The 115,343-nt window shown below is 41.4% G+C and carries 95 protein-coding genes, 1 tRNA gene and 2 pseudogenes (1 of these 98 cut by a window edge); 47 read left to right on the forward strand and 51 right to left on the reverse strand.

Features of this window, described 5'->3' with window-relative positions:
• Positions 1–111 precede the first annotated feature (111 nt).
• The 3 genes from V7K76_RS05535 (at position 112) to V7K76_RS05545 (ending at position 2,964) form a co-directional block, all read left to right on the forward strand.
• Complete coding sequence (locus V7K76_RS05535) at positions 112–300, forward strand: hypothetical protein (RefSeq protein ID WP_334953836.1); 189 nt, start codon at positions 112–114, stop codon at positions 298–300.
• A 184-nt stretch (positions 301–484) separates the two neighbouring features.
• Entirely contained in the window at positions 485–1,783 is a 1,299-nt protein-coding gene (locus tag V7K76_RS05540) for an MFS transporter (protein ID WP_334774838.1), read from the forward strand.
• Positions 1,780–2,964, forward strand: coding sequence for an anion transporter (locus V7K76_RS05545; RefSeq protein WP_334774837.1), 1,185 nt, complete (start codon positions 1,780–1,782; stop codon positions 2,962–2,964). Before V7K76_RS05540 ends, V7K76_RS05545 begins: the two co-directional genes overlap by 4 nt.
• 290 nt (positions 2,965–3,254) lie before the next feature.
• On the opposite strand, the gene V7K76_RS05550 is transcribed toward V7K76_RS05545, so the two are convergent.
• Genes V7K76_RS05550 through V7K76_RS05565 form a run of 4 tightly spaced genes read right to left on the reverse strand, consistent with a single transcriptional unit; the run spans position 3,255 to position 7,732 of the window.
• Positions 3,255–3,503, reverse strand: a complete 249-nt coding sequence (locus tag V7K76_RS05550; protein WP_334953837.1) for a hypothetical protein — start codon at positions 3,501–3,503, stop codon at positions 3,255–3,257.
• A 4-nt stretch (positions 3,504–3,507) separates the two neighbouring features.
• Positions 3,508–4,911, reverse strand: a complete 1,404-nt coding sequence (locus V7K76_RS05555; RefSeq protein WP_334774835.1) for an RNA polymerase factor sigma-54 — start codon at positions 4,909–4,911, stop codon at positions 3,508–3,510.
• Between the two features lie 54 nt (positions 4,912–4,965).
• Complete coding sequence (locus V7K76_RS05560) at positions 4,966–6,291, reverse strand: sigma-54-dependent transcriptional regulator (protein WP_334774834.1); 1,326 nt, start codon at positions 6,289–6,291, stop codon at positions 4,966–4,968.
• On the reverse strand, positions 6,284–7,732 hold the full coding sequence (locus V7K76_RS05565) for a sensor histidine kinase (protein ID WP_334774833.1): 1,449 nt from the start codon (positions 7,730–7,732) through the stop codon (positions 6,284–6,286). The genes V7K76_RS05560 and V7K76_RS05565 overlap by 8 nt, the downstream gene beginning before the upstream one ends.
• A 390-nt stretch (positions 7,733–8,122) precedes the next feature.
• On the opposite strand from V7K76_RS05565, the gene V7K76_RS05570 reads away from it, so the two are divergent.
• Entirely contained in the window at positions 8,123–9,085 is a 963-nt protein-coding gene (locus tag V7K76_RS05570; protein ID WP_334774832.1) for a hypothetical protein, read from the forward strand.
• A 393-nt stretch (positions 9,086–9,478) separates the two neighbouring features.
• Here V7K76_RS05570 and metK read toward each other — a convergent pair whose 3' ends face one another.
• Positions 9,479–10,753, reverse strand: coding sequence for a methionine adenosyltransferase (metK, locus tag V7K76_RS05575; RefSeq protein WP_334774831.1), 1,275 nt, complete (start codon positions 10,751–10,753; stop codon positions 9,479–9,481).
• A gap of 262 nt (positions 10,754–11,015) precedes the next feature.
• Positions 11,016–12,020, reverse strand: coding sequence for a phosphoribulokinase (locus tag V7K76_RS05580; RefSeq protein WP_334774830.1), 1,005 nt, complete (start codon positions 12,018–12,020; stop codon positions 11,016–11,018).
• Positions 12,021–13,218: 1,198 nt separating this feature from the next.
• On the opposite strand from V7K76_RS05580, the gene petH reads away from it, so the two are divergent.
• Entirely contained in the window at positions 13,219–14,565 is a 1,347-nt protein-coding gene (petH, locus tag V7K76_RS05585; protein WP_334774829.1) for a ferredoxin--NADP reductase, read from the forward strand.
• A 201-nt stretch (positions 14,566–14,766) separates the two neighbouring features.
• Positions 14,767–16,053 carry a homoserine dehydrogenase gene (locus tag V7K76_RS05590; protein WP_334774828.1) on the forward strand — a complete coding sequence of 429 codons (1,287 nt, stop codon included), beginning with the start codon at positions 14,767–14,769 and terminating at the stop codon, positions 16,051–16,053.
• 44 nt (positions 16,054–16,097) lie between these two features.
• Here the strand turns inward: V7K76_RS05590 and rsmH are convergent, their stop codons facing one another.
• Together rsmH and V7K76_RS05600 are read right to left on the reverse strand one after the other, a co-directional pair.
• The gene (rsmH, locus tag V7K76_RS05595; protein ID WP_334774827.1) at positions 16,098–16,988 is read right to left on the reverse strand and encodes a 16S rRNA (cytosine(1402)-N(4))-methyltransferase RsmH; all 891 of its coding nucleotides are present in this window, start codon (positions 16,986–16,988) and stop codon (positions 16,098–16,100) included.
• Between the two features lie 125 nt (positions 16,989–17,113).
• Entirely contained in the window at positions 17,114–17,587 is a 474-nt protein-coding gene (locus V7K76_RS05600) for a M48 family metallopeptidase (protein WP_334774826.1), read from the reverse strand.
• A gap of 165 nt (positions 17,588–17,752) precedes the next feature.
• Between V7K76_RS05600 and V7K76_RS05605 the strand changes: the two genes are divergently transcribed.
• The gene (locus tag V7K76_RS05605; protein WP_334774825.1) at positions 17,753–18,937 is read left to right on the forward strand and encodes an NAD(P)H-quinone oxidoreductase subunit H; all 1,185 of its coding nucleotides are present in this window, start codon (positions 17,753–17,755) and stop codon (positions 18,935–18,937) included.
• Positions 18,938–19,137: 200 nt separating this feature from the next.
• Here V7K76_RS05605 and V7K76_RS05610 read toward each other — a convergent pair whose 3' ends face one another.
• Positions 19,138–20,430 carry a hypothetical protein gene (locus tag V7K76_RS05610; protein WP_334774824.1) on the reverse strand — a complete coding sequence of 431 codons (1,293 nt, stop codon included), beginning with the start codon at positions 20,428–20,430 and terminating at the stop codon, positions 19,138–19,140.
• A gap of 221 nt (positions 20,431–20,651) precedes the next feature.
• Between V7K76_RS05610 and V7K76_RS05615 the strand changes: the two genes are divergently transcribed.
• Entirely contained in the window at positions 20,652–21,131 is a 480-nt protein-coding gene (locus tag V7K76_RS05615) for a hypothetical protein (RefSeq protein ID WP_334774823.1), read from the forward strand.
• 90 nt (positions 21,132–21,221) lie between these two features.
• On the opposite strand, the gene V7K76_RS05620 is transcribed toward V7K76_RS05615, so the two are convergent.
• Positions 21,222–21,293, reverse strand: a tRNA-Gln gene (locus V7K76_RS05620).
• Between the two features lie 349 nt (positions 21,294–21,642).
• Between V7K76_RS05620 and V7K76_RS05625 the strand changes: the two genes are divergently transcribed.
• Complete coding sequence (locus V7K76_RS05625) at positions 21,643–22,281, forward strand: histidine phosphatase family protein (protein WP_334774822.1); 639 nt, start codon at positions 21,643–21,645, stop codon at positions 22,279–22,281.
• Positions 22,282–22,494: 213 nt separating this feature from the next.
• Here V7K76_RS05625 and V7K76_RS05630 read toward each other — a convergent pair whose 3' ends face one another.
• The 8 genes from V7K76_RS05630 to cysE form a co-directional block, all read right to left on the reverse strand.
• Complete coding sequence (locus tag V7K76_RS05630) at positions 22,495–23,880, reverse strand: hypothetical protein (RefSeq protein ID WP_334774821.1); 1,386 nt, start codon at positions 23,878–23,880, stop codon at positions 22,495–22,497.
• A gap of 524 nt (positions 23,881–24,404) precedes the next feature.
• A complete protein-coding gene (locus V7K76_RS05635) occupies positions 24,405–24,944 on the reverse strand; it encodes a (2Fe-2S) ferredoxin domain-containing protein (protein WP_334774914.1) in 540 nt (179 codons plus the stop codon).
• Between the two features lie 143 nt (positions 24,945–25,087).
• Entirely contained in the window at positions 25,088–25,291 is a 204-nt protein-coding gene (gene nifT, locus V7K76_RS05640; RefSeq protein WP_104909027.1) for a putative nitrogen fixation protein NifT, read from the reverse strand.
• Entirely contained in the window at positions 25,266–25,553 is a 288-nt protein-coding gene (locus tag V7K76_RS05645) for a nitrogen fixation protein NifZ (RefSeq protein WP_094327372.1), read from the reverse strand. Before V7K76_RS05645 ends, nifT begins: the two co-directional genes overlap by 26 nt.
• Positions 25,540–26,673, reverse strand: coding sequence for a homocitrate synthase (gene nifV / locus V7K76_RS05650; RefSeq protein WP_334774820.1), 1,134 nt, complete (start codon positions 26,671–26,673; stop codon positions 25,540–25,542). The genes V7K76_RS05645 and nifV overlap by 14 nt, the downstream gene beginning before the upstream one ends.
• Before the next feature lie 370 nt (positions 26,674–27,043).
• On the reverse strand, positions 27,044–27,241 hold the full coding sequence (locus V7K76_RS05655; RefSeq protein ID WP_179064190.1) for a DUF2949 domain-containing protein: 198 nt from the start codon (positions 27,239–27,241) through the stop codon (positions 27,044–27,046).
• 302 nt (positions 27,242–27,543) lie between these two features.
• Complete coding sequence (locus V7K76_RS05660) at positions 27,544–27,774, reverse strand: Asr1405/Asl0597 family protein (protein ID WP_334774819.1); 231 nt, start codon at positions 27,772–27,774, stop codon at positions 27,544–27,546.
• Between the two features lie 66 nt (positions 27,775–27,840).
• Positions 27,841–28,581, reverse strand: a complete 741-nt coding sequence (cysE, locus tag V7K76_RS05665) for a serine O-acetyltransferase (RefSeq protein WP_334774818.1) — start codon at positions 28,579–28,581, stop codon at positions 27,841–27,843.
• Between the two features lie 818 nt (positions 28,582–29,399).
• Here cysE and V7K76_RS05670 point away from each other — a divergent pair.
• From V7K76_RS05670 to V7K76_RS05680, 3 genes are all read left to right on the forward strand, one after another.
• Positions 29,400–29,996, forward strand: a complete 597-nt coding sequence (locus V7K76_RS05670) for a Uma2 family endonuclease (protein WP_334774817.1) — start codon at positions 29,400–29,402, stop codon at positions 29,994–29,996.
• A gap of 351 nt (positions 29,997–30,347) precedes the next feature.
• Complete coding sequence (locus V7K76_RS05675; protein WP_334774816.1) at positions 30,348–31,241, forward strand: isopenicillin N synthase family dioxygenase; 894 nt, start codon at positions 30,348–30,350, stop codon at positions 31,239–31,241.
• 42 nt (positions 31,242–31,283) lie between these two features.
• Entirely contained in the window at positions 31,284–32,423 is a 1,140-nt protein-coding gene (locus tag V7K76_RS05680; RefSeq protein ID WP_334774815.1) for an NAD(P)/FAD-dependent oxidoreductase, read from the forward strand.
• 254 nt (positions 32,424–32,677) lie between these two features.
• Here the strand turns inward: V7K76_RS05680 and V7K76_RS05685 are convergent, their stop codons facing one another.
• The gene (locus V7K76_RS05685; protein WP_334774814.1) at positions 32,678–33,388 is read right to left on the reverse strand and encodes a class I SAM-dependent methyltransferase; all 711 of its coding nucleotides are present in this window, start codon (positions 33,386–33,388) and stop codon (positions 32,678–32,680) included.
• Positions 33,389–33,644: 256 nt separating this feature from the next.
• On the opposite strand from V7K76_RS05685, the gene V7K76_RS05690 reads away from it, so the two are divergent.
• Positions 33,645–33,803, forward strand: a complete 159-nt coding sequence (locus V7K76_RS05690; protein WP_335029713.1) for a hypothetical protein — start codon at positions 33,645–33,647, stop codon at positions 33,801–33,803.
• Between the two features lie 59 nt (positions 33,804–33,862).
• Positions 33,863–36,202: a cation:proton antiporter domain-containing protein gene (locus V7K76_RS05695; RefSeq protein WP_334774812.1), complete on the forward strand. Its 2,340-nt coding sequence runs from the start codon at positions 33,863–33,865 to the stop codon at positions 36,200–36,202.
• A gap of 74 nt (positions 36,203–36,276) precedes the next feature.
• Here the strand turns inward: V7K76_RS05695 and V7K76_RS05700 are convergent, their stop codons facing one another.
• Positions 36,277–36,492 (reverse strand): Hfq-related RNA-binding protein, encoded by a 216-nt coding sequence (locus V7K76_RS05700; RefSeq protein WP_334774811.1) that lies wholly within the window; start codon positions 36,490–36,492, stop codon positions 36,277–36,279.
• A gap of 69 nt (positions 36,493–36,561) precedes the next feature.
• Here V7K76_RS05700 and dapF point away from each other — a divergent pair, with 69 nt between their 5' ends.
• Positions 36,562–37,419 carry a diaminopimelate epimerase gene (gene dapF / locus V7K76_RS05705; protein WP_334774810.1) on the forward strand — a complete coding sequence of 286 codons (858 nt, stop codon included), beginning with the start codon at positions 36,562–36,564 and terminating at the stop codon, positions 37,417–37,419.
• Positions 37,420–37,526: 107 nt separating this feature from the next.
• On the opposite strand, the gene V7K76_RS05710 is transcribed toward dapF, so the two are convergent.
• Positions 37,527–38,834: an efflux RND transporter periplasmic adaptor subunit gene (locus tag V7K76_RS05710; RefSeq protein ID WP_334774809.1), complete on the reverse strand. Its 1,308-nt coding sequence runs from the start codon at positions 38,832–38,834 to the stop codon at positions 37,527–37,529.
• Positions 38,835–38,901: 67 nt separating this feature from the next.
• Positions 38,902–39,099 (reverse strand): hypothetical protein, encoded by a 198-nt coding sequence (locus V7K76_RS05715; protein ID WP_334774808.1) that lies wholly within the window; start codon positions 39,097–39,099, stop codon positions 38,902–38,904.
• A 188-nt stretch (positions 39,100–39,287) separates the two neighbouring features.
• Between V7K76_RS05715 and V7K76_RS05720 the strand changes: the two genes are divergently transcribed.
• Both V7K76_RS05720 and cls read left to right on the forward strand, forming a co-directional pair.
• Positions 39,288–40,118, forward strand: a complete 831-nt coding sequence (locus tag V7K76_RS05720) for an endonuclease/exonuclease/phosphatase family protein (RefSeq protein WP_334774807.1) — start codon at positions 39,288–39,290, stop codon at positions 40,116–40,118.
• Between the two features lie 192 nt (positions 40,119–40,310).
• Positions 40,311–41,753, forward strand: a complete 1,443-nt coding sequence (gene cls, locus V7K76_RS05725; RefSeq protein WP_334953844.1) for a cardiolipin synthase — start codon at positions 40,311–40,313, stop codon at positions 41,751–41,753.
• 238 nt (positions 41,754–41,991) lie between these two features.
• Here cls and V7K76_RS05730 read toward each other — a convergent pair whose 3' ends face one another.
• Complete coding sequence (locus V7K76_RS05730) at positions 41,992–47,979, reverse strand: translocation/assembly module TamB domain-containing protein (protein WP_334774805.1); 5,988 nt, start codon at positions 47,977–47,979, stop codon at positions 41,992–41,994.
• 270 nt (positions 47,980–48,249) lie between these two features.
• Here V7K76_RS05730 and V7K76_RS05735 point away from each other — a divergent pair, with 270 nt between their 5' ends.
• The 8 genes from V7K76_RS05735 (at position 48,250) to V7K76_RS05770 (ending at position 60,809) form a co-directional block, all read left to right on the forward strand.
• Positions 48,250–48,684: a DUF3110 domain-containing protein gene (locus V7K76_RS05735; RefSeq protein ID WP_334774804.1), complete on the forward strand. Its 435-nt coding sequence runs from the start codon at positions 48,250–48,252 to the stop codon at positions 48,682–48,684.
• Between the two features lie 84 nt (positions 48,685–48,768).
• Positions 48,769–49,698: an N-acetylmuramic acid 6-phosphate etherase gene (gene murQ / locus V7K76_RS05740; RefSeq protein WP_334774803.1), complete on the forward strand. Its 930-nt coding sequence runs from the start codon at positions 48,769–48,771 to the stop codon at positions 49,696–49,698.
• Between the two features lie 955 nt (positions 49,699–50,653).
• A complete protein-coding gene (locus tag V7K76_RS05745) occupies positions 50,654–51,853 on the forward strand; it encodes a response regulator (protein WP_335029715.1) in 1,200 nt (399 codons plus the stop codon).
• A gap of 524 nt (positions 51,854–52,377) precedes the next feature.
• Complete coding sequence (locus tag V7K76_RS05750) at positions 52,378–52,740, forward strand: response regulator transcription factor (RefSeq protein ID WP_334774801.1); 363 nt, start codon at positions 52,378–52,380, stop codon at positions 52,738–52,740.
• A 124-nt stretch (positions 52,741–52,864) separates the two neighbouring features.
• Complete coding sequence (locus V7K76_RS05755) at positions 52,865–53,338, forward strand: chemotaxis protein CheW (protein ID WP_334774800.1); 474 nt, start codon at positions 52,865–52,867, stop codon at positions 53,336–53,338.
• Between the two features lie 117 nt (positions 53,339–53,455).
• The gene (locus V7K76_RS05760; protein ID WP_335029716.1) at positions 53,456–56,764 is read left to right on the forward strand and encodes a GAF domain-containing protein; all 3,309 of its coding nucleotides are present in this window, start codon (positions 53,456–53,458) and stop codon (positions 56,762–56,764) included.
• Between the two features lie 38 nt (positions 56,765–56,802).
• The gene (locus V7K76_RS05765; RefSeq protein WP_335029717.1) at positions 56,803–57,183 is read left to right on the forward strand and encodes a four helix bundle protein; all 381 of its coding nucleotides are present in this window, start codon (positions 56,803–56,805) and stop codon (positions 57,181–57,183) included.
• Positions 57,180–60,809, forward strand: a complete 3,630-nt coding sequence (locus V7K76_RS05770) for a hybrid sensor histidine kinase/response regulator (protein ID WP_335029719.1) — start codon at positions 57,180–57,182, stop codon at positions 60,807–60,809. The genes V7K76_RS05765 and V7K76_RS05770 overlap by 4 nt, the downstream gene beginning before the upstream one ends.
• A 22-nt stretch (positions 60,810–60,831) precedes the next feature.
• Here the strand turns inward: V7K76_RS05770 and V7K76_RS05775 are convergent, their stop codons facing one another.
• From V7K76_RS05775 to V7K76_RS05805, 7 genes are all read right to left on the reverse strand, one after another.
• Positions 60,832–61,557, reverse strand: a complete 726-nt coding sequence (locus tag V7K76_RS05775) for a Uma2 family endonuclease (protein WP_334774796.1) — start codon at positions 61,555–61,557, stop codon at positions 60,832–60,834.
• A 188-nt stretch (positions 61,558–61,745) separates the two neighbouring features.
• Positions 61,746–62,639 carry an ABC transporter permease gene (locus V7K76_RS05780; RefSeq protein ID WP_334774913.1) on the reverse strand — a complete coding sequence of 298 codons (894 nt, stop codon included), beginning with the start codon at positions 62,637–62,639 and terminating at the stop codon, positions 61,746–61,748.
• A gap of 101 nt (positions 62,640–62,740) precedes the next feature.
• Complete coding sequence (locus tag V7K76_RS05785; RefSeq protein WP_334774795.1) at positions 62,741–63,826, reverse strand: ABC transporter substrate-binding protein; 1,086 nt, start codon at positions 63,824–63,826, stop codon at positions 62,741–62,743.
• Between the two features lie 587 nt (positions 63,827–64,413).
• Positions 64,414–66,498, reverse strand: coding sequence for a glycoside hydrolase family 10 protein (locus V7K76_RS05790; RefSeq protein WP_334774794.1), 2,085 nt, complete (start codon positions 66,496–66,498; stop codon positions 64,414–64,416).
• A 477-nt stretch (positions 66,499–66,975) separates the two neighbouring features.
• The gene (locus V7K76_RS05795; protein ID WP_334774793.1) at positions 66,976–67,515 is read right to left on the reverse strand and encodes an HdeD family acid-resistance protein; all 540 of its coding nucleotides are present in this window, start codon (positions 67,513–67,515) and stop codon (positions 66,976–66,978) included.
• A gap of 98 nt (positions 67,516–67,613) precedes the next feature.
• Entirely contained in the window at positions 67,614–68,165 is a 552-nt protein-coding gene (locus tag V7K76_RS05800) for an alpha/beta hydrolase (RefSeq protein ID WP_334774792.1), read from the reverse strand.
• Between the two features lie 60 nt (positions 68,166–68,225).
• Entirely contained in the window at positions 68,226–68,441 is a 216-nt protein-coding gene (locus V7K76_RS05805; RefSeq protein WP_334774791.1) for a bromodomain-containing protein, read from the reverse strand.
• 184 nt (positions 68,442–68,625) lie between these two features.
• On the opposite strand from V7K76_RS05805, the gene V7K76_RS05810 reads away from it, so the two are divergent.
• The 3 genes from V7K76_RS05810 to V7K76_RS05820 all read left to right on the forward strand — a co-directional run bounded on the left by V7K76_RS05810 (position 68,626) and on the right by V7K76_RS05820 (position 70,841).
• Positions 68,626–68,766 (forward strand): hypothetical protein, encoded by a 141-nt coding sequence (locus V7K76_RS05810; protein WP_334774790.1) that lies wholly within the window; start codon positions 68,626–68,628, stop codon positions 68,764–68,766.
• A gap of 189 nt (positions 68,767–68,955) precedes the next feature.
• Positions 68,956–69,420, forward strand: coding sequence for a pyridoxamine 5'-phosphate oxidase family protein (locus tag V7K76_RS05815; RefSeq protein ID WP_334774789.1), 465 nt, complete (start codon positions 68,956–68,958; stop codon positions 69,418–69,420).
• An 830-nt stretch (positions 69,421–70,250) separates the two neighbouring features.
• Positions 70,251–70,841: a DUF411 domain-containing protein gene (locus tag V7K76_RS05820; RefSeq protein ID WP_334774788.1), complete on the forward strand. Its 591-nt coding sequence runs from the start codon at positions 70,251–70,253 to the stop codon at positions 70,839–70,841.
• Between the two features lie 243 nt (positions 70,842–71,084).
• On the opposite strand, the gene V7K76_RS05825 is transcribed toward V7K76_RS05820, so the two are convergent.
• Positions 71,085–72,344: a tetratricopeptide repeat protein gene (locus V7K76_RS05825; protein ID WP_334774787.1), complete on the reverse strand. Its 1,260-nt coding sequence runs from the start codon at positions 72,342–72,344 to the stop codon at positions 71,085–71,087.
• A gap of 192 nt (positions 72,345–72,536) precedes the next feature.
• Complete coding sequence (locus tag V7K76_RS05830) at positions 72,537–72,929, reverse strand: hypothetical protein (RefSeq protein ID WP_334774786.1); 393 nt, start codon at positions 72,927–72,929, stop codon at positions 72,537–72,539.
• Positions 72,930–73,268: 339 nt separating this feature from the next.
• Here V7K76_RS05830 and V7K76_RS05835 point away from each other — a divergent pair, with 339 nt between their 5' ends.
• The 6 genes from V7K76_RS05835 to V7K76_RS05860 all read left to right on the forward strand — a co-directional run bounded on the left by V7K76_RS05835 (position 73,269) and on the right by V7K76_RS05860 (position 80,106).
• On the forward strand, positions 73,269–74,279 hold the full coding sequence (locus V7K76_RS05835) for an ABC transporter ATP-binding protein (RefSeq protein ID WP_334774785.1): 1,011 nt from the start codon (positions 73,269–73,271) through the stop codon (positions 74,277–74,279).
• On the forward strand, positions 74,280–75,092 hold the full coding sequence (locus V7K76_RS05840; RefSeq protein WP_334774784.1) for an ABC transporter permease: 813 nt from the start codon (positions 74,280–74,282) through the stop codon (positions 75,090–75,092).
• 277 nt (positions 75,093–75,369) lie between these two features.
• On the forward strand, positions 75,370–77,082 hold the full coding sequence (locus tag V7K76_RS05845; protein ID WP_442936263.1) for a GldG family protein: 1,713 nt from the start codon (positions 75,370–75,372) through the stop codon (positions 77,080–77,082).
• 91 nt (positions 77,083–77,173) lie between these two features.
• Complete coding sequence (locus V7K76_RS05850; RefSeq protein WP_334774783.1) at positions 77,174–77,800, forward strand: DUF4340 domain-containing protein; 627 nt, start codon at positions 77,174–77,176, stop codon at positions 77,798–77,800.
• 26 nt (positions 77,801–77,826) lie between these two features.
• The gene (purU, locus tag V7K76_RS05855) at positions 77,827–78,681 is read left to right on the forward strand and encodes a formyltetrahydrofolate deformylase (RefSeq protein WP_334774782.1); all 855 of its coding nucleotides are present in this window, start codon (positions 77,827–77,829) and stop codon (positions 78,679–78,681) included.
• A gap of 351 nt (positions 78,682–79,032) precedes the next feature.
• Positions 79,033–80,106, forward strand: coding sequence for a HoxN/HupN/NixA family nickel/cobalt transporter (locus V7K76_RS05860; protein WP_334774781.1), 1,074 nt, complete (start codon positions 79,033–79,035; stop codon positions 80,104–80,106).
• 276 nt (positions 80,107–80,382) lie between these two features.
• Here the strand turns inward: V7K76_RS05860 and V7K76_RS05865 are convergent, their stop codons facing one another.
• Together V7K76_RS05865 and V7K76_RS05870 are read right to left on the reverse strand one after the other, a co-directional pair.
• The gene (locus V7K76_RS05865; protein WP_334774780.1) at positions 80,383–81,066 is read right to left on the reverse strand and encodes a class I SAM-dependent methyltransferase; all 684 of its coding nucleotides are present in this window, start codon (positions 81,064–81,066) and stop codon (positions 80,383–80,385) included.
• Positions 81,063–81,395: a low molecular weight protein tyrosine phosphatase family protein gene (locus V7K76_RS05870; protein ID WP_334774779.1), complete on the reverse strand. Its 333-nt coding sequence runs from the start codon at positions 81,393–81,395 to the stop codon at positions 81,063–81,065. The genes V7K76_RS05865 and V7K76_RS05870 overlap by 4 nt, the downstream gene beginning before the upstream one ends.
• 337 nt (positions 81,396–81,732) lie before the next feature.
• On the opposite strand from V7K76_RS05870, the gene V7K76_RS05875 reads away from it, so the two are divergent.
• On the forward strand, positions 81,733–84,426 hold the full coding sequence (locus tag V7K76_RS05875; protein WP_334774778.1) for a U32 family peptidase: 2,694 nt from the start codon (positions 81,733–81,735) through the stop codon (positions 84,424–84,426).
• On the opposite strand, the pseudogene V7K76_RS05880 reads toward V7K76_RS05875, so the two are convergent.
• Positions 84,421–84,654: pseudogene (locus V7K76_RS05880) on the reverse strand (Uma2 family endonuclease); the annotation flags it as partial. The gene V7K76_RS05875 and the pseudogene V7K76_RS05880 overlap by 6 nt on opposite strands.
• 151 nt (positions 84,655–84,805) lie before the next feature.
• Here V7K76_RS05880 and V7K76_RS05885 point away from each other — a divergent pair.
• The 4 genes from V7K76_RS05885 to V7K76_RS05900 all read left to right on the forward strand — a co-directional run bounded on the left by V7K76_RS05885 (position 84,806) and on the right by V7K76_RS05900 (position 87,017).
• Positions 84,806–85,003 (forward strand): hypothetical protein, encoded by a 198-nt coding sequence (locus V7K76_RS05885; RefSeq protein WP_334774777.1) that lies wholly within the window; start codon positions 84,806–84,808, stop codon positions 85,001–85,003.
• Entirely contained in the window at positions 85,000–85,125 is a 126-nt protein-coding gene (locus V7K76_RS05890) for a type II toxin-antitoxin system RelE/ParE family toxin (protein WP_334774776.1), read from the forward strand. The genes V7K76_RS05885 and V7K76_RS05890 overlap by 4 nt, the downstream gene beginning before the upstream one ends.
• Positions 85,122–85,397 (forward strand): type II toxin-antitoxin system RelE/ParE family toxin, encoded by a 276-nt coding sequence (locus V7K76_RS05895; protein ID WP_334774775.1) that lies wholly within the window; start codon positions 85,122–85,124, stop codon positions 85,395–85,397. The genes V7K76_RS05890 and V7K76_RS05895 overlap by 4 nt, the downstream gene beginning before the upstream one ends.
• 519 nt (positions 85,398–85,916) lie before the next feature.
• Positions 85,917–87,017, forward strand: a complete 1,101-nt coding sequence (locus V7K76_RS05900; protein WP_334774774.1) for an alkaline phosphatase family protein — start codon at positions 85,917–85,919, stop codon at positions 87,015–87,017.
• A 728-nt stretch (positions 87,018–87,745) separates the two neighbouring features.
• Here the strand turns inward: V7K76_RS05900 and V7K76_RS05905 are convergent.
• The gene (locus V7K76_RS05905) at positions 87,746–87,910 is read right to left on the reverse strand and encodes a hypothetical protein (protein WP_334774773.1); all 165 of its coding nucleotides are present in this window, start codon (positions 87,908–87,910) and stop codon (positions 87,746–87,748) included.
• Positions 87,911–88,105: 195 nt separating this feature from the next.
• Here V7K76_RS05905 and V7K76_RS05910 point away from each other — a divergent pair.
• From V7K76_RS05910 to V7K76_RS05920, 3 genes and pseudogenes are all read left to right on the forward strand, one after another.
• Positions 88,106–89,327, forward strand: a pseudogene (locus tag V7K76_RS05910) (ISL3 family transposase).
• 106 nt (positions 89,328–89,433) lie between these two features.
• Positions 89,434–90,213 (forward strand): class I SAM-dependent methyltransferase, encoded by a 780-nt coding sequence (locus V7K76_RS05915; RefSeq protein WP_334774772.1) that lies wholly within the window; start codon positions 89,434–89,436, stop codon positions 90,211–90,213.
• 54 nt (positions 90,214–90,267) lie between these two features.
• Positions 90,268–90,819 (forward strand): hypothetical protein, encoded by a 552-nt coding sequence (locus V7K76_RS05920; RefSeq protein WP_334774771.1) that lies wholly within the window; start codon positions 90,268–90,270, stop codon positions 90,817–90,819.
• Between the two features lie 109 nt (positions 90,820–90,928).
• Here the strand turns inward: V7K76_RS05920 and V7K76_RS05925 are convergent, their stop codons facing one another.
• Positions 90,929–92,086 (reverse strand): extracellular solute-binding protein, encoded by a 1,158-nt coding sequence (locus V7K76_RS05925; protein WP_334774770.1) that lies wholly within the window; start codon positions 92,084–92,086, stop codon positions 90,929–90,931.
• A gap of 335 nt (positions 92,087–92,421) precedes the next feature.
• On the opposite strand from V7K76_RS05925, the gene V7K76_RS05930 reads away from it, so the two are divergent.
• Complete coding sequence (locus V7K76_RS05930) at positions 92,422–92,793, forward strand: hypothetical protein (protein WP_179063921.1); 372 nt, start codon at positions 92,422–92,424, stop codon at positions 92,791–92,793.
• A 521-nt stretch (positions 92,794–93,314) separates the two neighbouring features.
• Positions 93,315–95,405 carry a di-heme oxidoredictase family protein gene (locus V7K76_RS05935; protein WP_334774769.1) on the forward strand — a complete coding sequence of 697 codons (2,091 nt, stop codon included), beginning with the start codon at positions 93,315–93,317 and terminating at the stop codon, positions 95,403–95,405.
• Between the two features lie 134 nt (positions 95,406–95,539).
• Here the strand turns inward: V7K76_RS05935 and V7K76_RS05940 are convergent, their stop codons facing one another.
• The 4 genes from V7K76_RS05940 to V7K76_RS05955 all read right to left on the reverse strand — a co-directional run bounded on the left by V7K76_RS05940 (position 95,540) and on the right by V7K76_RS05955 (position 99,627).
• The gene (locus V7K76_RS05940; protein ID WP_334774768.1) at positions 95,540–96,124 is read right to left on the reverse strand and encodes a PEP-CTERM sorting domain-containing protein; all 585 of its coding nucleotides are present in this window, start codon (positions 96,122–96,124) and stop codon (positions 95,540–95,542) included.
• A 247-nt stretch (positions 96,125–96,371) separates the two neighbouring features.
• The gene (gene cobT / locus V7K76_RS05945) at positions 96,372–97,544 is read right to left on the reverse strand and encodes a nicotinate mononucleotide-dependent phosphoribosyltransferase CobT (protein ID WP_334774767.1); all 1,173 of its coding nucleotides are present in this window, start codon (positions 97,542–97,544) and stop codon (positions 96,372–96,374) included.
• A gap of 177 nt (positions 97,545–97,721) precedes the next feature.
• A complete protein-coding gene (locus tag V7K76_RS05950) occupies positions 97,722–98,462 on the reverse strand; it encodes a DUF2232 domain-containing protein (RefSeq protein WP_179065485.1) in 741 nt (246 codons plus the stop codon).
• 463 nt (positions 98,463–98,925) lie between these two features.
• Entirely contained in the window at positions 98,926–99,627 is a 702-nt protein-coding gene (locus V7K76_RS05955; protein ID WP_179065484.1) for a Crp/Fnr family transcriptional regulator, read from the reverse strand.
• Between the two features lie 541 nt (positions 99,628–100,168).
• Between V7K76_RS05955 and V7K76_RS05960 the strand changes: the two genes are divergently transcribed.
• Entirely contained in the window at positions 100,169–104,224 is a 4,056-nt protein-coding gene (locus V7K76_RS05960; RefSeq protein WP_334774766.1) for a hypothetical protein, read from the forward strand.
• A 343-nt stretch (positions 104,225–104,567) separates the two neighbouring features.
• Entirely contained in the window at positions 104,568–105,221 is a 654-nt protein-coding gene (locus tag V7K76_RS05965) for a sugar transferase (RefSeq protein ID WP_334774765.1), read from the forward strand.
• A 79-nt stretch (positions 105,222–105,300) separates the two neighbouring features.
• Here the strand turns inward: V7K76_RS05965 and V7K76_RS05970 are convergent, their stop codons facing one another.
• The 9 genes from V7K76_RS05970 to V7K76_RS06010 form a co-directional block, all read right to left on the reverse strand.
• Positions 105,301–106,137 carry a carbohydrate ABC transporter permease gene (locus tag V7K76_RS05970; RefSeq protein ID WP_334774764.1) on the reverse strand — a complete coding sequence of 279 codons (837 nt, stop codon included), beginning with the start codon at positions 106,135–106,137 and terminating at the stop codon, positions 105,301–105,303.
• 70 nt (positions 106,138–106,207) lie between these two features.
• Positions 106,208–106,633 carry an HNH endonuclease gene (locus tag V7K76_RS05975; protein WP_334774763.1) on the reverse strand — a complete coding sequence of 142 codons (426 nt, stop codon included), beginning with the start codon at positions 106,631–106,633 and terminating at the stop codon, positions 106,208–106,210.
• Positions 106,630–106,971, reverse strand: coding sequence for a hypothetical protein (locus V7K76_RS05980; protein WP_099099383.1), 342 nt, complete (start codon positions 106,969–106,971; stop codon positions 106,630–106,632). The genes V7K76_RS05975 and V7K76_RS05980 overlap by 4 nt, the downstream gene beginning before the upstream one ends.
• Positions 106,972–107,230: 259 nt before the next feature.
• Positions 107,231–108,241, reverse strand: a complete 1,011-nt coding sequence (locus V7K76_RS05985) for a catalase family protein (RefSeq protein ID WP_335029721.1) — start codon at positions 108,239–108,241, stop codon at positions 107,231–107,233.
• A 38-nt stretch (positions 108,242–108,279) separates the two neighbouring features.
• Positions 108,280–108,855, reverse strand: coding sequence for a 5-formyltetrahydrofolate cyclo-ligase (locus V7K76_RS05990; RefSeq protein WP_334774761.1), 576 nt, complete (start codon positions 108,853–108,855; stop codon positions 108,280–108,282).
• A 72-nt stretch (positions 108,856–108,927) separates the two neighbouring features.
• Positions 108,928–109,872, reverse strand: coding sequence for a GDP-L-fucose synthase family protein (locus tag V7K76_RS05995; RefSeq protein WP_334774760.1), 945 nt, complete (start codon positions 109,870–109,872; stop codon positions 108,928–108,930).
• Between the two features lie 23 nt (positions 109,873–109,895).
• Entirely contained in the window at positions 109,896–110,975 is a 1,080-nt protein-coding gene (gene gmd / locus V7K76_RS06000; protein WP_334774759.1) for a GDP-mannose 4,6-dehydratase, read from the reverse strand.
• A 522-nt stretch (positions 110,976–111,497) separates the two neighbouring features.
• Positions 111,498–112,256, reverse strand: a complete 759-nt coding sequence (locus V7K76_RS06005) for a sugar transferase (protein ID WP_179069115.1) — start codon at positions 112,254–112,256, stop codon at positions 111,498–111,500.
• A 111-nt stretch (positions 112,257–112,367) separates the two neighbouring features.
• Positions 112,368–113,510 carry a glycosyltransferase gene (locus tag V7K76_RS06010; protein WP_334774911.1) on the reverse strand — a complete coding sequence of 381 codons (1,143 nt, stop codon included), beginning with the start codon at positions 113,508–113,510 and terminating at the stop codon, positions 112,368–112,370.
• 309 nt (positions 113,511–113,819) lie between these two features.
• Between V7K76_RS06010 and V7K76_RS06015 the strand changes: the two genes are divergently transcribed.
• Positions 113,820–114,758 carry an NAD-dependent epimerase/dehydratase family protein gene (locus V7K76_RS06015; RefSeq protein ID WP_334774758.1) on the forward strand — a complete coding sequence of 313 codons (939 nt, stop codon included), beginning with the start codon at positions 113,820–113,822 and terminating at the stop codon, positions 114,756–114,758.
• A gap of 43 nt (positions 114,759–114,801) precedes the next feature.
• On the opposite strand, the gene V7K76_RS06020 is transcribed toward V7K76_RS06015, so the two are convergent.
• Positions 114,802–115,343 carry the 3' portion of a Uma2 family endonuclease gene (locus V7K76_RS06020; RefSeq protein WP_334774757.1) on the reverse strand. The gene runs 184 nt beyond the window's last position, so 542 of the gene's 726 nt are visible here — the last part of the coding sequence; the start codon falls outside the window, past its right edge; its stop codon occupies positions 114,802–114,804.

Consider the following 115,343-nt stretch of genomic DNA (forward strand, 5'->3'; position numbering starts at 1 on the left):
CGGGTTTTAAATTAAATAAACTAGTTTTTTGTTGCCAGAATTATCCTTAAAACCTGCTTCTAGAAAAATATTAAGATAAATGAAACCCCTCTGTCTTGTAATCACTTTACTATGGCAAAAGCAGAGGGGTTTCTTTTTGCGATCGCACTGATAAGCTGTTGTGATTATAGTTTGCACATTGAGGCGGCAGGGGAGCAGGGAGCAAGGGAGAGAATATTACAGGTTTTGCCTAATCATGCTTGTGATGCAATTTGCAGGTGCAACAGCTTATCCACACAAAAAAGTGCAATCAAAATCTAAAAATATTTACTATTCCCATTAAATCTAATTGAAAATCAGGGTTTCGGCTATTACTTGCGTAAGTTGTATCTAGCACAAAGAGGGTTTTTTCGCTAGATGCAGCCAGATGCCCATTGATTTGGCACGATTTTTGCATAAGAGTATTTTGACTTCTCCATAGCTGACAAAATATCACTAAAGACTTATGCAAAAACAGCGAAGACCGAGTAGTAAGAGTTTGCGATCGCTTGATTACTTGAATGTGTTTCTCGCAGATGTGCGCGATGGTGTTGGGCCATATTTGAGTATTTACCTGAAAGCTTCAGCAAATTGGAACCCTGCTCAGATTGGCATGGCGATGTCAGCTTCGGCAATTGCCACAGTTATTGCTCAAACACCAGCCGGTGCATTGGTTGACAGGCTACGTCAAAAACGGATGTTGATTGTACTGGCGGCTGTGTTTGTTTCTATCGGCTGTATTGCTATCGGCTTGTTCCCCAATTTGCCTGTTGTCATCGGCTCTCAGATTATGATTGGGATTGCTGCTGCAATTTTTCCACCTGCGATTGCTGCTATTACTCTGGGACTTGTAGGACATGAGAGATTAGATAGGCGGGTAGGTCGTAATGAAACATTTAACCATGCAGGTAATCTGCTAGCTGCCACTCTCGCTGGTTTAGTGGGTTACTTTATTGCCCGCAAGGCAATATTTTTCCTGGTTGCAGCTATGGCTGTAGGCAGTATTATTTCAGTGAGGATGATTCGTGAAAGAGAGATTGACCACGAATTAGCGCGTGGAGATGGTGAAGAGGGCGAAGAAAGCAAAGAGGAAGATAATGAAAAACATCAGCAGCGCAATGAAGGCATATTGCAATTATTAAGCGATCGCAAAATCTTATTCTTTACTGTTGCAGTAGTTCTGTTTCACTTTGCCAATGCTGCTATGTTACCGCTAGTTGGTCAAGAATTAGCACAGGGTAAAGGGGCAAGTGACACAGTTTATATATCTGCTTGTATCATTGTGGCTCAGTTAGTCATGATTCCAGTATCTAACTTGGCTGGGCGTTTCGCACATACAGCCCGAAAACCCATATTTTTGCTGGGCTTTGCCGTCTTACCGATTCGAGGAGTGCTGTATACACTTTCGGACAATCCTTATTTTCTCGTTTCTGTGCAAATTCTGGATGGTATTGCAGGCGGGATTTTTGGTGTGCTTTCGGTGTTGATGGTAGCTGATTTGACTAAAGGCACGGGACGCTTTAATGTTACCCAAGGGATGCTCAATACTGCGGTTGGCATTGGTGCGGGTTTGAGCAACGTGTTAGCTGGATTTGTGGTTAAAAGTGCTGGTTATAATGTTGGTTTTTTGATTTTAGCAGCGATGCCTGCGGCGGGCTATGCCTACGCAGTTGTGGCTTTAGCAGTTTTTTGGTTCTGTGTACCTGAAACAAAAACAGGAGTTAATAGAAAGGCATCACCTCAAAATAATCTAGCGAAATCATGATTGTTTTCAGATACATCATCATTGGGCTGACTTATATAGGTTTGGGTTTAGGATATATCCCTGGTTTGCGGATGAACCGAGCCAGTATTGCTTTAGTTGGTGCATCTTTGCTGATGGCTTTCGGGGTATTAGACCTGAAAGAAGCATGGCAAGCCATAGACTATAAAACGCTGATTTTCCTGTTTAGCATGATGGTAATCAGCACAAATTTAGCTTACGCTGGTTTTTTTCAACTAACCCTTGATACAGTTACACACTTTACCCGCAGCCCTTTGGGTTTGCTAATTGTTTTAACTTTCGGCAGTGGAATTCTCTCCGCTTTTTTTCTGAACGATACCATCGCTCTAATTTTGACTCCTTTGGTTCTCGGTTTAACCCAAACTTTGAACCTCAATCCGATTCCTTACTTACTTGCTTTGGCGGGAGCAACTAATCTGGGTTCAGTGGCTACCTTAAGTGGTAATCCGCAAAATATTTTGATTGGTTCCTTCTCTGGTATCAGCTATCTCGATTTTGCAAAAGCATTGACTCCCATCGCATTAGTAAGTTTGTTAATCCAAATTGGGTTATTGTGGTGGCTTTATCCTGATGTTCGTTCTACTAAATCTTGTCCGAGTGTAACCCCCGTGCGTTACCGCATATTTAAACCGTTACTGACTAAAAGCCTATTGATCACCGGAGGATTATTAATTGCATTTTTAATTGGGATACCTCCAGCCCAAGCAACATTTGTAGCTGCTGGTTTACTCTTCATTACTAGGCGAATCAAACCGCAACGAGTTTTAAATAAAGTGGATTGGGATTTACTGGTGATGTTTTCTGGACTGTTTATTGTTACTGCTGGAGTAGAAAAATTAGGAATATTGAATTTATTTAGCGGTTTAGTTTATACTCCCTTGAGCATATTAGGAATTACTGCTCTCCTTTCAAATTTAGTTTCTAATGTTCCAGCAGTCTTGTTACTACAACATTTAATTCCCCATCCAGACACAAGAACCTGGTTACTATTAGCAGCAGGATCTACCTTAGCAGGTAATCTCACTTTGTTAGGTTCAGTTGCTAATTTAATTGTTGCTGAGGCTGTCGCAAAACTTGGTTATCAATTGTCATTCTGGGAACATCTGCGTTTTGGTCTACCGTTAACTGTCGTGACTCTTATCCTGGCTTATTTTTGGATTTAGTTATTTGTCATTAGTCACACAATTTTGGATTTTAGATTTTGGATTTTAGATTTTAGATTTTAGATTTACCCCATGCCTGAAGTCAGGGGCTTGTAATTTAATTTTAGGTTTTGGATTTTAGATTTATTCTCGCGTTTAAATTCGCTTGCTCTGAGACCTTTTTAAATTTTGAATTTTGAATCTTCTCTACGAGAGGCTTCGCCAACAATTCCATTATCCAAAATTTAAAATCTAAAATTCGGTCATTGGTCATTGGTCATTGGTCATTTGTCATGTGTCAACAATCAAACTTAAAATTTCAGGCTCAAAGGTGCAACTTCCAAGCTCAAAGGCTCAACTTCCAAGCTCAAAGGTGCAACTTCGAGGCTAAAAGGCTCAAATTCCAGGTTCAAAGGTGCAACTTTCAAGCTCAAAGGTGCAACTTCGAGGCTAAAAGGCTCAACGTTCAGGTTCAAAGGTGCAACTTCCAGGTTCAAAGGCTCAACGTTCAGGTTCAAAGGCTCAACGTTCAGGTTCAAAGGCTCAACGTTCAAGCTCAAAGGCTCAACTTTGATATTTCAAGAGACTTCCTTGCTTCCTGCTCTTGCTTCTCATCTTTTTATCAGTCAACTTGCGGTGATGTGATGACTTTATCCCGGAAATTTTACGGTATTTTGTGACTGTTCTGCGAGTGATTGGGAGACAAAATCGGATTTTCAAAAGCTGGGCTAATTGTTCATCAGTATAAGGATTGGCGGGTGATTCTTCTGCAATTAACTGTAATAGCATCTGTTGGATTTGTTGAGGAGTACGTCCGCCTACTCCTACGGGAACACATAGTGAATGCAACGGAATTATCCGACTGTGTTGATTGCAAACTAATATATACCGTCCCCGCACAATCCGGCTAACTGTAGAGTTACTAAGTCCTACCGATTGAGCTACTAATTGCTGAGGGGTAGATACTAAGTCTAATTTATCCCGACTCTGCAAAAAAGCTTGCTGGCGCTCAACTAAAAATTGACCAACTTTGAGCAGATTTTCTTGCCATTGTTGCAAAGCTGTGAGTAAATTTCTAGCTTTTTGTAATAATGCTTCTAGTTGTTGGGTATCTCGCCTTGATTTTGGTGATTCCTGCAAAAGCTTAATGGCTTCGGAATTTAGACAAAAACGTTGTTTGACTTCATAAGCTAAAGAAATTTGCCAACTTCCAGCTATTAGCTCAACTTTTAAATCAGGGGTGACGATGGGAGCATCGCTACCACCGAAGTTTCTGGCGGGACGGGGTTCTAATTCTTGAATTTCATGAATAGCATTGGTGATTTTCTCAATGTCAACATTAATATTTTGGTGATTTTGATGCAGCTTTTGTAATAGTACTTGACAATTTTGCTTTGACTCGGAAGTATTACCAATACAATTTGCTATGTCTTCTAAATAATTTTTAATTAGTAGAAAAGCTAAACTTTCAGGCTGGTCTTTGAGTTGTACTAATAGACATTCTTGCAGGGAACGTGTACCAATCCCAGGTGGCTCTAAATTTTGGAGAATAGGCACAACAGCTTCTAATTCTTTGGCATTCCAGATACTACCATCTGCCCAAACTTCTGGAGTTTCTTCTAAGTAACCGGAGTTGGATAACCATTGAGTTAGATAGGTTAAGGCTTCACGTTGTCTTGATGGGATTGATAAAGCTGATATTTGTCCGAGAAGATGCTCACTTAGGCTTAATTCCTGGGCGATGGGACTGTACCAATGAGGTAGAATATCCTCTAGAAGTGCTTCGCTGGTGTGGAAATCAGAATTTTCTACTATAAATGGATTGTGTTTACATTCTTCTCGAAGATGGTCGAATATTCGTTTACTATCCCACGGTAAGAAGCGAACTAAGTACTGTAGGGTTGGGTAAATAACGGTTTGAGTTTCTAGGTGTGTTTCTAGTGTAGATGCGGAGTTTAAGGAATTCATGATACGAACCGCAGAGGCGCAGAGGACACAGAGAGTAGGAAAAATGGTTAAGTGCTATAAATTCCATTGTTTCTTTTTTTGCTCAAAGCTTTCGGCGGAAATTCCTAATGCTTTGTGGGGTTCTTGGGGATAAAGTGCTAAAGCATGGCGGATAAAGTTTATTTCTAACTGATTTATCGCTTGTTCTAAGTTCAAATTCATCTGATGTTCTTGATTAAAAATGAGATGTTCTGGAAGGATGGTTCTTCCTCCAGAAAAAACTGCTGCTCTCTCTAAAGTATTTTGCAGTTCTCGCACATTTCCTGGCCAAGCGTAATCTCTGAGCTTTTCTAGGGCGGTTGAGGTAATTGCTAAATTTTTAATTCCGTTTCTTAGGGCAATAGAACTTAGAAAATGTTGGGTAAGTTGTTCTAAATCTTCGGGGCGATCGCGCAAAGGTGGTAGTTCAATTCGTACTACATTAAAGCGATAGTAGAGGTCTTCTCGAAACTGATTGAGGCGTACCAATTGCTCTAAATTCCGATTGGTGGCAGCTAAAATGCGGACATCTACAGTTTTGGTTTGGTTACTACCCAAGCGCTCGAAGGATTTATCTTGTAATACTCGCAATAATTTTCCTTGAATTATCTGGCTCAATTCTCCGACTTCATCCAGAAAAATTGTGCCGCCATTGGCTTGTTCAAAACGACCAATTCGCAAGTGATTCGCTCCGGTGAAAGCTCCTTTTTCGTGACCAAATAATTCTGCTTCTAATAAATGTTCTGGGAGGGCTGCACAGTTAACTTTTACCAAAGGGCCGCGACTGCGAGGGCTAGCATTATGTAGTGTGGAAGCGACCAACTCTTTGCCTGTACCTGATTCGCCGACAATCAAAACTGTGGTGTTTCCTTGGGCAAGTCTACCAATGAGTTTAAAGATTTCTGCCATTTTAGGCGATCGCCCCAACAGTTCTTCTGGCTGTCCGAGATTTTGGATATTTGCTTCACCAATTTGCTCGGCTGATGCTTGGGAATGAGCTAAAGCTTTTTGCGCCAAGTTGACTAAATCTTCTAAATCGAAGGGTTTAGTTAAGTAATCATAAGCTCCCAATTGCATAGCTTCAATGGCTGTACGACTTGTCCCGTAAGCTGTCATCACAATTACTGGCAGTTCAAACAGAGTTTTACTACCTAAAGCTTTTAAAACAGCACTACCCTGAGTTTTGGGCATTTTCAAATCTAGAAATACCAAGTCAGGACGAGATGTGGTATCTTGTTGAATCATCTTCAGTCCTTGCTCTCCGTCTCCTGCCTCTACAACGTCGTGGCCTTCATCTTTTAAAATCTGCGCCATCGCTTGACGCAAAGCTTTTTCATCATCAATAATCAAAATCTTAGCCATCGTTGTGATTCTTCGGTAAGTAAATGCTAAAAACGGTGCAACCCGGTTGAGATTTCAAATCAATATGCCCTCCATGTCTGGTGACAATCTCGTGGCTAATGGCTAAACCTAAACCTGTTCCTTGAGGTTTTGTGGAATAAAAAGGATCGAAAATGCGATCGCGTTCTTCTGGTGCTAAACCTGCGCCAGTGTCTTTTACCCAAGTCACTAAGTAGTCTTGCTCTTGGCTTACACCAACCTCTACTTCACTTTCCGGTGGACTAGCTTGGATGGCATTTAAGATTAAGTTAACCATCACCTGTCCTAACTCCCGGCGGCGTAGTGGTACTTGGGGCAAAGGTTCAGCAGCAGAGCGATAAAAAAGCGTTACTCCCTGTTCTTCGGCTTTGAGACGTAATAGAGAAACTGATTCAGAAGCGATCGCTTCTAAGGAAGAAATTACCATTTCTTCTTGCTGATTTTGGTCAAAATACAATAGCCGTCGCACCAGCATCTCTAAACGGTCTACTTGCTCTAGTAAACTAGCGATCGGTAAAGTCGTAATTCCCTGCTTTTTTAATTGTCGTTCTGTATATTGCAAGTTGAGGCGCATACTAGCTAGGGGATTGCGGACTTCATGAGCTACCCCCGCTACCAATTGTCCCAGAGAAGCCAAGCGCTCAACACGGTGCAAGCGCTGCTCTAACTCTTGGCGGTGGTATTGCATACTATTTATTGCAGTTCCCAATAGTCCCATTTCTGCCGGTAGCGGAGGAATTAGGGAAGCTTTATCCTCTTCCATTGCTTTAATACTTTGCTGGAGTCGCTGCACTCCCCACTGAAGTTGTAAGGCAATATAAAAAGTCCAAACTCCTACAACTAAAATTCCTAAAACCACGAAAACACTTAAAACGTTTTGATTGCTATCTTCTAAATGAGGTATACGTTTCATCGTCCACACCGCACCCCACAAAGGTAGAGGATCAGCACGCATTATCAAGATATCAAGACCGGGATGCAGCACTAATTCTTGGGGTAAACCTTGGCTTGTGGCTCTCCGAGTCAATTGCAAAATTGTGTCTTGTTCAGCAGGAGGAATATCTTTTTTGGGAACAGGGCCACCGTGGGTAGGATAGGCATAGCCTAAAAGCTGGTCTTGTTGCAGCAGATAAAATCCCCCTTCTACCCTTGGAAAAGCAGTTAGAGCTTCGTTTGAGAGTTCCGCCAACGGCTTACCTGACTTTGCTGTTTGCCCAGAATTTGATTCCCAAAACAGCTTAATTAGTCTGGTGTTGGCAAAAGCTAATTCTCTCTGATTTCTGGCAACAACAGCACCTTCCAGACTTTGAAATAGTTGTACCACTAACCACAAAGCAGCTCCACTTAAACCTAAAAAAAGGATGCTGAGGATTGTTAGCTGTCGCCGCAGTGTCCAACGTTGAGGTAACACAATAGGTTGCATGGAATAAGGGTTCCGAGTTACAACAAAATGCAAAAACTATGCCAAATTTCAGTCGCTTATCGTAAATTAAAGGGTTTAAGAACCTGCAATCTACATGTAGCACCCATTTCAGTCGGCGTTTAAATCCCCTTATGTAATGTCTTTAATTTTGAATTTTGAATTGTTAAGGGACTTACAAGAAATAAATTATCCAAATAAACGAACCACAGAGACGCAGAGAACACAGAGAGAAGAGAAATAGAGAGGATTTTTGTGTCAGTTTTGGGATATTTTTTTATTTGGAAGTCCCTAATCTTCATCCTGCCTTACTAACTAGCGAGTGTCTTGTATCTATGGCACGAGTTTTGCACTCTTACAGTTATGGTTAGCGATTAAATTCAGTTAAAGCAGATGAATAACTCCAAAGTTCGCATTCCGAAAGAAATTGCTCCCGATGTTTTTGCCTTGGCGGCTCAGTTGTATGCCCAAGAAAATCAGGATTATTCTTTAGAAGAGATTATGCAGGCTGGGGCAGAAGTACAAATTCCGCCAGAGGTGATTCAACAAGCAATACAGCAGATTCAAGCCAAGCAAATCCGAGAGCGCGATCGCCAACGCAAGTTAAAGTTAATGTTGACTAGTGGCGGCATCGGAGCAGCGATCGCACTTTTCGGTTTTTGGACATACAATACTGTTGCTAGTAATGCTACACCAAAAGGGCGATCGCTAGAAGCTAATCTCCCAAGTGCCAATTTAGCCAATGCTAATCCTCTAGAGATTCCCCCAGCACCCCCACCAGGATTACCCCCCGCAGCCGGAACCACTTTCACTGGAGAAGTAAAACAGTATCTTCTCAACCCTGAAGGTAAGGTGGATGGGCTATTACTCAATAACGGGCTACAGGTAAAATTCCCTCCCCAGATGGCGGACAGTTTAGTGGGGATAATTACCCCAAACACGAAAGTGAGCATTCTTGGCAATCCTGGCTTTTTCACTCGCTTCGGACAGGAAGTGAGAGCCAAAAGCATCACCAATTCTCAAACTGGACAGACTTTAGTTGAACAACCTCCCACAACCGCGCCCCAACCTCCCAACTTAAACAATTACAGTACCTTATCTGCGGAGGGAACTGCTCAAAATTGGTTGGTGGGACATCGAGGAGAAATTAACGGCGTTATTATTTCTAATGGCACAATTGTCAAGTTCCCGCCCCATGTAGGTGAACAGCTAACCAGTATGGCGAACATCGGAAACACAATTCAAGCCAAAGGATTCGGCACTCGCAATCGTTACGGACAGATTTTAGAAGCTACAGCATTGTCAGTTAACGGGCAATCTGTATCTTTGCAACCAAAAGCCATCACCAACCCGTAATACCCTTGACAAAAATCTTTGCAACAGATTCATCTGTTGTCGGGGCGTCTAGCTTGACAAAGTAGTAGTTTTATCAAGAACAATTCAGGAGTCAGAATTCAGTTTGGTATTCTGTACGAGTGGCTGATAGCGCAACACACTTCAGATAAGGGACTTCCAAATAAAAAAATACTCAAGAAACTCTCTCTTCCTTATTCCTCCGTGTTCTCTGTGTCTCTGTGGTTCGTTTATTTATTTCTTGGAAGTCCCTAAGCCAAAAAAAACCAGATGTAGAGACGCGATTTATCGCGTTTCGATATTCAGGTGGTTACTAAAAAATGAGGGCATCGGTAACTTGTCAAGTTGCCAATACCCTCACGTAGATAAACTAAGTTTTTGCAGTAGCCTATAAGTCTAAGTCACTGCCTGAGCAACTACTGCCGAAAGTGAATCTTTTACTGCTTGCTTCAACAACTCGGCCTTATCGGTCTGTTCCCAAGGCAAGTCTAAATCAGCCCGCCCAAAATGACCGTAAGCCGCGACGTCCTGATAAAAACGTCCGCCTCGTTCACTTGGTAAGTTGCGTAAGTTGAAAGCATGGATAATCCCGGCTGGACGGAGTTCAAAGTGCTTGTTGATTAATTCCAGTAAGGTTTCTTCATCCACTTTGCCAGTACCAAAGGTATCCACAAGGATACTTGTTGGTCGTGCTACGCCAATCGCATAGGATAGCTGGATTTCAACTTTGTCTGCCAATCCGGCGGCGACAATATTTTTTGCCACATAGCGAGCCGCATAAGCAGCAGAACGGTCTACCTTCGTGGGGTCTTTGCCAGAAAAAGCGCCGCCACCATGCCGTGAATAACCACCGTAGGTATCAACGATTATTTTCCGTCCTGTCAGACCAGAATCGCCTTGAGGGCCACCAACGACAAATTTGCCAGTGGGGTTGACTAAAAAACGTGTCTGATCGTTAGGCTTAACGTCAATATCGCCAAAAACAGGTTCGACCACTGCTGACCAGAGGTCTTGCTTAATTTTGGCTTGTACAGCCGCCTCATCTGTGATTTCCCCAATAGTAGCTGTATGTTGGGTAGAAATCAGAATAGTATCAATACCTACTGGGCGTCCATCTTCGTAAGCTACAGTTACTTGGGTTTTGCCGTCAGGACGCAGGTATGGCAATTCACCCGTCTTGCGGACTGCTGCCAATCGACGGGCAATGCGATGCGCGAGACTGATGGGCAATGGTGTTAGTTCTGGCGTTTCGTTGCTAGCGAAACCAAACATTATACCTTGATCGCCCGCACCAATTTTGTCGAATTGTTCATCACTATCTTGCTCGCGGGTTTCTTGGGCGGTGTTAACGCCTTGAGCAATATCAGGTGATTGTTCGTCTAAAGCTACCAGAACACTGGTGCTATTGGCAGAAAAGCCATTATCGGCATTGGTATAGCCAATTTCGGCAATTTTTTTGCGGGCGAGATTGACAAAATTAACATTGGCTTTGGTGGTTATTTCACCAGTGATTAGCACCAAACCAGTGTTAACTACTACTTCAGCAGCAACACGGCTGTTAGGGTCTTGTGTCAATAGGGCATCTAGAATAGTATCAGAAATCTGATCGCAAATTTTATCTGGATGACCTTCGGTGACTGACTCCGAGGTAAATAAATATCGACGAGACAAAGGAAATTCCTCCATCGAGAGTTTTTTCGTTGACTAAATGTGAGTATTTAGTTCAACTACTAATTCTATGAAATCATAACAATATTTATACTTCAGTCGTTAGTATCTTTTTGATATTGATAAAAACCACTAACCATAAGGTAAATATCCGTAAATAATATAAATATATGGTGATTCTTTTTTAGGAAAAATGTATTTAATAACACAAAAAAAGGGGACACCCGGAAGCGTCCCCACAAGCTTTGACACAAACACTGCTGCTTTAAACCTGAACCGCTAACTTTGCTTCCGTAGCTGTCAAAAGCTCATAGGCAGCACGCATCTTCAAACCTGTAAGCACTTGGAAGAAACCAGTACCATTATTGGAACCTGGATACTCGCGGTGCTGGAGTAACAAGTGAGTCAATTCACCCTGATATTTGGTGGATGTATTGCTGAGATGGGTTTCGATGTAAATTACTTCTTCCAAGTTGTCAAATTGACCATCTACCTCTAGTACTGAGACATAGCGGCCGTAGTAAACATCTGAACCATAGTACAACTGCATACCAGGGTAAGAACAGGTCAGCTTGCGTCCACAGGGAGTCCAATTAATTGTTGACCCTTCATCAAATAGATAGGTTGGATCAAAGCCTTCCTTACCTTCACGCTGGAGCATACGTACCCTTAAGACTCTACGCTCGGTGTCGTTTTTGATCAAGTTTGTGGGTAATACTTGGAGAACTACATCAGCAAATTCTCTTTGTGGTTCGATAAACTTTTCAAAGTCAGGTTTGCGGGAATTGATTTGCGCTAAAACATCTTCGTAGCGATGACCACGTTCAGCCATATCTCGCTGGATTTTCCAGGCAATTTTGACTTCATCACTAATGTCAAAATAAACACTGAAGTCGATTAGCGATCGCACCCGCTCATCATATAAAGGATGCAGTCCTTCAACAACTATAATGTGATTCGGCTCTACCCGCTCTGGCGGGTCAATCAAGCCAGTTTCGTGGTTGTAAATCGGCTTATCAATACCTTGACCACTTTTGAGCGCTTTAATTTGCTCATACATCAAGTCAAAATTGTTCGCCCTGGGGTCTAGTGCCGTTATCCCTGTTTCTTTGCGCTGTTTACGATCCAGGGAGTGATAATCATCCAAGCAGATGACTGTCATTAAATCTTCACCAAACAAATCTATCAAACGACGCAAAAACGTAGATTTACCGCATCCAGAGTCTCCGGCTACTCCAATCAGTACCACGCGTTCCGGCTTACTTGTCATAAATCTCCTCTAAAATACTAAATTTGTGTCAATAATTTTTCACACAGCAGATTCCGAAGCCAGGAGTTTACCTCTTTTGGTTTATCCTGCGTTCTTGCTACCTAGCACATCTATAAGACACCAAACGCGTAGACAACAAAATAATAAGTTGCTACTCGCCGGACTAGCCTGAATGTTGGTGCCGGTAAGTATTTAATCCTAGTGGTATATTTGATTTTAACAGAAGGGGGTATCCCATACAAGATTTGCCCTCAAGAAGAATTAACGTGATTTATCAATGATTTTGTTGATTTAGTTGTTAATTTAAAAATGGGGATCGCTATCGCCGTAAGTATTGCAGCGCTGTCATTCTGCTACTTTTTGCTCTATCTAATCAAGTAGATAAGGTATAATTTACTCTGACAGCGAGTTTTTTTATCTTCCTAAATTGTAATTCCGGCTTGACAATGCTTGAGCTATTCACAGCCAAAATCTATCCAACGAATGAGTCAACAACTTGCACTAGTCAAATTATTGCCTGTAAATTTATGGATAGGCTCAAATAGAAGTGTTGGTGTTATGGCAAGGTACTGATAGAGGTTGACAGATTTTTCACATCAAGTGAAACTAATTATAGTTGCTTAAATCATGGTTATGTCTGTAGCGAGATTTGTCCTATCCATGTAGTTATCCATAGAAGGGTTATGAACTATAGCTAAACAATATGCTGGTAGAATAGTAGATTTAGAGAAGTCAAATCAATCGGGAGAAAACCTTTCGGGATTTGGATTTTTCGATTTCAACTCTTGAAATAGGCAAGCACAAGGCAACTTTCGGAGGTAAGTAAACAGAGCGGTAGCTTTTTCTAATTAAAGCATCTCTCCAGCAATATCTACTATTGTAAGTTACTCGTTGAGTAATAAGGTAAAAAGCTATCTCCCTAATGGGGGTGGTAGTTAACGAAAAAAAGATTAAATTGACTCATTATTAACATTCTCCCCAAGACTTATCCTTTACCTTAGAAGGTGAACAGGTGTGTTTTTTGCTATGCCTGCATGTCTTTGGTGAGTGTACTTAGCAAGGCATTAAATTAATGATGCCGTTTTTCCTTCTTTCTCCAGTTTTGTGAAACGAAAATCCGGTAAACTAAAGCTGGCAAGGTAGGGGAATAGTTTTTTTTTGAAAAACGGTTAAGTAAATTATCGGAGTGGTAGAACGAATGTACAATCAAGGTGCTGTTGAGGGTGCTGCCAACACAGAATTAGGTAGCCGCATCTTCCTTTATGAAGTAGTGGGTTTGCGTCAGAGTGAAGAAACCGATCAAACTAACTACCCAATTCGGAAAAGTGGCAGTGTGTTCATCAGAGTGCCTTACAACCGCATGAATCAAGAAATGCGACGTATCACTCGTCTAGGCGGCACAATTGTTAGCATCCAGCCTGTAACTGCGCTACAGCCAGTTAATGGTAAAGCCTCACTTGGGAATGCTACAAGCGAAGTCAGCGAGTTAGCTACATCTGGGGAAACTGCTAACAGTGAAGGGAATGGTAAAGCCACACCTGTAAATGCTCATAGTGAAACCAAAGGTTTCGCTAAACCACCAGCTGAAGAACAGCTCAAGAACAAGGACAAGAAAGGCAACACCATGACTCAAGCGAAAGCGAAAAAAGACCAAGGTGACGTTCCTGTTAACACTTACCGTCCCAATGCTCCGTTTATTGGCAAGGTAATATCTAATGAACCGCTAGTCAAAGAAGGTGGTATTGGCATTGTTCAACACCTTAAATTTGACCTATCTGGCAGTGATTTGAAGTATATAGAAGGTCAAAGTATTGGGATTATCCCACCAGGATTAGACAAGAACGGCAAGCCAGAAAAACTTAGACTCTATTCCATCGCCTCAACTCGTCATGGCGATGATGTGGATGATAAGACAATATCACTATGCGTCCGCCAATTGGAATACAAGCACCCAGAAACTGGCGAAACAGTCTACGGTGTTTGCTCTACACACCTGTGTTTCCTAGAACCAGGGGCAGACATAAAAATTACTGGACCTGTGGGTAAGGAAATGTTGTTACCCGAAGATACCGAAGCTAATGTCATCATGTTGGCAACTGGAACAGGTATTGCGCCGATGCGGGCTTATCTGTGGCGTCAGTTTAAAGATGCAGAAAGAGCAGCTAATCCAGAATACCAATTTAAAGGATTCTCTTGGCTAATATTTGGCGTGCCCACAACTCCAAACCTTTTATATAAGGAAGAACTGGAAGAAATTCAACAAAAATATCCTGAGAACTTCCGTCTGACTGCTGCCATCAGCCGCGAACAAAAAAATCCCCAAGGTGGTAGGATGTACATCCAAGACCGCGTAGCAGAACATGCTGATGAATTGTGGCAATTGATTAAAAATGAAAAAACCCACACCTACATCTGCGGTTTGCGAGGTATGGAAGAAGGTATTGATGCAGCCTTAACAACTGCTGCTGCTAAAGAAGGCGTAACCTGGAGTGTTTACCAGAAGGAACTCAAGAAAGCCCATCGCTGGCACGTAGAAACCTACTAAGTGCTGAGTGCTGAGTTTTGAGTTCTAAGTTATGAAGTAGGGTGGGCAATGCTCACCCTACAATTGTTTTGTTATGAATATTGTAAATAGCTGAGGCCAGAGTTCTCAGTTCTGAAGAGTAGAGTACTAAATCATACTTATTACTACTCAGCACTCAGCACTCAGCACTCAGCACTAAAAAATAAATTGGGTGCAAAATTTGTGGGTGTGAAACTAGGAATACTGGGATTAGGCACCGTGGGAACGGGAACAGTGCAGTTGTTGCAAGATAGCGCTGGGCGTCACCCATTGTTGCAAGAGATAGAAATTTATCGGGTGGGAGTGCGATCGCTAGATAAACCCCGTGCAGTAGAATTGTCTACGGAAGTATTAACTACAGATTTAGATTCTATTGTCAACGATCCGGCGGTAGATATAGTTGTCGAGGTGATGGGCGGACTAGAGCCGGCGCGATCGCTTATTCTCAAAGCTTTAAGTAATGGCAAGCATGTAGTCACCGCCAATAAAGCAGCGATCGCCCGTTTTGGGGCAGAAATTTTCACAACTGCCAATCAAGCCGGCGTATACGTCATGCTAGAAGCGGCTGTGGGTGGTGGAATTCCGGTGATTCAACCCTTAAAGCAGTCTTTAAGTGTTAACCGCATTCACACAATAACCGGCATCGTTAACGGTACAACTAACTACATCCTGACACGGATGCAAACAGAAGGCAGCAACTTCAATGATGTCTTAGCTGATGCCCAGCGTTTGGGTTATGCTGAGGCTGACCCCACTGCTGATGTCGATGGTTTAGACGCAGGTGATAAAATTGCGATCCTCGCATCATTAGGCTTTGGTGGACGCATCAACTTACAAGATGTTTATACTGAAGGGATTCGGCAAGTCAGTAAGACAGATATTGCCTACGCCGAAAAATTGGGATTTGTGATTAAATTGTTAGCGATCGCTAAACGTGATACTCCCTCATCTCCCCTCTCCATCAGAGTTCATCCTACCTTAGTGCCCAAAACCCACCCTTTGGCTAGCATCAACGGCGTTTACAATGCCATTCTTGTGGAAGGAGAACCAATCGGACAAGTAATGTTTTTTGGCCCCGGTGCTGGTGCTGGTGCAACCGCCAGTGCCGTCACATCAGATATTTTGAATTTAGTTGCTGTCCTCAAAACTAATACAGCAGTTGCAAATCCCCTATTAGCTTGTGGACATCAAGAATACTGCCAAATTGCGCCAATGGCAGAACTGATAACTCGGTTTTATGCTCGTTTTCTTACCAACGATCAACCCGGAGTTATCGGTAAATTGGGAACTTGCTTTGGTAACTATGGCGTTAGCTTAGAGTCAATTGTTCAAACTGGCTTTCAAGGAGAACTTGCAGAGATTGTGGTTGTTACCCATGATGTGCGGGAAGGCAATTTTAGGCAAGCTTTAGCAGAAATCCGGGATTTGTCAGCGATTGAAAGCATTCCTAGCTTACTACGTGTACTTTGAGATTAGTCGGGAGTGAAGCTCGTCAACTTGCTTTGCTCCAATTTTTAAATTGAAAGCAGTTTTTCCGCTATCCTCAGCTTGGCCGATCGCGATCGCGGATTTTTCCCAATTTCCTCTTCTTGAGCAATAATCGGCTTTTTTGTCAAGACTTTTAATAAAGGTGAATTTCTTAAACCATGCTTCACCGGGCGGTCTTCTAAGCTGTGAAAACTGATAATCACAATTCGTCCACCAGGGACAAGGGCATTTGGGGCTTTATCTAAAAAGGTTTCTAGGGATTTTAACTCATCGTTGACGACAATTCGCAGAGCTTGAAAAACACGGGTAGCGGGGTGAATTCTCCCATATCGGTATTTCGGGGGAACTGAAGAAGCGATCGCTTCAGCCAATTCTGTAGTCGTGTGCAACGGTCGCCGTTCGACAATGCGTCTAGCAATGCGCCGCGATAATCTCTCTTCACCGTACTTAAAGAAAATATCTGCTAATTCGGCTTCATCCCAATTATTAATCACATCAGCAGCAGTTAGCGATCGCCCCCGATCCATTCGCATATCTAAATTTGCAGCTTGGCGAAAGCTAAAACCTCTTTCTGCTTGGTCTAAATGGTAAGAACTTACCCCCAAATCGGCTAAAATACCGTCGAAAGTGTTGGGGGGAAATTCGTAGTCAGCAAAATTGCTGTAAATAAATTGTATGCGATCGCCAAACTCTGCTAATTCTTTCCTTGCTGCTGCTAAAGCATCCTCATCTTGGTCAATTGCCGTTAATTTTACATCTGGTGCAGCAGCTAAAATCAAACGGCTGTGACCTCCACCGCCTACCGTCGTATCAAGATAATGACCTCCGGGAGATACCGCTAGACCTGCAATTACTTCTTGCGGTAACACTGGTAGATGGGAAAATATCGGTTCTTCAATAGCTAGCTGACGATTCATGAGACTTAGGGCAAAAAACCACAGATGAACTTTAATTATCTATTCTTTTGTTTGTGTCTTTGTGTGTTTCTAGTAAGGGACTGACAAATAAATATCCAATTAACTCTTGTGGGGTGGGGCCCGCCCTATGGACTGGGCGGGCCCCACCCCACAATATTGGATAATTTATTTCTTGGAGTTCCCTTAGTTCGCGCAGGGGCTAAGACAGCACGAAATTGTTTGGGTGGTAGTGAAAGCAGTAGACCCACAATTAAGTAATTTTGCTGCCATCCCAGCAAACCTAAGCATGGTCTTTGGACAACTGCTGCATTAAAATCGTTGGTCAGCAGAATGTGATGAAACCGTGGAGCTTGCAGTTTTGATGAGATTTCGTTAGTTAAAGAATAGAGATTGGGTACATCCTGGGGTTGCAGTGGTAAACCTGTAGGTGGGGGAAAAGAAACCCAAAGCGATCGCACTAACACTAATGCGAACACCAGCAAAAACACAATAGCTTTCAAAGATGAGGCATTAACTGACTGAGCGTCAAGCATCAAAAAGACAATACCTGCCAGCAGACCCAATGAGATAAAAAAATTCGATGCCTTAATTAACTGCATATCGAGCTTCCATATAATAGTTGAAGAAGTGCAACAAAATTAAACATCAAATCAAATCCCTCCTCGCATAAACCTTACTTTGGCTTGACAAACAAGATAAATTGGGTCTAGTTGGCATCTGCGCGGTTGAATTCAATCTTTTCACGAACGGAGAACACAAAATCTATGACCAGACTAGAAACCCGCACTGAACCAATGGTGCTAAACATGGGGCCACACCACCCCTCAATGCACGGGGTTCTGCGGCTAATCATGACTCTGGATGGCGAGGATGTCGTTGACTGTGAACCAGTTATCGGCTATTTGCACCGGGGAATGGAAAAAATTGCTGAGAACCGCACTAATGTAATGTACGTTCCTTACGTTAGTCGCTGGGACTACGCGGCGGGAATGTTCAACGAAGCCGTCACTGTCAACGCCCCAGAAAAGCTTGCAGGTGTCGCTGTCCCCAAACGCGCTAGCTACATCCGCGTCATCATGCTGGAGTTGAACCGCATTGCAAACCACTTGCTATGGTTTGGCCCTTTCCTCGCTGACGTGGGCGCTCAAACTCCCTTCTTCTATCAGTTCCGGGAACGGGAGATGATTTATGATTTGTGGGAAGCTGCCACAGGCTATCGGATGGTGAATAACAACTACTTTCGCGTTGGTGGAGTAGCAGCCGATTTACCTTACGGTTGGGTAGATAAGTGTCTGGAATTTTGCGAATACCTACTGCCCAAAATTGATGAGTATGAACGCTTAGTAACCGATAACCCCATCTTCCGGCGACGTGTTGAGGGTATTGGGACTATCACCCGTGAAGAAGCAATTAACTGGGGACTTTCTGGCCCAATGTTACGCGCATCTGGTGTGCAATGGGATTTGCGGAAAGTTGACCATTACGAATCCTACGACGATTTCGACTGGGATGTACAGTGGGAAACCGCCGGTGATTGCTTTGCCCGTTACGTAGTGCGGATGCGGGAAATGCGCGAATCTGTGAAAATTATTCGCCAAGCAGTTAAAGGACTTCCTGGCGGCCCTTACGAAAATCTGGAAGCCAAGCGTTTAGCCGCAGGTAAAAAATCCGAGTGGGACGCATTTGATTACCAATTCATCGGTAAAAAAGTTTCCCCCACCTTTAAGATTCCCAAAGGTGAAATCTACTCTCGTGTAGAAAGTGGCAAAGGTGAATTGGGAATTTACTTGGTTGGCGATGATAACGTCTTCCCTGCACGTTGGAAGATTCGCGCCGCAGATTTCAACAATCTCCAGATTGTCCCACATTTACTGCGCGGCATGAAGGTTGCAGATATTGTGGTGATTCTCGGTAGTGTTGACGTAATTATGGGATCTGTGGATAGATAGATATTTTCTATCTATCTAAGTACTTTTTTGAGCAGTTGTATTATACAGTGCAACTGCTCTATTTTTTTGACCTCTCTCCAAACCTCTCTCCAATTAGCCCTTTGTAGAGACAGCGATTTATCGCGTCTCTTGTCTTAACCTCTAATTTGGTGTCAACAAGACAGTGGAGGGTGCAAGCCCTCACTAATTGTAACTACGAATTACTTTAACTCGTCTAACCGCCGTTGCCATTCAGCATCAATTTGTGCAGAACGCTCAACTTCTTGGTCGAGTAAATCAGTTTCGCTAGTGTACACTAAATCTTCCTTGCCAATGACTTTTTCTGCGGCAAATTGTTGGGCATAGTTGATTTTTTGTTGCAAAGGTGCATCAGGACTTGTCAATATCCTGGCTCTGGAAAGGCGATCGCGGTTGCGATCGCCTATTTTGCGATTACGCCACCCAATCCAGAAATAACGCAATAACGGTATGCCTAAAAAACCTGCCCCGTAAGCCAATAGCAGCCAATAAATTCCTTGCACAAAAGCTACCAGTCCACCTAATTGGGCGGCAATAGTTCCACCTTTCAACAAATTTCCCAGTACTAAAGCACCAACAAAATTTAGTACTCCTAACCCAGCACTCAGCATAATTTGCCCAGAACTTGCGGCACTAAAACGCCAGGGAAATTCCTCTAAGTGATCTGATATTGCATAACGGCGCTTTTTAACTGCACTCACCTGCAACTCTGGAAAGTAATAAACAATTTGCCCTTCTGGACTTACCCCCGGTTGCCCATTAAATCGCGTTAGAACGGGCAACATATAATCTTCGTACTCTCTGGTGTATCCCTCGCCAATATCATCTAAATATGGGGCAATTTGTTCTGCTACCACTGCGCCACGATTAATCCGAATCACCGTAGCAATTTCTTGCCAGCGACGTTCTTCTAAGTTGGCATTAGGATTACCATCACCAAACAAAAACGAAAATATAGCTTCAAAGAAATTTAGATTGCTTTCTTCTCGGCTTTCAGGTCGCCGTTCCTGGTAGTGGGTGTCATAATTTGGGCTAAGATACCAAAATAAATTTGGAAAGAAAAAGAACCCCCCACCACCAGAATTACTGCCCCGATTGTTGCCGTTACGGTCTGAATTAGCAGCAGTAATGATAATGAAGATGGTAATAGTTATTAGGACGATGGAAACAGTTAAGAAAATTCCAAAAGAAATGCGAATCAGGTAAAATAGAACACTCCAGACCTTTTTCCACCATTCTTGCAATCGTAACCGGAGGTATTTGTTACGTAAAATTGCTCGAAAATTTCGTGGAAAAAGGTAAACTATATCACCTGAATCTGCTACCTGCAAATGTCCGCCAGCATCAGATGCTAGGGCTAACAAGCTTTGATTAGCTTCCGCGACATTCAATCCTGCCTGAGTTGCCACATCACCAACGGTGACACGGTAGCCCAGTTGTTCCACAGCCTGCATGATGGTGGGACTGGGAGCCATTGCTCTCCTCTCCTGTTGAAAATATTCCCTTTTCTTAAGTATAAAGTTTTATTTTGAGGGACTTGGTAAAGGTAAAAATAAAGAAGGAAATAATATTTCCACATATTTCTATATATTTGGCAAACCGATACTAAAGTCGATGAGCCGGCAAATAACCTGAGACGCAATATGTTATAATTGTTTGCCTCAGCTTGGTTAACCAGCAAACTTTCTGCTCAAATATGGTTCAATATACTCTCGCGCAAAGCCCAGAAATTATCCTTACTGTTTCTGGAAAAGATTCAGCCAAAGCCCGTGATAAAGCAATGGATCAACTGATGGAACTGATGGATGCAGGTAAGCTACCCACAGAACTGGAAGAAGGATTTGGCCCTCAACAATTGATTGAGGTTAAGGAGTCAACTATTGATACTGCTAGTGGTGAGGATACCATTACACAAGCTGTCCAGGTTTTGAGTAACCTAGCCACGCTCAAGTTGAAAGTGCAGGAGTCACGAGCGGAAGCGTTGGAAATTCGCAAAGCTGTTGATATTCTGTTCAGCGATGAGTTAGTGACTGAAGAGGAAATTACTCGACTCAAGGAAGGTTTTAAAGTTCTCAAAAATTTTGCTCAAGCTAATGTGCGTTACCAGGAAGCGCGATCTAAAGCAGAACTAGCTCGGCAAACTCTAGATCAAGCTCTCAAATCTTCTGACAAATAACTTTTACAGAACTAGATGCCTTGAGACTAATCTTAAAAATTTGATTAAATACTCTAAAAGACAAACTGTGAAGCCTGTCTTTTAGAATTACTGGGGCGCTAGGATTCGAACCTAGGGATGGCGGGACCAAAACCCGCTGCCTTACCACTTGGCTACGCCCCAACAACATTACTCTAGTTAATATAGCAGTAACTCCTGGGTTAATGTCAAGTACTTTAATAGTTGATTTCAGATAATGGGTTTTGATGGCAGGATATTAACTGCTCAAAATGCTTACACATCAAGCTGTTTCATCACTTTGCTTGAACGATTGAATTTTTATTGGCTCACCTGCTACGCCGCTTGATTTGATGAGATACCGTCTCTAAATAAATGTCAAGAGAGCAAAGTCAGGCGATCTGAAGATTATTCCAAATATCGTGAAATTGTAGTAACATAGCACGGGCATTGATTATCTTCAGCTACATCTGATTGTTAACGTCGTTAAATTTATCATTGATGAGAATATACCGTGAGCCTAACTCTTTATTTCCTCCGTCACGGACAGACCGAATGCAGTCGCAATAATTCCTTTTGCGGTTCCATAGACTCAGAACTTACCCCAGAAGGCTTGGAGATGGCAAAGGCTTTTGCATCTGCATATAGTTCTATGGATTGGACAGCAATATTTTGTAGTCCAATGCGGCGAACTGTATTGACAGCAAAACCCTTATCTGAAGCAATCGGGATAGAACCACAATTTAGAGATGGTCTGAAGGAAATCAACTATGGCTTGTGGGAAGGAAAAACCCCAGAAGTAATTAGCCGTGAATATCACGATGATTATATTCGTTGGTCAGCAGATCCGGCTTGGAATGGGCCAACTGGTGGAGAAATGGGGGTGACAATTGCTTCTCGCGCCATACAGGTAATTGAAGAAATCAAACATCTTTACAGCAGTGGCAATGTGTTAGTGGTTTCTCACAAGGCAACTATCAGAATTATTTTGTCTAGTTTACTAGGGATTGATGTGGGACGCTTCCGTTTTCGTTTGGGATGCCCTGTTGCTTCGGTCAGTATTGTAGAATTTACCTCGCATGGGCCACTGTTAAAGGTTTTGGCAGACCGTAGTCATTTGGATGAGCGTTTGCGAAATTTACCGGGGACATGAGGGGAGTTAGGAGTTAGGAGTTAGGAGTTAGGAGTTAGGAGTTTGGGGTTTGGAGTTTGGAGTTTGGAGTTAGGAGTTATTATTTTTCCCTTACTCCCTCTCACTCGCTGACTCAGTATATTTACAGAAAATATTTATTCTAATTTTAAAATTCGATAACACGCTAATTATGTTGAGACTGATTAAACTTAGAATCAGCAATGCCCTGAATCCTTACACCAATTTTTTTTGAGCTTGGATATCACGCGCAAACCAAAATAGAATTGCTGCTAAGGCTGGTAAAACCGTTACACCCACACCTGCTGTTGGAATAAGAGAAAATAGGATGGTAGTAATCACGAATCTTTTTGAATGTATGTTTAAAGCTACAACTCCTAGCAGCACAGAAGAATACCAAGAACAATACCAAGGAGCAGCAAAAATAAATAATATTAAGGTAATCCATCCTATATTTATACTAAAATCCGTTTCCGAATAATTTTTTTTAAAATATGGTTTTACGAGAATAATCAAATAAGAAACTAGAAATATAGAAAACATTATAGGTTTAAATATTGAGTATAGATTCTCTTGCAAACTTAGAGAAAAGTGGAGAGGTTTCAAATTTATGATTTTTTTAAACAAAGCATATAATGAGCCGAATGTTTGTCCTTCAACTCCAGGATTTGAAAGGCTTTTCCAAGCATCTACTGTAGGTAAAGCTATAAAATAAGCTGCCAAAATTATAGCTAGAGAGATACAAATAGCATTGAATAAAGTTTTCCAACGTTTTTGTTTAATTAAGTAAACAAAAATTAGAGGCAACCAAATAACTGGTAAAGTTTTAATTAGAAAACCAATCCAAGCTGTAACGATCGCAGCTAGATAATCACGATTTTTCAGGCAGATTATTAAAATAATTAAAACTGTAGAAATAAAGACATCAACATGTCCATTGATAACCTGCTCATAGAGCAGAAATGGGTTAACTAAATATGCAATTGTTATATTAACTTTATGAGGAGAGCTTTTTAAATGCTGCCATATTAAGTAAGCATTTAATATATGAAATAAAAGACATATTAATTTAAATACATAAATTCCCAAGCTGGGAGTAATTGCAACGAAAATAGCGGAAAATGTAAAAAATATTTGAGATACAGGTCCATAAGTTGAAGTCTGTTTCCAGTCAAGAAATGAAGACAACTTGGAAGTGAATGCGCTTGCAGGATTAATAAAAGGGTTAATTCCATTTAAATTCATCAACCCATAATGCACATATAAATTAATATCGGTAGTTGTTGGATAACTTATGAAGGCAATTAATAAAAAGAATAAACTATTTCTGAGTATTTTTATAAAATTTATATCTGGTTTTTGATTTTTATTTATTATTAACCACAGGATATATATAATATTTAAACAAAAGTATTCTAAAACTGTTCTTCGTCTGTCAAAAGGTTTAGAAAAATCAGGGATATATTCACCTGTGGAATTAGCTAAAGCATGAAGATTATAAGAATAGGCTCTAAGTGCTAATTCTCCACATAATATTAATGACAAAACTATGGCAAGACCTAACAATATTTGGTTTTTTTTTATGTTATGAGAATTATTCATATTTCCCCTAAGCTAGGTTGGCAGAAAAATTTATAATTGTGTTTTGCGTCTACGCTCTATTACCGATGCTAAATACTCCTTATTTACGAGGAATGGAACCCTTATTTTTGCAGATTTGGGATTTTTTTACGAACTTAGCATATTTATAGGACTTATGTACTATATAAATCAATATAAATTAATCATAATTTTTGCAGATTTGGGATTTTTTTGCAAACCTACTTAGAACTAGTACCGCAAGGCGGAATTCAAAATTCAAAATTCAAAATGAATAGAGCATAAGGTTTTCAGAAATTTTGAATGGTATGTCTATTTACGCCGTGGTGTACTAGTGCAGCACGGTGGCAATAAAGATACCGTTTCAAATGGGGCAAGAGCTTGGAATACAATTATGCGTGATTTTTGACTTGCGGTACTAGTTTATGGCATCATTAGCAGAGAATAGCAACAACAAATAGGGGTAAAAATTTTACCCCTACAAAGTTGCGTATTATTTTAAGAATAGGTAGAAAAGCTTAGTACTCTTAGGTTAAATGACTTTCTAGCAAAGATGCGATCGCTTCAGGATGAATATTCTTGTATTTCTTTTTACCAAGGTGTAAAACACAGTTGGGGGCGCTGCTACAGCATTTTTGGCAACTGGTATGTTCAATGGTAACTTTGTCTAATAAACCGCGATCGCACAAAGTTTTTTCTAATTCTGATAATAACCCTTTACCACCACGTTTCAGACAACCGCCTTTTTGACATACCATAATCCTCGCTTTGCTTTGAGGTGGTAAATCTTGCTTTGGACACGCATCAATTGGTGTCACCCGATAGGCTTTAATTTTAATTTTACTTGTGCGCGAGTCTACCTTACTATGACCACAAATGCGAATTTGCTGACCAGGAACTAAAGATGAACTTAGTAAACGGCGCAATTCTTTAGGCAGTTTAATGTCTACATTTCCAGATGGAACTGCCAATTGCAAGTATTTATATTTTCCTGGTTCACCACCAAGAAAACCTAGTAACTGTCCCTCAAGGTTCAATTCTGATAACGTCAAATACTTGTCACCCATGATTGATAAAAAGTTATTGGGAATTGGGCATTGGGCATGGGGCATTGGGCATGGGTCAATTCAATTTTAGATTTTAGATTGAAATTTAATCCAAAATCCAAAATCTAAAATCTAAAATTCGCACTCCCTACTCCCTATTCTTGTTAAGCTAGGCGTTTAGCTTCTACAGTTTGAGGTAAATTTGCTGCATCTGGCAAATCACGAAATTCTAATTCCCAACCATTTGCTAGGGTGAGAATCTTGCCATCAGTTCCATCAGTTTGTTTGACGACTTCTTCTTCCAGGTCTTTTTTAGCAACGTAAACTACTAAAGTACCGGCGTCATTCATGCGTAGCATTACTTTCATGAGATTCCTCAACAGATTCTAGTTCTTTTTTCATACAGCCGACGACGAAGCCTGTTTCTAAGAAATGCACAGCATATATATAGGAAGTCTGCAAATATGTGCCTATACTCGCTATGTAACCGATATCTCCCTTGTTTACTAAAACTTGGCCGACTTCCTTACCAGGAAAAGTACCATCGTTTTTTAGCAGTTTACGAACTCTGACTTTTTCACCAATTTCAAAAGCAGGTGGCAAGTTTAGTTCTAATTCATCGCGTTGCATGAGAGTACCTCTGTTCCCTGACCAAATTCAATAATTCTTCTGTCGTCAAACTGCGTTTTTTCTGTACCGATTGATGGCGCACTGCGTCTAAAACAGATTGGGTTTCTTGGGAGTTCAAGAAAATTCCATGCTGTTCTAGCAAGTTAGCAACTAAATGCCGTCCAGAATGTTTACCTACTACTAAACGCCGTTCCCAACCCACCTCTTCGGGTGCAAATGGTTCGTAGGTAATGGGGTTTTGCAGTACCCCGTGAGCATGGATGCCAGATTCGTGAGCAAAGGTGTTTTCGCCAACGATCGCTTTCCAAGGTGGTACATCGGCTCCTGATGCGGCTGCAACTAGTTGAGACAGTTCCAGCAAACTGGGTGTGTCAATGCCCAAATCAACGCCGTAGATGCGTTTGATTGCCATGACAACTTCTTCTAATGCTGCATTTCCCGCCCTTTCACCTAATCCGTTGACTGTGGTATTCACTGATGATGCTCCAGCTTTTATACCCGCAAGGGCGTTGGCAGTTGCTAGACCAAAATCATTATGCGTATGTATCTCTAAGGGAATCGTCAACGCTGAAACCAGCCGTTGGACTTTGGTGTAGGTGCTGAAGGGGTCGAGAACTCCTACAGTGTCGCAGAAACGAAAGCGGGATGCACCCCATTCTTGGGCATAAAGTGCTACATCTAAGAGGAAGTTTTCATCAGCCCTGGAAGAATCTTCTCCGCCAACTGCTACCCAAAGACCTTGATCGAGAGCGAAGTTGATTGAGTCTTTGAGTTTCTGTAAACTTACTCGCCACTGACCATGAAATTTAGTGGCAATGTGGATACCAGAGACGGGAATAGCAATATGCACCCGGTTCAGACCGCAGGCGATGGAAGCCTTGATATCTGAGATGACAGCGCGGTTCCAGCCCAAGAGTTTTGCTTGTAAACCCAAATTAGAAATTGCGGCGATCGCACGTGTTTCTTCGTCACCCATTGCCGGTATCCCGACTTCTAATTCTGGAATACCAATAGCATCGAGAAATTTAGCGATCGCTACTTTTTCTTGTAGGGTAAAGGCAACACCTGCTGCTTGTTCACCATCACGTAGTGTAGTGTCATTAATGATGATTTGATTCATTGCAAATATCCCTCTCTTGGAAGTATTCTTAATATCCTTTCTCTCTACAATCCCTAGTGATGGTAAATGCTAAAAATATCACAATTCATAATGTAGGATACATGATCCTTAATTATTGACCTATTAGCAGCATCACATCTGTATGGCAGGGAACTAAAACAATGTATAATTTACTAATCGTTTTTACCGATGTCAGTTGAAACATCTTTGAGTAGCAATGAACTAATATAGCTATTAGCAAATCCTGAACAAAGTAATACACAAAATCCAGCAATTAAGGATGTAATCATTTTCGTGACCTCGTTTTTTGTAGTGCATTTGGGTGTATTTAGGCAGGTAATGGTACTCAAAGCTAAAGGGTGCAAATTAGCTAACTGTGGTCTGCTAGCCAATCAAAAATCTTTCCTAGCTGCTCCAAGTCAACTAAACCATACTGCCAGAGAAGCATCGGTAGTGGGCCATTTTCTAATTCACGGTGTCGCAGAGCTACAGCAATATCAGCATTTGAAAGTTCAAGTTCATTGTGCAAAAAATTGAGGAGTTTTATATCTCTGTTCCGAGTCGCCATAATTGAACTTTCAATTTCTTAATTTGGGAAAAACTTAAAAATCAGAAGTTCCAATTTTTATTTAGGAATTTCGTATTTTTAATTGTTGCTATATGTCAGGGGAATTTCAGATTTAGCAGATTCAATAAAATATCAAATCCATTTGTTCCATCTCAGTCTGCAACAAATTCTGCTAGTGTACAGTAGCTTCAAACTCTAAACCTATTTGAGCTTTGTGCATCTATGAACAAAAAGGATAAAGTACAGTCTTTACGTCATGAATTCAAGATTAATCGTCTCTGAATTAGGTCTGACGCAAAAACTCAAGATTCATTACTGTAAAGCCAGCAACGCTCTAGCCACTCTAATAATTCGTGACGAGAGGCAAGAAATTGCATAACTATACTGCGAATCAGAATGACCTCTAGCAGATTGTTCACTTGCACTCGCAAAGAACCATCGGGGGGACAGTAGCTCTTAATTTTTAACTCTTGCAATCGGTGATAGATTCGCCAGCGATCGCTCAAAGGAATCTGCAAAACGTGATTTGTCATTTGTCCTTTGTCCTTTGTCAGTTGTCCTTTGTCCTTTGCAAATGCCCAATGCCCAATGACCAATAACTAATGACTCTTAACGCCTAAAGTTTGCAGTTGTTTTTCGAGTTCTTCAATGCGCGAGAGCAAAGAACGAATCACGTCTGCTTCTACATCGGGTAGCTTGCCATGTTCTAAAGGAGAAAGGCTGGCGTTATCGTTCCGAGAAATAATTCGGCCCGGAACTCCCACCACAGTGCGATCGCTGGGGACATTCTGCAAGACAACGGAACCTGCGCCAATACGGACGCGATCGCCAATTTGTAGATTACCTAAAACTTTCGCACCCGCCCCAATCACGGCATTTTTGCCCACTGTGGGATGACGCTTACCAGTTTCTTTACCAGTTCCGCCAAGAGTGACGCCCTGATAAATCAGTGTATAGTCGCCGACGATCGCAGTTTCGCCAATCACAACCCCCATTCCGTGGTCGATAAACACGCCCTGACCAATCTCTGCACCTGGGTGAATTTCAATTCCTGTCAAAAATCGCCCTAAATGAGAAATTAAGCGGGGGATAAAACTCACACCTCGACAATGTAACCAGTGAGCAAGACGATGCAAACATAGTGCGTGCAATCCAGGATAACAAAACACCACTTCTAGCCAATTCCGTGCTGCTGGATCGCGCTCAAAAATAATGCGAAAATCACTCAATAATGGCTCAAAAAAAACGCCAGAGAGGAGATTTTTCAGCATGGATGTATGGGCAGAATCCTGCGTTTTGGTAGTCTGGCGATCGCTAATACTGTCTAAAGACTGTTGCATCGGTAATGTCTATCTGGTAAAAGAGTCATCTGCTATTTTTATGCTTATATCAGGTGACATCCAACTCGATAGAAAACCCAGTGCTGATTGGATTTATTGGATTGATTAAGGTTGTACTCAAACGCCAAAACCCCTACCACAGATAAATTTAAAATTTGTCTGGGGATAGGGGCGCTAGTATTTAACGATAGGGGTACTAGTATTTTTGGGGCAGGGGTTAAGAATTTCTGTTCACGCTACAAGAAACTTTACCCGTAAGCATTTGCTAAGATTTCATCAAGATATTTTGCAATATATTAAGCTGTACTCAGATGCACTCAAACATCAGTTAGATGAGGCTATAAATCAATATTCTGTATCTCCTATTACTATTATTATCTTATTATTTGGATAGGCGAAATACAGATTTCTTTATTTTCTCTTAGGATTTGGTGTCTGTATGTATGTATACGTTTCAAAATATAGTTATCGCTCATCATAACTGTTTTTTTTTTATTATATAGATGTGTGAGAACAGCCAACACAAAATCTTAGAGCGGCATAATAGGTAGATATTCTCATATAGCAGTCCTAAATCATTCGAGAGACTCAGATCCCCGACTTCTTTGAGAAGTCGGGGATCTGAGAGTCCAGCAAGTAGAACAGCAAAAGCGATAACTTCTCTTCTCTACGAGAGGCTGCGCCAACGAGACGCTACGCGAACGGTAAGCTCGGCTAACGCCGGAATAATTGCCGCGATCGCACATTAATCTTGATTATCTAGATTTATGGCATCTCAGTTCTATGATAGAAACAAGCCACTAATGTAGGTTTAACTTATGTCTTCCCCTGTCCTGGAAAACCCTACGACTGCTAAGACTTCCTATGTTCTTCTGCACAATGTTAGTTGGGAACAATTAGAACAGCTTGATGTCACCCTTGCAGGGACAAGCGCGCGACTAACTTATTTAGATAATATTCTCGAAATTATGTCCCCACTTTCTGACGACCACGAGGATAGTAAAAAAACTCTGGCGATGTTGCTGGAAGTCTATATGCGGACGAAAAAGATCCGGTTTTATGGACGGGGAAGTGCAACTATAGGTAAACAGGAAGACAAAACTCGACGAGAACCAGATGAGTCTTATAATTTAGGCACAAAAAAATCTATTCCTGATTTAATTTTGGAAATAACTGTTACGAGTGGCGGAATTAATAAGCTAGAAATTTATCGACGGTTGCGAGTACCTGAAGTTTGGTTTTGGGAAGATGGTTTATTATCAGTTTATTGTTTGCAAAGTGACAGCTATATAAAAGTCTCTAAAAGTACTTTATTGCCTAACTTAGATTTGGATTTATTAGCACAATATGCGAGAATGTCTGACCAATATGATGCTGTGACTGAATATAGTCAGATAATAACTAAAGTAACCTAAACTAAAATAAAAAGGAGTCAGAATTCAGAATGGGCTACGCCCCGCTGCGCTAACAGAATTCAGAATTCTCTACCCATGTACCCTTACAGGGAAGCAAGCTACGCGCAGCATCCCGTAAGGAAGGGATAGAGTTTTAAATGAGTAAAAAAAGTTAATACTAGTTTCGCGCCACTTGCGGGCGAAAGCGCGTAGCGGGACGTTCGCGGTAGCGTCTCTAAGAGTTGTACGGTTTTAAACCAATATTCATTACCCAGTCGTACAGAATTCATACTGAATTCTGACCGGAGGCGGAGCGTCTCCGGCTCCGCTCCTGAGTTCTGAATTCTTCTTATAAAAAAGATACAAATATCAATGGTCACTATTCCAGTAATTGATTTAACTGCCTTTACTCATGGTAATACAGCAACTCGGCAAGTTGTTATCAAACGAATTTATCAAGCTTGTCATGAAATTGGTTTCATGTACTTGCAAAATTTGGGAATATCACAAAACCTAATCAAGCGAGTATTCAATCACAGCAAATATTTCTTTAATTTACCTTTAGAAGTTAAGCAAAAGCAAGCTTGGAGTGATGAATTTAGTAATACGGGTTACGTTGGTATTGAGAGAGAATGTCTTGACCCCAAGAAACCAGGCGACTTGAAAGAGGCGTTAAATGTAAACAAACAAGCGGCTGTAACAATAGATGCTTCTATTGTCACCTTTTATGATAGTTGCACACAACTTGCCAACACGATATTACAAGCTTATGCCTTGGCGTTGGAATTACCAGAAAATTATTTTACTATCAGACACAATCAACAAAATCATACTTTGCGACTATTACATTATCCGCCATTACAAATACCACCCAAACCTGGACAAGTGCGTGCTGGTGAGCATTCCGATTATGGCAGTATTACCCTACTTTTCCAAGATGATGTTGGTGGGTTAGAAGTACAGACAGCTTCTAGAGAGTGGATTGCCGCACCTGCAATTCCTGATACTATAGTAGTCAATACTGGTGATTTAATGCAACGGTGGACAAATGATATATTTTGCTCAACCAAACATCGAGTGATGATTCCCAGCGATAATAAGGTGAACCAGTCCCGATATTCTATCGCTTTTTTCTGTCATCCTAATGATGATACAGAAATTGCTTGTCTGGAAAGTTGCCAGAAAGAACAATCGCCTATTTATCGCCCTATCCTTGCGGGAGAATATCTTTTAACTCGTTTACAAGCAACTTATGCTAATTCGTAATTCGTAATTCGTAATTCGTAATTAAGAAAGACATTTAATAATATGAAAACCTACGACTGGATTGTGGTTGGTGGTGGAATTACGGGTGCTGCACTCGCTTATGAATTGGCTAAAACTGGCCTTTCTGTACTTTTGTTGGAGCAATATAGTACATCACAGAATGCAACTCGCTCTAGTTATGGTGGGCTTGCCTATTGGTCGGGTACTACACCACTAACTCGGCTATTGTGCGAAGAAGCGATCGCACGTTACCATATCCTAGCTCAAGAGTTAGACGCTGATATCCAATTTCGGGAGTTAGATTTATTACTAACTATTTCAGCCGATTCTGACCCAGAAGCAACTGCTGCATCATATAATCATTTTGCCATTCCCCCTCGTTTACTCAGTGTTCAAGAAGCTTGTGAGTTGGAACCACTGCTAAATCGAGAGGCGATATCTGGGGCTTTAACTGTTAAACACGGTCATATTCACCCAGAAAAAACCGCACAAGCCTACATCCAAGCTTTTGAACGGGCTGGGGGTGAAATACAGATTTCTCAAGTTTTGCAAGTATTACAAGATGGTGTTAAAACCACCACTGCAACTTTTCACAGTGCTAACGTTGTCATTTGTGCAGGTGGACTCAGCCGCCAGCTTCTCAAATCTGCTGGTATTTCCATTAAGTTATATTTCACCCACGCAGAAATTATTGAAACCCCACCCGTTGATGTCAGGTTACGTACCTTAGTTATGCCAGCTAATATGCAATGGTTTCAACTAGAAGCTGAATCGACTAAAGTTGATGCGTTATGGGATGAATTTGGAAATGAGTTAGTACCACCAATTTTAGATGCGGGTGCAATCCAGTTTCAAGATGGTAGTATCCGCATCGGTCAAATTAGCCGTGCGATCGCAGATCCTCATGCCAATGTAAACTCAGAGGTAAGCGAAAAATGGTTGCGAAGAAGTGCTGGTCAAATTTTACCAGCATTGGAGAATTTACCAGGGACTTGGTATCACTGCTTAGTGGCATTTGGTAATAATAGACTCCCTTTAATTGGTGCTATTCCAGGATTTGAAAGCGTTCATATTTTCTCTGGATTTAGCAATCCCTTAGTAGTTGTACCACCTTTAGCAAAGCACTTTGCTAATTTTGCAACTGGCAATAAAGATGAAATTATTACAAAAATTTTAGTCTGAAAGCCCGCAATCTTTCGGTACTAGTACAGCACGGCGTAAATATATATACCATTCTAAGTCCCTGAAAACCTTACGCTGTATTCATTTTGAATTTTGAATTTTGTTAGCGAGTCTACGAGCGTCATTTTGAATTCCGCCTTGCGGTACTAGTGGGCTTTGCGAGAATTAGAAGCATTTACAGGGTAGAAAGAGAGGCGATCGCATGGTTATAATTGTATTCGAGCATAACCCACGATTTGCGATCAAAAGTTGAGCTATTTCTGTATTACCACCAAATAATCACGTTCCAGATAAAAGTTATTTCCATCTGGCATAGACTCTTTAATCACAGTCATCTCTGCCTTTTCTATGAGCCACTTAATTGCTTCTGGTGAAGTTGGATAATACAATTGTTCACTATCTGCTTTGCTGCAAAACCTTGTCCAACCATTTGGTGTGGTTATACTGCTGGTATGAATAAAAGCTCTCCCACCCTCTTTGAGTATTTTATAAATACTGTTTAAATATTTCCAAATTGTTGGTAGATCCAAATGTACAAAAACATCGAAAGAATATATGAAATCAAATTTTTCACCCAACCCGGCTTCAAATTCAGAGTTTTCCATTAAATGAAACTCAACCTGAGGATAGTGTCCAATCCTTTCTTTCGCCTTATCTAGCATTGCTGGTGCTACATCAAAACAGTATAGCTTTTCGACATTTTCAACTACTTTAGCTGCAATTCTAGCACCACCAACACCTATCTCTGCAACTGTGCTGTTTTTAGTTAAAAATGGGAAAATATATTCACTAATAATTTCTTCCACATCTTCTGCCGTCCCCCATTCATCACCTAAATAATTTATGGAAGAATCTTTTTCAGGCTGTGAAATTTGATCGTTAGGAATTTGAAAATTATATTTACTCCACTGTTTAGCATACTCGTCCCAGAAGTTTCTATTAATTTCCAAATTTGATGGCTGCATTGATAAATACTGTAGATGGATAACAGGCAGCAATACTAGCACAGTTGAGAGAGCCAGAGCAAATTTCAATTTTGTTTAAGTTGACCAAGCCCCGTTGGGGCGGGAGTAGGAATTAAGAACCGCTATATTTATTACCTGAAAATAGCTGTAAAATCATTCTCTCCTGCCCAATAGACATCTCCAGAAATTAAATGTGCGTTATCCAGAACTCTTGTAGAGACGTAGCATTGCTACCTCTCTACATTCTTTTTCGGAGATGTCTAATGCCCAATGCCCAATCGCCAATCGCAATCGCCAATCGCCAATCCCAATCCCCAATCCCCAATCCCCAATCCCCAATCCTCAATCCCCAATCCCCAATCCCCAATCCCCAATCCCCAATCCCCAATGCCCTTTTCCCAAACAAGCTGTTTGAGGCCATAAAACTTTGTATCCTAAATTAATAGGTCTTAATTAATAGTTCTTTTAAAACTGGTGCAAGAAGATTTTAGGCTAATTGTTGATTTAGTTTCAGTTCTAGCCGTTGCAGCCTGTGGTGGACTGTTGGCAGCACTTCTGCGACAACCGGTGCTGCTAGGATATCTGATTGGCGGCATGATCATTGGGCCAGCCGGACTGGGATTGATTAAAGAAGTCATTCAAGTAGAGACTCTGGCACAGTTCGGGGTCGCCTTTTTGTTATTCGCTTTGGGTGTGGAATTTTCCTTTGCGGAACTCAAGAAGGTAAAAGCGATCGCACTTGGCGGCGGTGGACTCCAGATTGCTTTGACAATTCTAGTCACAGTTGCAATCTGTGGGTTAACTGGAGCCTGGGGAACTTTACCTGCTAAAGGTATGTTTTTAGGGTGTATTCTGTCTTTGTCTTCCACAGCCGTTGTTCTCAAGTGTTTGATGGAGCGCAACGAAACAGAAACGCCCCACGGGCAAGTGATGCTGGGAATTTTAGTAGTACAGGACTTGGCACTAGGGCTGATGTTAGCAGTTTTACCAGCCCTCAACCAACCAGCAGAAACCATTGGTATCGCCGTGCTAACGGCGCTAGCTTTGATTGGTTTATTTGCTGCTGGGGCGATCGCTGCGGGGATTTGGCTGATACCGCCTTTATTGCGACTGTTAGCCCGTACCGAAAGTAAAGAACTATTCTTATTAGGAGTTGTAGCACTGTGTTTGGGCATTGCTCTATTGACAGAGCATTTGGGGCTATCCATTGAAATGGGGGCATTTGTCGCGGGTTTGATGATTTCTGAGGTGGAGTACGCCGATCAAACCCTGACTTATGTGGAACCACTGCGAGATATCTTTGCCAGTTTATTTTTTGCCGCCATTGGGATGTTAATTGACCCAGTGTTTTTGTGGAACAACCTAGAATTGATTTTGGGGTTGGTGGCAATAGTTTTCGTCGGTAAATTTTTGATTATCACGCCCCTAGTGAAATTATTCCGCTACCCTTTGAAAACAGCCATAATCGCCGGTTTGGGGCTGGCGCAAATTGGGGAATTTTCCTTTGTTCTTGCTAGTGAAGGGCAGTCTTTGGGGCTGGTGTCGCGACAAGTATACTTATTAATTTTGGGAACCACCGCAGTCACTCTCATGCTGACTCCTTTTGTACTGCGGTTAGTGCCATTTTTATTTAACTTTGCCGAATCAATGCCTTGGTTGAAACCATATTTAGAAGAAGATGAGGCGCTAGATGTATCGGAAGATTTGCCCTTCAAAGACCATGTGGTAGTTTGTGGCTATGGACGAGTGGGTAAGAATTTGGTGAAGTTGTTGCAGCAACATCACCTACCTGTGGTAGTAATCGACCAATCGGAGAGCAGAATTCAGCAGTTGCGTGAGGCTGGGGTGTCTTATGTATATGGTAATTGCGTGAGTTTACATGTTCTGGAAACTGCCGGCGTGAATCATGCCAAAGGAATGGCGATCGCACTCCCAGACCCCATGAGTACCCGTCTTTGCTTGAAACGCGCTTTGGAATTGCACCCAGAATTAGATTTGGTTGTCCGTGCTACCCAGGATAAAAATATTGAAGTGCTGTATCAATTAGGAGCCAGGGAAGTTGTGCAACCAGAGTTTGAAGCCAGTTTAGAAATGGCAACTTATTTATTAACTGGCTTAGGCTTGTTGTCACCAGCAGATGTCCAACGAGAAATGCAGCAAATCCGCAACGATCATTATTTAGATTTGCGGCCAGAACGTTCTGCAACTGAAGTTGCTCGTGATTTGCGCCAAGCAACTCTCGATTTAAATCAGCGCTGGTATCCTCTCCCAGATGCTTCGCCTTTAATTGGCATGACCATAGAAGAAGCAGATATGCGCTACTTAACAGGAGCTAGTTTAATGGCAATTCGCCGCGCTAACGGCGATGAAATCGATTATCCCAATAATCAAACCAAATTAGAAGAAGGCGATCGCTTGCTGGTTGTGGGAGCAGATGAAGAACTGGCAGCTTTAGCAGAATTCGCCAAGGGACAAGCGGCTGTACCCGGAGAAAATAGTGCTTGTCAGTGGGTTACAGTCAATGCAGATGCGCCAACACTAGGTAAAACTCTTGCAGATTTAGATATCGGCAAGCAATATGGAGTGCAAGTACAGGCGATCCGGCGAGATGGCAAGTTTATCCGCTATCCTGATGGCGGTATGGATTTGCGAGTTAGCGACCAAGTATTATTATGTGGTAACTTGTCAGGTCTGAGTCAACTAGAGCAGTTATTTGCGATCGCCAATTCAGTACCCCTTTCTGTTCCAGTAGTGAAAGCTGGTGAGGCAGAAATTCTCAAAGAGTCCCTGCCTATAGATAATTGGCGAGAATAGTCATTAGTCATTCATTAGTTATTCACAAAGGACAAAGGACAAAGGATAAAGGACAAAGGACAAAGGACAAATGACTAACTCTTGGGTTTAATATAAGCGATCGCTTGTTTCCAAATAATGGTTTGCTGACTGTTTTCATCAACAACACAGATACACTGTGGATCTTGCCATAAAACCTTTCCTGTGATTACATCCTGAGTTAGCAGCTTTAACTCTACTGGCGTTGTTTGTTTAATCAGGTTTTGGACTTGTTTAATACTGGGTAAAGTGGTGTCAAATTCGGTAAGCATTTTTAGTAAAGATGAACCTACAAGGCAAAATAAAGAGTAACTAATCCTTGATAATTCATCCTTGAAGAAATGGCAATCGAATTTACTAAGTATCATGGTCTAGGCAACGACTTTATTTTGATTGACAATCGCTCGTCATCTTTACCTGTATTGACCCCAGAGCAAGCGATCGAGTTGTGCGATCGCCATTTTGGTATCGGTGCTGATGGTGTTATTTTTGCCCTACCTGGTGAAAACGGCACTGATTACACCATGCGGATTTTTAATTCTGATGGTTCCGAACCGGAAATGTGTGGCAATGGCATTCGCTGTTTAGCGGGCTTTTTAGCAGATTTAGAGAGACTGGTGACTGGGCAAGAATTTTCCCAATCCTCAATCACATATCGCATTCATACCCTAGCTGGTGTGATGATTCCCCAAATCCTTCCTAATGGTCAAGTAAAGGTAGATATGGGTTTACCCAGGTTACTCGCTGGCGAAATTCCTACCACTCTTGCACCTGCTGAAGAAAAAGTCATTTCTTTGCCGTTGGAGGTGGCGGGGCAAACTTGGGATGTCACTTGTGTAAGTATGGGAAATCCCCACTGTATTACCTTTGTGGAAGATGTCGCAGCAATTGAGCTAGAAACCATCGGCCCGAAATTTGAGCATCACCCAGTTTTTCCGCAACGCATAAATACCGAATTTATTCAAGTAGTGCGCCGTGACTATCTAAAAATGCGGGTATGGGAACGAGGTGCTGGAATTACATTAGCTTGTGGAACTGGTGCTTGCGCTTCCTTAGTAGCTGGAGTGTTAACTGGAAAATGCGATCGCACTGCCACTATAGAATTACCAGGTGGCCCCTTACAAATTGAATGGTCAGAAGTAGACCAAAGGGTTTACATGACAGGCCCAGCTGAGAGGGTATTCACAGGGAAATTGTAAAAATTATTTCCTCTCTTATCTCTGTGTTCTCTGTGCCTCTGCGGTTCAATAAATAAACCACAGAGGCACAGAGGAACCCTCATCTCCTTCATCCTCCACTCCCTTCATTAAGATTCTGGAACGATCGCAACACCATCCCTAAGATTGAGCAATCCTGAGATAATAACTTTATCTTCTGGCTGTAATCCCTCGATAACTTGGTAATTATTACCTTTGATCTCGCCTAGCTTCACTTGCCTTTGTCGAGCTACTTGTTGTGATATACCTTGGGGGGATTTTTCGGTTTCAACTACATAAACAAAAGTGTCCCCAGCGATACGAGTCATTGCTGTTGTGGGGATTAAAACTCCGGGGCGCTGATTCCAGAATACTCTAGCTCTTACCAATTGATCTGCCCGTAATTGACCGTTAGGGTTATCAAAAAGTGCTTTGATTAATATCGTTTGTGTTTCATTACTGGCGCTAGGTGCGATGAAAAATACCCTACTTCTACCCAGCTTTTGACCTTGTGTATTCATAACCTCCACTGGCATTCCCTTACGCAATTGGGCCCCTTGCTGTAGTGGCACAGAGATATTCACTTCTAAAGGTCGATTTTGGGTGATATTAACTAATTGTGTCGAAGTATTAACTAAATCACCAACTTTCACAGCGATATTACCGACTGTGCCACTAAAGGGAGCGGTAATTTTGTCATACTGGATCTGCTGTGTTTGATTTATATTAGCTTGCTGTAAGGATTTTTCAGCTTGCAAGATGATGGCTCGTTGTGCTTGAATCCTGGAATCAATTGCATCAAGACTAGTCTTAGCATTGGCGAACCTATCAGCAAACTGATTGCTAGTCTGTCGAGATATGGCTCCTTGTTCAGCTAGGTTGACAAACTTTTCATAGTTCTGCTGGTACAATCGCACATTTGCAACGTATGATGGCCGTTCTGCTTCCAGAGATTTGAGTGTTGCGCGGGCATTTGCCAGTTGCAATAAAAATGCTTGAGGCACATTGTTAAGAGCGATCGCTGCCTGTGGTGTACGATCTACTTGGAGAATTGCCGCTCCTGCGGGGACTGGATCTCCAGATTTGACAAGTATTTGGGTAACTTGACCCTGAATCTTCGGCTGGAGCGTGATTGAGCGCTGAGATTTTAGGCTAGCAATAAAATCTGAACTTTCCTCAATTATGCCGCTTTGGACTGTCGATATTTTGACTCTTACCCCTTGAGGTTGAATCTTAGCAGTTGAGGGTGCTGAATTTTGTTGCGGAGTGAGCAAACGCCAAACAATAGCTGCTCCGCCCCCTAACAATAGTAGTGCTGCTAAAAATAACCAAAACCACCGCCGTTTTCCAGAAGGTGGCTCAAATGAGGTTTGTGGAGCTTTTTCTCCAAAATCAGTTTGAGGCTCAGGGGATGTCATGGCTTATGAGGAACTTAAGGAACAAATTAACTAGAATTCAATCAAAATTTTATCTGTTGATTATAAATTACTGATTTGGCATGAGGTTTTCTAGCAAATTATGTGTTACACCATCCAAATATACAGTTTTGATGATTCTGTCTAAATCTACCGAAAGGTGAATCCCCTCAAAATAAATCGCCGTCAAGATGCAAGACTGATTATTATGAAAGGGAGTCGGGAGTGGGGAGTCGGCAGTGGGGAAGAAACTAAGCAGGCTTTTCATCGGGCGGGGTTTCAACCAATATGCGATACAAGGATTTTATCGCCCACCAGGGGCGTTAGCGCAGGGGGACGAACTAAGGCTTTAAATCTTTTTCCTTGCTCATATATTCCCTACTCCCGATTCCCGATTCCCTACTCCCCGCCCCGAAGGGGCCGTTAAGCTAAAATAAATCCATATTAATATTAGTGATGTCTAATATTCAAGAACACGTAAATACTCTTGTTACAAGATTCATTCCAGGTTATAGATTTCTGCGTTTGCAAGAACTGACAATTGATAAAAATAATTCCCTCCAAACAGAAATTGATAGTAAATCAATTAAAGTTCTTAGCTGGAATATTGCTAAACAAAACTATAATAAAACTTGGGTAAAAGATTTTTTAAAAATCATCGATACTTATCAACCAAATCTAATATTTTTACAAGAGTTTTCTCTAAAATTAGAAGCCGAGGAATGGGGAAAATGGCTGAAAATGAATTGGAGCTTTGCACCTAACTTTGTAGATATTCATCATCAAACCTATTCGGGGATTTTGACAGCAGCTACAATCAGTCCAATTACCAAAAAAGTTATCACTACTCAACATCATGAGCCGATTGTGAGAACTCCTAAAATTTCTTTAATTACTGAGTATCTGCTATCAGAACAAAGCACAACTCTCTTGACAATCAATAGCCATTTGATAAATTTTGTAGATTTAAATAAATTTAAAATACAACTTCAAGAATTAGAGCTAGCGTTATCTATACATCGTGGCCCACTAATATTTTCAGGAGATTTTAATACTTGGAGTCGAAAAAGAGCAGTTATCCTCAATCAAGTAACAACTAAATTAGGGTTAACACCTGTAGTTTTCGCACCTCATCATCAGGATAAAATTAAACGCTTCCTATTATCACCCCCTTTGGATCATATCTTTTACCGAGATATTAGTGTGAAGAAAGCCACTGCAAAAGTGCTAGACGAAATTTGTTCATCAGATCACAAACCATTGCTGGCAGAATTTACTTATAAGTAAGTAGACGCAATTAAATATAAAATGTCATTACGAGTGGAACGAAGTGAAGCGTGGCAATCTCAGTCTTTGCGATTGCAACTCAGATGCTCCGCGAACACTTCGTACCCTGCGGGAAGGCTTACGCCAACGCAATGACGAACTATCTTACATTTATTTAGATCCACCTACTTACCAATACTCAAAAAAATTAAGATGCTTGTAGATAGTAGTGTTCTCGCAATTTTTAGCACAGCGACAGTTGTTGTTCATCTCGTGGGAGTTATACATGCAGCCCATGCAGTGATGAATGTGCGTTCTTCCCAAGGGGCAATTGCCTGGAGTATTTCTCTAATTACCTTTCCCTGGCTAGCAATTCCGTTGTATTGGATTTTAGGAAGAACTAAATTTCATGGATATGCTGAAACACTGCGCTCAGTCTATGCCCAACACTACAAGCTTTTACATCCTACTTATAACGAACTGATTAAATTTCAAGTTGCGCCACCCGATAATCTCGCTGAATTACAACCATTAGCGGAGACTTTTACAGATATTTCCTTCACATCAGGGAATGCTGCCGAATTACTGATTAATGGTCAGCAAACCTATGAAGCAATGCTAAAAAAGATTGCAGCAGCGACAAATTATATTTTGTTGCAATTTTATACTATTAACGATGACCAATCAGGTAATGAGTTTAAAGAAGCGTTGATTGCTAAAGCCAAGCAAGGAATCAGCATTTACTTTCTCTACGATGAAATTGGTTCAAAGAAACTATCTCGCCCTTATATCGAGTCTCTACAACAGCATGGAATTGCAGTCAGTGCATTTAACACCACTAAAGGTCAAGGTAATTGGCTCCAATTTAATTTTCGCAATCATCGGAAAATTTTGGTGGTGGATGGAGAAATAGCATTTGTCGGTGGACTGAATATTGGTGACGAATATTTAGGAAAAAATCCTCGCTTGAGTCCCTGGCGCGACACCCACATGATGCTTGAAGGCCCAACTGTACAAAGCCTGCAAAATTCCTTTGTGCGAGATTGGTATTGGGCGACTCGAAAACTAATCGAAGTTAATTGGCAGGTAAAAGTTAATCAGGAAACTAATCAAACTGCATTTATACTTCCTACAGGCCCCGCAGATCGTTTGCCAGCTTGTAAGCTTTTTTTCGTCGAACTAATTAATCAAGCTCAAACTCACCTCTGGATTGCTAGTCCATACTTTGTGCCAGATGAGGCAACATTGTCGGCTTTAAAACTGGCAGCAATGCGAGGTGTAGATGTACGAATCATCTTACCAAATCGACCCGATCACTTATTTGTTTATTTATGTTCCTTCTCTTACTACACCGAAATGGAAACAATCGGTATCAAATTGTATCGTTATAAAAATGGGTTTATGCACCAGAAAATCATCGTAGTTGATGATAATCTCGCAGGAGTAGGAACTGTGAATTTAGATAATCGCTCTTTTTCTCTAAACTTTGAAGTTATGGGTTTTGTTACCGAGCCTCAGTTTGTCCAAAGTGTGAAAAAGATGTTAGAGGATGATTTAGCCGTCTGTATTGCTGTTGATCTTAATGAGTACGATAAAAAACCTTTTTGGTTTAAGTTAGCCGTGAGAGTCTCGCGATTGCTGACTCCTTTACTTTAACGTCAGAAACTTTCACAAAACTTAATTACGTTAGCGAGTCAGCGTACCCTTTCAGGGAAGCAAGCTACGCTTTTAGCATCTCGTAGAGAGCGTCATTACGAATTACGAATTACCAATTATTTTAACAAATTCCGTGGGTTTAAGTCCCCCGGTTCAATAACCGGCAATTTTTGGGTCGGGGTCTAAATCCCCATCACAAAACTTAATTACGAATTACGAATTACGAATTACGAATTATTTAAAATCGGGTCTGATACTCCACGACTGCACGACTGTCATCAGTTAAGTTAGTGGAAGCACGAACACGAAATTGGTCGTTTATCCGGTAATTAACACCCCATTGGAATGGGTCATTTGTAGTCAAAATTTTGATGCTGGAAACGGATATCTTAGAAGAAATATCAACCCCAGCCTCAGCTGCTAATTCCAAAGTTGAATTGCTTCTTCCTGCTTCGGGATTCTCAGAAATAACGGTAGGAAATATCCGCAATTCACTTAAGCCAAAAGTACTCCCAATTTGGTTAAAAGTTGACTGAAAATTGTTGAATACAGCCGAACCTGCGATGTTAATCAGACCCAAAGTACTGTCTGCACGTCCTTGGGCGTCTACAAACCCACCTCCTAAAAGAGCAACAATTTCGGTTTGACTACGTGACGGACTACTTGTTAATTCTAAATTCTCATTCAGTTTGCTCGCTAAACCGTTGATAGTGGCTTCGACTCGAACACTCTCTAAGGCTGATAAACCTGTGGCATTTACTCGTCCGAAATCATTACTTTGAGTTACATCCAGTACTTTGGCAAATAGCTGAATATCTAAGTTGGGGTCACGGGGTTGAGAAGGACTAAAAGTTGCGGTCTGTTTATAGCCACGAACAAGGTTAAATTGGGTAGTAAATAAATTGACTCCACCTTGTTCTAACTGGATAGTGCCATCGGGTATAGGTTGATTGATTGAGCCGTTAACGATGAGATTACCAGTGGCGCGGAAGCTGAGAATAGGGGCACGGGTAATTTGGACGTTTTTACCTAGTTCCAAATCTAGATTATTAAATCTGGCGTTGGCATTTCCCGTCCCATTCCCAATTTCAGGTTTACTCTGCTTATCGGCTTTTGTGGGTGATACACCAAAACTACTATTATTTGTATTTGCAGATGTCGTGGCATCGGTAGATTCTGCTAGCAATACCTGACCATCAAATAAATTTACTCTACCGCCAATCATGGGGTTAAGGGCAGAACCAGTAATCTGCAAATTGCCGCTAGCGCCTCCCTGGTAAAGTCCTTTGAGATTCAACGCTAGCTGATCGAGGTTAACAGTCAGGGGATTATTAATAGTTACGTTTTCATTGTTGAAGATGGAAATTTCTCCAGCAGCTTCTACCTTCCCATGACTAAATCTACCCTGAAGATTTTCTACTGAGATGCGGTCAAAATTAAACAGTACTCTACCTGTGACACGTCTCAGCTTACCTGGCAAAGCCTGGGCTGAAAAAGTAGCATTATTGACAGTAGCAATTCCATCTACTTGGGGTTTTTGCAATGTTCCCCGCACCTTGAGGTCTACTTCTCCTTCACCTTTCTCAAATACCACTTGATTAGTTAATGCGTTTAAAAATGCCAATCCCTCGTTTTCTAACTTCATATCCAAACTGATTTGATCGCTGTCTGGTGCAACAGTTGCAAAAGGCAATTTATAAGGTATGCTGCCAGTAATATCAACAGGTTTTGGCCCGCCAACTGCTACAGTACTACTAAAGTTTAAGCGTCCGTCGGCATAGCTGAAACTTGCTGTTGCTGACTCTATTTTGCTCTGATTCAGCATTCCTTCTGTGATTTGCAATTCCCCTCTAGCTTGGGGATTAGCAATACTACCTGCTAAAGCTGCTGTAGCGTTAAGATTACCTGTGATTCCAACCGGCAGTTTGACAACATTATTCAATAGTTGTACTGGAAAATTATTCACCCGCAGCTGACCAGATTGTTCATCACCGCCAATGTTACCCGTAAAGGCAATTAGCCTGTTTTGAGATTCGAGGCGTAATGGTCGCAAACTCAATACACCGTTTTCAAAGTTGCCTTCAGCAATCACTTTGTCGGCAGTATAAAAACGATTTCGTTCTTCCTTTTTACCCCAGGCAAAGTTTTCTCCATTCAAATTAAATTCCACTGATAATCCATTGGCTGTAGCTGTATTTACAGCCACTTCTCCGTTGAAAGTCCCCTTTAAGTCTGCCAAATCTGGTATGGGAGTGGAATCAAGTCGTTGTTGTTCCTTTTCTGCTACCAAAGCTTCAATTTCAGAAAACCGTTGGATTTGGGTTAATAAGGGTAGATTTGGCGCTCCTTGGGGGGTGGTGGTTAGATCTGCTGCTGTGCCGTAGATTTCTGCGGAACCACCTGGCAAATTTTGTAAATCAAATACTTTTGCTACAGCTACAACATCTTGGATTTGACCCTGCTTGACGTTCAGTTTACCTTGTAGTTGAGGGCCTTTCGGAGTTTGGTCAAAAGTCCCGACAAGGGCGTAGCGACTGCTGCCTTTGATAAATTCGCTACTTGCGAGTGTGGCTTTACCGTTACTGTAGCGGAATTGAGCAGCTATTCGATCGCCTTTAACTAGTCCAATTTGCGGATTGGCGATCGCTAAATTCCCCGTTGTTGCCAATGTCTGCTGATTAAACAGCAAATCCCCAGTCAACAACCCAGCGATCTTACCAGCACCCAATCGAGTAATTGCTGGCGGAGTCAAATTCAATATTTGTAAGGGGAAATTGGCAACTTTCAGTGCCCAATCATTCCCTTGAACATTACCTATGGCTGATGCTTGCTGCCATTTGACTAAGAAAGATTTCGGGCGATTATTGGCATCTAAATTTAAGTTGAGGCGATCTCTGCCGAGAAGCCCCTTCGGGTCTACGCTTTTACCTGCCAAGTTCAAACTTAAACCGCGTCCCTGTGCGGAATCGATGTTTCCAGTTAACAACGGTTCAAAAGCAATATCTTGAACAACCAAGTCTCGTAAGTTAATTTGCCCTACCACATTTGGTAAGGGCAGCTTACCAGTGATTTGACCATTAAAATCTACTCTTCCCGCCACAGCAACCTGATTAGGAAGATTGATTGGTAACTGTTTTAAGTTGTAATTCTGCGCCTGGACTTTGAGATTTAGGGCAGTAATTTCCGGTATGCCTGCCTGTTTGGCATTGGCTAATATGTTACCAGTCACACTTAAACCGGGAGCAGTTGCTTGCTCAATGGTCAGCCTTTCACCACTCCAAGCGATCGCAGCACTCAAGGGTTGCTCAAGACCAGGAATACCTTGGGATAATTGCACCTGTCCAGCAGCACGCACATCAGCTAATTTGGAAGATCCTAGCGTGCCAACTAATTGTAACTGACCGCTAAACTGACCCCGTAATTGCTGATTTAACCGATTTAATTCCACACCAGAAGCATTAACTACAGCTTGATAGCGACCATTAGCCACTTGGATATTAGAAGCTGCGATCGTTCCACCTGCAACATCCAGCCGTCCCTGACCACTGGCTTGAATAGTTTGTGGTTGAAAAGATTCAACAGAACCCGCCACGTTTGCTTGACCAGTTAACGCTCCCTGGAATTGTTTTGGTACTGCTGCCAACTTCTGCAACGGCACATTCTTAGCCTGAACTTGCGCCCGGTATACACCATTAGCCACTTGGATATTAGAGGCTGTAATCGTTCCACTTCCAACATTTATCTGCGCCTGACCACTGGCTTGAATAGTTTGTGGTTGAAAAGATTCAACAGAACCCGCCACGTTTACTTGACCAGTTAACGCTCCCTGGAATTGCTTTGGTACTGCTGCCAACTTCTGCATAGGCACATTCTTAGCCTGAACTTGCGCCTGATATACACCATTAGCCACTTGAATATTAGAGGCTGTAATCGTTCCCCTTCCAACATTTATCCGCGCCTGACCACTGGCTTGAATAGTTTGCGGTTTAAAAGAATCAACAGAACCCGCGACGTTGAACTGACCAGTTAACGCACCTTGGAACTGCTTTGGTACTGCTGCCAACTTCTGCATAGGTACATTTTTAGCCTGCACTTCCGCCTGATAAACACCATTAGCCACTTGGATATTTTTCGCTGTAACCGTGCCACCGCCAATAGCAAGGCGACCTTCACCATTGCCACTGAGGGTTTTGAGGCTGAAATTCTCTCTGTTCCCTGCGATTTGGAACGTTCCCGCCAAAGGATTATTTAAAGCTGGGGGAGACTGTTTCAATATTTGTCCCAGCCGCACATCATTAGCTACAAGTTGAGCAGAAAAGCTTTGCTCTTGCAGTTGGATATTAGAAATTGCAACTGTACCGCCACCAATTTGAACTCCTGCCCCATCACTGCGAACCGTGGCAATTTTAAATGGTGCTGTGCTTCCTGAGAGGATGAGACGACCATTGAATTGTGCTGCCGCCAAAGAGACATTTTGCAGTTGACTTTTGTCTACAAAGGGTTCCAATTTCACCCCAGAGGCAACCGCCACAGCTTGCCAACGCTCATTGGCATAACTACCAGTTGCCCGGACTGTACCACCACTGACATTTAGAGCTACATTGCGGAAAGAGACGGTGCGATTTGGAGCGATCGCAACTTCGCCTGTTCCGGGGTAAGTTCCGTTAGGAGCTTGAAACTGTACCACAGTTTGGACATTGGTGGGAGCGCCAGTTAGTTCGGCTGTAGCTGAGACATTACCAATTTGAAAAGCGGGTGTTGTTTCATAAACTTTTGCGATCGCATCCCCTGGAACATTTTTGGCAGCAAAATTTAAATCCAGTTGTGGGCTTTTACCAAGTTGAATTGTGCCAGCGCCCGTAATGTCACCACCAACTTTAGCTTTACCTTGAATATCTTTCAGGGTAATTAAAGAGGAACTAGTAACAAGCTCAAACTTACTACTGATACTATTAAAATCAACTTTATCAATCCGAGCAGTTTGGATTGTGGCAACTGAGCCAGAGAGAATTGGCTCTTTTGTTGATCCGGTAATTTGTAAGTCTGCTTGTACTTGTCCTGCGATCGGCACAGGTAGTTTTACCTTGAGAGTCTCCTGGGCATTTGCCAAACTCACCGCATTTACACGCGCTGCCAACTTAAAGCCTGCTTTAGTATCGATGATTCCCGTAGCCACTAGGGGAATTTTGCCGTAGTTGCTAGTAACATTTTCTAACTGCAACTCCGTTCCTTGGAAGTGGAGGTTTCCTTGACTATTGCTCAACAATTGCGGGACTTTGGGTATTTGAAGTGTTACCCCTTGTACAGCAGCATTGCCAAACAATAAAGTTTGCTGTCCTGGCGTCAACCGAACCAGCAAGTCACCATTGGCTCGACCCGCCTGTAAGTTCACCGGTAACTTAATCAACCGAGTAATATCCGCAGCCAGCAGATCTTGTGCATGCACCTGGAAGTTCCCTGCTAGCACCCTGGAACGCGTCTCTCCCTGAATAGAAATACTGCCACCACTATCTGCTTGACCCCCAACTTCAAACCTGATCAACTGATTATTTGCCAGGAGTTGGGCAGATCCGTTGAGTTGAGAAAATGTTACGGGGGATGAAGGAGATATTGCTCCAGCTATTCCTTCATCTCCCCCAGTCTTTTCCTTCAATTTTGAATTTTGAATTTTGAATTTTGAATTTATTTCTCCCCCTACTCTCTTCTGCGGCATCAATGCCAGCTTGGCATTGCGAAACCGCAGATTGTCCAAATCGGTTTTAATCGGCCCGCCTTCACCTGACGACGCGATAGTAGTGGAAATCCAGCGCCCTCGGTCATCCTGTTGAATATAAATATCTGGGTTGACTAAGGTGACATCTAGCTTCAGGTGGCGGTTAAAGATTAGTTGTGGCAGGTCAAAACCCACCTCCACAGATTCCACTGTGGCTCGGTCTGGATCTGTGCTTGTTGCAGGGATAGCGGAAGCCCCAAACTGCACTCCCGTCAACGAAAATTGCGTGACTTTTCCCAGGTTTACTGGACGATTGAGTGTAGTCGTGAGACTTTGTTGTGCCAAGGGTGTTAACTCTGTTTGGACAAAAGTCCACAACCGCCAAATACCGACAATAACTCCTAACAGTAAAAGTCCGCCCAAAGCAATGCTACCCCGACTCAACACCAGCAACCACATACGCTTGCGGTTAGGGTAAGGGGAGTGACAATCTTGATTAGGAGATTTAATCATTTGCTTTCACTGTATTAATTGCCGGATGTCGCTGGCACACACAAGCATTAACTGGCACATTGATTCAGTATGCCATTTCCAGGATACGCCAACTAAACCCAAGACCTCATTGGTTAAGTTACGGTATTTGCTCGATTTAATCTCGATCTAATACTTATGCTTAATAATATTGGCGTTTTCAGGAAAATCTGAATAGAGTGAAAATTGTTCCTGTGACTTCCCTTGAGGCACAATCTCGAACTTTAATATGAATAAACCTTAAAAGGACAGATGATTACACCAATGCGTGTCTTTGTGTTAATTTTTAATGCTCGAACGGAAAATGAGGGGATTCACACGATTCGGGAGGGCAATCGCAATAAAATTCTGATGTTCGAGTCAGAAGACGATGCGACGCGCTTTGCCCTGATGTTAGAAGCTCAAGATTTCCCCGCACCAACACCAGAACCGATCGATGCTGAGGAAATCAAGGAATTTTGCGAAAGTGCTGGATATGAATGGGAAATTATCCCAGAAAACAGCAATTTAGTTGTCACTCCCCCAGAACTGAATGTAGAAGAAACTGACTGGCAAGCAGATGCCAAGCCCAAGAAGGATGATACTGTTGAAGACACCTTCTTGCCGAATCAACAACCACTAGAAGAACCAGAATTGTCTGATTCTGAACTAGAGAAGATTCGTCGCAAATTGGAAGGATTATTGTAAATGGTCATTAGTCATTGGTCATTAGTCATTGGTAACTGACAAATGACAAATGACTAATGACAAAGGACAAAGGACAAATGACAAATGACAAACTTGCAGGAACGCGGACATCTTTTAACCGAGCTGGTAAATCCTAACAGTCTGAACTTAGACCAGCTCAGTTCTCTGGAATTGGTGGAGTTGTTTAATAACGAAGACCAAAAAGCCGTCGCAGCAGTTGCAGCGGCGAAAGTTCAGTTGGCAGAGGCAATTGAGCGTACCGCAGAGCGTTTGCGCCACGGAGGACGCCTATTTTATATCGGTGCAGGGACAAGTGGCAGGTTAGGGGTGTTAGATGCTGCTGAGTGTCCACCTACTTTTTGCACACCCCCAGAGTTGGTACAGGGGATTATTGCTGGTGGTGCTGGCGCACTGGTACGCAGTTCTGAAGATTTAGAAGATAGCATCGAAGATGGTGAAAGTGCGATCGCTGGGCGACATATTACCCAACTAGATGTCGTAGTTGGCATTACTGCTGGTGGAACAACCCCTTATGTCCACGGCGCGCTTCATGCTGCTCGTCAGAGGGGAGCCACAACTATTTTTATCGCCTGTGTTCCTGCTGAACAAGTTAGTTTTGATGCCGATATCGATATTCGCCTATTGACAGGGCCAGAAATCATCGCTGGTTCAACTCGCCTGAAAGCTGGTACAGCCACTAAATTAGCTTTAAACATCCTTTCTAGTGGCGTGATGGTCAAGCTAGGCAAAGTTTATGGCAATCGGATGGTGGACGTGGCGGTAACAAATCAAAAGTTACGCGATCGCGCTTTGCGAATTTTGCAAGACCTCACAGGTTTAAGTCGAGAAGCTGCTGGTTTTTTACTAGAACGCAGTGGTAAATGGGTTAAGCTGGCGCTATTAATGCACTGGACTGGTTTGGAAAAAGATGAAGGCGATCGGCTGCTTTCAGAACACCAAAGTAATCTCAGGGCAGCTGTTGTGAGCTATCAAAACCACAACCAAATTGAATAATTTTTCTTAAATAAATACTAGATGTGAAAAAGGATCATCTCAATGAGTGTAAAAACACGCCTGCCCTGGCGAATGGAATTCGCGGCTATACAAACAAAATCCACGGAGGTGGGTTTAAAATTCTTTAGACATCTCCGAAAAAGAGTAGCAGTGCTACGTCTCTACAAGGGTTCTGGGTAACGCATATTTAATTTCTGGAGATGTCCTTTGAATCCGCGTAGGCGGCCTACCCTTCGGGAATGCCAAGGGCGAACGTTTGTGTAGCCGCGATTTCTAATCGCCTGGTATATTTGCTTTCGTTGAGATGCTCCCAGTGCTATGTCTCTATAAGTTTTGTTGATAAAGCATATTTCTGAAGATGTCTACTCTATAATATGGCTGCTACTTGTCTTAGTAGTAAGCCTTTTCCAAAAAAAATATTTCTTAAAAAAGCTGACATCATAAATGTATTAATAATTGCAAACTTAAATAAATATTTTTAACATGTATTGCTAATTTCAATAACTAAAGCACAACTCTCTAGAGAATGCTAATATTTTTTAAACAAAAATTCAGAACTTATACGGATATAATTTTGTATGAAAATTATTAAAATGATATATCAATACTCAATACTTCATGATATTGACGATGGCAATCTACTTTAGTCATAAATATTATCAAAAAAAATAAAGTCTGCCAATAAAAACTCTATGCTAGATAAATTATTTACTAGCAACAGTTTTGCTATCTTCCCATCTACCTTGCTTTTAATAATCTTGATTTAGACTGTTATATACCAAATGCATTTGTACTTATTCACATATTTACTGAACACTAATGTGGCGGAAGTGTTGCCTGGCTTTAACAAGTAACTTGAGTACCTTATCAGGTTAATTGAAATAGTAGCTGAATTTATACCTTTCTATACTAGTGTCGGTTTTAATGGCTAGATTTTTAATAAAAGGAACAAACTATGCCCCATCAGGAACTTATTTCAAATAACCTAGTAAATGAATTTAAAACTTGTACTCAGTTACAATACAATGGCAAATTAAGTATTAAGAGTTCAAAAGGCAGTCAATGGAATTTTTACTATCGACTGGGACGCATAGTTTGGGCAACCGGGGGAACTCATCCCTTCCGACGTTGGCGTAGACATATAGCTCAAAATTGCCCCCAAATTGATGTTGACAAGTTGCAGTTACGTGTGCAAGACCTATCAATTGATTACTGGGACTATAAACTGATAGAAGTCTTTTATAAAAAACAGAAAATCCAGAGGGAACAGATTCAATCTATTGCAGAAAATACGATAGCAGAACTATTATTTGACCTAGCTTTACAAGGAAACTTTGCTTCTATAAGTTGCAGTCGCAGCCAAGAAATTATCTTAGAAACTCCAATGAGCTTCACGAGTGCAGAAATGTCTGTAAAGCACATGCAAGACTCGTGGAAAATTTGGTCAGAAGCCGGTTTAGCAAATTTTTCTCCTGACTTGGCACCAGTTCTCCGACGACCAGAACAACTTGAGCAGATGGTTAGTCCATCTGTCTACAAAAACTTTGTGAATTTAATCAATGGCAAATTCACTCTGCGAGATTTAGCCATGAAAATGAAGCAGAGTGTACTGCCACTCACCCGTTCATTGCTTCCCTATATCCTTAAAGGAATCATTGAATTGGTAGAAGTACCTGACTTGCCTTTAGGAGTTACTGAAGTCAACAATAACTCTAATACCACACAAGCAAAGAAACGGACTATTCCACTAGTGGCTTGCGTCGATGATAGCCCTCAAGTATGTAAAATGCTAGAGGATATTATCACTTCCAATGGCTTGAGGTTTGTCAAAATTCAAGATGCTGTACAAGCTTTACCAACCCTCATTCAGGATAAACCAGACTTGATTTTCTTGGATTTGATTATGCCAGTTGCCAGTGGTTACGAAATTTGTACTCAGTTACGACGAATATCTACCTTTTCCAACACACCAATAATTATATTAACAGGCAGTGATGGTCTGTTAGATAGAGTTCGTGCCAAAGTAGTTGGTTCTACAGATTTTCTCACTAAACCTGTAGTGGCTGATAAGGTAATGAGTATTGTCCGCAAGTATTTGCCTACATCAAGTGTATCCACTGACAAAAGTAAATCTAGTTTAGAGGTTTGTAATTAGGGAGAATTAGAGACGATTTTTGATTCTGCATTCTTCCTCAAAACTTATAGATTTTTCCACCTCAGTAAAAATTAAATTATTGAGGTCAAACTATTTTGGATTTTAGATTTTGGATTTTAGATTGACTCCAGGCATCAAGTCATTGGCTCTGTCAATTAATTTTGGATTTTAGATTTATTCTTGCGTTTCAATTCGCTGGCTCTCAAGCATTTTTAAATTTTGAATCTTCAATCCAAAATCCAAAATTTAAAATCTAAAATTTGGTGATAAAACTATCTTACATTTAAATATATGTTAAGTTATGTTGATTACGTACTTTTTCTGATGTTGATATATAAAGATTGAATCAAAATTAAACAAATACAAATTTTTGTATTTGTAGCAGTCCTATTTGATTTGTGAAATAGTAGTTAGGGCAAAGGGGTTAGGGCTAGTCTCTAGTCCCTTCCATGTCTTTTTTAAGTAATCATTTAGGATCTGTATATTTTGTTTACATTTTGAGAAAAAGTTAACGAGTAATTGCCATGAATACTGTTTTAGTTGTTGAAGATGGCTTAACAGATATGGAAATAATCAGCCGTTACTTGCAACAGGCAGGTTATTCTGTGATTAGCGCCACCAGCAGTGAAGAGGCTCAAGATAAAATAGATCAAAACAAGCCAGACCTAATATTTCTCGACGTAATTTTACCAGGTAAAAGTGGCTTTGAAATTTGCCGAGAACTGAAAAATAATCCTGACACTAGCAACATACCTGTAGTTTTTTGCTCTACAAAAAATAGTGATGTAGATAAAATTTGGGGTAATATGTTAGGCGCTGATGGTTATCTATCAAAACCAATTGATCGAGAAGAACTAACGGTAATGTTAAAGCGACTACTTAATTAGTAAATATTTCATAAATCAACAAATACTGGACATCACTGTTTATCAAATAGAACCTCTGTAAGAACAAACAATAACTGCAAATAGTGGTGCAAGATAAATAATCAATGACAAAGGATCAATAGCTTTGGAAACCCAGGAAAAATTTTTAAGTTTTAATTTGGGAGCAAGTGATACAGCCGTAATTTCGTTACAACACATTACAGAAGTTTTGCAAGTATCATTACCAGAAATATGTGGCGTTCCTCAGATGCCAAGTAGCGTATTGGGTATTTATAACTGGCGTGGTGAGATGCTTTGGTTGGTTGATTTAGAGGCAATGTTAGGTTATCCTCCAATTTCTCAAGGGACAAACTTACTTTCAAAAATGATGGCGATTGTTCTGGAAAATAAGGGTAAGTATTTGGGATTATTGGTACGACAACTTATAGATATTGAATGGCTAGATACTAAGGAAATGAAGCCGGCAACGGCAGAATTATTTTATCCTAAAATATCACCTTTTTTACAGGGATATTTTATTAATGATTCGGAGGATATGATTTTTAACTTGGATGCCACAACTATTATCCAAGCTCCGATGTGGAGTATTCATAATTGAGTATTTAGTAATGATTAGGTATGTTAAAAAAATCTAATCATTAATAAGCAAATACCATAGCATTCTTACCTGCCACATATCAAATTATTACCCATCACATTTTTTGAGGTTAATCAAATGACATTCTTGTATAACAACAGCCATGACAGTGAGCCTCTAATCTCTGAATTAGAAAATCAGAATGGTAACGCCAATATAGCGAATATTGCTAGTAATGAAATATCTTTATTAAATGCGATCGCTCATGAATTTAAAACTTGGCGGCGACAGTTACAAGACATTGCAACTCACATGCGCCAAGCGCCAGACTTTGATACACTACTCAAAATTACTGTCGCGCAACTTAGAGAAAAGATTGGCTGCGATCGCGCCTTAATTTATCAGTTTACTTCCAGGGAATCAGGTAATGTTTTAGCAGAATCCAGAACACTAGGTTGGACACCAACTTTAGGCGAAAATATTCCCGGAATTATTTTTGGCTTATATACTAACCAAGACTATATAGAACCTGTCGTTATTGATGATATCAATCAAATTCAACTTACCCCTTATCAAAAGCAACTCCTAGAAAAATTTCAAATTAAAGCGAGTTTGAGTTTACCGATTGTAGTAGAAGGTAAAGTGTGGGGTTTACTAGCAGTAAATAATTGCTACTCAGCGCGACAGTGGCAAGAAGTAGAAATTAGTCTACTTTCTCAAATTACAACAGAACTGACTTACAAATTACAGAGCTTTGAATTCCAAAAAGAAGAGCAACAACGAGTATTAGCAAAGAAATCGGTAGCTAAAGTTATCGACAAAATTCTACGGGTATCAAATGTCGATAAGCTTTTTCAAACAACCACTCAAGAAGTACGTCAATTACTAAAATGCGATCGCGTCGGTGTCTATCGCTTCAAACCTGACTGGAGTGGTGAGTTTGTCTCTGAGTCTGTGGGTAATGGCTGGGTAAAAATGGTCGGCCCCGATTTTTACATGGTCTGGGAAGATACCCATTTACAAGACACTCAAGGAGGACGTTATGCCAAGGGTGAAAGCTTTGTGGTCAATGACATTTATCAAACGGGCCATGCTCAATGTCACATTGACATTTTAGAGCAGTATGAAATGAAGGCTTATATCATTGCACCGATATTTGCTGGAGAAAAATTATGGGGTTTGTTGGCAGCTTATCAGAATTCTGGGCCTCGTGATTGGCAACCTTGGGAAGAAACCTTTGTAACTCAAATTGGGTTGCAATTTGGTGTAGCTATCTCACAAGGGGAATATCTGGAACAAGTGCAAACAAAATCTGACCAACTAGCTAAAATAGTTGAACAAGAGAAAGTTTTCACTAAGATAGTCAACCGCATCCGACAATCTTCAGATGTAGAAAGTGTCTTCAAAACCACCACTCAAGAAGTGCGTCAATCACTACAATGCGATCGCGTCGCTGTCTATCGTTTTAACCCTGACTGGGGTGGCGAATTTGTGGCTGAGTCTGTGGGTACTGGTTGGACAAAACTGGTAGGCCCTGATATCAAAACCATTTTGGACGATACCTACTTGCAAGAAACTAAAGGAGGTAGGTATGTCAGAGGTGAAAACTTTATCGTTAATGATATCTATGAAGTAGGGTTAGCTCCTTGCCATATTGAGATTTTAAAGCAGTTTGAAGCCAAAGCTTACATGATTGTTCCGATATTCTTCGGGGATAAATTGTGGGGCTTGCTGGCAGCTTATCAAAATTCCAGCACCCGTGAATGGCAAAGCTGGGAAGTGAACTTTTTGGTTCAGACTAGCTTGCAATTTAGCCTCGCTAAATCACAGATAGATTATTTGGAATTAGTGCGGGTAAAATCTGAGAAACTAGCTCAGATAGCAGAACAAGAGAAAGCTATCACCAAAATCAGTAACCGCATCCGACAATCTTTGGATGTCGAAGAAATCTTCAAAACAACCACTCAAGAAGTCAGACAATTACTACGATGCGATCGCGTCGCCGTCTATCACTTCAACCCTAACTGGAGTGGTGAATTTATCGCAGAGTCAGCAGGTCATCTTTGGGTAAAACTGGTCGGACCCGATATCAAAACCGTCTGGGAAGATACCCACTTACAAGAAACTCAGGGAGGTCGATACGCCCAAGGAGAAAACTTTGTTGTCAATGACATCTATCAGGTAGGTCATTCTCCTTGCCACATTGAAATTTTAGAGCAATTTGAGGCCAAAGCTTATGTAATTGTTCCTGTATTTGCTGGTGAACAATTGTGGGGATTGCTGGCAGCTTATCAAAATTCTGGAACTCGTGATTGGGAAGAATCAGAAGTCACCTTGTTAGCACGCATTGGCAACCAGTTAGGACTGGCATTGCAACATACCGAGTATTTGCAACAAGTACAAGCGCAGTCAGCAAAATTAGCAGAAGCAGCAGCACGAGAAAAGGCAGCCAAGGAGTTACTACAACAACGATCTATTCAACTCTTAAAAGCCCTTAGACCTGCTCTCAACGGCGATTTAACAGTACGCGCACCGATTACAGAAGATGAGCTAGGTACGATCGCTGACGCTTACAATAATACCTTGCAAGCGCTGCGGCAAATCGTTATTCAGGTACAGGGAGCTGCTCAACAAGTTGCCCAAACTTCTAGCAATAGCGAGGCTTCACTAGCAGGATTGACCAATCTGGCGCAACAACAATCTGAGGAAATTACCGCAGCTTTAGGTGACATTCAACAGATGGTAGACTCTACTCAAGCCGTAGTGGCCAATGCAGAGTTAGTACAACTAGCGGTGCAACAAGCCAATCGAACTGTCGAGTCTGGCGATACTGCCATGAACCTGACTGTAAAAGCTATCCAAGGAATTCGCGAAACGGTTGCTCAAACCAGCAAAAAGATTAAACGCCTCAGTGAATCTTCGCAAAAAATTTCCAAAGTGGTGAATTTGATTGGTAATTTTGCTACACAGACAAACGTACTAGCTCTGAATGCAGCCATTGAAGCGACTCGTGCCGGTGAATATGGCAAAGGCTTTGCAGTTGTAGCTGATGAAGTCCGTTCTTTATCTCGCCAGTCAGCAGCAGCAACCATCGAAATTGAAAAATTAGTCCAGGAGATTCAAGCAGAAACCGGGGAAGTTGCAGTAGCAATGGAAACTGGTATTCAGCAGGTAGTGGAAGGTACAAACCTTGTCAGTGACACTCGCCAAAACTTAAATGCGATCGTTTCTGCAACTGCTGAAATTAGTCAGCTAATCGAGCGAATTACCGCAGCGACTCAAAAACAAATGGCGCAATCTGTAACAGTAACTAAATCAATGCAAGATGTAGCGGGAATTGCCAATAAAACTTTTGCTGAATCTCAAGAGATTGCGAATGTGTTCCAAGATTTATCAGGAATGGCGCAAGAGTTATTAACAACTGCTGATAAATTTAAAGTCAAATAAATTTTAGATTTTAGATTTTAGATTTTGGATTTTGGATTATGAATGAGGAGGATTTTAAGCGGAGAACAAAGCAGCTAGCATTGCGAGTAATCCGCTTAGTAGAAGCTCTTCCGCAGAGCCGAACGGCAGATGTAATTGGCAAGCAGCTAATCCGTTCAGCAACATCTGTGGGAGCTAACTATCGGTCAGCTTGTCGTGGTAAGTCAACCGCCGATGTCATTACTAAACTCAGCTTGGTAGAGGAAGAAGCCGATGAAAGTCTTTATTGGATGGAACTTATTGTTGAGGTTGGTTTATTACCACTGGAAAAAGTGAGCAATTTGATGTCAGAAAACACCGAAATTATTGCAATGACAGTTGCATCAATTAAAACTTTATGTAACAAATCCAAAATCCAAAATTTAAAATCCAAAATATGATTACAGATAGCGAAATCCGCGAACAAGGATATATCTACTTTCTGGCTGAAGCCCCAGAATTAGTCCAAATTATTGAGCAAGAACTATTTAGCTTGTCGGAAGGTTATAGTACTGCTAAAGTTCACAACTTAATGCGAGCTACTCATACGCTTAAAGGTGGTGCTGCTAATGTTGGGCTAGAAGTAATTAAGATGATTGCCCATTTTTTAGAAGATGTATTTAAGGCTCTTTATAATCCAAAAGTGGTAGTTGATGCTGAATTACAAACACTTTTGTTACAAGCTTATGAGTGTCTGAGCATTGCATTAAATACCGAACTAATAGGTAGTACTGTTAACGACCAAGAACTTATCCATCGAGCAACTTCAGTGTTTTCACAGTTACAAGAAAAACTGGGTGATGCTTTTGGTGCTGACTCTCAGATTCCCACTTCTGAAGAATTAGGATTTGATATTGTGCAGTCGGTTTTTGAAACGGGAGTAGAGCAACGTTTAAATAGCATTGCTGACGCTGTTAAAAATCCACCTAATGATGCTGAATTAATTGAGTTTTTACAGTCTCAAGGCGAGGTATTTTTTGGCTTGGCAGAATCTCTAAATTTACCTGGATTGGGAGAAATTGCCCAAACCATTCTATCAGCATTGCGAGCAAATCCCACCCAGGTACGGCAAATTGCAGAAATTGCCCTTGCAGATTTACAAAAAGCACAAGAATTGGTACTAAAAGGCGATCGCACATCTGGTGGAGAACCTTCTCCAGATTTACGAAAACTCGCAACAGTGGTAAGTCATGAGTTATCTGAAGAATTACCAAATAATTCATCTCCTGGCATATATATCATCAATGAAGAACAATTTTACCAGTTTCTTACAACATCTGATACCAATAAAAATGAATCGGTTAATCCCACAACTGCTAAGTTTTATTTAAAAGTAATTCGCTACATTTTTGGCTGGTTTCATCACCAGATGCAAATCCCTGAGTCAGAACTTAGTTTAACCTTACTAGTTCCCACATTAGAGAGAAAAAGTCTACTTAATTACATCGAAAACTGGCTGAAAAATTTTCTCGATTTTGTTCAAGATGAAGAAGATAGTCAAAGTCTTTGTATTTATCGACGTGGGATCATCTTAATTATCCTATTTGCAGTTGCAAAGTTTCAATATTCTCTGAAACCATCTGACAGCTACCTCTCAGGAATTAAAATATTACAACATCAAATTTATAAATTAGCAAAAGAATATAAAAATTATCCTCCTGTGACTGGCGAAGAAAAAAATTGGCTGGATAGTCCTAAGTTACAAACACTATTAGTGATTAAAGAGATATCTCAACCAACTGATAACTTGCTAGAAGCAATATGGGGAGAAGAAGCTAGCCAAAATCTTGCTGTTGAAGTCGTGAAGACCCAGACTAATGACTCTTCAAGAAAGCTTAATTCCTTAACTTTCAGTGAGCAGTTAGTTGCAGATGTTCCTGAAACAGCTATTGAAGTCATACCTGATATTTCTACACAAATCAATAAAGAAATAGAAGATCAATCACAGTATGTTCAAACTAAAAATTTTCGCCAACCTTCATTTATTCGGGTAGATACAGAAAGACTGCAACACCTCAACTATCTAGCAGGAGAATTGCTGATTTATCAAAAACGGCGTAGTTTGCAAGATGAACAAGTCAAAGAAATAATTGAGCAATTAATCAAGCAACTCAATAGACATCAAACAACTTTAAATGAGTTACGTGATTTACCATTACAAATACAAAATATTACTTCACAAGAAACACAAAGTTTTGCAGTGAATTTTGACTCTTTGGAAATGGATGTATATACAGAGTTTCATCTGACATTGCATGAAGCAATAGAAGAGACACTGCAACTACAAGAAACTACAGAATCTCTTGACTTGCTTGTGACGCAAGCTGCTCAAATTAGTGACAAACAAGAGAATTTAACTCTTAATATTATAGATAGCTTAGTAGAAGCACGAATGTCGCCTTTGGGCAATATCCTGAATCGCTTCCCCCACATGGTAAATAAGTTGGGGAATGTTCATGCCAAACTTGTAGAATTGAAACTTACTGGTAGTGAAGTACTGGTAGATAAAGCGATCGCAGAAAAGCTCTACGATCCCTTGTTACACTTAGTACGTAACGCTTTTGACCACGGTATTGAAACTCCACAAGTGCGCCGACAGCTTGCTAAACCAGAACAAGGTTTAATCGAAATCTGCGCCTATCATCAGGGTAGCCAAACTGTTATCGAAGTTCGTGATGATGGTCAGGGACTAAATTTAGACAGAATTCGCAGAAAAGCTGCTGAATTTTATCCCATACAAACTGAAGAAAAAACTAGAGCTTATGCTTCTAATCTAGCTGAACCTGAACTTTTAGATTTGATATTTTTGCCGGGATTTTCTACTGCTAATAAAGTGAGTGAAATTTCTGGGCGCGGGATGGGTTTAGATATTGTGCGTACTCAGATGCACACCCTTAACGGCTCTATTTCCGTTCAATCTTTACCCAACCAAGGAACAATATTCATACTCAAAATTCCTTTTTCTATGACTACAGAAAAGTTAATGCTAGTTCAAGCCAAAGGTGTTGTTTATGGTCTGCTTTTGGACAGTATTGAAAAAATATTGATTCCCTCTGAACAACAGATTAAAGAAATTGAAGGTAAAAAAGTCTTACTTTTGAACACAGACAATGATGAGACTATGGTCAGCCTCCGTCAACTTTCAAAGTTGATTGATTATAATGATTCATTCTTGAATAGTACTAGTCCATACAACACATCAAATACTCAAGACTCAAGTGTAGCGAAAAATCCTGTGCTTTTGCTCCGACGAAATCAGGGAAAGGTTGCTTTAGAAGTTGACCAAATAATTGGTGAACAAGAACTAGTAATTAGACCTTTAGGAAATGCGATCGCACCGCCAAAATACATTTATGGTTGTAGTAGTTTAGCTAATGGTAATCTCATCTTAATAATTGATGCTTCGTTGCTAGTAAAATCTAGCGATATCCAACAAACAACACTTAATATCAGAGCGCTACCAGTAGCTTCAGCTTCTTCCGCAAATCAAAAAGTCTTGCCAATATCGGGACATACTTTTTCATCTACACCATTACTTGCTGCATCGACTTCCACAACAACTATAGAAACCATAGAAACCCAACCAACTTATTCTCAAGAGCCAGATAATAAATCACCAAAAGTTGTTTTAGTAGTAGATGACGCAATTAGCCTCCGACAGACTCTTTCTCTCACTCTGCAAAAATCTGGCTATCAAGTAATACAAGCTCAAAATGGTGTAGAAGCTCTAGAAAAATTGCAGTTACATCCTGAGATTCAAATTGTCGTCTCCGATTTAGAGATGCCACGAATGAACGGTTTTGAGTTATTGAGCAATTTCCGTCAATACACAAATTTAGCAAACATACCTGTAGTGATTCTCACTTCTCGTAGTGCTGAGAAACATCGACAACTTGCCCAAGAATTGGGTGCAAAGGCTTACTTGACCAAGCCTTTTTTAGAGCATGAGTTTATCTCTAAAATTAAGGAGTTAATTAACAGTAAGACAGATAATTTAGACAATTTACTAATAGTGGGAAATCATTGATATTTTTTGAAATGCCATCGCCTTAACTAGCAGGTAGATTATTTGGATCTACACCTATAGAACGTAAATACTGGGCTAATTGTTCAGCCCTTTGTCGTTCTTGTTCAGCCCGCGATCGCTCCTGTTGTAGCTGTTCTGCATCTGTCAAATAACGGTTTCCTTGTTCGTCATACCAACATAAAAATTCCTGTTGTATGCCGCCAATTACAGCTTGGTGTCGTCCAATACCTAACCCCAACTCTGGCATCAAATAGGGTTCACCTATTTGTAGTTGGTAGTTTCCATCGATCAACTTATACACTTCAAAGGGTTGATGTTGATCGCGTCGCCAAAACTCAGGGTTATAAATTACGTAGTACAGTACACCGAGTTTTCTGTATATATCTAGCTTCTCGTCATATTCACCCCCTGGGGTGTGCGATACCATTTCTAATGTGAAGATTGGAACTATCCCATTTTCTTCCCAAACTGCGTAACTTTTGCGTGATTTGCCTCCCTTTTTTCGTTCTACTCCCACACTTAAAAAAGCATCTGGCACTACAGCTACTCTGGGATTCACTCCTGTGGTGTGATACACTCCCATATCTACTCCGAAGTACCAATCCATTCGATTTGCCCAAATGGAGTTGAGTAAGAAGAGTAAAATATTGGGCAAAAAGTTTTGGTCTTCGTTATCCACTGGCGTATCGTCTGAACAAGGAAGTTCATCAGTCGTCGGTAACGCATTTTTGAGATCGGGTGAGAGCATAACCGTTGTCTCGCTGGCGTTTGATGCCTTTATTATAAATGGGCTAAACAATTTTGGATTTTGGATTTTAGATTGCTTCTGTGCGAAACCCTGTTTGCGTGCGTACTTGAAGTAAACTCTCCAAGATAGATTTTGAATCTTCAATCCAAAATTTAAAATTTAAAATCTAAAATTCAGTGACGGAAAGTTTAACGTTTGGGTGCAGCTTCACCAAACTTAATCAAAAGCGCGATCGCAATACTAACAAGTAAAATTAACGTCATACTCAAAGCTGAACCAAATCCCCAATTTTGGGTTGCTCCAAGAAACTGGTTATAAACTAACCGCGCTGCCGTCATACTAGAAGCACCACCAAGTAATTCTGGATCGACAAAATCCCCCAAACCTGTGATAAATACAAGCATGGAAGCAGCTGCAATTCCCGGAAAAATTTGCGGTACAGTTACTTGGAAAAAAGTTTCTACCGGATTTGCACCTAAATCAGCCGCCGCTTCTAGTAACCGCTTGTCTAGCTTTTCGAGAGAGGCATATAAAATCAAAACCATATATGGTAACAAGCTGTAACTCATGCCAATTAATACAGCTTGACTATTGTTCAGTAATTCCAAAGTCGGTAAGCCTAAATTGCTGAATAAACCGTTCAATAAGCCAGTAGGACGAAGAATGGTAATCCAAGCATAAGAGCGGAGTAACGAAGAAGTCCACAAAGGTAGGACAAAGCCTAATAACAGTAAATTTCGCCAACGTTGCGGCGCTATCTGAGCAATCCAGTAGGCGACGGGGAAGCCCAAAATTAAACAAATGATTGTAGTGCCAAACGCAAAAAATAGCGATCGCCAAATTACTTGCAGGTAAAGAGAGTCAAATATTCGGATGTAGTTTTTGAATCCGTTGGGGTTGACTATATCTCCCGGTTGGATATCTGCAACTAAACTTAACTCGAAAATTATCAAAGCTGGCAAAACCAATAAAAGTAATAACCAAATCCCAGATGGTGCAAGTAATACCAAGGGTTGGAGCCAATTTACTTGTGGGCGATGCAATTCTTCTATTTTAGAAATATTATTTTTTTCCAAATTAATCACTCCTAACCCTGTTAATTTTAGATTTTAGATTTTGGATTTTGGATTGAATTAAAAATCCAATCTCCTAACTCCTAATTCCTAACTCCTAACTATTTTATTTAGCTACTAGTTAATTGAGTCCAATAGCGATCGTAAACCTCTTCAAATTCCTGTACAGGAGCAACACGTTCACAATTTTTTAAAAGTGACTCTGGCGGAAACAAATTAACGTTGCTTTGGATTGTTTTTGGCAATTGCTCAAATCCGGCGCTATTCGGTGTAGAAATGTTTAGGCGTTGACTGATTTGGGCTGCTATTTCTGGTTGCAAAATCATGTTAATCCAAGCATAGGCTCCAGCCCTGTTGGGTGCGGTTTTGGGAATTACAATAGTGTCTGTCCATAATGAAGAACCACTACGAGGAATCACATATTTGAGTTTAGGGTTTTCTTGAGAGATTTTCACTGCATCTGCTGAATAACACATTGCTAGTAGTAAATCTCCTGCCAGGATTTGATTTTGCCAAGCGTCGGTATCAAAACGTGCGATCGCAGGTTTTAGCACCTTCAATTTCTCATAGGCTTGTTTGATTTCTTGTTCATTTTTAGAGTTGTAAGAATAACCTAGCATTCGTAACGTTGCACCCATAACTTCTCGAACATCATTGAGCAAAGTCATCCGTTGATTAAGTTGCTCTTGATTTTGCCAAAGATAATCCCAGTCTTGTGGTGCATCTTTAATTTTTTCGGAATTGTAAAGTAAACCTGTTGTCCCCCAGTTAAAAGGGATACTGTAGCGGTTATTGCGATCGTAACTAGGATTCTGAAACCGGGGAAATAAATTCTCTAGACCGATTAAGCGATCGTGATTTATTTCTGTTAGCAAACCCTTGTCTACCATCTTCTGCACCATATAATCAGATGGGTTGATGATACTATAAGTGCCACCGCCTCCAGCTTGCAATTTAGCCAGCATGACATCATTTGAATCATACACATCCGCTAGCACTTTCATGCCAGTTTGGGTACTAAAGGTTTTCAATAATTGGTTGTCAGTATATTGTGTCCAGGTAAAGATATAAAGTTGGTCACGCTGACTATTCGTATTAGAATTAGCACGTACTTCAGCCAGCTTCCAGCCACAACCAGCTAAAGATAAGCTAGAAAGTGCTGCCACTCCTTTTAAAAATTGGCGTCTGTTAGTCATTAAGTTAATAGTCAATCATTTTTTGTATTGTTGCCAATTGATTTTAGATATGTTTTTAATTGCAATGTTGATAGCTAGCTTAAACATTAACTTAAGTGTATATACTTGTGCAACTGTTAATAATTTACCTTTGTTGGACTGGGGATTGGGGACTGGGGACTGGGGACTGGGGATTGGGGACTGGGGATTGGGGACTGGGTGCTGGGCAAGAAATTCCTTGATTGTTTTGATTGGGGTCTGAATCGAATGGCACTAAGAAAAGCCCAAAAGCATGTGTAGCCTCGTTCCCAGCCTCCAGGCTGGGAATGTATTCCGAGAGGCTCTGCCTCTCGTCAAGCTACTGGAGGCGGAGCCTCCCAGAATGAGTTCCCAGCCTCCAGGCTGGGAACCAGTCAGGGCAAGGGCTGCATCTTAACTTAGTGCCATTCGGGTCTGAATCCACATATTTATCGTAAATTAAAGGGTTTAAGACCCCTACATCTACATGTAGCATCCATTTCAGTCGGGGTTTAAATCCCTGTCTGAAATGTCTTTAATTTTGAATTTTGAATTTTGAATTTTGAATTGTTAACTTCCCAATCCCCAGTTCAACTCACTGTAATAACTGTTCCCACACTCTCATTGGCCGATCTATCCACCGCACACACGGCATAGGTTCCGGCTTGTTGGACGGTAGCGAAGGTTGTGCCAGCAGACAAAATTCGTTGAATTGTCCAAGTATCGCCAGTTTGTCGATAAAGTGTCCAAGAACGAACTGGCTGATTATCTCCAGGCTGCCAACTCAGTTTGCGGTTATTGACTTGTAATCCAATAGGTGGAGGGGGTGGTGTTGTATCTTGCCAAGGCAAAGTTGGCGGTAACGCAGGTTTGTTATAAAGCAGACTTTGAAATTTATCAGCAATTCCCTGACTATTTTCTGTCAAAACACTGAGGTTAAAGAAGATATTACCCAGTGACAACTGTCCAGCTTGGCTACGACTAATTTTCACCTGCTTTTCAATCTCATCACTCTCTCGACTCTTATTGCTTGGTTCTGTTAAATTGTTACCAGCGTAAACGTGTCTTTGCTTTGTGTTTACCTGTGTCCACCACTTTAGCAACGCTGGATAACTTTGTTGTGGTTGATCTGTGCGCCAGTAAAGTTGAGGCGCGATATAATCAATCCAGCCTTCTTCTAACCATTTTTTCGAGTCGGCATACAGCACGTTGTAAGCATCTAACCCAGTAATACCAGTGGGTTGTCCAGGGCGATAAATCCCAAAGGGACTAATACCAAATTTAACTTCGGGTTTAGTTGCTTTAATTCCCTGGTAGAGGCGCTGTACCATTTTGTTAACATTGTCCCGTCGCCAGTCGCCAAGGCTGAGAGTACCACCAGCTGCCTTATATGCAGCATAAGTTTTCTCATCTGGGAAAGACTGTCCCTCAATGGGATATGGATAGAAATAATCATCTAAATGAATGCCATCAACATCGTAGCGCTTCACTACGTCGATGATTACGTTGTAAGCTCTATCCTGAACTATTTTCAGTCCTGGGTCCATCCACCGTTGAGTTTTCCACAAATAAACGCTTTCTGGATTGGTAGCTGCTATGTGGGGACGCACTGTTTTGGCTGGGTCAGTGGAAGTGCTAGCGCGGTAGGGGTTAAACCAAGCATGGAGTTCAATATTGCGCTTATGACATTCTGCGATCGCAAACGCTAAAGGATCATAAAATGGTTCTGGTGCTTTCCCCTGAGTCCCGGTAATCCAAGCACTCCAAGGCTCTAATTGGGATTCATATAAAGCGTCACCCTCTGGTCGCACTTGGAAAATGAGGGCATTGAAGTTTAACGCTTGTAATTTAGTAATAATCTCGGTGAGTTCAGCTTTTTGTTGGGCAACAGGAAGTCCCGCTTTAGAAGGCCAATCACCATTCCACACTGATACTACCCATGCACCCCGGAATTCCCGGCTATGATTTACCTTTACACTACCGACAGGTGTAGGTGTAGGTGTCGGCGTTGGTATGGGAGTTGGTATCGGTGTAGGTGTAGGTGTGGGTATCGGCGTTAATATTGGCGGCTGCACTAGGTAACTAGAGGCAATTTTTTCTGCCTTACCTAAATACACCAAAGCTTGATAAATAATCACTGCCACATCTGCACGGGTGGCTGCGAGATTGGGATTGAGTAATTTGATATTTGGGAAACTAGCCACCAATCCCGCGCTGGTGGCAATAGCTACCTGATTTCTACCATACTCAGGAATCTGAACAGAATCTTGATAAATCTGTGGAAGTTGTGAGAGGAGGTCAGATTTTACCTTAGTAGCAACTTCTAAGCCTCCTACCAAAGCAACTAAGACTTCTACTCTGGTAATTCGGTTAGCGGAACGGAAAGTTTTATCAGGAAACCCACTAAGAAATGCTTTTTCGTAAGCTGTTTGAATGGCGGCTGCTGCCCAATAATTAGTAGGTACATCAACAAAAGGGACATACTGCCGCTTCTTGGAAACTGTCCCAAATGCGTTAGCGATGATGGCAGCAAATTCAGCGCGGGTTACTGAGTTATCGGGGCGATAGACGCCGTTAGGCAACCCACTGACAATACCACGTTGGGCTAAGGCTGTAATAAATGAGCGTGCCCAATGGTTTTGAATATCCGAGAAGGGAGTAGTAATAGATACCATTGTTGATCGCAGCTAGCTGGCCTTGATTTTGATTTCCTTAGGGAACTCCAAGAAATAAATTATCCAATATTGTGGGGTGGGCATCTTGCCCGCCCTATGAACTGGGCGGACGAGACGCCCACCCCACAAGAGTTAATTGAATATTTTTTTATTTGTCAGTCCCTTAGTTAATTTAGCAATTTTCTTGGCGTAGGCGTAGCCCGCCGTAGGCATCGCTGCTGCAATGTCTTGTAAACTTTTTTGGGGACTGGGTAATACTACTCGGTTAAGGCAAGAGACGCGATGAATCGCCGTCTCTACAATAATCAGTCTTTTGTCTTGACGGCGATTTATCGCGTCTTTGTGATCATTTATTGCATCTTTTAGCGAGCTAAAATTTTCATCAAAAAACCTTAATCTAACAGAATTGTGGGGATTAGGTATTCAGAAAATTGTTCTCTAGTCCCCAATACCCAGTCCCCAATCCCTAATCCCCATTCAGGTAGAACGCGCATTCAATGACAGCATTACGCGGGAAATGCCAGTGAAAATAATACTGACACCAACTAGTGTGCCAAGAAGCCAAGGCGCATTGAAAGGCCACTGGAACCAAATCATTGCACCTAAGACTAGCGTAATAATGCCATCACCTAGTATCCACGTCCAGTTGTTTTGGGAGCGTAACTGGAATGCCAGAATTAACTCGAATGTGCCTTCAGTTAGCAAAAAGGTACCAAGCAACAGAGTTAGAGTGAGAACACCTGTATAAGGGTAAACAAACAACATTATGCCCGTTGCAATATAGAGTCCGCTTAATAGGAGTTTCCAAATAAAACCTCCTCGATCGCGGGTTTGAGTAGCATAAACTAGTTTTGTAAATCCGGCGAAAATCAAAATCGCTGCAATCCAAGTTTCGGCGAATATGGTGGCGAAATTAGGCACTGCGATCGCAATTACCCCTAAAACACTCAGGAGAATACCAGTTATCAGTGACCCATTAACATCCTTCTTAATATCTCTAGAAACATCGGTTGTCATACAAATCTTTTCCCTATGTTTAGACTAAACTCTAAATTTAGGTTAGGGAATTTTTTAGTCACAGGGTATAACCCATAGGTAGACTCATTGGTATTAACTTATAAAAGTTCTGCAAGACTGCTTAGACGCTCATAAACAGAGATGAGGCGATCGCCTTCAAGTTCAACAGAAGTATTTGGATAATTCTGAATGGCTCCAAGTAGTGTAACTTCACCCTTTTGTTTAATAGATGCACTTAAAGCGCTTCGCAACGCTTGTTGATCTAGTTGTCCTGTGGGAGGATGAACTACCTCACCAATTTGGTTAACTAAAATTGGCCCAGCCCAACTAGACAGTAAGCTATCTAAAAAACCAGGATCGGCTTTGATTGGTGCTTTCAGTGCCTTACGAGCTAATGCAGGATCTTGTTTGGCCGCTTGTAAATAAGCTGTTAATGTCGGGGTAGTCTTGCCTGTCTCTGTAAACTGACTTAATTCTTCAACAGATATTTGCCCCTGAAAAGTACCATACTTTAAGATAACTTGCTCGGCAGCATTAGCATTAGTGGTTGAGAATAGAACAATAGCACCTACGCCTAAAGCTACTGTTTGAGTGAGTAACTTAGCGAATTTCCGACTGTTTAATCGATTGAAAAGTTGATAAATCTGCATTTTGTCTAACTTTATAATGGTGCGGAGCGTATATAGGCATTTTTTGCCTATATCTTAGTATCAAACATTTTCATCAGGCGAAACAGCATGAGGTAGTATTGACTTATCTTCATCTAAGGTTGGTGCAGGTACACCCAAATGCTTCCTTGCAGAATCCTCCGCCAGCTTTCGGTCTTGCTCGTTCTCGAACTGACTCTCATCTAATAAGTGAGGGTTTTTTGCCGCTTCATCTCGGCTTGGTTTATAGCCATTTTTCCACCTGTACTTCCAGTCCATAAGTTGAAAGGCAGATATACTGCAATTTAATTTCCTAGTTCTTCATCGTAGGCGCTGAATGGAAAGTGATACTCTTGCTATGGGTTGAAGAGGCTGATCCAGAGGGTATAAATTTAACATCTTAGAGTAAGAATACTTCACATCGCAAAATTTAATACATTAGTATACGGGGGAATATTTATGAGTGGCGATCGCAAATCTTAGTATGGTCATGAACTGCGATCGCTATCTGAATTCTTCTTCAAATTTTCATTCAAAAACTATCGGCGATCGCACCACTGAATTTGATCGCAAATGCTATGCCTACAATTCGTGCAAAAATTAAGGCAGTGGCTCTCAAGCAATATCTCTATAGATATAAATAAAAGAGCTATTTTTATAAAAATTATACCTGTGGACTCACGTAATTTAAACTAAAAAACTTGATACTAAAAATAACTTTACCAGCCTTAAGTTTGGTTGTAATCAAAAAGTACAGCTAACAAAAAAGGGAATAGAGAAAAGAGTACAAACAATGGCAACTTCTACCACAGACCGCGACCAACAAATTCAAAAGCTGCATGAACTAATTAAAGATATTGACTATGGTATGTTTACCACAGTCGATGATGATGGCAGTTTGCATAGTTACCCCATGTCAAAGAGTGGTGAGATTAAGTCTGATAGCATACTCTGGTTCTTTACTTATGCTGATTCCCATAAGGTGACTGAGATTGAACACCATAAGCAGGTGAACGTTAGTTTTTCGTCACCCGAACAGCAGCGATACATTTCTATCTCAGGTACAGCGCAACTAGTGGAAGACCGCAACAAGTTGCGAGAACTATGGAAGCCAGAACTTCAAACCTGGTTTCCTAAAGGGCTGGAGGAACCCAATATTGCTTTGCTCAAAGTGAATATTAACCAGGTTAATTATTGGGAGAGTGTATCGAGCTTTCAGCCACAAACAATTCGTTTTTTGACACCATCACGTCTTTAATTAATTCCTAATTTGTAATTGATAATTTGTAGTTAAGAGTTAAATTACAAATTATCAATTACGAATTTTTCACACATGTAAGTATTGGATGAGATTGCCAAAAATTAAGTATTTTTGATTGCAAAAAATATGGCAGATCATCAAAAGAAAGATGAATCAGCCCAAAAGTATTAGGCGAATAGAATTCAATACAGTTCAGAATGAGCAACAAAACACTTGTAGAGACGGCGATTTATCGCGTCTCGAAAACCAAAAATTGTTGCCAGTAGTCCTTAACCCAAGCGTATTGGAATAGAATTCGCTACTAGACAAAACAAAGGGTTTTTAAGTTCAGAGAAAGAACCCAATACGGTTCAGGTAAGGGTTATTGGTGTAGATAATTGGTCTTTGAAGACGCGATGAATCGCGTCTCTACATGAGGTTTTGTTGTTCATTCTGAACTGCATTGGTTTTTAATCCACGGAGGTGGGTTTGGTTTGTATAGCCGCGACTTCCAGTCGCCCGATGAGTAATAAATTAGACAGAATATTTGTAGGTTGGGTGGAGCGGAGCGCAACCCAACATATAATATCAGGATGTTGGGTTACGCAAAGCCTCCACCCAACCTACGATTTTTTTGCAACATTTTAGCCTTGCTACGCCACTAGACATTTTTATTTTTTGGGCTTAACTGAATCCTATTGCATCTGTTTCTACTAAAAAAGGCTACATTATCTATATCGTAGTCCTTTTAAACGTAGAGGAACGCAAAGTAAGCGGATAAGTATGCAGAGTCTTTTTGAAGAGAAATAGTTACAAATTTCTGCAATATTGTATTTAGGAAGTCTTAGATGTCGTCCAAACAATTTATTTACTACTGGCAAAAACGCTTACTTCCCATTTTGATACCTACTGCTGTGCGAGTAGTGGTAATAATTTGTCTAACAGCAGGGGTTTTGGGCATCTGGGGAAGCACTGCTTCTATGAGTTATGCTCATGCTCAACTAGTAAGTTTCAATAGAGGCATTCAGGATCAACAGACACCATTAAAACCAACAGCGCTAAATGCGACTGTATATCACAGTCCCGATTGTAACTGTTGTGGCGGGTGGATTGATCATTTAAAGGCACAGGGTTTTAAAATCACAGATTTCTCTACATCTGACATCGAAACAGTCAAACAAAAGTACAACGTGCCGGATAATTTGTCATCTTGCCACACCGCAATTGTGAACGGATATGTCATAGAAGGACACGTCCCAGCAGATGACATCAAACGTCTGCTTCAAGAAAAGCCAAATGTTATTGGTTTATCTGTTCCCCAAATGCCTGTAGGCACTCCTGGTATGGAGATGGAGAATCGAAAAGATCCGTTTTCTGTGTTGTCTTTTGATCGCCAGGACTCAGTTGCAGTATTCAATAAGTATCGTGCTGAGTCCTGACTGAATTAGAACGAGTTATCGAACAGAATTCAGGAGTCAGGAGTCAGAATTCAGCAATGTTTTCTGTGCGACTGGCGGATAGCGCAGCGTTAGCGAGTCTTGCCTACGGCACGCTGCGCGACCGAGCGTCTGAATAATCGGCGTTTTTGCACCCCCACCAAATTGAAAATTTGGTGGTCTTCAAGACGCTCGCGGACTCGCTAACGCTACGCTATCAGTCGCGGGTCTGAATCCCCGACTGATTTATTCTGACTCCTGAATTCTGACTTCTGAATTCTTCTTCAAATTATTTAACCATTTCCCAAACCAGAAGCCAGATGTGAAGGTTGCAACATTTTGAGAAAGAAGCTCAATGGCATGGTTACAATCTTGCAGGCTGGCATCAAGGCCCATTGCGTGATAGATTTCACGAGCATTGCAAAAGGCATCGATCGCTTCTGATTCTCGATTGATTTTTTCTAACACCAAACCCAAATTAAACCAGGCGTTTGCTTCCCCATTTCGATCGTCGAGATTCTTTCTGATCTCTAATGAATGCTGATGAAACTCAAAGGACATTTGGTACTGTCCCAAAGCCTTATAAGCACTACCCAAGCCACTCAAGGCCATGCCTTCGCCGTTGCGATCGCTGATGAATCTTGCCAACCCTAACCATTGCTGGTAAAACTCTATTGCCAGTTGGTAATTTCCCAACGATTCATAAGTATTGCCTAAACTTCCCAGGCTTAGGCATTCCCCAGTCCAATCACCTATGTTCTTCGTTATACTCAACCACTGCTGATAAAACTCTATCGCTTGCTCGTACTTGCCCAGGTATTCATAAGTATTGCCCAAACTTCCCAAGCAAATGCCTTCTCCTGTGCGATCGCCAATTTTCCTAGTAATACTCAACCACTGCTGATAAAATTCAATCGCTCGCTGGTATTTTCCCAGTGATTGGTAAGCGTTACCCAACCCAGATAAAGATTTGGCTTCCCCCAAGCGATCGCCTATTTCTCTAGCCGTATCTAACCACTGCTGATAAAACTCAATTGCTAGGTGGTACTCGCCTAATGACTGGTAAGCATTGCCCAAACTTCCCAAAGAAATAACTTCCTCATTGGGTTGGCTTCGCCCGCCGTCGGCATCGCCTGTTTCTCTGGCTTTTTCTAAGCACCGCTCTTCAAACGCAATGGACTCAACAGGTTGCGTCCATAATTCCCCACATTGCTGCGCCAAAGTTGAGGCATCCTCGGCGTTCTGGCACTGGGTACTGGTTACTGGGCTGACACCGTGAGCGTCAGCATTCGACTGACTTGTATTAAGCTCTGTCGTTGGCGCAACCCCTTGTAGAGAAATAGCACTCACGCCGAAGTCCGAAGTAGACTGGACAGGAAATTCCTTTAAGATTTCGTTGGGATCTGAATTCCCATCCAAATTTTCCCAGTCTCCAATCTCTAGTCCCCAATCCCCAGTCCCTATTTCAATGTTATTTAGGCTCCCGGATCTAATTACTTCTGTCATTCTCTATAGAAAACGCAATTTTTGGTTAATAAGCTGTTGATTATACAATTTTCTGTGCCTTTAGCGCAGGATAAGTGAAACTTATAGGCACAACTTCTCTTAAAAACTTAGAACTTATTCTTAAATATTAAAACTTATTTTATACCCCGTCTTCTCTGTGTATAAAAGACTTTAAATATCAGAAAAACCAAATCAATCAGCAGCAGCGTAGTCGGGTAATACGTTGAGTTCTAAATTAACAGCATTTAGATAATTTTGGTCGTTTAAAACTTGTGATGGTAATTTATCTGCATTAACAGCAGCTTGAACCACATCTTTCGCCAGAATATTTCTGTTTTGAGTTCCAAGTACTAGGGCTTCTCCGCTCGGAATACCATGTTGTTGCAGACCTCCTTGATAAGCAAAAGTTACTAGATTCAAGGGTTGTAGGTAACTCACAGCAGTCGAATTAGTGGATATATTGTTAGAGTTAACAGCTATTGTTTCATTGCTATTGCTAGTAGCTGTTTGAGCGCCAGCGATTCCAGGTACAAAGGTAATAGAAGCAAAAATAAGTGCAGAATTTATTAAGGTAACAAGTTTCATAACTTATACTTAGGTAAAATGCAATCGGTGTTCTTCACTAATAGAGTCCTCTTTATTATTAATCTCAGCTTCCTTCGTCCAGGTCATCTAATCGGTTGATTTATGACTCACCCAAAAGGGTGAGCTAATTGAGCAACACAAAGAGGAATGGAGACTCCGTTAACTCCAGACACAGAAAAGATTGGTTGGAATTTTCAAGTACTTAACTGAGGCGATGATACAAAGAGATTTTTCAGGAACTTTACCCATTGTCGGCGAATCTTAGTGCCAGTCCCCCATACTCAATATTGCGATCTAAGATTATTGGGTATTCTATAAATTGCGATCGCCACTATACGGATGATTGAAGTTGAACATCTGAGTAAAATATACGGCTCTACCCCAGCGATTACTGATGTCACCTTTAGCGTCGAACCTGGGGAAATTTTAGGGTTGTTGGGCCCCAATGGGGCTGGAAAAACCACAACCATGCGGATTCTGGCTGGTTATTTACCGGCAACCAATGGAAATGCCCGGATTGCTGGTTATGATGTCCATAAAAATTCTCTGGCTGTGCGCCAACGCATTGGTTATTTACCCGAAACACCGCCGTTATATCCAGAGATGACGGTGGAGGGATTTTTGGATTTTGTCGCCCGAATTAAGGGAGTTTCAGCAGGCGATCGCCCCAGCAAGGTAACAGCCGCCATTGAACGCTGCAATTTAGAAGACAAGCGGCGAGTGATTATCCGCAAACTCTCTAAAGGATACCGCCAAAGAGTAGGAATTGCTCAAGCGATCGTCCACGATCCCCCAGCGATCATCTTGGATGAACCCACCGTTGGACTCGATCCTCGACAAATAATTGAAGTGCGGAATTTAATTAAAAGCCTCGCTGGTACGCACACAATTATTCTTTCCACGCACATTCTGCCAGAAGTGAGCATGACTTGTAGCCGCGTCGCCATCATCAATCGCGGTAAAGTTGTGGCAACTAATACACCAGAAAACCTGATGACTCAGTTGACAGGTGGTTCTGGGTATGAATTGGAAATAGAAGGAGAAGCTGCCCTAGCGAAACAGGTATTGCAAAAAGTCGCGGGTGTGAGTCTGATAGAATCAATTCCCACAGCCGGAATCCACGGCCATCAACCCCAAGAAAATCGCGCTTACCTGCGGGTAATATCGCAACCGGGAAAAGAACCAGGAAAGGATATTGCTACAACATTAGTGCGTGCAGGATTCGGTTTACATGAACTGCGGCGGGTTAACGCTACCTTAGAAGACGTGTTCTTGCAACTGACCACAGAAGAAAAGAATTTCGATCCTGAGGTAGACTTAGCAGCAGACAACGAAGGAGAGGCAGCCTAAATGGGTATAGTGCTGAGTAATATTATTGCCATTTATCGCCGAGAGTTACAGAGTTATTTTGTATCGCCTTTAGCTTATGCGATCGCAGGCATATTTTGGTTCCTTGCCGGGTTATTCTTCGTGATGATTTTGCTAGGGCCAGATGGCATTTTGGTAGGAGTGGCGGCAATGGATGCACAAGGGCAACAGTTGGGAGTACCAGTACCGCCCATAGATGTCCCCTACGAATTTATCCGAATATTTTTGGAACGTATGGAGTGGCTATTGTTGTTTATTCTGCCCATCCTCTCAATGGGACTCTATGCTGAAGAACGTAAGCGGGGCACTTTAGAACTGTTAGCCACCTCACCAATCACCAATTGGGCGGTAGCTGTGGGTAAATTATTAGGCGTACTAACATTTCTGACCACAATGGTTTTACCCATGATAGTGTTTGAAGCGATCGCTATCAGTGGCTCAAATCCCCCAATGTCGCTCTCAATTCCCTTGCTGGGTAATTTTGGATTAATCTTGCTAGCAGCAGCAATTTTATCTATCGGAATGTTTATTTCCTCATTAACAGACAGTACAATTCTGTCTGCCGTTCTCACCTTTGCAGTCATTTTATTATTGTTATTGATTGATTTAATCGGCAAAATTGTCCCTGGCCCTGTGGGCGAAGCTTTAGGTTATCTATCATTGCTGAAACATTACAGCACCTTAATTCAAGGGATTTTCGATACCAGCACCTTAGTTTTATTCGCCAGTTACATTTTTTTGGGCATCTTTCTCACCGCTCAATCAATTGATGCACTGCGCTTTCAAAGGCAATAGTCACGTCGCTTTGCTCCGAATTCAAAATTCAAAATTCAAAATTCAAAATTAATGCTCCCCCTAAATTTATCGTAAATTAAAGTGTTTAAAACCCCTAAATCTATATGTAGCAACCATTTCAGACGGGGTTTAAATCCCCGTCTGAAATGTCTTTAATTTTGAATTTTGAATTGTTACTCAGTTGTCTTGCTTATTTTTAGTCACTCAATTTTCGTCCAGATATTTTTACTTGTCACTATTTTTAGACAAATGACCAATAACAAATGACTAATGACCAATGACAAATTATATGAAGATAGTTGCAAAAAAGAAACTTTGGAAATATCTGTTTTGGTTCGGCCCATTCCTAATTACTGTCGGCTTAACAGTTGGATTAGTTTCTGAACAGTGGGGACTAATTCCATTAGTATTTATAATTGCGGGAATTGTCATCAGTGGATTGGGGATAATATGGCAAAGCTACCAAACTAACTGGTGGAACCGTCGTTCTACCCAAGCAGGAACTAATGCCTTAGTGGTGACTCTGGCAGTATTAGCAATTTTGGGATTGATTAACTTTTTGGGAACTCGCTACCATCTGCGGGCAGATTTAACAGAGTCTCAATTATTTACCCTTGCGCCCCAGTCGCGGGAATTAGTAAGCGTTTTACCACAGCCAGTTAAAGTGTGGGTGTTTGATATTAACCAGAATCCCCAAGACCGAGAACTGCTAGAAAATTATCAGCGGCAAAGCTCAAAATTTAAATATGAGTATATCAACCCTGAAGCTAGACCAGGACTTGCAGAGAAGTTTGGCGTTAAAGATTATGGCGAAGTTTACCTTGAATCTGGGGATAAACGGCAATTAGTACAGACAATAAATGAAAATGAGCGTCTGTCAGAAATCAGATTAACTAGTCGTCTACAACAACTAACAAATTTAACCACAGCCAAAGTTTACTTCCTCCAAGGTCATGGCGAACACCAACTTTCAGCTGGTAAAGGCGCAATGTCACAAGCAGTTCAGGGATTAGGCGACAAAAATTTTACAACAGCAGCGCTAAATCTAACAGAAACCTCAAAAGTTCCTCAAGATGCAGCTGTCGTCATCGTAGCTGGCCCTAAGCGAGAGTTATTTCAGGGCGAAGTCAAAGCCTTGCAAGAATATCTGAATCGAGGCGGTAATTTACTGCTGATGATTGATCCTAATACCGATCCTAAACTTAATAGCTTGCTACAAGAGTGGGGTGTTAGTTTGGATAATCGTTTAGCCGTAGATGTTTCAAGTGAAAGCGTCGTGGGACGTGGCCCTGCTGCGCCCTTAGTGACAGAATACGGTAAACATCCAATTACCAAAGATTTCGGTAACGGTAATTCTTTTTATCCGATTTCCCGACCACTGGAAATTACCTCTGTACCTGGTGTTGAGGCTACTCCTCTGCTGCGAACCAAACCCTATCCCAGCAGTTGGGGAGAAAGCGATCTCCAAAGCGAAAAATTAGAGTTTAATGCAGGTAAAGACCTCAAAGGGCCTCTGACCTTGGGTGTTGCCTTAACCAGAAAACAAACACCCAAATCTACTTCCACTCCCCAAGCTTCACCCACACCTTCACCCCTCCCATCACCAACCACCCAAGGCAAAACTAGTCCTAATCCTTCTGCCAAAACTCCGCAAGCTTTACCACTTCCATCACCAAGCACCACTCCCTTATCTCCCCCTACTTCCTCATCTCAAACAACCACTGAGTCGCGGTTAGTGGTTTTAGGAAATTCTAGTTTCGCCACCGATGGTTTGTTTCAACAGCAACTAAACGGAGATGTATTCCTCAATTCAGTTACTTGGCTGAGTAAACAGGATCAGCAACCCCTTTCTATTCGCCCCAAAGAACCGAAAAACCGTCGGATAACCCTGACAACTACCCAGGCAAATCTTTTAATATTGTCGTCTTTGTTAGTTTTGCCTTTAATTGGGTTATCGGCAGCAGTTATTATCTGGTGGAAACGACGGTAAGAAATGGGTTAGGAGTTAGGAATTAGGAGTTAAGAGTTATAAATACTAACTCTTCACCAATGACAAATGACAAATGACAAATGATTAAAAAATGAAATTGCCGCGAACGACTTTAATTTTGATACTACTAGCGCTAGGTTTAGGTGGTTTTGTTTACTTCTATGAAATTCGAGGTGCAACTCAGCGAGAAGAAATCAAAGAGCAAAAACAGAAAATTTTCTCTTTTGGAGAAGATGACGTGCAGTCTCTAACAGTCAAGACAAAAAAATTCACCTTGAACCTGGAACGTAGACCTGAATCTTCTAGTAAGCCTAAGTGGTTAATCAAATCTCCGATATCTGGCCTAGCAAATGATGCTATTGTTTCTTATTTAATGGATTTGTTGGTCAAAGGTAATAGCAATACGACTTTATCAATTCCAGCAAAACAGCTTGGAGAATTTGCCTTAGAACAACCCCAAGCAACTATCAATATCGCCTTGAAAAACCGACAAAGCCATCAGTTGATTTTAGGTAAATCTAACTTTAACGGTCGTTTCTTGTACGCTCAAGCTGATCCTGCTGTTAAACCAGATGGAAATATAAATGTGCTGTTGGTATCTACAGATTTTGCCAATGCCGTGAATCGGGAATTATCAGAGTGGAAACAACCTGTAGATAATAGTCAGAAACTTCCTCCACTGATCATTCCTAAACCGAGTCCGACAAACAGCAAATAATTAATTCCAAATCTGGCGATATTGTTATGACAAATCCGACAGCAACATTGCTAATTTCTTGCCCCGATCAACGAGGATTGGTGGCGAAATTTGCCAATTTTATCTATTCTAACGGTGGTAATATTATTCATGCAGATCAACATACAGATTTTGCTGCTGGGTTATTCCTCACCCGCATTGAATGGCAGTTAGATGGATTTAATTTGCCGCGAGAATTTATTGCCCCTGCATTTAATGCCATTGCACAACCTTTAGGCGCTAAGTGGGAAATACGTTTTTCTGATACAGTACCACGCATTGCTATTTGGGTCAGTCGCCAAGACCATTGTCTATTTGATTTAATTTGGCGACAACGCGCCAAAGAATTTATTGCTGAAATTCCTTTAATTATTAGCAACCATTCTAATTTAAAGGTAGTGGCAGAGCAATTTAATATTGACTTTCAGCACATTGCTATCAATAAAGATAATAAATCAGAACAAGAAACCCAACAGCTAGAATTACTCCGCCAGTACAAAATAGATTTAGTTGTATTGGCAAAATATATGCAGATTGTTAGTGCAGATTTTATTAGTCAATTTCCGCAAATTATTAATATACATCATTCATTTTTACCAGCTTTTATCGGTGCAAATCCTTATCACCGAGCTTTTGAACGTGGTGTGAAAATTATTGGTGCAACAGCGCATTATGCCACTGCTGATTTAGATGCAGGCCCAATTATTGAACAAGATGTAGTGAGAGTTAGCCACCGTGATGAAGTTGATGATTTGGTGAGAAAAGGCAAAGATTTGGAGAGAATTGTATTAGCAAGAGCAGTGCGATCGCACTTACAAAATCGTGTATTAGTATATGGAAATAGAACAGTAGTATTCGAGTGATTCTACATCCAAACAAAATAGTTCAGCTTTGACAATTGAGCAAACGGCTATATCTTTACGCAAACAATAGCCGAAACCCTTATGTTCTGGTAGGGGCAATTCATGAATTGCCCCTACAGCGTGTGGTTTTGCGTAAGTCCTAATGAAGTATGACCAACTAGACACACTTTTGACATAACCTTGTAATATATTTGTCATTTAGATAGGTTTTACTTAACCTTACATCGATGTCAATGTAAGTAATTTTGATGAATGAAACCTCTACAGGCTGGCTCAGTATGCTGGTACGGCTCATACAGAGTCTCATTCGTTTTTCACCTTGTGGAAATATGCCTTTATAAGGAGTGATAAATGCTAGCCAGATTTTCGCGTGTTTTCAACGATAGTTCCAGAAACGTTAGACGTAAAGTTATCAACATCTATGCGTTCTTGATTAGCGTGAATATTTTGGTCTGGGTAGTTGCCCTCATTGCATTTCATAGCTACCCCCTTCTGCTTGGCACTGCCGTATTAGCTTATAGCTTTGGTCTACGTCATGCTGTAGATGCCGATCACATTGCGGCGATTGACAATGTTACCCGTAAATTGATGCAGGAGAACAAACGACCTGTTTCTGTTGGGTTTTTCTTCTCTCTAGGTCATTCCACTGTTGTCATTGCGGCCTCTGTGGCGATCGCTTTAACTACTGCAACTATCCATAACAACTTTCCCAGTTTTGAAAAGGTTGGGGGGCTAATTAGCAGTAGCGTTTCTGCACTTTTCCTACTAGCAATTGCAGCAATCAATATGGTGGTGCTTTGGGATGTTTATAAGACCTTCCAAACCGTCAAGCGAGGAGGAATCTATGATGAGCAATCCTTAGATGAATTTTTGAACCAACGCGGGCTACTCGGTCGCATCTTTCGTCCTTTGTTTCGGTTGATAGATAGTAGCTGGCAAATGTTTCCTTTAGGTTTCCTTTTCGGCTTAGGCTTCGACACGGCCACAGAGGTAGCACTGCTGGGGATTTCTGCGAATCAAGCCGCTAAAGGTTTGCCTATCTGGTCAATTCTAATATTTCCAGCTTTATTCACCGCAGGTATGTCCCTGGTTGACACCACTGACGGCATTTTAATGCTTGGTGCTTATGGCTGGGCTTACGTCAAACCAATCCGCAAGCTTTACTACAATATGACCATCACCCTTGTTTCTGTTTTAGTTGCTGTGGTCATTGGCGGAATTGAGGCTCTGAACATTATTGGCGATCAGTTACAACTGAAAAGTCCGTTTTGGGATTTCATTAGTCAACTAGGTGATAATTTTGGCACAATTGGTTACTTAATCATTGCCATCTTTGTATTTAGTTGGTTACTTTCGAGCATCATCTATAAAGTCAATAAGTATGATGATTTGGAAGTCACCGAACAAAGCAAAAGTAAAAAGTAAAAAGGCACTCTTAACAATTCAAAATTCAAAATGACGCTCTCTACGAGACGCTGCGCGAACGCGGACTCGCTAACGCTGCGCTAACAAAATTCAAAATTAAAGACAGCCACGCCACTTGCGGGTGGGGTTTCAACAACCCTTGGGAAACAATGATTCTTTCTCGTGCGAACGCTACCGCGAACGCGCCACTTGCGGGCGTTCGCGTAGCGGGACGTTCGCGGTAGCGTCTCGTAGAGAAGTACGGTTTTAAACCTCACTTCTTTTCATAAATATTACTTAAATAGTTGGGCGATAGCCACCAAAAACAGCAAAGCTAAAATTTTTATACCAGCAATCTACATTTTGAAATCCAGCCGCTTCTAGCCAGGTAAGTTGAATATCAAGGGTTGCCATGCGATCGTATTCCATGCGTTTTTGTGCAGCTTTGAGATCCTGTTCTGAGATATTCTTCGCGCGGACAGAATCTAACCAGTGTTGACGGTAAAGTTGTTCTAAATCAGGAGTTTTGCCGAGAACTTGATCGGCGTTGATAAATATCCCTCCAGGATTGAGAACATCATAAATTCGTTGATAAAGAAGCTTTTTATCAACATCTGACAGATGATGAATCGATAAGGCAGAAATTACAACATGGTATGAATCACCTAAATTAGTGTCAACGTAATCACCAATTAATATTTTGGGAGATTTACCCATTTGGCTAAATCTAAACTTAGCTTTTTCTAACATCTCAGGGGCTAAGTCTAGTAAGGTAAACTCTGCATTCGGAAAGACGGACTGAACCATTCCTGAGTAAAGTCCAGTACCAGCACCCAAATCTAGAACCTTCATCGGTGCGGTGTCGTCACCTGAGATAATTTCAACGGCTGTTTTGTAGAAGTCATCAAAACAGGGAATTAAAGTACGACGTAAGTTATCGTAATCTACTGCGGCGGAATTAAATGCTTCTTGAATATTCATTGTCTAATTTTTAATAGGGGTAAAACTTTTTGTTTTAATAACTCAATTAAAGCTGGTTCCATATATTTATAGTCATCTGGGATATCTAAACATATAACTCTTTTATCTTTAAGGAAGGGCTGAAAATTTTTCGAGAGTTTATTTCTATGGGATTTTTCCATCACAAAGATAATATCAGCCCATTGAATAGCCTCTGTTGATAATGGGACTTCAGCAGAATGGTCTAAGCCTGCTGATTCAGTTTCAAGTCCTTCATATTCAGAAAACACAGCCTCGGCGGTAGGACTTCGCAATTTATTCTGGCTACAGATAAATAAAAGCTTTTTCATTAACAAACTCCGTGGGTTTAAGTCCCCCGGTTCAATAACCGGCAAGTTTTGGGTCGGGGTCTAAATCCCCGGACGCGACGCTCGAGTACTCGCTTGCCGCCGGCGCTATCGCAGACTCGCTACCGCAACGCTTTCACAAAACTGACTTGCGACTTGCGACTTGCGACTTGTTTTAATTAAGTAGCCTCTTGCCGATCTAACTCTAAAAAAAGTTCTTTATCTTTGACGAAGATGGAAAATCCAAATATTTTACCATTTTCAAAATAACAAAGCTTTACCCCTTTCCCCACTAACTTAGATAAAATCACTATGGTACTACTTAACCCTCCCAACCTGAATGAAAAGCGATATCTTCTCTGCGAGACGCTACGCGAACGATGGGCTACGCCTACGCTCCTCTTCCCCACTCTCTCTTCAACGTCCTGAACTACTTGCACCAGCAGGTAACTGGGACTGTGCTAAAGCTGCTGTGGAAAATGGAGCAGATGCGATTTACTTCGGTTTGGATCGGTTTAACGCCAGAATGCGGGCACAAAATTTTACTGAGGCGGACTTACCCCAATTAATGACATTCTTGCACCGCCGGGGTGTAAAGGGTTATGTTACTGTCAACACGCTAATATTTCCCAAAGAACTAGCAGAAGCACAGCAATATCTCCGCACAATTATTGCCGCAGGTGTGGATGCAGTGATTGTTCAAGATATTGGGATATGCCGCCTCATCCGTCACCTCTCCCCTGATTTTCCTATCCATGCTTCCACCCAAATGACCATCACTAGTGCAGCTGGGGTGGAATTTGCCAAATCCCTTGGCTGTCAATTAGTCGTGCTGGCGCGTGAATGTTCTCTTCAGGAAATCAATAAAATACAGCAGCAGATTGCCCTACAGGAAACTTCGCTGCCCTTGGAAGTCTTTGTTCACGGTGCTTTGTGCGTGGCCTATTCCGGTCAGTGTTTGACTAGTGAGGCTTTAGGTGGACGTTCTGCTAATCGAGGTGAATGTGCCCAAGCTTGCCGGATGCCCTACGATTTAATTGCTGATGGGGAAATTGTCAATTTAAAAGAACGCAAATATTTACTCAGTCCTCAAGACTTAGCAGGGTTAGATGTTTTGCCCGATTTGGTGAAATCAGGAGTAACTTGTCTCAAAATTGAAGGTCGCCTGAAAGCTCCAGAATATGTTGCTAATGTCACCCGTGTTTATCGGCAAGCCTTGGATGGAGTGATGACAGAATTGGAAAGACCTAACCCCCTAACCCCCTTCCCTACAAGGAAAGAGGGAATAAAAACTCCCCTCTCCGAAACGGAGAGGGGCTGGGGGAGAGGTCAATCAGAAGAACACTACAACCTAGAAATGGCATTTTCTCGCGGACTCTACACGGGTTGGTTTGGCGGGATTAATAATCAGGAATTAGTTCATGCCCGCTTTGGTAAAAAACGTGGGGTTTATTTAGGTGAAGTTACCCGCATTCACAACGAACAGGTAACAGTTAAATTGGAAGCGCCTCTAAAACCGGGGGATGGAATTGTGTTTGACTGCGGTCATCCAGAGGCGAAAGAAGAAGGCGGCCGAGTTTATGCTGTGGTATCCAAAGGTAAAGAAACCATACTGACCTTTGGGCGAAATGACTTGAACCTGCGCCGTGTGCATATAGGCGATCGCATTTGGAAAACCAGCGATCCAGAACTTGATAAGCAAGTGCGTCAGAGTTTTGCAGGCGAGAACCCACAATTTCAGCGTCCCATTGACTTGGAGATATATGGCGAAGTTGGTCAGGCGTTGATTGCGATCGCCCGCGATCAATACGGTAATATTGTCCAAATTGAGTCTGCAATTTCACTAGTGGAGGCACATACCAAACCCCTAGATACAGACCGTTTACAAGAACAATTCGGTCGTTTGGGTAACACCCCTTTCTGTTTAGGAACCCTAACCAACCACCTTATCGGTGCGATTATGCTACCCGTCAGTGAATTGAACCGGATGCGGCGAGAAATAGTTACACAGTTGGAAGAATTGCGGAGTCAACCCAAACGCTGGCAACTACGTTCTGATGTCTCTTTCCAAGACTTACTCCCCTCCTCATCTCCCACATCCCCCACATCCCCCTCACTCATCGTCTTAGTAAGAAACCTCAAGCAACTCCAAGCCGCCCTCAAAGCTGGTGTTGAAACACTCTACTGCGAATTTGAAGACCCCCGCGCCTACCGAGAAGCAGTACAAATAGTGCGCCAACAACAACAAGATTCTTCACTTTTAACTCCTAACTCAGCACTCATAACTCCTAACTCTCCACTCCCCACTCCCCACTCCAAACTCCCCACAATCTGGGTTGCACCACCCCGAATTACCAAACCAGGAGAAAACTGGATTTTGCAGCAAGTACGTGCCTGTGAAGCAGATGGCTATTTGATACGGAACTATGACCAACTGCAATTTTTTGCCGCAGACCGTTGTATTGGAGATTTCTCACTCAACGTTGCTAATCCCTTAACAGCAGATTACTTTCAGCAACGCTTTGGTTTAGAACGACTGACGGCATCTTATGACCTGAATATTAGCCAACTGCAAGACCTGCTTACCAGTTGTCCTCCCCAGTGGTTTGAGGTGACAATCCATCAGCATATACCGATGTTTCACATGGAGCATTGTGTTTTTTGTGCCTTTCTATCAACGGGTACAGATTATACCAACTGTGGACGACCTTGTGATAAGCATGAAGTTAAATTAAAAGACCGTGTGGGCACTGAACACGTTCTCAAAGCAGATGTAGGTTGCCGGAATACTGTATTTAACGGCACTGCTCAAACGGGAGCCGAGTACGTACAACGTCTGATAGAACTGGGATTGCGTCACTTCCGCATTGAGTTTGTAAATGAGACACCAGAGCAAGTGAGTAAAACAATACATCGCTACCGTCAACTACTGCAAGGTGAAATTACAGGTTCCCAACTCTGGCGCGAGTTTAAGTTGCAAAATCAATTAGGCGTAACTCGTGGCCCTATGGGAGTGTCTGCATTGCGGTCATAATTGATTTTCTGAACGCCCAGCTTGAAAAATCTGTTCGGCGGTCAAGTTTAATTCTGGAAATGTAGGGGATATGATGCTGTCATTTCCTCGAAACAGATTAACTTGATACTCACCATCCACCAAACAGTAAACGGAAATAGTCGGTTGTTTGGGACTACCTATGTACCTTCTACCGCCCAAAGCTAAATAGTCAACAATCCAATATTCAGGAACACCAAAAGTTTCGTAGTAATTGAGGAATTCTTCAAAAGCGATCGTTTTTGGTAAGGCTTGAAACATCACACTTACTCCTGACTCTGGTTTAAAGTTTAGCAAATTACTTAGTATCACATCACTGACGAGAATCGCTATAATAACCAGATAGACGTGATTGTAGTCAATGAATATCATGGAAATCAAAAATATCAAAGAAGAAGCACGACGGCTAATTGACAAATTGCCAGAAAATTTGACATGGGATGATTTAATGTATGAAATCTATGTAATACAAGCAATAGAAGCGGGATTAATTGATAGTGAAGCGGGAAGAGTTGTTTCTGTTGAAGAAGTACGTGCAAAATTTGGATTGCAACCGTGAAAGTTTTTTGGACAGAAACAGCCGTTAATCATTTATCCTCTATTTATACCTATATATCTCAAAATTCTCCTCATTATGCTCAAAGACTGGTTGAGCGATTACAGCACTTACGGCAGCTATGAGGTACATCCCCAAATCTGAAAGCTTTGATAGGAGAGGGCAAGGAGAAAAACTGTATTGCATAATAGCCGGAAGCGCTGTAACTCAACGCTCTGAGCAAATTGCCCAATTTCCATTATCGGGTCGCATTGTCTCAGAATTTGAAACTAAGCAGATTAGAGAAGTTATTGAAGGCTCTTATCGCATTATTTATTATATTAAGTCTGACCAAATTGATGTTCTTGCTGTTCTTCATAGTTCTCAACAAATCGAATCTATCATTGATAAAACTTGATTCTTTGGTAAGCGTTCAGGGGGTGTAAAGAAGACGAAAAACACGCCCCAAAATCAAGGAATGAAATTAAGCCGCTTTTAAAAAGTCAGAATTATCAGAACAAATAGTAACTTGTGGAAGCAAAGAAGGCGCAATTTTACTAGCACGAGCAGCAACAACAGCCTGAATCATACGCGATAAATCGCCGTCTCTACAAGTGTTTTGGGCTTATCTAAACTGTATTGCGTTATAAACTCAATGTTGGAATCGGCTAAATGTTAATGTTTCCTTAAAGCTCTAATAGTTAGTGCTTAAACCTATATCAGTATTTTTGTGAGGCTTACAATCATTTTGTAAAAATCAATGCAACTACAGTTATTTAAGTGGGCGATTCTTCCCGTTGCGTTTGTGGCTGCAAGCCTCCTAAGCGTACACGCGGTAGTAGCGGAAAAGGGTGAAAGCGTTGGAAGGTTAGAGAAGGGCGAAAAGTTTGAACAGGGTGAAAGGGGCAGAAGGATCAAACATATCTTCGTCATAGATATGGAGAACCACAACTTCACGCAACCCAGCAGCGATACAAGTGCGCCCCCTCAGATATTCGGCAATCCCGCAGCCCCGTATCAGAATAGCCTCGTTACTCCCGGAAATCGGAATGCCGCTCAGGTTTCCTACGCTGGTGCTTACCATAACGTTCTGGCTACACCGTCAGGCAATAATCCGAGCATCCACCCGTCCGAGCCAAACTATATTTGGCAGGAAGCCGGCAATAACTTTGGCGTATTGAACGACAATGATCCTTACAAAAATCCTGGTGGCACTAACCAGAATACGACACTCCATCTCAGTGCTTTACTTGAGAAAGCTGGTATCTCTTGGAAATCCTACCAGGAAGACATTGACCTGGCAAAAAATGCTAATGGTCTGCTTACCAACACGGTTTTACCTAGAAACCAGTGGACTGTCCCTTTAACCAGCTTCAGTGGTACATCACCTGATTACACTAACCCCTACAACGGTAGCCATCAATATAACTTTGCGTGTAAACACGATGGTCATCTGTTTTTCACTGACACCAACGGTGGTAATGACCCAACACCAGCAAATCCTCTAGCATCTAAATATGCACCATTGCAACAATTAAAGGAAGACCTGGCTCATAATAAGGTTGCTACTTACACCCTGATTACACCAGACCAATTCAACGATTCACACACGGCGTTGACTAATGGCTTTGACTATCATGGGGTGCATTACACAGGCGATCAGTCCGAAGTTGCACAGGGTGACAACTTTCTTGCCACGATCATTCCAGAGATTATGCGCTCCGATGCTTACAAGGATGATGGTGCGATCGTAATCTGGTGGGATGAGAGTGAAGGCACTAACGCCAACGACTTCAGCCACACCATAGAGGAAATTGTGATCTCACCTCTGGCCAAAGGCAACGCCTATGAAAGCTTCGTAAATTACACCCACTCGTCCGACCTGAAGAGTTGGGAGGAACTATTCGGTGTATACGCACCAGGCGGCGGATTTTTGGGTGATGCAAACTCACCAAACACCAACGACCTCTCGGATCTCTTTAAGAGGGGCGCACTCACCTCGAAGGGGCGGAGGGAATGGACAAATAAACACGATTAATTCGCGCCTTAAAGGAGTATTTCAAGGCAACGACAATTTAACCCAAAAAGCATCCGTGTTGACATCAAAATAAAACTCTTGAATAATTTTTTTAGTTGTAACCAAGTATCTTTTTTGTAACCAAATATCTTCTACCGAGTTCTGTTATTTTTTTACGATTTTAAGATTGCCTATTTGATTTGCTCCCCACTAAGAGGCTCAGATCCCCGACCTTCCTCAAAAAGTCGGGGATCTTTTTGTTTGTAACTCCTGCTGGTTGCAAATAAAAACATAGGTTCGACGTTTCTGTGCTTTGATTCCTTAATTATCACCAACTATATAAAAGAATGATTTGTCGTGACTGAAGATAATCAAACTATGACGAGGAATCATTAGAAGACTATCATCTGGTTCATACTTTAAAGTGCGGTAGTAAAAATCTAGAGATTCTTGTAAAGAGTAAAAAACTAGAAGAGGGAGAAACCCATCACCATGTAAAGTTCCATTAAGTAGGTAGGCACAAATAAACTTAACTATGTAACAAAATGTAAAAAGCTTAAAACCCTTGTGATTACTTCACTTCGCTGCGCTCCGTTCGCAATGACATAGTTATAAACTTTCCCGCCCTACCTACTTATGCCATTGGTAAAGCTCGTATACTTCTCTGGTAAGCCTGAAAGGTAGATATTTAACTAGTACACCACGGCGTAAATAGACATACCATTCAAAATTTCTGAAAACCTTATGCTCTATTCATTTTGAATTTTGAATTTTGAATTTTGAATTCCGCCTTGCGGCACTAGCTGTTCAATCTGCTCACTTATCAATCCTCGATAAGGAAAAGATGCAACTTCTAGATAGTTCATTTGTAGCCAATTCAAAATTATCTCTAGAGCTTCCGTAAGTGCTAACATATTGAAAAAACATAACTGGCTCTTGCGTTACTTTTATGGTAGAAATTAAAATTGACTCAATTTTAATAATCACAATTTAGTATATCTTGTGTCTGAAATATAGATACTGCAATAGGTTACAAATTTTAAAATACTATTAAATAGCATATATTTTACAATATAAATTGTAATATCCTAAAGTTTTAGGCGATCGCTATGAAATTTCCTGTAGATCAAATTCTGAATCTCCCAGAGATGAAAGTGTTAGACTGTCAAGAAATTGAAGGCATGGGAATAGTTATAACAATAGAGAAATCTGTGAATTATTCTACTTGTCCCTCATGTAAACAAATTACTCACAGTATACATCAAAATCATTGGCGGATGATTCATGATTTATCTTGGAGTCAGAGAACAGTTCTATTAAAAATAAATCGTCGTCAATTCAAATGTCACAAGTGTAAAAAAGTCTTTAGTGAAAAGCTAAACTTTGTAGATCCAAGCAAAGGATATACTAAAAGATTAGCGGCTCAGATAATTCAACAAGTATTAAATAGCAATATTCATAGTGTCGCCGAAAGAAACGACTTAAGCGATGAAGAAGTAGAATCAATGTTAAAAGGACAAGTTTCCCTTATATTAAACATAAATTTAAGTCAACTAAAAAGGTTAGGCATAGATGAAATTGCCTTGGTTAAAGGCCAAGGTAATCCCAAAGCAGTGTTAGTAGATTTGGATACTCATAAACCCATTGAAATAGTGAAGTCCAGAAGAATGGAAGAAATCCGGGAAGTCCTTGTGAGTTGGGATATTCAGGTGCTGGAACAAATTCAAGAAGTGAGTATTGATCTCTGGTCGCCTTATAAAAGCTTAGTAGAAGAATTAATGCCTAACGCCAACGTAACTGCTGATAGATTTCATGTAATGAAACAAGTAAATGATGAGTTAGATGCTATGCGTAAAGCTGAAAAGAAGGCAGCAATGTCACTAGAAAATAAATCAGAAAAAGACAGAATATTAGAGGGATTAAGTAAAAGCAAATATAGCTTCATCAAAAATGAAGACTCTTTGAACGAAAAGCAAAAAGAAAAGTTAAAATCTGCTCAAGAAGTTTCACCAATTTTGGCTAAAATGCATCAACTCAAAGAAGATTTTCGGGATATATTTGAATTAACTAAATATTGGGGAGATAGTGTAATTAAATTATTAGATTGGATGCATGAAGCACTTTCATATTTACCGAAAAGCATTGGTACGATGGTTAGATGGTTTGGAGAAATAGTAGGTTAAATTGAATTGAAAAACTACGAGTGGTACTGTAGAAGGAATTAATAATAAGCTGAAGTTAATTAAAAGACTTGGATATGGCTTTCGTAACTTTAGCAATTTTCGACTCCGCAGTTTATTAAACTGGCACTTTAGTATTAATTCTCCATAAAAGTAACGCAAGAACCACATAACTTAAGTAAACCAGGTTTTGATTTCCAAAATGATTCACCTATTTCAGGGATTGGAACAACACCATACCAACCAATTTAACACTTATGAACAATCTATCGATCGCTAATAATAATTGGGATACTGCTCTTTATGAAGATAAACACACCTTTGTCTGGCAGTATGGTGAAGACTTACTCAAACTCCTTAACCCCAAACCAGGAGAATCCATTTTGGATCTGGGCTGTGGTACTGGACAACTCACAGATAAAATTGCCCAAGCTGGTGCTGATGTATGGGGAATTGATAGCGCACCTGCCATGATTGAAAAGGCAAGAGAAAACTATCCCCATATCCGCTTTGATGTTGCGGATGCGACAAATTTTCAAGTTGAACAGCCCTTTGATGCGGTGTTTTCTAACGCTGTATTACATTGGGTGAAAGAAGCAGATAGCGCGATCGCATCCATCCATCAAGCCCTAAAACCTGGAGGGCGTTTTGTCGCAGAATTTGGGGGTAAGGGAAATGTGCAAGGGATCATCACAGCCTTATACAGCGCTTTAGAATCCATTGGTATCCCCCAAGCACAAGTAGAGAATCCTTGGTATTACCCCAGTATTGGTGAGTACACCACTCTACTAGAACAACAAGGCTTTGATGCCATTTATGCTATCCTATTTCCTCGTCCCACTCCCTTAGCAGAGGGAGAAGCTGGCATCGCAAACTGGATTAAAATGTTCGCAGGCTCTTTCTTCGCCGGACTTTCACCTGAGCAACAAATAGAAATAATTCCCGTCATTGAGGAATATCTAAAGCCAACACTATATCAACAAGGAACTTGGACAGCAGATTATCGAAGAATTCGCATCGTTGCCGTTAAACTTTAATTTGTGCGAATTTTAACTTATACCTTCATCACAAATTATGAATTAGTATCAGTTATGTATATACCCAAATTGTGCGATCGCCTTTGGCTTTGGCGCAGCCATCGCCAGACATCATTTTCATTACTACTAACCATTAGCCTTACCACTTTACTAGTTCCGCCCTCACTAGCACAAACACCCCTAATACCGTCACCTTCTAGTGCGCCTCTAGAACTAGACTTATTGACCAAGCCAAAAGACTATGTAATCACAGCTAACACCATTCATCCAGAACGATTAACTGTTCCTAGTTTATGGTGGGCACAACAAAACTCTGAGAAAAAGCTATTGGATAATTGGATAGCATATCCAGCTTCAGAGAAAGAACCTGCACGAGTAGACTTGATCGTAAATCAGCAAATTTGGAGCTTACTAGAGTATGTAGAACGCTACGACTTCGTAAATCGCTTGGGTAGTGCTGCCCGAAACTTTGGTTACAACGTCCGAGTATTTAATTATCAAAAAGAACCCTTGGCAACCTACACTTGTAACTTTAGTACAAGTCCAGCTTTATGCAGTATCCAAACGACTATTAAGAACAAGATAGGGTTCCAGCGTTCTTTGTAGGGATTGGGGATTGGGGACTGGGGATTGGGGACTGGGAGCAGGGAGAAGAATTTTCCCCTCCGCCCCCTGCACCCTGCCCCTCTGCCTCTTTTCAATGCCCAATTCCCAATTAAACCTTAATTTTGGCGAATAAAGACTCGTATTGTTTTATTGCTGATGGTGCTAAGGGAAGTAAAAATTCACTTTTATCGAAAACATTGCGATCGCTCTCTAACAAACTCCCTAATGGTTCTTGAATATCGGAAGCGGTAATATTTGTAGAAATTGGCGAATTACTTTTAGTCAGCACCGAAATTTGTTTAGCTGTGCTTGGTTGCCAACAAAAATCAATCCATTGATCTGATAAAGTACCTTTAGTAATCCCTGCGGGACGTACCCATAAATCTGCCCACATTGCTGTTCCTGACTGGGGGATCACTGCGGCAAGTTGCGGATAACGTCCCAAAACTGGCAGCACATCGCTTGACCAACCAACCGCTAGCCAAGTGTCTTCCATAATTAGAGGTTCCAAGTAGTGATTGGAACTGTAGAACTTTACTTGTTGATTTAATGTCCGTAATTCCTTTTCCAAGTCTGGTACTTGGTCAAGATTGTCTGTATTATAAGATTTTCCGAGCTTCTTTAAGACCAAGCCAATAACTTCTCGTGGTTGATTGAGTAGGGAAATGCGCTGCTGCACTCCATCTCGCCACAAATCACTCCAATCTTTGGGCGTCCATCCCAACTTTTGCAACTTGTCACGGTTATAAATAATCACCGTGCTACCCCACCTATAAGGCGCACCCCACACCTTCCCTTGAGTATCCAAATTACCTTGGTCGTTGCGCCTTACTAATTTCTTCCACCTTTCATCTAAAGTAGACCACTGTTTTAATTGGTTTCCCTGTACTTCTTGGAGTGGTTGAATCAATTTCTGCTCAATAGCTGCTTTTAACCAGTAATCTCCTAATGTTACTAGGTCTGCCTCATCTGTTTTTTGACCTTGCCTAAAGGGTATAAAGCGACTCCATCCCTGCTCATCACTGGTCTTGGGTTTTTGCTGCCAACTTTGTAATTGCTGAAATAAATCCTGTATCCGCTCAACTGGAGCAAACTTTAACTGCACCTGTTGCTGCAAACCTTTGTGGAACTGATTCACCACCTGACCAGGTATAGAACCTTTTAATAACTGTACTTTTAGTTGCGTCTGGTTGTTTCCACCACAGCCAAAAAGCAGTTGTGAAAGTGCCAATGTGCTTGTACCTAGCAAAAAAGACCGTCGATCCATTGATTTTGGATTTGAGATTTTTGATTATACCTAATATTAAGCAGAGATTCACCAGTCGCTGACTACCTGAAAAAGTGGAGTTTGAGAATTATCGGTATTTTTTGGTTATAATACCGATAATTTTGCATATTTAACTTGAATTAGCGAGTTTTTTGGCAAAAAGCTGCCTAAAAACTAAAGTTTCACCATAAATTTCCTTAGTGGTACTTATGGTGAAACTTTACTTATATTTAGATTTACATCAAAAATTATCAATACTTAAATAATCCATAAGTATCGTTAAGATTGGGAGTAAATTGAATAACATAGAGAAAATGTACGGATAAAGGTATTAAATGGAGCTATTAGAGCAGCAAATCCTGACTTTAAGCCAAAAGCTGGATGCCCTATGCCAAGTAATTGAGCAGCTTGATGGTAAAGTCACTCAAGCTTTTTCAGAGTGTTCTTTAGCGAATACACAAGCAAAGGATAATTATCAGGGAAATGGGGTAGCTGGGGGCTATCAGTTCAAAGGACGTAATAATTTAAATCCAGAAATGGAACACAAGGATGTATTGACAGATGGTATTTATCTAGACATGCATCGTCAAAGTGGAGATAACATCACACCAGAAATTCAAATACAACGACTGACAGCACAATTAACAGCAGCATACAATCGCATTGCGGCTTTAGAAGAACAATTACTTAGAGAGAGAATTCATTAAATTTAACCTGAGTTCAACGAATTAAAAAATGGATTGAGGTAGGGAAGACAAGCCTTTAGGTTAAATATCGAATGATGGTTTTATAAGCATATACTTAGATACAAGTAATTAATACAGCCATCAAATAGATAAAAAACTTAAACACACTCGAAAAATCTTCTTTTTTTCCCTTGGGCTTATCCTGGCAGCTAGAATAACTGCTCCCCCTACTTATTGAGCCGATACAAATTAGGTACGTAGTGGCGTGGCAAGGCTAAAATGTTGCAAAAAAATTGTAGGTTGGGTGGAGGCTTTGCCAAAGCCAACATCCTGATATGTGTTGGGTTGCGCTCCGTTCCACCCAACCTACGTCTCATGCACAATTTTTTTGCTTGCCACGCCACTACATATACTTAGATTTTTTCAGGAATCAAATCGAATTTCTATAGCTATCAAATAGATAAAAAACTTAAAAACACTATTGCATATATCTACGTAATAGTGTGATATATCTACCTGTAATCTTTTAGTGAGTCCTCACTATGAAACCAAAAAAGAATAATCCTAAGATTGGTGTTTTTAGGGTATTGTATGGTTCAAAAACCAAGATTTCCTTATTAATTTGCGTTTTTATCATTAGTGTTTTTGCCATCTTGTTATCAAATTGGTTGATGACAAGCCAAACAGCTTTTGCAAAAATTGATCTTTTGCAACCTGCTCCTACTCAACCGCTAGGCTATTACGACTATTTTGGCAAACTGCTGAGTCCTCAAGAAGCATCACAACTAGTTGCAAATAAACGACTCGACCCTAATGACCCTATTTCTTATCAACGGGTAGGGGCAGTTAAAATTACTCAGGAATTAATTGCAAAAGGCGAAGATATATTCTTCAACCGGAAGATTGGTGACACATTTGGTTTGCAAGAGGTATTTGGTTTTGCACTGGGCTTCACTAAGATATCGAATGAATTAGGTGTAGCGATCGCTAGTTTACAAGGTCAGCCAACGACAAACCTAAAAATTATTCTCCAGAAAGATTTAACCGTAGGTAGTCGAACTTTTCCCAAAGGGACTGTTATTCCTACAGGTTTAAAAATTCTCAAGGGACAGAGTGTTGCACTAGGATTGACACCTAGCTTTAATATTACTTGTGCGCTTTGTCATGTAACTCTTTCTAATGATAGTAAAGTCATTCCAGGAGTACCTAATGGAGAACTAGCAAGCCCTTTGTTGATTGCCTTGGCACCAAATACAGCCGCAGGGTTTGCACGGTTAAACTTCAACCCCTTAGACCCACAATACAAAGGCAATGGTAAGACTATTATTGACAGTAAAGGCAATAAGGTAGAACTACCCGATCCTGATAAGTTAGAAAAAGCCTTTGACGATGCAGTGTTAGATGTACCTTTCGGCCATTTCGAGAGTTCACCGGATGGTATCAGAGACAGTACTCAAATTCCCAGTCTCTTCACGTTTAAAAATCATCCTTATGCAGCTTCAGGAGAAGGAGCCAGTGGCCCATTTGCTGGACTAAGCGCTCTTAATAATGGTGTTCACTCTTCAGAAATAAATCTGTTGGCAGCCGCTCAACTCAGTGCAGATACTCTCGGTATTGACCCAGAGGTTTATATTGGTACATTTCTGCAAAATGCTGCCGTTCCCAGCCTACGTTTACCAGAAGGAGTAATAGTAAAACCCTCAGAATGGCTGCGGAAAATCGCACCGAATCCTACACAAGCAGAATTAGAAGACCAAATTCCTGCCCCTGGTACAGGAACTTATCCAAAACTGCGTCCCACTTTGTTTAGTTTAAACGGTTTGGTTTTCAGCCCAAATACTCAAAAGCCCGGTGATATTGCCAGTGGCTCTTTTTTATTTGCTAGCAACGCCATGTCTGCTTTTCAAAATAGCTTAGTGCCACCTGCCAACCAGACTCCAGAAAACTGGCAAGCTTTGACCAGCAATTCTGTTAAACGTGGCGCAAAAGTATTTGAAAAAGCTAATTGTGCAACTTGCCATATTCCACCATTTTTCACCGACAACAAAATTCATCCAATTGATGAAATTCGTACTAACCCAGCCCGTGCCCAGTCCCGCTTGGGGCTGAATAAATTGTTAGTAGCACCCAAGTTATACACTTTTAATACTCCTGTTCCCATACCTGCTAATGCTGAAGTGTTGGATGTACCGACGCAGGGTATCTCTGATACTCCCACAACTCTACCCAAAGGAATATTACCCAAAGGTGGTTATAAAACTACTACGTTACGTGGTCTTTATGCAAGCGCACCGTATTTGCACGATGGTGGTGCAGCAGTACGGGCAGGAAGCCTAAAATTTGACTCAAATGGTTGTTTTACGGTTGTTAACAAGAGTGGCTTAGGGCTATCTGGCACTCTAAGCCTTGGTATACCTGCCGATCCTGCTAGCAGCTTGCGTGCATTAGTCGATCGCGATCTTCGTGCCTTAGTTATAAAAGCCAACAAAGCTAACCCTAGTTTAGTGCGTAGTAATCTTGATGGCACAGGTCATGACTTCTATGTAGATAGACAAGCTGGATTTAATTCCAACCAGCAAGCAGACCTGATTAATTTCTTGCTGGCACTTGATGACAATCCTGGAAGTTTTTAATCAAGTTACGAGTGATATCATATTTTAATACCAAGTCGTCTGGTGATACATCATGAAGGCGACTTGGTATTAGTTTAAGTAAGTGTAAGATAGCAGTCGCATTTTAACGCAATCTAGATCATGCACTACGAACCTTATAGGTAGATTCCTCTATGAGGCTTTTTCTGGAAAGCTACTGCTTGCTTTCGCTTTGTCCACCAGCCAAAACCAAGAGCAAGCAATGAGCCACTTACTGTGTAGGGTTCAGGAACAGAACGGGGTACAACACTAAAGCTGCCATAATCTACATTGCTTGAAAACTCTGAATAACCTTCATTCAAACTACTGTAGAATACGTTAACGTTGCCATTTCCATCTTCCCCGCTTCCAGAAACCAGGTAAGAAAAACCGTTCTCCGTTAACAGAGGGGTATTCGCATTTAACAAATTATCATTGATTCCGTATGTACCTGGTGAGAGCAGCCCGATGATTTTATCAGTAATTCCTTGGACTGTCCTTGTGCCAGTTATTCCTGTAATTGTGTAATTGTTTTTTATAGGATCTAGATCGGTGGTGGTAAGGATGCCGCTAGCGGAAATCGCTGTACCATTTGCTTCATAACTGGGAAAAGAGTACTGAAAATCAAATAGTTGTACAGCTTGAGCCGCAGATGCACCGACACCAGTGATACTTATAACAGCACTGGCGGTAACAATACTAAGGTTTTTGACTAATTTCATCAGATAATTCTCCTGAAAAACTAGAAGGTAAACAAAGTTGCATATAGTAATCCTATTTGATTTGCTCTCCAGCGAGAGGCTCAGATCCCCGACTTATTGAAGAAATCGGGGGTCTTTTTGCTTATAACTTATTGAATTGCTAAAGATGCTCTTACGTACAGACACGCAGAAGAACCCTCTCTTTAGCTCTTTAGTATTAAATGGTATAACTATCTTTCTCCGACTCAGAGAGGAACAGACTTTAACTTTAGTTCAAGGCAGTACTTAGTCGTTCAAATTGGGCTTCAATGGCTGCCAAAAGTTGATGTTGCTGCCAATCTTGGCTAAGATGGGCAGCTATGCAGGCGGCTCCAGCACCTATACCTTCTTTCACAAAGCCCTGCTCATAAGCTCTCAGTTGGGGATAACGAGAATCAGCAAAGCTGAGATGAGTTGCTAATAAGGGAGGGGTTCTTCCACTCTCAGTTAAGCTGGTTTTTCCTAAGTTGAGGGCTAAGTCAACTGTAGCGCCAGTAGGGTCTTCTGCTACCCAGCGAGTTGTGCCTACAACTATTTCTTCTGGTTGCCATGATAAAGCGTAAACTTGAGCGATCGCACTCATCAGTGCATAAACCGCTAACATTTGCGTCCCTCCAGCCAGCATTACACCACAACTACGACTAGCTGCGATCGCCATCCCAGCTACCACTACTTGCATGGGATCGCCCACGGCGGCTACGAGTTCTAGAGGATCTACAGAATTTTGGATTTGAGATTTTGGATTTTGGATTTGAGATTGGAAATTTATCTTCTCTAGTCCAGTTTGCACTAGTGCCCACTTTTGTGCGTGGTTACAAACAGGGTGGCTACTGTTAACTTTTCCGGCAGCATCTATACCCAAACCAGTTAAGATTGCTAGGGCAGTTGTAGTGCCTCCGACGACGCACTCACCAATAATCAGATATCCCTGTTGGATATTAGTAGCAAGGCGTTCTCCCCAAAGTAGCCCTTGTTCAAATAAGTGGTGTACAGTTGTGATTTCCATAGCAGCACCTCCACTTAAACACTTAGCAGGAGCGCCACCCAAATCAATTACTGGCACGGCAGGAGGCTGGGGTAAACCCGCATTAAATAAATGAACTGGTATTTTTAGTGACTCAAATACAGCGCGAGAAATCAGCACAGGTGAAGCCCCAGCCGCTAATGGTGGTAGGGGGTATTGGGCTTTATGTTCTGGCCCATAATACAAAAACTCGGCATCAGCACAAGCAGTATATTTCCGATCCTCTGGAGTGCGACCGGCTGCTGAAATTCCTGGAATTAAACCAGTTTCAGTAAATCCTAAAACACAGGCAAATACTGGTAGACAACCACGATATCGTCGTAGCCATTCTTCACCTTGTTCTTTTTGGGTATAAATACGAATTTGGGAATTGGGCATTGGGAATTGGGCATTGGGTATGGGCATTGATGATTAGTTAGGACTCATCATTAGACATCTCCAGAAATTAAATATGCGTTATCCAAAATCCTTGTAGAGACGTAGCACTGCTACGTCTCTACATTCATTTTCACCAGATGTCTATTTAACCAAAGACAAATGACAAATGACAAATGACTATCCCTCATAATCCATTAGGACTTGTACCCAGTGGGGTGGGCGGGGAATGGGGTTGCCCAAGCGGTCAAAAAGCAACCATGCTGCCAGGTGTACTACAAAAAGGTAGATAAAGTTATTGAGTAGAATTAAAGCGATCGCTCCTACTTGAATCAAAAACACACTGGGACTCGCCAACAAACTCAGCTTCAAAAATACCCACTCAATGAACTCTGTCACTTGGGTAATCACATAAATCCACAGGTCTTCACCTGACAAAACAGACAGCAACCATAGCCGAAAAAAAACTCCCAAAGTACCCAATAGCGTACCCAAGGTGATAGAAACAATCCAGGGAACACGACGACGATACCATATCGCTCCTAAAAGCACGCCCATGAACCCGTAGGGCATGACAAACAGCAAACTACGGGCTGGCCCCATTAGTACTGTCAGCAGTAATCCACAGGTGAGTGCTGCCATCCATGCCGCACGTTTCCCCCAACGTAGATAGACTAAAGCGATCGGCACCGGAAAAAATATCCGCAAAACTGGCCCCAAGGGGAAGTAAAAATTAATAAACCAAATTAAACTAGCGGTACTGGCTAAAAATGCTGTTTCTACCATCCTTAAGGGTGCATCAGCCTTGAGTTGAGGAGGCATTAACTGCTGTTCTTTGTCTAACCAATGATTCTGAGGAGTTGGAGATTCAGGGGATGGATCTTCCTCTGGCTCATTTGGGAGAGAATCTAAAATACTCATATCTGACAAGTTCTTAAACTGGGGATTTGGGGACTAGTACCGCAAGGCGGAATTAAAAATTAAAAATTAAAAATTAAAAATGAATACAACGTAAGTATTTTATTTATGCTGTACTGGACTTGAGACTAGTGGTCTATCGCATTAATTATGATAGGTGAATCAAATTTCAATTTCTCTTCTTTCCTTCTTCCTTTGCGCTCTTTGCGTCCTTCTCCCAAGGGGAGACGCTGCGCGAATGCGGTTCGTTCTTTTATCCCTCAAATTTAATGCGATACACCACTAACCTCTCAAAACTTTTGGGACAGACTACTAGTGACTTGGAAAAATTGGATGGGGATTTATGCCCCAACCAAATCTTAAAAGAATTTCTTTTGCAGTACCCAGTACCCATTTCTCGACAACTTTTCTTAGCTGTTCCCATAGCGTCTCGTAGAGCAGTTGGGGAAGGAAAGGGCATAACCTACTAAACGATCATTCTTTCTAAGGCTGACAAATCGGGAATACAAATAGTATCTTGATCCCGTTTAATCAAGCCTTTTTTTTCTAGCCTTGTCAAGACTCGCGTCACCGTCTCCCGCGCCAGTCCACTCAAACTACTCAATTCCCGATGAGGTAAATTGGGGATTTCGGTTCCTGTTTGCCCTTTTTTTCCCTGTCCTTCTGCCAAAAATAACAACGTATCTGCTACTCTTGACTGGCTATCAGATTCCCGCAACCGCAATCGGCGATTTACTTGCCGCAAACGTCGGGCCATTAATTGCGCCAATCGAACTCCTGCCAAGGGTTCTATCTGAAGCAACTTGACAAAATCCTGAGCAGGCATACTGCCTATTACCGTTGGCGCTAAGGTAATCACATCTGTAGAGCGAGGCACTTCATCTAGCGCCGCCATCTCACCAAATAATTCTCCTTTGCCAAGAATATTCAGCGTTACCTCTTTCCCCTCCAGATTGTAGGTGCGAATTTTTACCCATCCGTCCATAATAAAATACACAGAACCGCCCCAGTCATTTTCCAGCAGAATTACCTGATTGGCTGGGTGAGTGCGGGTGACAAGATGGATGAGGGCTGATTCCACAGCCGTTTCTGGCAACCCTTGAAAAAAGGGAGCGGAGGTGATCATCCAGGGATTAGCCTGTGCTTGCAAGCTATATCGGTCTTCCATTACAACATCTTTATTCAAGCTGCTATGTACACACAACAAACAAGAGCGCCATTTTTAGCCTCAGCTATCATTGCATAGTTCCCTTTCAAAGAGAAAACTAAACTATGCTACACAAGAAAGCGACAAGAACGTTTTTCTAAATAATCTTTACCTATAAGTTTAAACGGAGTAAAAGTTTTGCAAAAAGTAGTTTATAGCCGGCGGTTGTATTGCTTAGGGGCTAGCTGCACTGCAAACTTGATTAGTTCAGAATATAGGCAAACAACATTAATGATACTAAAGGGAGTAAATTATTGCTCAGGTATTTTAGCGATTTTCAAAAATAGGCAACTCAATGACCTCTAAAACGAAGCTTCTCGAACCAAGACTGACTGAAGATTGCCACGGCTGCCAGTAATCCATAACATAATGACAGTCACAAGTCCAAGTAGCGGTTTTTGCCACTCAAAACTTCTCTGATGGGAGACGCTGCGCGAATAGTGATTGTAAAGTACTTGTTATATATATTAGTTGAGACAATTTTCTACGTAAGGTAATAAAAGTGACTTCTAGTACAGATGAAATTCAAAAGCTGATCGCAGACATTGACAATTTACTTGCCAGTGGTGGCAAGCGCCTCTCTAGATTTTTTTCTGGTCAGGCACAAGAGCCTAAAGAAGTTTTAGAACGAATTCGCGACTTTTTGGTGAGGTTACAAAAAAAGGAAGCATTAGAGAACGGCATCCCAAATCAGTCTTCTGAAGAATCGCGTCCGCCTTTGTTAACAAAATTTATTGATCGCGATCGCAACCAGTATCCACTACCGCAGCTCTCACCCAGTCAGGAACAGAGTACTGTTGACGCCGGACAATTAAAAAATGAATTTTCGAGATTGATTCAGCCGTTGCGATCGGAATTAGAATTGCTCTTGCAAGAGCGAGCCAACCTGATACAGGAAATTCGCCAGCTAGAACAAAAGCGTTTGCAAAACTACTCCCTAGCGCAGCAGTTGACTAACCAGGAGCAAATTATTACCGAGTTTTTACAGGTACTCATGAGTCACCTTGTGCCAACTTTAACACCACTGGTCGGAAAGACGGGGGAAAATTCCGCCAGTTCTTCAGGAGAAATTAATCACGCAACCTCTGCAACTCAACCTTTTTTAGAATCACCAGACAGTGTGGAGCGGTTAACCCAGCTAGCTAGGGATTTGGATCAGCGCCTATTATCACTAGATGGGACGGTGAATGTAGTATTTGAGGCACTACAGCGCAACATTAATACTTATTACGAATCTCTGTCGCAAGCACTGGCAAGAATGCATAGCCAGGGAATGCAGGGTGAACAGTTGATGGCCAGCTTTCTCAATAATTTGACCCAGCATTTGCAGCAAGAATCCCCTAGTTCCCAGCAATCTTTCTTGGGGATAGAATCTGAGACACTACCATCATTGCCTGAACCAGCCGCGATCGCTGCTGAAGTTGCACCCCACGCCTTGGAAGTGATACAACCAGAAACTTCATCTCCACTCATTATTAATTCTGAGCAACAGAAGACTACCCTCACGGAAGATTTAGATGCAGCCCTGTTGCAACTTGGTTTAGACTCCTCTGAATCTTCTGAAACCCCGACCGAATTACCCCAAGATATTTCTGCGTTAATTGGTGATGAAGTAGACCAACTTTACGCCAGTTTGTTTGGTGCTGGTGATATTAATAATCCCAGCCTTGATGTTGCCACAAATGACTTATCTGCTTCCACAGACTCCCCATCTGTAACTCCAACTGGGGATTCTGCCATTGTATTACCAGATACAGGTTTTTCAACCCAAGAAACTTTAGGAGAAACTACAGATTCATCAGAGCCACAGGAAGAACTATTTTTTGAAGAGAATACCGATCTAGACTCACCTCTGAGCTTCTCTACCCCACAAACAGACAGTTTACCGACGCAAATCGAAACTCAGCCAGATCGTGTTGATACAATTAATACCCTAACTGACCTATTGCCTGATACAAGTAGTGAGCAGCGATCGCTGGAAGTATTATCCTTGGTGGAGGATGTCACAACTACAGCACCAGTTACTCCAGAAGTCGCAGAAATCACGTTGGCAGATCCTGACGGGGAAGAAAACTACGCGCAATCTCCCGTTCGTGCAGCGTCTCCCACAGGAGAAGAGAAGCCTACTGTACCCCTACAGGAAAGCGAAGCGACTGGCAAAGAAGATATCGCTACATCGGAAGTATTAATTAACAACGATCGGCCAGAACCGATTTCAGATAACTACATTGCGGCTTCACCCCAAGAAAACTTGCTTTCTATTGAGTCAAACCAGGCTCCAACTGTACCTGATATTTCCCTAGATGAAGAACAGTTGCAGCAATTAGATCGGGATTTGGCTAATTTTGATCAGCAGCTATCTGAGTCACAACCAGTCACCAATTTGGATGTTTTCTCGGAAATACTTGATACAACTCAAGACACAATCCCCACAACTTACTCTGAAAATCTCCAAATAGCAGAAAACACCTCAACTGCTGCTTTCTCCAGTTTGGCAGTTCCCCAGATAGAAGCTGACAAAAAAAAGGAAGTCGTAACTCCTATTCAAGAAAGTTCTTCAGCAACAATTTCCAACTCCATAAATAATCCAGAGGTTGCGCCTAATGTTATAGAACCAGTGTGGTATTTAGGAATTGATTTAGGTACAACAGGAATTTCTGCCACATTATTAAATCGCTCAACTTTTGTTGTACATCCTATCTACTGGTCAGCAGAAAACCCACCGGGAACAAGTTCGTTCCAGCAATCGTTTCGTTTGCCAACAGAGGTTTATCTGCCTACAGCTTCTATACCCCACGGTGAAAATGAAAGTACCGAAACACATGAGCAGACTGCACCTGCGGCTGTTGCTCAAGATAAAGTTCCCGATCGCTCCCCCGCCACTCCTGCAACACCGAGATCAACAGCAGATTCGACGATCAATAATCTCTACTCGGCGCAGTTGAAGCCCTATTTGCAAGTAGCTATTCCCTACAAGAGTGAAAGACAGAAATGGGAACCTGTTTTGCAATTAAATGAATTTTCGGCAGGCCCTTTGATTTGGATTGTGCGATCGCTCTCTAAGCTACTGTTAACCCTCAAATCCGAAAAAACAAGTACCACTCCTAGTTTAATGGCTGCTGCGGTTGGGATCAGCGAACAAAATTTTCCCCAGATTATCAATAATATTGCGGGTGTCATTTGCACCTGTCCATCTAACTGGTCGGAACAATACCGCTTTAATGTGCGGGAAGCCTTACTCACCAGTAAACTCATCCAACATCCACAGCAAGTCTTTTTTGTTGAAGAAGCGATCGCTAGTCTACTCCCAGAACTCGATGCCGCTAACGGTGAGCAAGTAAAATTAACCGATGGTCAAAGCGATCGTCCGGCAAAAACCAGCGAACAGCCGATTATTGGCAACACCCTGGTGATTAACATTGGGACAACTGCCACAGAAATGCTGCTGGTGAATGTACCAGAAAGCTCGGTGCAATTGACATACAATGATTTCATGCTCCACAGTTTTGCTTATGCTGGTAAAGGAATTGAACAAGATATTATTTGCCAGCTACTATTGCCACCGAAATCTCGACAATCACGCTCAGAAACACCAAGCGATCGCAAAACTACTACTAGTAATCCTTGGCAATGGCAACCGTCAATTCCCGGTTTAGATCAAATGCGTTGGCAGACTTTAGGGTTAGAAGAATTAGAACTACCCAGAGTCGGAGAACCAGATATCACCGCTCGAATTCGCCTCCAGCAACGTCTAGAAAGTTCTCTACTGGGACAGGCGGTATTAGATGCAGCACTAGCACTAAAGCTGATTTTGCAACACCAAGACTCTTTTACCCTAGAATTAGCCGATCAGCAGTGGATTTTGCAGCGACGAGACTTAGAAAGCCAGGTATTTATCCCCTTTGTGCGCCGCCTAAATCGAGAACTCAACAAGTTATTGGTAGCTCGTGGCATTCCCACAGAAGCCATTAATCAAGCTATCCTAACTGGAGGAGTGGCTTGTGTCGCAACTGTGAATCGCTGGTTACGCCAAAAACTCCCCAGCGCTAAGATTATTCAAGATTCATATCTCGGTGACAACGGCGCTCCTAATTGCAGTCGGGTTGCTTATGGTTTGGCGATGTTGCCTCTGCATCCCCAAATTTTAGATATACCCAGGCAACAATACACTGATTATTTCTTATTTACAGAATTGCTGCGGCTGCTACCAGATCGCCCCTTATCTTTCGGTGAAGTTATCCAGTTATTTGAGGGTCGTGGGATCAATACTCGCATCTGTCAGCAACGACTGCTGGCTTTTTTGGAAGGTGAATTGCCTTCGGGTTTAATACCTTCAGTCACAGATTCAACTTGGCTCACCCAGAGTTCGCAAGAAAATCCTGACTATCAAGCGATCGCCACTGCATCACTTTTTGAAAAACAAGGGAGTCTCACTTATCGTCCCAATTCTCAACAACTATCGTCTTTGCGTCGCTATCTAGATGCAATCAAGGCTAGTAATCAGCAATCACTAGAGGAACCATATACGGTGAATTTCGCCTTAGAGGTTGATCATTGATACTAGTACATAACGCTAGAAATAAGGATACTACTCAAAATTCCAAATGCTCATCACTTAAGCATTTGGAATTTTGCAAAATACTACTTCTACTTCAGCACAGTAATTTTTGGGGCGTGTACTATAGTAATATTTTTTTATAGATAAAAATACTGTAGATTTACAATCTATCACTTTAATTGAAAGATTCTGTAAAATTTGAGTTTTCGGTTTTTCTATTATTTAAAATCTGTGTATACTAACACTCAGTAGTAGCGATAAAAGCAGTAAAAATCTCCTAAAAGCCATGTTCATGTCGAAACTACTGATGCAAAAATTCCTGTTATAAAATAAGTCAGCCCCTGTGAATAATCTCTATCTTTATTCAGTTAATTTTTTGCAACAGCCTTCACACCCGTCAACTTTGAGCGTGAGAAAACGATTAATTGACATTGTTGGAGCTATTGTGGGGCTGATAATTACATTTATAGTAGCAATCCCCGTAGCAATTGCTACCTTGATTTATGAGCCAAGTCCAATATTTTATTCCCAAATTCGCTGTGGTTTGAACGGAAAAACTTTCCGCATCTGGAAATTCCGCTCGATGATCGTCGATGCTGATAAACTCAAGCATTTGGTTGAAAACCAAGCCAAAGGTCACATCTTTAAATCCGTTGACGATCCTCGCATTACTCGTGTGGGTAAATTTTTGCGGCGTACTAGCTTGGACGAATTACCCCAATTTTGGAATGTTTTATTAGGGGATATGAGTTTAGTTGGTACTCGTCCACCGACTCTTGATGAAGTTAGCCATTACGATCCACACCACTGGGATAGATTGCGAGTCAAACCAGGCATTACCGGAGAATGGCAGGCTAATGGACGTTCCAGCATTACAGACTTTGAAACCATTGTCAAAATGGATATAGATTATCAACGCAAGTGGTCTGTAACTTATGACCTGAGTCTGATTATCAAAACTATCTGGGTAGTATTTAAAAAGACTGGTGCTTATTGAATTTGTCATTAGTCATTAGTGATTAGTTTTTCCCCATGTCCCCGCATCTGTTTCATCTCCCTTATCGCCACTTACTGCTTCAACCCTTAACGCCACTACCTGTTTCTGTAGGTACAATGTAACGTTGTAAAAACAAAAATAGTAATAATACTGGGGCGATCGCAATCACTGAGCCAGCAGCTACCAACCGCCAATCAAGGGAAAATGTACCTGCTAGTTTTGCAACTCCCAAGGGAAGAGTATATAAATTTTCGTCTTGGATGACAATTAAAGGCCACAAAAAGTCACTCCAAGCACCAATGAATACAAAAATCGCTAAAGTTACCAGTGCTGGGCGAACTGCTGGTAACATAATATGCCACCACAATCCTAACTCTGAGCTGCCATCCATGCGGGCGGCTTCTTCTATTTCTTTTGGGACACTCATAAAAGCTTGGCGCAACAGAAAAATGCCAAAGGCAGAAGCTAAACTCGGAAAAATCATCCCTAAATAACTATTTGTCAAACCCAACTGGACTGTCAAAATATAGAGGGGAATCATCACGATTTGGAAGGGAATCATAATCGTGGAGACAATCGCTATAAAAATCCAGTCTCGCCCCACAAAGGACAATCTTGCTAACGGATAGGCAGCTAAGGCGCAAAACAGCAGATTTAAGCCTACAGTCAGCACTGATACTAAAGTACTGTTATAGAGGTATTGCCCAAAAGGTAGAGAGTTCCACACACTAGAGAAGTTATTTAGTGTCGGTTGACTGGGTAGCAACTGTGGCGGCGACTGAAAAATATTTTCCGTAGGCGATTTTAAGGATGTGCTAATTAGCCATAGTAAAGGAAAGAGCATCAACAGTGCGATCGTTCCCAATACTGCATACATTAGTATAATCTGCGATCGTGATTTTTTCCAGTTCAGCATTTGATTAATATAGGAAATTATCTTTTTTTTAAATTAACTTATCTTTTATCACAAGCGGTTATATCTGGTGTCAAATATTAGGTGGATGCTCACCCATTCTTACCCACATTTTCCGCACACGAATCAATTGCAGACGATTCATTTTTAAAGCCAAAATTGTTGCTCTTCCTACAGATGTAATTCCGATAATTTCTGTAGCATCATCATTCCAAGCAAAATGGTATGTCCACAATTGCTGTTGGGGATTAAATAATTTAACCTCATCTTGAGTATTGGGATCAGTTGCTGTTTGACGAGTTGCTTTATAACGATTACAAGATGAACAAGCCAAACAGAGATTTTCAAATACAGTTTCCCCACCAGCAGATAGGGGAATGATATGCTCAAATTCAAAAGTAGTGACTGTTAAAGCTTCAGCAGTGCGACAGTAAGCACAACAATCAGCAAAATAATTACGAATTTCCTTTTTTAATTCAACAGGAATGTAAACACTCACGCTACTTGCTGTTTATTTTGAAAAATATTTAAGGTATATCTAGCTCTAGTTTTAAGAATATTTAATTGGTCAACCTGCGCCAATAATCTGTCTAAGGTTTCGGTTTCGTCATGTGACAAATCATTCTCAGAGTTTTTAATTAATAATTCCTGTAATTGTATCTGAGCTTTGGGAGATAAATAACTTTCTGCCAAAGCTTGCAACTCATCTAGGTTTAAACCAATCAATAATTCAGAATCTACAGATAAGTTGGTTAGCTGTTGGTAAGTTTCTAAATCTAATAGTACTCCAACTTTTTCTCCCTGTGCGTTAGTGACATACTGAACTGAGTCAGACATAGCTTTACTTAAGAATTTGGTTAATTTTATCGTAACCTATCATCAAAAATACGGTTAAAGCAATTCAAGATCCCCGACTTCTTCAATAAGTCGCAATCTAAATCCATATAGATGTAGAGACGTAAATCTTACGCCTCTACAAGAGTTTTGGTTGCAAAACTTATAAATTTTATACATCAAATCAGAAACATCAAAAATCGGATCTAATCAAGTAGGCTTATAGCCTATCATCCTACAGTTTGAAGCCAATTCACAGTAGTTAATCTTCAACCGCTACATAAGGTTGTGGTTCCCGCAAGCGTTGGGCAATTTGTTCTCGTCGATACTTTGCAAGTTCGCTATAAAGCCTCTTGCGAGAGAGATTCACACTTCCAACAGGTTCATGCTCTAGCAGTGTATGCCAAGGGGAAAATAGCAAACCCTCATCTAAGCGTTTGCGTTCTTCAAAGTCAAATTTCTGACTAGGAATGCGGACAGTTGCAACTTTTATAAATGGTGAATCTGCTTCCTGCCATTCTGTAATGTGGTCTTCAATCGGCGTTTTTTCATCGTCTACATAAAACTGAATGAAGAAGTCAAAAGATGCTTCTCGACCTTCTTCAGTCAAATATTTGACTAGCGTTTCTCGCAGGTAATTTTCTGATTCTGGAAGTGTTTCTGGTGGTTGTTCCGGTTGTTGAGATTTGACAGATAATTTGACAATGCGACTACCAAATTTAAACGGAGCCATGCTCCAATATTGAATCAAAAGCGGATTTCCTACCTTTTGGCTACCAATTTTTTGCAAGATAGCAAAGGCGTAACCAAGTTCTTCCAGCCGTTCTGGGGTAAGTTGTCCACTACCTGCTTTGGAGAGATCCGCGTAATCACGAACGTCTTTGGCCAAAAAAGTAGGATAATTGTTGAGTATAAAATCTTGAGTTTTTTCTTCATCATCCAGCACTTTCTGCCCGTCCACATTCATCACCTTGATGGCTATACCGCGAACATCAGGTTGGCTATCGGAGTGGAATTTACCACGTTTTTCAGGCGAACCACCACTAGAGAACCGAATCCATGTAGGATAGGTTTGGGGCGTTTTGAATAAACCTACTCTCAGGTCTTCAGGAAGATTCGGTTCAATAATAAACTCTCCCCAAAGGAGTCCATGACTTTTGCTATGAATTTGGCGGAGGTCTGGGCCGGTTTTTTGTTGAGCTTGAAGACTACTTGCGATAATCTCCTCAATTATTGCTTCTTGCTCAGTGGTAGATGACGTTGGGTTAGTCATAAAACATTTGATAATGTGTCTTCATTATCCTGAATCCTTCAGCCTTTCTGAGTCAATCCGGTTTCCGTAGAAACAGCTTGTAGTGGTTTATCCCAAGGTTCAATAGGTATTTGGGGCAAATAGGCAAAATCAAAGACAATTCCGATAGTCGGCTTTGTCTGCCACTGCGGTAAACTGAGCAAGCGATCGTAATATCCGCCGCCATAACCTAAACGATATCCTTGATAGTCGCAAGCTACACTAGGGACGAGAATCAAATCTACTTCCGCAGCATCTAAAATTGGAGCGTCGGGGTGAGGTTCAGTAATGCCATAAGCGCCGCTTTGGACAGAATCATCAGGTGTCCAAATATGCCAACACAGAGATTTTTCAACGCAGCGAGGAAATCCCCAACGGTATTTGGTGTTTGCAAATAGGGGACTGAGGTCAGGTTCTTGGCGAAAGCTGAAATAAGCGAGGATTGTTTTTGCTTGGGTAAACAAAGTAGAGTTTTGTAAATGAGAGCATAAGCGATCGCTTTTTTCTCTCCATTCTGCAACGGACATTGATTGACGTGTTTTGAGTAGAGTGCGGCGTAGTTCTGCTTTATTTAGTTGATGATTAACTTTGTCCATAAAAATTTATATCGCCAAATAAATAAGCTGGGCATCGCCCAGCTTAAGTACACTACACTCATTAGTACATCGTTATGCAGCGTGTTGACGATACCACTCAATGGTATTTTTTAGCCCCTCTTCAAAGCTCACCTGAGCGGTGAAATTAAAGGCAAGATTCGCCCGTTCAGTATCTAAACAGCGACGGGGTTGACCATTAGGCTTGTCAGTTTGCCAAACAATTTCCCCCTTAAACTCCATCAATTCGGCGATTAGAGTTACTAAATCAAGGATGGAGATTTCATAACCGGTTCCCAAGTTAACTGGTTCCGATTCGTTATATAATTGAGTCCCCAAAACAATCCCCCTCGCTGCATCTTCTGAATACAGAAACTCACGGGTAGGACTGCCATCACCCCAAACTGGAAGTTGCTTTTCTGCTTTAATTTGGGCTTCATGAACTTTGCGAACTAATGCAGGAATCACATGGGAACTTCCAGGGTCAAAGTTATCTTCTGGTCCATACAAATTTACTGGCAGTAGATAAATCCCATTAAAACCGTACTGCTGACGGTAAGATTGCAATTGAACTAAAAGCGCTTTTTTGGCAATTCCGTAAGGGGCGTTGGTTTCCTCTGGGTAGCCATTCCAAAGATCATCTTCTTTGAATGGTACGGGAGTGAATTTAGGATAGGCGCAGATTGTGCCAACACAAACAAATTTTTCTACTCCAGCTTGATAGGCAGCGTGGATTAGCTGGGTTCCCATAATCAAGTTATCGTAGAACAGCTCGGCGGGTTTTTCGCGGTTCAAACCAATACCACCGACATGAGCTGCTAGGTGAATAATGATGTCTTGCTGGTCAACTGCACGTTGGCTATTTTCCCATACACGCAAATCGGAATCACGCGATCGCGGTATCGTAATCTTCTCACGATCAGCCCCAGCTTTACACAGTTGATCTATCACCTGACGACCTAGAAACCCTGACCCACCGGTGACGAGAATGCGTTTATTTTTTAATTCTAAGGCGGTCATATTTTTATCCTCTGTGGTGTAAATCAGAAGTGTAAAGCGCCCAGTTGTTGACGAATAGTCGCAATATCATTTGGAAATTGCGAACCATTACCATTAGGTGAAGTGTGACCCAATGCTTGTAAGTCTGCTTCTACCATTAAGGAAACTAGTTCTTCAAAGGTTACTGATGGTGCCCAGCCTAAATTCTGGCGTGCTTTGGTAGAATCGCCAATCAACAGTTCTACTTCAGATGGACGGAGGTAACGCTCATCAAACTCTACATAATCTTGCCAATTGAGATTCACATAACTAAATGCTAGTTCCAAAAACTCCCGCACTGAATGGGTTTCACCAGTAGCAATTACGTAATCATCTGGCTGATCTTTCTGCAACATCAACCACATTGCTTTGACGTAATCCTTCGCATAACCCCAATCTCGCTTGGCATCTAGATTACCCATGTAAATCTTTTTCTGCTTACCAGCAACGATACCAGCCACGGCTCTTGTAATTTTACGGGTTACAAAGGTTTCACCCCGCCGTGGTGACTCGTGGTTAAAAAGTATGCCGTTACAAGCAAATAAATTATAAGACTCACGATAATTTACAGTTTGCCAGTGGGCGTAAGCTTTTGCACAGGCATAGGGACTACGGGGATAAAAGGGCGTTGTCTCAGTTTGAGGTACTGCTTGTACTAAACCATACATTTCTGAAGAACCCGCCTGGTAAAATCGTACCTGAATACCAGTACGATGTTGGTAGTCTCGAATTGCTTCCAACAGACGCAGTGTTCCCATTCCTACAGCATCCACCGTGTATTCTGGTGAATCAAAGCTGACTCTAACATGGGATTGAGCGCCGAGGTTGTAAATCTCTACTGGCTTGACTTCTTCTAAAATACGCCGCAACGTCGTACCATCTGTCAAGTCTCCGTAGTGAAGAAACAACCGCACTCCATCTTTGTGGGGATCTTCGTAAATGTGATCGATGCGGTCTGTGTTGAAGGTAGAAGTCCGGCGAATGATGCCATGAACCTCATAACCTTGTTCCAGCAAAAACTCACTCAGATATGAACCATCTTGACCAGTAATACCAGTAATTAACGCTCGCTTCTGTTGCGTCATGCTCAATTATACCTTATTGTCTTTGATTAAAAAGTTACAGGCAATCTCATACAACCTAGCAACTAATTGCTCAATTGCCTAATGGGAAACCTACGAGTTCTTGTTGCCATGAAAATTTTTACGTAAATAAATATACTTAATAAAAAGTAATTTAACACGTAAGTCCAACCTTAGTAGAGCAAGATTGTTTAATTATACTTATGTATTAATTATGTATATTTTTTCTTATACCAAATAAATTAAGATTCTTTTCGTACATCTTGTTATTTTTGTCAAAACTTCACATATCTCTGATTTTGTGAAGACTGAATCAATATAGATATTTGAAATTTAGACTTTCGGCAAAAATCTAAATCAGGGCAAAAGGAGCCACTGATAAACACTCAGAGAATTCTGAGTTAAGTAGAATTACACAAAATATGGATAATTATATAAATAAAGATGAACAATTTTTGACTTTTAGGGAAATAATTGCTATTTAGGGGCATTAACTGCCCCACAGAATCAACCCTAAGTAGCTACTCAGTATGCCCCGTTATTTTTGGGCAAAATGACCACATCAACAGTTTTCAAGATGATCCATAAATCAAGCCAGAAATTCCGAAATTTGACATAATGCAGGTCTATTTGGACTCGCCGAGGGTAGGGAATGTCATTACGCCCAGATACCTGCCACAAACCAGTAATTCCTGGACGGATTGTTAAAATCTCATCAATGTGACAACCGTATTTTGGCAGTTCTTCTGCTACCAAGGGTCGAGGGCCGACTACACTCATGTCCCCTTTTAAAACGTTCCAGAACTGAGGAAATTCGTCTAAGCTAGTAATTCGCAAAAATTGACCAATTTTGGTTATGCGGGGGTCTTGTTTGAGCTTAAAACTGCTTTCAAATTCTTGTCGCAATTCGGGCGATGTTTCCATCATTTGCATGAGGATTTCGTCTGCATTGCTTACCATTGTTCGGAATTTAATACAATTAAACGCTTTGTAATTTTTTCCTACCCGTTCCTGGACATAAAATATTGGGCCTTCTGAGCTGAAGGCAATCAGCAAAGCCAAAATTAAGTAGACGGGGAAGAACAAAATTAATACCGATAGCGAAAACACTATATCGAACAGTCGTTTGGCAAACTCTCCGTTTAAACCCTGAAAAGATAAACCTTTAGGTTTAACTTTTGGAGTCTTTGTTTTTTGACCGCGTTTTAAGAAAGTACGCGTAGACGCTTTAGTGTCTTGCCGTACGCCCCGCTTGCCGGAGAGGAGTGAGCTCTGGGCAGTCATCATACTCCTTAATAATCCACACCACACATAGTCCCAATATTAAAGCCAAAATGAGGTTCTTCTGGGGGAAATTGCCAAAAGCCTAAAAAAATAAGACGTTAACCAAGACCATTATTGCGAAAACGGTCTTTTTTCGTTGCATTTGTTTACAAAGTCTAGATAACGCTCGGCAAAGATTTGCGGTGAAAACTGTGCGGCGTGCGATCGCATATACTCGGAACTGAACGAACCCTGATAAACTTCAAACTTTTCTACTGCCTCCACTAAAGCTGCCTCTGTTTGCGTCCTGAAAAATATACCTGTCCCTGTATCCACACAAGAGTGGATATCTCGCACTGTTTCTAGAGCGCCTCCTGCACCGTAAGCAATCACTGGCGTGCCGCAAGCCTGTGCTTCCACTAGGGCAATCCCAAAATCTTCACAGGCTGCATATACAAAAGCTTTAGCCCTAGACATATATTTTTTTACCACATTATCGGGTTGCCATCCCAGTATTTGGATGTTGGAGTTTGCCATCTCACGAATTTTGTTCATTTCATCTCCTGTACCAATGACTACTAATGGTCGTTTTAGTTGATTAAAAGCCTTGACAATCAACGATATTTGCTTGTAGCTTACCAACCGAGAAACTGTCAGGTAAAAGTCCTCTTTTTCAGATAAAAATGGAAATTCCGCAATATTCACTGGTGGGTAAATGACTGTTGCTTCTCGCCGATAGCAACGCCAAATCCGCCGAGCTGTATGCTGTGAGTTGGCAATGAAGTAATCAACGCGATTGGCACTCAATACATCCCACTGACGCAAACGATGTAATAAATATCGCGTCACCCACCCAGGTAAGCCACTACCTAGTTTGCTGTGGCGCAGATAATCAAAAGTCAAGTCCCAGGCATAGCGCATAGGGCTGTGACAGTAGCAAATATGCATCTGTTCGGGAGTGGTCAGGATTCCTTTGGCAACAGCGTGAGATGAAGACAGTATTACATCATAATGCCGCAAATCAAGTTGTTCAATTGCCAAAGGCCACAAAGGCAAGTATTTTTGTATACCGTTACGGGCATAGGGAAAGTTCTGGAGAAACGTCTTGCCAATTTGACGCTTATATAAATAACTTTCTCTATTGCTGGATTCAAAATCGATGAGAGCATACAAATCAGCATCAATGTGATTCAAAATTTCTCGTACAACGAGTTCTGAACCACCGGTGGCTTTGGGTGTCAGCCACTCATGAACTAGAGCATATTTTAAGGGCACAGCTAAACAATTCAAAATTCAAAATTCAAAATTCAAGATAGTTTTCTTAGACTCCGACTAAAAAGTTTCCTCTTGTGATTAATGAATGGGAAGCGCCCCAGATTAGCACATAAGACGGTATCTTTCTCTGAGAGGTTCCAGATGGATGCTGCAACCTGATAATCTCAGATTGGGAATGGGGCATTGAAAAGAGGCAGAGGGGCAGGGTGCAGGGGGCGGAGGGGAAAATTCTTCTCCCTGCTCCCAGTCCCCAGTCCCTACTCTACTCCCCAATCCTTTGATGAAAACTGATATATAAAGGGTGAATTTATGCGAATTCTGATTATGGGTGGTACTCGGTTCATTGGTATCTATTTAACTCAACTACTAGTGGAACAAGGACATGAGGTGGTGTTGTTCAATCGTGGGAATCGACCAGCACCTTCTTTACAGGGAGTAGGACAAATTATAGGCGATCGCACAGATGCTACTCAATTAAAGGCAAAGTTATCACAAGAAAACTTTGATGTTATTTTTGACAATAACGCGCGGGAACTTACTGATACTCAACCACTAGCAGAGATTTTTCAAGACCGAGTGCAACATTTTGTGTATATGAGTTCTGCGGGAGTTTATCTCAAATCTGACCAATTGCCCCACATAGAAGGCGATCCAGTAGATCCCAAAAGTCGGCATAAGGGCAAGCATGAAACAGAAACTTACCTGACTCAATTGGGATTGCCCTTCACTTCGATTCGTCCTACTTATATTTACGGGCCTCGTAATTATAATGAGTTGGAAGGCTGGTTTTTTGACAGAATTGTGCGCGATCGCCCCATTCCTATCCCCGGAAATGGCCTGCATATCACCCAGCTAGGTCATGTAAAAGACTTGGCACTAGCAATGACTCAGGTTTTGGGTAATAAACAAGCCATAGGACAGATTTATAATATCTCTGGCGATCGCTTTGTCACTTTTGATGGTTTAGCCCGTGCTAGTGCTGTAGCGGCTGGTAAATCACCCGATGCTATAAAAATCGTCCACTACGACCCGAAAAAGTTTGATTTCGGCAAGCGCAAAGCTTTTCCAATGCGGGTACAGCATTTCTTTGCTTCGGTGAATAAAGCGCAAACAGAATTAAACTGGCATCCTGAATATGATTTGATTTCTGGGTTACAAGACTCTCTAGAAAATGATTATTTGGCTAATGCAAAAGATAAAACCGATGTTGATTTCTCTGTAGATGAGGAGATTTTACAAGCTTTGTGAGTAAAGATGTTTAGGGGCAGATAGCGATATGCCCCTTGCATCTTCATAACTCATCAGGGTTAACGCCTAACTCTCGCAGTTGTGCTGCTAATCTGTTAGCACGTTGACTTTCTCGTTCAAGGGGTGTGGGAAGCCAATTCCCACTGGCATCATACCAACGTAGCCACAATCGCTCAATTCCTTGGTAAGAACCTTGCCAAAGTCCTAAGCCTAGTTCCAAACCCGGCATCCACACTCGTGGGGTACTCAAGTCCAATTCGCTGTAGCGGTCTGCAACTAATTGGAATACTTGGAGCTTGTCAGTGTAGCGGTCAAATACAATGTAGTAAGGAACTCGCAAAATCCGCTCATAAACTTCCCATTTGGTCGGTGGTTGGTTTATCTCCCGCAGAGTTTGTCCTAAGTCTTCTTTTTCAGTGCCAGGAGAAAGCAATTCTACCACTACAAAAGGAGCAACTCCTTCTTGCCAAATGACATAACTCAGACGCAAGTTTTGCTGTTCGTAGAGACGCGAAACTCCCACAGCAGCAAACCAGTCTGGGCGTTTGTACCACAGTGTATGCCGGAGGTCATAATAGAGGTTTA

The sequence above is a fragment of the Nostoc sp. genome (assembly GCF_036917975.1).
In the GTDB taxonomy this organism is placed as follows: Bacteria; Cyanobacteriota; Cyanobacteriia; order Cyanobacteriales; family Nostocaceae; genus Nostoc.

Coding starts and splice junctions, on each gene's coding strand:
- V7K76_RS05535 (WP_334953836.1), top strand. CDS start 112: ATGGCAAAAGCAGAGGGGTTTCTTTTTGCGATCGCACTGATAAGCTGT.
- V7K76_RS05540 (WP_334774838.1), top strand. CDS start 485: ATGCAAAAACAGCGAAGACCGAGTAGTAAGAGTTTGCGATCGCTTGAT.
- V7K76_RS05545 (WP_334774837.1), top strand. CDS start 1,780: ATGATTGTTTTCAGATACATCATCATTGGGCTGACTTATATAGGTTTG.
- V7K76_RS05555 (WP_334774835.1), bottom strand. CDS start 4,911: ATGAATTCCTTAAACTCCGCATCTACACTAGAAACACACCTAGAAACT.
- V7K76_RS05560 (WP_334774834.1), bottom strand. CDS start 6,291: ATGGCTAAGATTTTGATTATTGATGATGAAAAAGCTTTGCGTCAAGCG.
- V7K76_RS05565 (WP_334774833.1), bottom strand. CDS start 7,732: ATGCAACCTATTGTGTTACCTCAACGTTGGACACTGCGGCGACAGCTA.
- V7K76_RS05570 (WP_334774832.1), top strand. CDS start 8,123: ATGAATAACTCCAAAGTTCGCATTCCGAAAGAAATTGCTCCCGATGTT.
- V7K76_RS05580 (WP_334774830.1), bottom strand. CDS start 12,020: ATGACAAGTAAGCCGGAACGCGTGGTACTGATTGGAGTAGCCGGAGAC.
- petH (WP_334774829.1), top strand. CDS start 13,219: ATGTACAATCAAGGTGCTGTTGAGGGTGCTGCCAACACAGAATTAGGT.
- rsmH (WP_334774827.1), bottom strand. CDS start 16,988: ATGAATCGTCAGCTAGCTATTGAAGAACCGATATTTTCCCATCTACCA.
- V7K76_RS05600 (WP_334774826.1), bottom strand. CDS start 17,587: ATGCAGTTAATTAAGGCATCGAATTTTTTTATCTCATTGGGTCTGCTG.
- V7K76_RS05605 (WP_334774825.1), top strand. CDS start 17,753: ATGACCAGACTAGAAACCCGCACTGAACCAATGGTGCTAAACATGGGG.
- V7K76_RS05610 (WP_334774824.1), bottom strand. CDS start 20,430: ATGGCTCCCAGTCCCACCATCATGCAGGCTGTGGAACAACTGGGCTAC.
- V7K76_RS05615 (WP_334774823.1), top strand. CDS start 20,652: ATGGTTCAATATACTCTCGCGCAAAGCCCAGAAATTATCCTTACTGTT.
- V7K76_RS05630 (WP_334774821.1), bottom strand. CDS start 23,880: ATGAATAATTCTCATAACATAAAAAAAAACCAAATATTGTTAGGTCTT.
- V7K76_RS05635 (WP_334774914.1), bottom strand. CDS start 24,944: ATGGGTGACAAGTATTTGACGTTATCAGAATTGAACCTTGAGGGACAG.
- nifT (WP_104909027.1), bottom strand. CDS start 25,291: ATGAAAGTAATGCTACGCATGAATGACGCCGGTACTTTAGTAGTTTAC.
- V7K76_RS05645 (WP_094327372.1), bottom strand. CDS start 25,553: ATGCAACGCGATGAATTAGAACTAAACTTGCCACCTGCTTTTGAAATT.
- nifV (WP_334774820.1), bottom strand. CDS start 26,673: ATGAATCAAATCATCATTAATGACACTACACTACGTGATGGTGAACAA.
- V7K76_RS05655 (WP_179064190.1), bottom strand. CDS start 27,241: ATGGCGACTCGGAACAGAGATATAAAACTCCTCAATTTTTTGCACAAT.
- V7K76_RS05660 (WP_334774819.1), bottom strand. CDS start 27,774: ATGACAAATCACGTTTTGCAGATTCCTTTGAGCGATCGCTGGCGAATC.
- cysE (WP_334774818.1), bottom strand. CDS start 28,581: ATGCAACAGTCTTTAGACAGTATTAGCGATCGCCAGACTACCAAAACG.
- V7K76_RS05670 (WP_334774817.1), top strand. CDS start 29,400: ATGTCTTCCCCTGTCCTGGAAAACCCTACGACTGCTAAGACTTCCTAT.
- V7K76_RS05675 (WP_334774816.1), top strand. CDS start 30,348: ATGGTCACTATTCCAGTAATTGATTTAACTGCCTTTACTCATGGTAAT.
- V7K76_RS05680 (WP_334774815.1), top strand. CDS start 31,284: ATGAAAACCTACGACTGGATTGTGGTTGGTGGTGGAATTACGGGTGCT.
- V7K76_RS05685 (WP_334774814.1), bottom strand. CDS start 33,388: ATGCAGCCATCAAATTTGGAAATTAATAGAAACTTCTGGGACGAGTAT.
- V7K76_RS05690 (WP_335029713.1), top strand. CDS start 33,645: ATGTCTAATGCCCAATGCCCAATCGCCAATCGCAATCGCCAATCGCCA.
- V7K76_RS05700 (WP_334774811.1), bottom strand. CDS start 36,492: ATGCTTACCGAATTTGACACCACTTTACCCAGTATTAAACAAGTCCAA.
- dapF (WP_334774810.1), top strand. CDS start 36,562: ATGGCAATCGAATTTACTAAGTATCATGGTCTAGGCAACGACTTTATT.
- V7K76_RS05710 (WP_334774809.1), bottom strand. CDS start 38,834: ATGACATCCCCTGAGCCTCAAACTGATTTTGGAGAAAAAGCTCCACAA.
- V7K76_RS05715 (WP_334774808.1), bottom strand. CDS start 39,099: ATGAAAAGCCTGCTTAGTTTCTTCCCCACTGCCGACTCCCCACTCCCG.
- V7K76_RS05720 (WP_334774807.1), top strand. CDS start 39,288: ATGTCTAATATTCAAGAACACGTAAATACTCTTGTTACAAGATTCATT.
- cls (WP_334953844.1), top strand. CDS start 40,311: ATGCTTGTAGATAGTAGTGTTCTCGCAATTTTTAGCACAGCGACAGTT.
- V7K76_RS05730 (WP_334774805.1), bottom strand. CDS start 47,979: ATGATTAAATCTCCTAATCAAGATTGTCACTCCCCTTACCCTAACCGC.
- V7K76_RS05735 (WP_334774804.1), top strand. CDS start 48,250: ATGATTACACCAATGCGTGTCTTTGTGTTAATTTTTAATGCTCGAACG.
- murQ (WP_334774803.1), top strand. CDS start 48,769: ATGACAAACTTGCAGGAACGCGGACATCTTTTAACCGAGCTGGTAAAT.
- V7K76_RS05745 (WP_335029715.1), top strand. CDS start 50,654: ATGCCCCATCAGGAACTTATTTCAAATAACCTAGTAAATGAATTTAAA.
- V7K76_RS05750 (WP_334774801.1), top strand. CDS start 52,378: ATGAATACTGTTTTAGTTGTTGAAGATGGCTTAACAGATATGGAAATA.
- V7K76_RS05760 (WP_335029716.1), top strand. CDS start 53,456: ATGACATTCTTGTATAACAACAGCCATGACAGTGAGCCTCTAATCTCT.
- V7K76_RS05765 (WP_335029717.1), top strand. CDS start 56,803: ATGAATGAGGAGGATTTTAAGCGGAGAACAAAGCAGCTAGCATTGCGA.
- V7K76_RS05770 (WP_335029719.1), top strand. CDS start 57,180: ATGATTACAGATAGCGAAATCCGCGAACAAGGATATATCTACTTTCTG.
- V7K76_RS05775 (WP_334774796.1), bottom strand. CDS start 61,557: ATGCTCTCACCCGATCTCAAAAATGCGTTACCGACGACTGATGAACTT.
- V7K76_RS05785 (WP_334774795.1), bottom strand. CDS start 63,826: ATGACTAACAGACGCCAATTTTTAAAAGGAGTGGCAGCACTTTCTAGC.
- V7K76_RS05790 (WP_334774794.1), bottom strand. CDS start 66,498: ATGGTATCTATTACTACTCCCTTCTCGGATATTCAAAACCATTGGGCA.
- V7K76_RS05795 (WP_334774793.1), bottom strand. CDS start 67,515: ATGACAACCGATGTTTCTAGAGATATTAAGAAGGATGTTAATGGGTCA.
- V7K76_RS05800 (WP_334774792.1), bottom strand. CDS start 68,165: ATGCAGATTTATCAACTTTTCAATCGATTAAACAGTCGGAAATTCGCT.
- V7K76_RS05805 (WP_334774791.1), bottom strand. CDS start 68,441: ATGGACTGGAAGTACAGGTGGAAAAATGGCTATAAACCAAGCCGAGAT.
- V7K76_RS05815 (WP_334774789.1), top strand. CDS start 68,956: ATGGCAACTTCTACCACAGACCGCGACCAACAAATTCAAAAGCTGCAT.
- V7K76_RS05820 (WP_334774788.1), top strand. CDS start 70,251: ATGTCGTCCAAACAATTTATTTACTACTGGCAAAAACGCTTACTTCCC.
- V7K76_RS05825 (WP_334774787.1), bottom strand. CDS start 72,344: ATGACAGAAGTAATTAGATCCGGGAGCCTAAATAACATTGAAATAGGG.
- V7K76_RS05830 (WP_334774786.1), bottom strand. CDS start 72,929: ATGAAACTTGTTACCTTAATAAATTCTGCACTTATTTTTGCTTCTATT.
- V7K76_RS05835 (WP_334774785.1), top strand. CDS start 73,269: ATGATTGAAGTTGAACATCTGAGTAAAATATACGGCTCTACCCCAGCG.
- V7K76_RS05840 (WP_334774784.1), top strand. CDS start 74,280: ATGGGTATAGTGCTGAGTAATATTATTGCCATTTATCGCCGAGAGTTA.
- V7K76_RS05845 (WP_442936263.1), top strand. CDS start 75,370: ATGACAAATTATATGAAGATAGTTGCAAAAAAGAAACTTTGGAAATAT.
- V7K76_RS05850 (WP_334774783.1), top strand. CDS start 77,174: ATGAAATTGCCGCGAACGACTTTAATTTTGATACTACTAGCGCTAGGT.
- purU (WP_334774782.1), top strand. CDS start 77,827: ATGACAAATCCGACAGCAACATTGCTAATTTCTTGCCCCGATCAACGA.
- V7K76_RS05860 (WP_334774781.1), top strand. CDS start 79,033: ATGCTAGCCAGATTTTCGCGTGTTTTCAACGATAGTTCCAGAAACGTT.
- V7K76_RS05865 (WP_334774780.1), bottom strand. CDS start 81,066: ATGAATATTCAAGAAGCATTTAATTCCGCCGCAGTAGATTACGATAAC.
- V7K76_RS05870 (WP_334774779.1), bottom strand. CDS start 81,395: ATGAAAAAGCTTTTATTTATCTGTAGCCAGAATAAATTGCGAAGTCCT.
- V7K76_RS05875 (WP_334774778.1), top strand. CDS start 81,733: ATGAAAAGCGATATCTTCTCTGCGAGACGCTACGCGAACGATGGGCTA.
- V7K76_RS05885 (WP_334774777.1), top strand. CDS start 84,806: ATGAATATCATGGAAATCAAAAATATCAAAGAAGAAGCACGACGGCTA.
- V7K76_RS05895 (WP_334774775.1), top strand. CDS start 85,122: ATGAGGTACATCCCCAAATCTGAAAGCTTTGATAGGAGAGGGCAAGGA.
- V7K76_RS05900 (WP_334774774.1), top strand. CDS start 85,917: ATGGAGAACCACAACTTCACGCAACCCAGCAGCGATACAAGTGCGCCC.
- V7K76_RS05905 (WP_334774773.1), bottom strand. CDS start 87,910: ATGTTAGCACTTACGGAAGCTCTAGAGATAATTTTGAATTGGCTACAA.
- V7K76_RS05915 (WP_334774772.1), top strand. CDS start 89,434: ATGAACAATCTATCGATCGCTAATAATAATTGGGATACTGCTCTTTAT.
- V7K76_RS05920 (WP_334774771.1), top strand. CDS start 90,268: ATGTATATACCCAAATTGTGCGATCGCCTTTGGCTTTGGCGCAGCCAT.
- V7K76_RS05925 (WP_334774770.1), bottom strand. CDS start 92,086: ATGGATCGACGGTCTTTTTTGCTAGGTACAAGCACATTGGCACTTTCA.
- V7K76_RS05930 (WP_179063921.1), top strand. CDS start 92,422: ATGGAGCTATTAGAGCAGCAAATCCTGACTTTAAGCCAAAAGCTGGAT.
- V7K76_RS05935 (WP_334774769.1), top strand. CDS start 93,315: ATGAAACCAAAAAAGAATAATCCTAAGATTGGTGTTTTTAGGGTATTG.
- V7K76_RS05940 (WP_334774768.1), bottom strand. CDS start 96,124: ATGAAATTAGTCAAAAACCTTAGTATTGTTACCGCCAGTGCTGTTATA.
- cobT (WP_334774767.1), bottom strand. CDS start 97,544: ATGCCCAATTCCCAAATTCGTATTTATACCCAAAAAGAACAAGGTGAA.
- V7K76_RS05950 (WP_179065485.1), bottom strand. CDS start 98,462: ATGAGTATTTTAGATTCTCTCCCAAATGAGCCAGAGGAAGATCCATCC.
- V7K76_RS05955 (WP_179065484.1), bottom strand. CDS start 99,627: ATGGAAGACCGATATAGCTTGCAAGCACAGGCTAATCCCTGGATGATC.
- V7K76_RS05970 (WP_334774764.1), bottom strand. CDS start 106,137: ATGCTGAACTGGAAAAAATCACGATCGCAGATTATACTAATGTATGCA.
- V7K76_RS05980 (WP_099099383.1), bottom strand. CDS start 106,971: ATGTCTGACTCAGTTCAGTATGTCACTAACGCACAGGGAGAAAAAGTT.
- V7K76_RS05985 (WP_335029721.1), bottom strand. CDS start 108,241: ATGACTAACCCAACGTCATCTACCACTGAGCAAGAAGCAATAATTGAG.
- V7K76_RS05990 (WP_334774761.1), bottom strand. CDS start 108,855: ATGGACAAAGTTAATCATCAACTAAATAAAGCAGAACTACGCCGCACT.
- V7K76_RS05995 (WP_334774760.1), bottom strand. CDS start 109,872: ATGACCGCCTTAGAATTAAAAAATAAACGCATTCTCGTCACCGGTGGG.
- gmd (WP_334774759.1), bottom strand. CDS start 110,975: ATGACGCAACAGAAGCGAGCGTTAATTACTGGTATTACTGGTCAAGAT.
- V7K76_RS06005 (WP_179069115.1), bottom strand. CDS start 112,256: ATGACTGCCCAGAGCTCACTCCTCTCCGGCAAGCGGGGCGTACGGCAA.
- V7K76_RS06015 (WP_334774758.1), top strand. CDS start 113,820: ATGCGAATTCTGATTATGGGTGGTACTCGGTTCATTGGTATCTATTTA.